Here is a 91,680-nt window from a genome sequence, read left to right on the forward strand (position 1 = left end):
AGCAATTTCACTAAAGAAAAAACCTTACTTGGATGAACAATTAGGCAAGCATAAAACCTTAGGTTTAATTTTTTTGAACCCGAGTTTACGAACTCGTTTAAGCACTCAAAAAGCTGCCTTAAATTTAGGGATGCAGGTAATGGTGATGAACTTGGATAAAGAAGGCTGGGCTTTAGAAACACAGGATGGCGTGGTGATGAACGGCACTACCGTAGAACACATTCGTGAAGCAGCCGGCGTAATGGGCGAGTATTGTGATATCATTGGTTTTAGATCTTTCCCAAGTTTGGTTGATAGGGAAGATGATTATGCCGAAACGATATTCAACAAATTTGTAAAATTCTGCGGTGTGCCGGTGGTGAGTTTAGAATCGGCTACACGCCATCCGTTACAAAGTTTGGCAGATTTAATCACGATAGAAGAATTAAAGAAAACAGCAAAACCCAAAGTGGTTTTAACCTGGGCGCCCCATGTAAAACCATTGCCGCAAGCCGTGGCCAATTCCTTTGCAGAGTGGATGAACAAAACCGACTATGATTTTGTGATTACCCATCCCAAAGGTTATGATTTATCTCCCGAGTTTGCAGGAAAAGCAAAGTTTACAAATAAGCAAGACGAAGCTTTGGCTAACGCCGATTTTGTTTATGTTAAAAATTGGTCGTCTTATAACGATTATGGGAAGATTTTGACAGATGGCGAAGGTTGGATGATGACCAACGAAAAACTGAAGCTTACCAATAATGCCGGTGTAATGCATTGCTTGCCCGTAAGAAGAGGTTTAGAACTTTCCCATGAAATTTTGGATGGGCCAAATTCATTGGTTTTAAATCAGGCTAATAATAGGGTTTGGGCAGCACAAGCGGTACTAAAAAACATACTTTTGTCATGCTGAATTTATTTCAGCATCTTATCATAATGAATATTAAACCTTGCATATGAGATTCCGAAATGAATTGGGAATGGCACATAAATTTTATAAATGAAAAAACTCACAGTTATAAAAATTGGAGGTAACGTAATTGATAATTCAGAGAAACTGCATGAGTTTTTAAAGGCTTTCGCCGATTTAAAGGGAAACAAAATCTTGGTTCATGGCGGTGGTAAAATGGCGACTAAATTGGCCGCTGAGATGCACATAGAAGCCAAAATGATAGATGGACGCAGGATTACCGATATTGAAACATTACGCATTGTTACGATGGTTTATGCAGGATCGATCAGTAAAAACCTAGTGGCGCAATTACAAATGTTTGGTTGCAACGCCTTGGGTTTATGCGGTGCAGATGGTAACCTGATAAAAGCCAAAAAACGCCCCATCCAAAAAATAAAATCTAAAACTGATCATGCTTTTCGAGAAATTGATTTTGGTTATGTTGGTGATTTGGACGGAAATTCTATCGAAACGGATAATTTAGTTAAACTGATCGATAACGGTTTTGTTCCGGTTTTTTCGGCGATCACACACGATGGAGAAAGTCAGCTTTTAAACACCAATGCAGATACGATCGCATCGGCTTTGGCGGTTGGGATGGCGCAGCATTATGAAACTTCTTTGGTTTATTGTTTCGAGAAAAAAGGGGTTTTGATGGATGTGGACGATGAAAATTCTGTGATTAGAGAAATTAACCCGATTAAATACGAAGATTTAAAAGCCAAAGGAATTGTTGCTGACGGAATGTTGCCTAAATTGCACAATGCTTTTGAAGCGATAAATAAAGGGGTAAAGCAAGTTTATATCGGCAAAGCCGAGGATTTGAGTGAGTTAGAAAGAGCAAATGTTTTTGGAACGAGGCTGGTAATTTAAGTAAGGGCATATAAACTTTATTGGCAAAAGGAAGATGAGTTTGCGTTAAGGATAGTAGTGGATACCGGCCTTGTGGCTAAGGCCTGTGCAGTATGAACGGATAGCCTGCCCGAACGCCCAAATATTAATGATTTTAAAATTTGATAGGTTTAACCACCTAACAAACCATCATACAAACTTTAAGAAATGAAAATAACCATCATAGGAAGCGGAAACATAGGTTTATCATTGGCAAATGGATTGGTAAAAAGCCAACTTTGCGCTGCCAGGGAAATCACGTTAACCAGGAGAACTTTAGCAGGATTAACCGACTTTGCCAAACAGGGTTTTAAAACTTCTGATAATAATGCAGCAGCGGTAAAAGATGCTGATATTATTGTTTTGGCGGTTTTACCGCAACAGGTTAACAAAGTTTTAGATGAAATAAGATCTTCCATTAACCCTGATAAGCAGATATTCACTTCGGTAGTTTCTGGTGTTACTTGTAAAAACATTAAGGAAAAACTGTATGATAATTTGCAGGTGGTGAGGGTAATGCCAAACACTTCCATTGCAATCCAACAATCAATGACTTGTTTTGCTACCGATAACGCATCGGCAGAGAGCTTAAAAATAGTAAAAGAGATTTTTGATACCGTTGGGATGACCATCCAGATTAACGAGGAACTAATGACCTCGGCAACTGCGCTGTGTGCCTGCGGAATCGCTTTCTTCTTACGCTCTATCAGGGCGGCTTCGCAAGGCGGCGTGGAAGTGGGCTTTCATGCAAAGGATGCCTTAATGATGGCGGCACAAACTGCAAAAGGGGCTGCTGATCTGTTATTGCAACTGGCATCTCACCCTGAAAAGGAAATAGACAAGGTAACCTCGCCAAAAGGATGCACCATTGCAGGGTTGAACGAAATGGAGCACAATGGTTTTAGTTCTGCCATGATCAAAGGTATTAAAACATCCGCTAAAATTGCAGGGGAACTATACACAAAGGAGTAAGTGGATTTGAGTATTTAGGCACAAGAACCAAGATTAAAGAATAAAGATGCAAGAGATTGAAAAACTATATAAAAACGCAGTTTCGCTTTTAAAAAAACTGATTGCCACGCCTTCTTTTAGTAAGGAAGAGCAAGATACGTTTGCCATTTTATCTGATTTCTTTACTAAAAGCGGAGTTGATTTTGATACCAAAGGTTTTAATATTTGGGCTTACAACAAGCATTTTGATGCTAAAAAACCAACTGTTCTTTTAAACTCCCATCACGATACCGTTAAACCCAACAAAAGTTATTCTCGCGATCCCTTTTCTCCGGATGTAGAAGATGGGAAGTTATTTGGCTTGGGAAGTAATGATGCTGGGGGCTGTTTGGTTTCTCTAATTTCAACATTTTTGTATTTCTACGATAAAAAAAACTTAAAATATAACATTGCCATTGCCACCACTGCTGAGGAAGAAAACTCTGGTAAAGGAGGCTTGGAATCCATCATCCCCGATTTGGGGAAACTAGATTTTGCAATTATTGGCGAACCCACTTTAATGGACCTGGCCATTGCCGAAAAAGGTTTGTTGGTGTTGGATTGTTATGCAAAAGGAAAATCTGGCCATGCCGCAAGGGAAGAGGGGGAAAATGCGATCTACAAAGCGTTAAAAGATTTAGAGTGGTTTCAAAACTATCAATTTACCAAAGCTTCTGATACTTTGGGACCAATAAAGATGACGGTAACCATCATTAACGCAGGTAGCTTGCATAATGTGGTACCAGATCAATGCACTTTTACGGTAGATGTTAGGGTAACGGATGCTTACAGTAATGAAGATGTGCTCAAGATCATCCGGTCTTTTGTGAGTTGCGAAGTGGTTCCCCGTTCTATCCGGTTAAAACCCTCATCCATCCCGTCAGCACACCCAATTGTGCAAGCAGGCATTGCCTTGGGCAAAAAAACCTATGGTTCGCCAACCACTTCCGATCAGTCGCTATTAGATATTCCATCTTTAAAATGTGGCCCCGGAGATTCGGCGAGATCACATACCGCCGATGAATTTGTTTACTTAAAAGAGATTGAGGAAGGCATTGAAGGCTACATAAAAATGCTGGAAAAAGTGGTTTTTTAAAATTTGGGCAATCCAATCCCCCGATGAAAAATCGGGTTCGGGCTTTCTCTTCCATCTTTTTCTGATGAAAAAACAGAAAAGGCCTGTCCAACTTTCGGTGGAGATGCCGCAACAATCCCTATTGCACCTATCAAACCGTTCTTAAACGTTTTTTATCATGTCGATTTTTATCATTATTTTCGACACGTTATTTTTTCATGTCGATTTTTATCATTATTTTCGACACGTTATTTTTTCATGTCGATTTAATCGACATATAAGATTAGAGAAAAATGAGAAATTTTGATAAGAATAAACCTTACAATGCTTTGCCTAATTTACCTCCAAAAGTAAATTTAGAAACCATAGAGATATTAAAGGCAAGCATTGAAGCCAACAAAATATTGGCAGAGTTAAAAGGTTATTGCCAAACTTTACCAAATCCCAATCTATTATTGAATACCCTTGTATTGCAAGAGAGTAAAGAATCTAGTGCGATAGAAAATATCGTAACCACACAAGACGAGCTTTACCAAGAAACCTTAAGAATATCCGAAAACATAAAAAATGCTGCTGCAAAGGAAGTAATCCAGTATCGCGAAGCGATGTATTGGGGATTAGAGGAGATGCAGAAAAACGGATTGATCACAACCAATTTATTGGTTGGGGTAATGCAACGCTTAAGGGCTACTGATGAAAACATCAGAAATACACCAGGCACAAAATTGGCAAACCCAACTAACAACCTAATTGTTTATACGCCACCAGAAAGCGAACAGATAATTCGTGAAAAATTGAAAGAGTTAGAACAATTTATGAACGATGATGAATTTTCTGATTTGGATATTTTGATAAAGATGGCCTTGGTACACTATCAGTTCGAGGCTATCCATCCATTCTCTGATGGGAACGGTAGGACCGGAAGAATTTTGAATGTTCTATACCTGATCAACCAAAAAATGATTGGTTTGCCTGTATTATATTTAAGTTACTACATCATCAAAAATAAATCTGATTATTATCGCTTATTGAGAGAGGTTACCGAAAAAGGGAATTGGGCAGAGTGGGTGCTTTTTATAGTGAAAGGAGTTGGTGAAACCGCTTCTCTTACACTTAAAAAAATAAATGCTATTTTACAACTAAAAGCAGCATCTGAAGAAAAAATCAAAAAAGCACTAAAAGCTTCCTATTCAAGAGAACTCTGTGATTTGTTATTCAGCTATCCTTATATCAAAATAAAAATTTTAGAAGAATATCATATCGCTAAAAGGCAAACGGCATCGGATTATTTGAGAAAATTAGAAAAAGCTGGTCTGTTAGAAGCTGTTAAAATTGGTAAAGAAACCTATTATATTAACACGGGTTTAATGGAGATCCTTACCAAATAATATCAAATACTCATGTCGATTCAATCGACATGAGTTTAAAACGTGTCGATTTTTATCGATATTTTCGACACGTTACTTTTTCATGTCGATTCAATCGACATATAAAATCAGCAATTCGCTATCAAAAAAGGATTAGAAATTAACCTATTATCTTTTGACAATCAGCCATTAAAATATCGGATAACTCAATTATCTTTGTGCTTTTAAATTTCAAATGAAAAAAATCTTATTAAATATAGTTTTGGTTGCTACGATCGCAACCCTATTTTCATCTTGTAGCAGTACAAAGCAGGTAATGGCATTAAAGCCTTTACCAGATTATTCTTCAACCGAAGTGGTTTATGAAAAGCAACTTTCGTTCATCAATATGCCGGTAGAGGTAGCCGTTAAAGATTTGCAAACGCAAACCAATAAATACCTTAACGGGTTAATTTACGAGGACAATTCTTTGGATGACGATAACTTGATGATGAAAGTTTACAAGCAATCCAACATAGCTATCATAGAAAAAGATGGAAAAATTGTGATGGATTTGCCGCTAAAAATTACAGGTAAAGTGAAATATGGCGTTCAATCTTTTGGTTTAGATTTAACAGATACCAAAGACTTTTATCTAAACGGAGTTATTAGGTTAAGTTCTACGGTTGGTTTAAAAGATTGGAAGATCCTTACCAATACCAATATCCAAAATATTACATGGAAAGATGCGCCAAGTATCGTAGTTGCTGGTAAAACCGTTCCGATAACTTATTTGATCAATCCTGCTATTTCAATATTCAAAGGTACATTATCAAAATTGGTAGATGATGCCATTGCACAATCTTTAGATATCAAACCTTATGTTTTGGATGCTTTGCAAAGTTTTAGCGAACCAACAAAAGTTAATGAAGAGTACGATACATGGTTTACCATGCAACCGGTAGAGATTTATGCAACCAAAGCAACGGTTGCAAACCAAAAAATTACGGTAAACATGGGCTTAAAAACTTATTTAGAAACAGCCATAGGGCGTAAGCCTTCTATCACTTTTGATAGAAATGCGATAATATTGAAATCGGTTGATAAAATGCCGGATGAATTTAAGGCTAACGTGGCCGCTTTTGCGCCTTATAGTTATGCTTCTGAGGTGGTTACCAAAAATTTTGCAGGTCAAAAATTTACGTCTGGTAGTAAATCGGTAACTGTAAATAAAGTGGATCTTTGGGGAAAGGATGGAAGGATGATCGTAGCCTTAAATCTTAGTGGATCTGTTAATGGAGATTTTTATTTAACAGGAGTGCCGGCTTATAATGCACAAACAAAAGAAATTTATTTGGATCAAGTAGATTTTGTGCTCGACTCTAAAAATAAACTATTAAAAATAGGGAATTGGTTGGCACACGGTTTGATCCTTAAAAAAATGAGCGATGCTTGTCGTTTTTCTATTGCAGACCAACTGGCTGAGGGACAAAAAACCATGTCGGGATATTTGAATAATTACCAACCAATAAAAGGAGTGAAGGTAAACGGAACATTAACCGGCATTGCCCCAAATAAAGTGATATTAACTCCAAATGCCATTGTTGCCATGGTGGTAGCCACAGGTAAAGTTGCGGTAAGTATCGACGGGTTGGAATAAATTTGTTATGTAGAAGATAGGATACTTCTCGCTTGGTTTGATTTGACTATCTTTAATTGGAGGGTAGATAAGTTTAAGTAAACAAGATCTAAATTTGCTATTCTAATGGAAGTATGAGCTGATTTGAAAAATTAAATCAATCCTCTCTCTCTAATTTTCACGGCAGGGTTTCCTTGATAAATACCGTAAGCTTCTAAATTTTTGGTTGATACAGAGCCTACTCCCAAAACAGCGTGGGATTTTGCCGTAACCCCGGGGCAAACAATGGCATTTGCACCAATCCAAACACCATCTTCTAAAATGATTGGTTTGGTGATCAAATCAAAATAAGGCGACTTATAATCGTGATTGCCTGTCATTAAGGTTGCGTTTTGAGAAACACAGCAGTTTCTGCCAATAATTACAGGGGCTAAGTTTTCTATATAACATTCGGCAAGCCAAGAATGATCGCCAAGTTGTAGTTTCCAAGGGAATTTAATATGTATATAAGGCTTTACCCTCACGTCTTTCCCTATTTTAGCGCCGAACAATTTTAATAACCACACCAAAACAACAGAAAACGGAACTAATCCCGACCTAAAAAACAAGCAACTCGTAAAATACCATAGTAATTGTTTTAAAACAGAAGCTCCATGATCAAAATCTTTGGTATCGAATTTCTTCTTTAGTTGGACTTTAGGTTTCTCCATACATTAGAATAAGGGATTTCTAAGCGATAAATAAAATGAATAGATTTGTAGACTCCCCATTTTTAGTACGATTCTAAAATAGACTTTTTTATTCATTTTCAATCTATCATTAAAACATCAGGGACCGAGTGAAGCGTAGCGAAGTTCCTGTTTAGTTTTAATTTAAACTATAGGCCAATTTTCTGGCTTTTAAATCATCTAAGATTTCTTGACAATTATATTTTATAAATCTTGTTTTTGGGCGTTTAAACACGCTTTCCGCTATATCTTTTTTCCGAAAAAGAAAAAAAGGATGCCGCTCCAATCGTTAACGCTCTACAAAATCTCCAAAAAAACCATTTTAATTACCAAACTCCGATGAATAATAATTTTTTATTTTCTAAAGAGACTTTGTCAAAGAAAAAAAACTTTGTCATGCTGAATTTATTTCAGCATCCCATTTGCAAGGCTGCATGCTAAATGAGAACTTATTTTGATAAGATTCCGAAATAAATTCGGAATGACATTCATTTTGAGAAAGCCTTTCTCCTAAATCAACTGTAGAATTTAATATATGGATATAATTGGACTTGTTTAGATTTTTTATAGAAATCCAATCGGGTAGCTTCAAATTTAATTCTTCATAGATTTCTTGCGAAATGTATATTTTTCCAAATAATATTTGAAGTAAATCTAGCCTTTGGATTTTATTTAGAATAATGATGCAGCTATTGTCCGCGATAATAACCTCTTGCATTTTCTAGATCATTCTTTAAATCATCTGTGGGATAATTGAAAATAGAAACTTTATATTGAGATAATAACTCGGTAAAAGTGCTTTTGGGATAACCTGCTAAATCAGCTGCCTGGCCTAATGAGAGTTTGCCTAAATCATATAATTGTGCCGCTAAGGCAGTGGTAACTTCTTTTTGTGAAAGATCAATTGTGTTTGGCAATTCTATTGTTATTGTTCTCATGATCAGAATGATGAATCAAATATTTGAATATCATTATAAAAATTTGGAATTTAAGACAATTCATTCATTTTTGCACTTTTTTTAATCCACCAATATATCCCAATTAAAATCAACAGATAGCAAAACACATTGAATAAAGTATGATGGTCTATCTGCATTTTTCTGGCATAATGGGCATAATAGGATACTACGAAGAGCCTTAAAATATTTAGTAGCGTAAAACCGATGATGCTAAAAACCAAGAACAGCACACGATCTTTTACTTTTTGATTGGGTACGGCTAAAGATAAAGCCATTAAAATGCTGATAATCCCATAACCTAAACAGCTATAAACTATTTTGATGCCCCCATGCCCAATAATTCTTAAAGAGGTATCATTGGTTAAATATCTCAAACCAAAAATATCACAAATTACCGTAGAACCACCGATTAAAAAATGTCGATAAGCCCTTATAAAGTCAAGATGTTCATTGGCAAATTGCCAATATAAACCCCCTTGTGCGCATAAACCTATCCAAAATCTAAAGAAGTAACTAAAAAAGAAATAACCTAAAACCAATATCAAGAAGAACCTAATTTGTACTTTATTTATTTTCATTTCTGGTTTTTCTTAATTCGTAAATCTTGGCATCAATTAAAAATCGAAACCAAAAGCATTGTAAAAAATGAAATATCAATCCTCTTCTCCCATCCAAAAACCCTAAGCGTAAAAAATATCGAATGAAGAAATACAAAGCTGGCCTAACAAAGAGCGGAAAGCGCTCATAGATGTTTTTGATGTATCTACGTTTGGCGATAGGATTTTTACTTGTTAATGAACCTTTTATGGTAGCATCGTTTATTTTTTGCTTTTCAAACTGCTCTAATGCCTCTAAGCCAGACCATTTATCGTGTCTCAAAGTAAAGGTACTCAAGGATTCGGTTATCAAATCTATGATGTCTCCGTTGAGTTTTAATACCTCGCCATCCACTTTAAAATGTTGATCGTACAATTTATCCTCACAAAAACCTTTTCCATTTCTAAAAATAACGGCATGATAGGTAGGATAATGCCCTCCATATTTTATCCATTTCCCCATAAACAGGGTTTTTCTGCTTGCAAGCATACCATTTATGGATTGGCTGATGCCTTGTTTAAATTGGAAGGCAAGTTCGGTAATTATCTCGGGCGTAAGCCGATGATCGGCATCCATATTCAAAATCCATTCGGTTTGGATGGGTAAATTTTTAAAGGCCCAATTACGTTGTTTACTGTAATTTTCAAACGGATGTTGGATCACTTCAACAGGATAATTTTTTACGATATTTAAAGTATCATCATTAGAGCCAGAATCAACCATAAAAACCTTTTCAAAGTGATGGCCGATACTATCCAAACAAGCGGTAATATTTTTTTCCTCGTTAAAGGTTAGTATAATAACACTGATCGGGATTTTATTCATGGAACAAATCTACGATTTTACCTTTACCTCGATCTGCCGGAAGGCGGAGAGAGGTCTGTTTGTTATAAACAATGATCCTAAATGAAGCCATAGATAAAATTTATTTATCCTATTCAAAAGATATCTCCTCCTGCCCTCGTAGATATGACGTATCTGGGAGGGAAATTCCTTGTTACACAAATTTCTTATCCAACACTTCATGATACATTTCCAAATATCTCTCCCTCAACTTATCCTCAGCGAAATCTTGTTTGATCGTATTTGTTAGTTTTTCAGGATTAAAATTTCTTGCCTTTTTTGCTTCATTAGCATTTTCTAATATTTCTATCATACCATCAAAAGAGCGTTCGCAAACCAAACCCAAATGATTTAAAGCAACATAATCACTTAAGCCCACATTCTTAGTAATCAACACGGGAGTACCAACAAAAAGACTCTCTATCACCACGTTCGCAAAATTCTCATCGTATGACGGAAGGATCAAATAATCATGTTGGGCCATCAAACCAAACTTTTCATTGCCATAAACAGCACCCATCCAATTTATTTTATCATCAATCTTTAAGCTTTTTGCCTTTTGCCTTAAGCTTTCTGCATATGAAAGTTCCCCATTCCCAACAACAGATAGTTTCCAGTTAAAGTTATGCGTGGCCAAAGCCTCAAAAAGTAATTCTAAACCTTTTTTTCTTTCAATACGGGAGAGGAAAATCAAATGAAGGCAATCATTGTCTTTATCTTTAGAAAACTTATGCTCCCAAGGCAACTCCACAAAATTGGGGATATTGAAAATAGCCTTTGGGTTTAACAATACCTCTGTATCTGTTACTTCTTTTCTACTGGTGCAATGGAAATAGGTTTTGTTCAACAGAGATTTCCCTACCCATTTGTGGAAAAGAAATTTGAGTTTGTTGTTATTATTTTGAAATGAATAAGTGCTTAATGTGCCCCTAGGCGTTATAATAACTTTACATCCTCTAAATAAAACAACGAAACAAGCTGGCATGGTCACTAAATTCCACCAAGCATGTATGTGGATAATATCAAATTGTTTTACAGTTTTCCATAGCTTCCACAATAAAGCTGGAGAAAAATGGCCATGGTCTTTGGTAGCCCTTTTGAAATAATGGACTTCCACACCATCCACTATTTTTATATCGCCATTTTTATAAGGAAGTTCCTCTTTGCCGTTGGCTAAAGTGGTGTAAACTGTTATTTGAGGTTTAGAAAGCTGAGATTTTGCTACGCTAGGTTGAGGATGAGTTTGTTGAGCGGTAAATTTGTCGTTTTGAGCTTTTTGCTTTTTGCTTTCAGCTTTAAGCATGATTTCCTCGCATAGTTTAGCCACTGACATTACCGGGCCACCGTAAACGAAAGCTGGTTTATAGGAGGCGGTAATTTGTAGGATTTTCAAACCTTATTAAAAACAAACGTTGTACCCTTTTGAGCTACAATTTCCATAGAAAATTTTTGTTTAAACATATTTGAAAGTTCTTTGATTTGATAGGTTTTATCCTCAAAATGAGTAGTGTGCAATTCTATAATTATTGTTTTGCAGGCAGAAACCACATCTTTATTTTTTTCACACAACAACAGTTCTATTTCAGCACCTTCAATATCGCAAACTAATGAATATTCAGAAAAATGATTATCCTTAATAATTTTTGAAAGTTGAATTGTTGAAACTGTTGTGTTTAAATCCGATGCACTTTTAGAACTGGAAAGCGTAGATTCATTTACAGAAAAACTGATTTCACTATTACCAGAATAATCAATCGCTGCTGAAATTATTTCTAAATTATAAAGCTTATTTTTTTCTTTCGTTTCTAAAAGACTAGAAAATAAATTAGGATTTGCTTCAACCGAAACAACTTTTGTTTTTGTCCCAACCTTTTTACAAATTTGAGTAGTAGTGACCCCCAAACTTGCCCCAAGTTCTATAACAGGAATGTTTTTTGGGAGATGATTTTTAATAAAATAAATATCTTCACGTTCATATAATCCCCAAAATATTAAAGAAATAGGCTTAGAAGCTTTACTTCCTACTTTGACAAAGCCGGCCGAAGTATTTATGAAGCCATTTTTTATAAAATAAGTTATAATTAAATTCCCTATTCTTGGAGAAGTTAGCGCTACCCACAATTTAGCTTTGATGTTATTTAGCATGCTATTTAGTTAAAGTCTTGAGGTAAGTAGGTATTAATTTTATTATTCTTTTTAATGAAGTATATTTTAAATGATTTTCATTAGCTATGGAACTTAAATCATAATATTTTTTCCAAAGTTTATAATTGTAATGGATTTTATTGGCTAAAAAGTCCCAAGGTTTTGGCCCGCCAACAAAATGAAATATCTTCTCATCATTTATAGCTACATCGTATTTATTGTTCCAATACATTGAGCTATTAATTGATGGGCCTAAAGCACAAAATTGATTATCAAATACAACATTTAATACCGCTTGATCGGCAGATATGAAACTATTTGGGAATTTTTCTATAGTATCTAAGCACATTTGTAAGCCATTATTTTCTCTCCATTTTTTTAAATTCATTCCCAAAACACCTGCATTAAAACATTTGCTATTCATATTTAATCCGGCTTTTTGGAATAAAACCCTATCAATCGAATAATTTTTAAGGTTGCAACCATCTACATAAAGTATAAAATCATCATTGATTTTTTTAAAGATGGTTGTTACATCTAGCTGAACAATCAAATCTGTATCTAAATACAACAATTGATCAATATCAGGCAATAAATCAGCTAAAAAAAGCCTACCATAAGTAGTGGTATTTCCTTGTAGAGAATTTGCACCTTTTATAGAGGTGTTGGGCGCATTTCTAATTTCAAAAGATTGATTTGCTTTCTTAAAATTTAAAAACGTATCTTCTAATTTAGATTGATGTTTTTTACTCAATTTATCAGCAAACAAAATAATGTGCAGTTTTTCTTTATTTATATGATGGGTAAGCAAAGAAACAAGTGTAGCGTGAGTGCCTGGTAGAATGGTTTTATCAGAAAAAAGAGCGACAGTATTAATCATTAAAAATTATTTACTTGCTGAAATTATTTCTTGCCACATAGTATGATAATTCCATTTATTTAAAATCTTTTCATTTGCATTCTTAATCTTTTCTTTGGGGATATTTAATGCCGTTGCGATATCATCAGCTAATTCTTCTGAATTTCCATATTGATAGGTAAATCCATTCTCGCCTTCAACAAGCAAATCTTGTGCAGCACCTACCTTATCAGAACAGATTACAAAACAATCGCCTGCAATGGCCTCTTGAACAGAAACCCCCCAAGGTTCATCTTTTGCAGCGTGGATAAAAATGGAGCTCAATTTATAAAACTCTGGTAAATGCTGATAGGGGATATAACCTGGGAAAAATATTTTAAGATGGGCTTTTTTTTGTGCAAACTTTTCTAAAGCTCCTCGTTCATTACCATCGCCAATTAAAATCAAAACCAAATCTTTGCGACCTAATTTAACGAAAGCTCTTAAAATATCCCATGGGCTTTCCCTGCCCACAAATTTGGCGACAGATAAAATAGCTATTTCATGATTTGGCTGGTATTTTTGTTTGATTTTTTTAAAATAATCAGAATCTTCTTTACCTGATAGGTTAAAATAGGAGTTATCTACACAATAAGAAAACAGGTTGATTTGATTTTCTGGGATACCCATTTCTAAACAGTAATCCTTAGAAACTTTTCCGGTAACTAAAAAATGGTCGAATTTTTTATATTCTTTTTTTAGGAAGATTTTACGTAACCAAATTTTATAAAATGGTTGATTAAATAGAACGCTATCAAGCTTGAGGGCTACCTTGATTTTTAATCCCTTACAAATAGCTGCAAAACCAGCATATTGGTTTTTATACCCATTGATGATGATTAAATTATAAGTTTTTTCTTTTAGTTTTTCTCTAAAAACTGAAAGTTTACCTTCTTGAGGTAAGAATAAAAATGGATAGCCCTCAAATAAATCGAATCCCCATTTAACAGACTGTCGCAACTCGTTATCATAATGTTGATTTTCTTGCTCTTTTAAATAGAAAATCTCAAATTCATCATGAGGAAAATTTTTAGCAACATATTGATAGAAAGGAACCTCAAACTGTGTGGGGTGATTGACTACAAACCCTATTCTCATAAATTTGCTATATTATTTATCGATTTTTTTATTGGGTGATCTTGAAATATCCCTCCCGGGGTTAATATATTTCAAATAAATCGGTATGAAATAAATTTAAAACTCATGATTTATCAACAATATAAGGAATGTTACCAGAGCGGAGCATTGTGATTTATGCTTCGACTCCGCTCAGCATTACAAAACTGCCCTGTTTATAATAATTTAATGAATAGATAATCTTAAATAACATTAATGGCATCGGAGTCAGAGGTCGATTTGAGCGGAATTGAAGAGAGGATTTCCTCAAAGACAGCTTTAACCCTAAGATCATAATTTTCCCAAGTCATTTCTTTAGCTTTCTCCAATACGCTATTCTTTAAAGTAAGTCGTTCAGCTTCGGTTAAACCGATAAACTTGTTGATGCAATTCAAAAGCGCATCCTCATTTAATTGATCCATCACAAAGCCATCAACACCGTTTTCCAACATTTCGGCAGCTCCAACAAAAGGGGATAAAATATTTGGGATACCCAACATCATCGTTTCAGGAACCACCATCCCGAAGGAATCAAACCGACTGGCCAAAACATGTAAATGAACCCGATTTTTTAACAAAAATGCTGCAATATCTTTTTGCATCAATGGACCTGTTAAAATGATATTAGAATCGCCTAGATGATGATCAATACAGAATTCCGCTACCCATTTATTACTGATCTTACCAATTAAATAGAGTTTTTTTTCTTTTAACTCTATTTTAGAAAAAGCCTTGATCAACAGATCAATTCCCTTTCTTTTTTCGGTATTTGCCAAACAACAAATGTTTATCGAGTTGATATTTGACCCTTTATTATTTACGTGTAAAATTTTATCTTCTGCGGCCAACCATAATGGGAAGTGCTTTTTTGCCGATGTTTTACTTTTATAGGTATCGGCAGCAAAAGCCGAACAGTTAAACGCATAATCTATACAATTTCTTTCTTTGGTTTTTAATTTGATGCCATAAGCGGTTTCTTTGATTCCTAAATCCATAGCCACCTCATGACTGATAGAGGGGAAATCCATCACTACGGGGATATGCCATTTTTTTGCATAAAAGGTAATGGGCCAAGCGGCAGTTTCTGAAAGAACCAAAAGACTTTTTTTACGATTGAGATAAATGGCAGGAAGCAGAAACCAACCAAATAGTATTTGCATTTTATAACGTGGGTTATGTCCTTTATTGATTTTGAGAACATTCAATACCTTTAAATATAAAACCAATAACAATTCAAAAAAAGGGAAATTATAAATCTCGACTTTTGGATCAATCTTTTTAGCCCTTTTTTTGAAAGCAGGAAATCTAGATAAAAAACTGTCTTCTGATAAGGTAAACCAAGTATATAAGCTTACTTTATCAAACAGCTTACTTTTACTTAAAGCAGAGGCTATCCGATAGGTGTATTGTAAACCAGGATGAACGAGAATAACCTTATTCCGCTTCAATTTCGATTTTTTTTGGAGGATAGTGTTTTTGTCTGATACTAAGGAAATAGTTCTCTAAAAACTGCGTGAAAAACCAACCTGCTAAAATACTTAACGAGGCGAAAATGAAAAAATCAGGAAATGATGTTGACTTTATTTTGAGACTTTCCTCAATAAACCTCATGACGAAACTTAAAATGAAACCCTGCCATAAATAGATTGCATAAGACAGTGTGCCAATGTATGAAATAATGCGAACTAAAAAAGAAGAAAATTTAATTTCTTTAAATTCTAAACAATAGAAAAGTAAAATAGAAAAACCTAAAGAAATTAAAGTGAATCCATATGTAAAGACAAACGGGTTTTCTAGATTTAAAATAAAAGCAGGTATAATAGTAATTAATATTAATGGAATAAAAATGTATATATACTTTAGAACAAAAGCTTTTATTTTAGATTTATTATAGTATTCATCATAGCCTATCATTATACCAAATATTAATCCATCAATTCTGAAATGAGTACTAAATACATTCACGAAAATTTCAAAACTATGATTAGTGTGATAATGATAGAGTCTAAAAATTAAGACTAATAAAATTAAAAAACTTGATATTGTATAAAACCATTTAACCTTAGTTAGATTTTTAATTTTAAATATTAATAAAAACAAAGGAAACAATAAATAAAAGTGTTCTTCGACAGCAATGGACCATGTGTGGTACCAAAATCCATGAAAATAATTCTGAATAAAGAAACATTCTATCAATAAAGACTTTAGAGATAATCTTTCTGCTAAATGGTCTGTGGTAAGAAACAATATATAAAGCGTAAGCACTGTAAAGAAAATAAAAAAATAAAAGTTAGGATAAATTTTAAAGCCCCTTCTTATGTAGAAAAGTTTTAAATCTAATTTACCGGTATTAATTATTTCTTTAAAAAGTAGTCCTGAAATTAAATATCCGCTTAATATAAAAAAAAGACTTACACCTATCCATCCGCCTTTTTGTAAAAAACCTAATGCGAGATGATGATTAAAAAGCACCAAGATTATAGCAACTCCCCTTAAAACGTCAAGTATTTGGTATCTACTAACTAACTTAAACTTATTCAAGTTTCTAACAAATTTTTTTCTTCATCATAAGCTTGATTTAAAAGGATGAGGGCAACCCCTAAAAAAACCGAGCTATAAATATTGAAAACGATGGGAACTAAGAGGTTAATTGCGAAAAAAAGGAAAACTTTGAAAACCAAAGAAAATTCCATGATAGATAAAAAATAAATCAACAAAACAATTCTCAAAATCACTAAAAGAAAACCACCTTCAATTAATATCCTAAATAGTTCTCCCTCGTAGGTAATATTTGAAAGAAGAGGCGACTCCCCAAATAAAGCATTTGCTCCTTGATAAGTTGAACCTAAACCTATACCTGTAACTTTATATTGAAAAGGAGAATTTAGGATATCATCTATATCTTTAAAAACCCTTTTTTGGCCATCTTCTTGGCTTCCTTCTGCTCTTGTATAGAAGTTGTCATAACTCCTTTCAAATTTTGTAGAAATATTTAAAGGGTCCCCTAATCCAATATTTATTACTAGCAAGGCTATGGATATTAAAAATATATTAACAATAACCTTTAGTTTAGTTAGAATCCTGATTTCAAAAGCTAAAAAAATAATAGACGTCCCCACAGTAAATACAACCGTACCTCTAGATCCGCTAATTAAAGCACCATAGATGACTAGACCTAGTAAAATATAGCCGTAGTTTTTAAAAATATTGGTTTTAAGGGCATAAAAAACCGTGAAGAGGCCTAAAAACAGGAATGTGCTAAAACCTGCAATATAACTAAAAGTTCCTGTTACCCTAATGGCGTCGCCCACCAAGGCAACACCAGTATTTACATCTTCTGCAACAGCATATCTATTGATAAAGCTATCAGCAGAAGACGCATATTGGATGCTTCCCAAAACAACTTCAAACACTAAAAGACTTGTAGATATAAGAATTAAAAGCCGTGTATTTAACTTCGCTTTGTTTTTAAAGTAACTAACTAAAATAGAAAAAAAGCTAAGATGGATGATGAGGCCTAATATGCCATGATAAATGGTTGAATTTAAAGGATTTAATGCAAAAACAATTAAAAAGAAAAAATACACATAAAAAACAGAATATTTCTTTTTTTCAATCAATTCAGCATGCTCATCTTTATAAAATAAAAGTAAAACAGGTAAAATTAAAACCAAGCCTAAAAGGGCATTGTTAACCGCTCCAGAGGTAGTAATCCATTTTCTAATCGCTCCTGATAAGGTAGTAACCAGCACAATAGCAATCATTAAGAAATTGTAATTAATTTTCAAAATACGGCTTAATGAGTTTCAAAATCTGTTCCCAGCTTGTGATATAATTTTTCATACTGAAAATTTCACTTCTTCTTAAGGTATTATCTTTTAAATTTTTGTACACTAGGGGGTCTGTTAATAATTTTTTTATTTCTTGTGCCAACGCATCAGCGATTCCTGTATCAAATGTTAACCCACAGTTTCCAATAACTTCTTTCATAGCTTCTTGATTGGAGCATATAACTGGAGTTCCACAACTGATAGCCTCTGCAATCACAAGTGGATTTCCCTCAATGTGGGTGGTTGATGGCAAAACTAAAACTTTACTTTGATGGTATAATTTAATAAGTTCAAGCCCATCTATTTTCCCAACAAAGTTTGTCTCAACATTTTTTAATTTACAATATTCTTTAAACTTAACATCATCTTTCCCTTCACCAGCAAAAGTGCAATTATACCTAATACCTTTTAATGCCAAATTTTCAAGAGCATCAATTAACAGAAAAATTCCTTTGCCTTCAATTATCCTTCCTACAAACAAACAATCTATCGTTTTTTTGTATGGGCCATTTACTTTGTAATTATTGATGTTTTCAAGTTCGGTATCTATGGGATTATAGAGCACTCGCTTTCTATTGTTTTTAACTCGGAGTTGGCTTAATGAAATATGAGTGAGACAAATATTAAGTAATGCTTTTTCTGCAAAGAACTGACGGATCCTATTTTCAATTTTAGCTTTAAAAGTTTTGTTTGAGTTTTGATTATATAAAGTGGCATTGGCATAAATTATCACATACTTTTTTCCTAAAAGATAAGCAAGTAATATAATTCTTAAAGCTATGCCGCCATTTACTATTAAAAAATCATTTTTCATTAGCAGCCTTACGAGATTTTTACTTTTATTAGTTCTTAAAATGTTTAATTCATCAAGTTGTTCACTTTTAGTTTCAGTAACGATTGTTGCATGACAGCCCAAAGATTTTATGGTATGGTATATGGTATAGGTGTTTCTTTCTAGCCCCCCCATTTTTGGCCAAAACGTTTTGCTGTATAAAATAACTTTCATCAATTTTATTGGTCAAATTTAGGTTGAGATGGAAGCTTCCGTTTTGTTTGTGAAAGGAAAGGTTTCTCTGTAATAAAATATAAATAGTTAGAAAATAACAACACGAAACCAACACCCACTATCATTAAATAAAATGTAGAAGGAAGATGCCCAGTATTCGCCCTCATGTATATAGCAGCTATAAAAATGAAAATCGAAGAGTGAACCAAATACAATGTATAAGAAAACTTGCCCAATTTGGTTAAAAAACTAGGCCATTTAATTATTTGATGATATTTATAAGTGTAAAAGATAGTCGATATAATACCACATACCCCTATCGCAAAAATTAAATCCGCATAAAAATCTTTTAGATGAATGATAGAGGGAACTATAAGAAACAAAACCAAAAACGAATAGCTGACTTTCTGATGCAAACCTTTATGGATATAAATTTCTGATAAAGTTGCACCAAACCACCAAAGTAAAAAATAGCCCAAAATCTTAAAAATCATATTAGGATAAAATTCAAAAGCGATGATAGCAATTAAACTAAGGATAAAAACCACCGCGGTCATCTTAATAAAAGATTTTTTATTAAGGAAAAGCATAATGGGATAAATCATATAAAACCACCATTCCATTTGCAATGACCAAATCACCGGATTACTGCCCCACAGTTCCGAATTATCTTTTTGTAGAAAAAATAGGTTTTTTAAAAAGAACACTAAATCAAAATTAGTGTTAAGGTGCAAAAAACTTAAGGTGTAATTAACCGCTCCTGTATATATAGGGGTGTAAATTTGTTTACCAAAACTATCTAAAGCAAAGGTTAACAGTAATGAGATAATAAATGGGGGGTAAATTCTTGTCAGCCTTCTATTAAAATAATAACCTAAATCTAAACGGTAAACCTTATTGAATAAACCATTATTTGCTTGCCTTAAATGAATGACAAAACCAGATAGAACGAAAAAAAAAATTACCGCAAAATGCCCATATTTAAAAGCAGAGAACAGATACATCAAAAATTTATCGAAAAAATTATATTGTTGAGGATGCAAAACGTATCCGCTGCTAAATCCTTCCCATAAAATCCATCTTGCATGGGCCATAACCACATAAAACGCGGCGAGCCCTCTCAAAATATCTAGCATTTTTAAAGCAGGGTCTTTAGTTTTTATCGCGATAGATTTTGAGATTGTTTTTTCTGACAATTAATTAGATCTATTAAAATGATACCTCAATAGCGTTTTTCTACTATTGATATATTCCTGTGGTTTCGATAATAATCTTCCTCCCAATAATTCAATGGAATATTTGATTATTATGAAAGTTTGAAACAATAATGGAGGGGTAGATAAATGTTTTTTTAACAATAGTGAATGTGCGATATGATAATCTATCACTCTTTTTTGAGACCATGCAGAAGATTGATTTTTATTATCGTGGATAACGCCTGGTGTATCAAGAACCATGTTTGTATATCCAGCTTTCAAAAAAGACAAGCATAAATCAGCATCACTATCAGAAAACGGAAATATTTTACTGTCCATACCGCCAACCTCTTTCCAAGCTTTAGCTTTAATTAACAAGGGACTAGTAAAAATAATAGCAGATTTGTTAACCCTAACATTACCTGTTGTTTGCCAACTATCTTTGACTTGCTCAAAACCAAATTTTTTGGATAAAGTTTGACCGATTAAAAAACCTAATAGCGTTGGTTTTGTATTCCCATAGGTAATTTTTTTACCATCATATTTTTCTACAGTAAAACCAACACAGGCATAATTTGGGTCCTCAATGATTGCTAAAGCATTGCTTAAAGCTGCTGAATTTTTAAAATAATTATCAGTTTCAAATAAAAGGATATCATCTAAGTCAGGATAAAGCTTTAAGCTTGCATTTACTCCAATATTACAGCCCTCGCTAAAAGAAATGCTTTCTCCGTTTTTTGCAATCTCCGAAAATATAAAATCGTGTTTTTGCCGACAGTCTTCTATATACAACAAAGAGTCATCATCAGAACCTGCATCCACAATCATAATTAGATAATCAACAGAAACCTGCGGCATCAATTCTATTAAGTTTGCGATACAATTCTTTAAAAGAGATAACCTATTAAAAGAATTGATAACAATTGCTAAACGCTTTCTCATTGCTTAATTAAAAGAGTCGATAATTTCAATTATTTTATCTGTATGGTTTTTTAAATTTCTTGATCTGTACCATTCAAAAATATTCAATGATACTTGCTCATAATCCCGCTCTAAATCATTATAAACCAAGTAATCTTCTCCTTTTACCAAAAAATCATTTTCGTTTTCGTGGTCAATGCTTAGGTTGATTGTAACTAAACCATGGCTAGCATAAGCTGCGAATATCCCTGATTTTCCCAATAACGAATCATGATAATCTATGATTGCCCATTTATTGTTTTTAAAAATAATAGAGATTTCAGTAGCCGGAAGCTCATTTTTTATTTCATAAGGCAGTTGAAGATTTTCTAATATTTCAATGGTATCTCCTGGGCCAATATCTATGATGCCTTTCAAGTCTAATGATTTCATTAGGTTACGTAGTGCCGTTACATTTTTATAAACGGCATTTCTCCTACCCAAAGACCCAAAAACAATCGCATTATTCTTTCTATTAATCCAAGGTTTATCAATTGTAATTTCTGGGATATTAGAAAATATACCAATATTTTTAGCCTTTAGTCCTTTGTCATAGGTTTCATCTTTAATGATTTTTAATACTCGATCGTTACTGCAAAAATTAAAGTCAGATATTAAATATAATTGGCGGAAAATTTTCCTTTGTAAGGGCTTTAGCCAGAAAACAGATTGCCAAGGTTTACCAGAAGCATAAACCTCATGAAAAAAAGTCAGAATAAGTAAACCTTTATTTTTAGTCTTTTTAAGTTCAGCTAATAACCAAAAGGGTATTCCTTTTTTTTGATAGCCGTAATTGCTATAGTTGATAAATATTAAATCAATCTTGTTTTTTTCTACAAGTTTGAAAATGCTTTGCTCCTGATTGATGACAGCATATGGCGATAGTTGTACCGTTTCTTTTTGAGGCAGCCCTGCATAAAAGATGCTAAGATGGGTATTCTTTAAACTTTTACCTAGCATTACACTATAATCCCCTAAACCGTTGATAGCTGATGGGTAGGCAGGGGAGATGATTAAAATGTTTTTCAATTCCTAACGCCTATTTTCTTAGCAGGTATGCCGGCCCATATTTCTTCAGCAGGAATAGATTTTGTAACAACGGAACCAGCCGCAACCACGGCCCCATCATTAACAACTACTCCTTTAAGGATTATTACATTTGCGCCCAACCATACATTAGATTTAATATGTATTTCTTCTTCTGGTCCTTTTTGTTCTCTAATTAATTTATTTTTAAATAAACCATGATTGTGGTCAATGAATTTGCATCCTGATGCTATAAGAGAGTCATCCCCTATAAATATTTTTTTACGAATATTAAATTCACACCCACTACCAATAAACACATTATTTTTTATTATAATACTTTTCCCATCTGAATAAGGGCCATCATGTTTAAAAAAAACCTCATGTTCAATTATTGTATTATAACCTATTGAAACTTTATGAGGCCAAGTAAATCTCACTTCTTTTAACTTAATATAACCAATGGTTTCTAAACCTAGTAACTTTAGTATAAAAAAATTAAAAACTTCTATTAAGGAAAGCTTAAAAAAAAATATTCTAATCCATCTTTTCATTTTATTTACGCAAAAATCAAAGCAAAATTCAATATTATCTTTTCAAAATAAAAAGCTGTTCCCTTAAATCTAAATCTTATCAAGGCTTTTGTCATCTCAGGAATGCACCCTAAAAAAATTTTTATTCTGTTAATCCTGAATTGTGTTGAATTATAGTTAAAATGTCTTTTATAGTATTGATGTGAAAAAAACTGTTTCTTAAAAGTTGAGAATGGTAAAACCCTACGCCAAGGATGTATTACTTTAGCATCTTCAAGGAAAATAATTTTTTTGTTATCTTTTTTAATTCTTGTATGAAATTCAATATCCTCCATCGCTGCATATGGAAAACTCTCATTAAAGCCTTTAAAGCTTAAAAAGGTGTTTTTATTTATTGCAAAATTACAAGTCCATAGATTACCTCCCGCTAAATTAATAGGTGCTTCTTCATCGAACCGCATTTTCTCGCGTTCAGCAAAAGTATAACCCTCAAATATTTCTGCTTTATTTTCTTCTATAGCTTTTGTATACGATTGCAACCATTTTTTTTGCGGTATGCAATCATCATCTAAAAAAATAATCCATTTTCCTTTTGATTGTTTTACAGCAAAATTTCTATTGGAGGCGGGACCTTTTTTTGGACCTTCAATCCATTTTACCCAAGAAAAATTATTCTCAATTAATTCTTTGGCATTATTATTTAAACTATCGTCGCTAACTATAACATCATACTCAATGCTTAAAACTTCTTGGTTATTTAGTTGTAACGCTTTTAAACATTTTAGCAATAATTCTTTTCTATTAAATGTTGGGATAATTATAGATATATTACTCATTATGACATTATGAAATGATATATCATCCTATTTAGGAAATAAGGGCTATAACGGCTTGCTATAAATACTTTTTTTAACAAATCATAAATATTTATTTTATAAGTAACTTCTTTATACAATTTAATGAATCTTAAAGCCCAGCAATTGTAGAATATATAACGATCTTTCCATTTTAACTCTAAAGATATATTTACAAGCACTTTAAAAATCTTATAATATTCGTCTATGGTTTCAACAGTTTGGTTCGAGAGTTTCGTAACGGAACTCTCTAAAATGCGGAAATAATTTAGTCGCTTGTTTATAAAAACAGATGGATAATCTTTGGACAATATTATCCAAAAGAAGTAATCTCCGTGTTTTTTATATTCAACTAGTTTTTCTAATTCGTTAAAGGCAATTTGTCTTTTGAAAACCACAGCACTGCCATTATAAATATCAATGCCATTTAACAAGTGTTGTTTTATAAGTTCTTTTGGTTCAAAAAACTTAAAATCTGCATCAGTCTTCGCTCCCATTAGTTCCGCTGCGCTGTCTTTAATTATGTAGGAATCTGTATAAATCAAAGAAGCGTCCGGGTATAAATCTGCATACCTTATAACCTCTGTTAAAAAATCTAGTTCGCTCCAATCGTCACTTTCAGCTATCCATATATAATCTCCTTTCGCAATTGTTATTCCTCTTGCCCACTGTATAAAAGGAGAGCCACTATTAAATGAATTGTAAACAACTGAAACTCTTTTATCCAAAGAATAAGACTCTATAACTTGTTTACTACTATCAGTACTACAGTCGTCCAAGATAATAACTTCTATATCTTGAAAAGTTTGACTTAAAACAGTCTCTATTCTTTGATTTAAAAAATTTTCGTGATTATAGTTGGGTATAATTACTGAAACTCTAGGCATTTACAACTGCAGATTTAGTAGCTTCTAAATAATGTTTTCCCCATTGCTGGCAAGGCTCTAAATGGTTGCCTTCTGCCCATTCATTCCATGCATTAATAAATAAAAAATTATCCTCTCCACGTCTATCTTTTATATCCGCTATAATTTTACTCAACCATTTTTCATATAGCTTAGGAGTGCTACCTTTTAAAATAAATCCTCCACTTTTTCTCCTTGCAGCATTATCCCACATAGGTGTTATGCAAGGATTAATATTTCCCAAACTTTGCTTTTCTTTAAATGTGTGGTAAGCTTCTTCACTAAACTGTTGATAATCACAAATGATATGTTCCCAATATGGGGTTTTTTTAATATTTAAGTTGTGGAGCTTAATATTTATCCTATTAGGAATTATCCTTTTAGCTTGTTTAAATTGTGGTTGAAAATCCATTACCGCATCAAAACCTAATTCCTTGGGTGAGTATTCTGCTTGATGTGCGTTAACCATAATCAAATGCAGGTCTTCAAAACCATGTTTTTGAGCAATCCCTCTCCACAGTTTTATAGTTGATTTTATATTTGGGAATAGCATTGGTCGATAAACAACAAAAACAGGTTTGCCATTTACTAATATGTAATTTTTATGTTTAAAAAAACTCTCACACAAATAATTCATATGTTTCAAATCATCATCTTCACTATAGTTTTGCTCTATAAGTATCTCTTTATCCTGTCCATCCCATCTTCTTGTCCAATTTTCATTTGCCCAACATAACATAAATGGAAATTCTAAATCGTTTTCTAAAACTATGTTCAATGCTTTATCCATAAGTCGTTTACCATTAAACCAATAATGGTAATAGCAAAAACCCTCGATGCCATATGTCTTAGCCAAATTAATTTGATCAGTATGAGTTGTTTTTAATCGTAAGTCGTAAAAGCCTAAATCTGATGGTAAATGAGGTTGATAGTGGTTTCTGAATAAAGGTTTAGCCTTAACTACATTGTTCCATTCTGTGAAACCTTTTCCCCACCACTTATCATTTTCTTCAAATGGATGGAATTGTGGAAGATATATAGCAATCGGCTTAATGTTATGCATTATAAAAGTTTTTTAATAATAGGGATTGTTTAAAATTCACTTTGTTAAAACATTCTTTCCATATAAACTTCAATTTTTGCATCTCAAGACCTTTTAAAAACACCTCTGGTAAAAGATTGATAGACTTATCAAATGGAGAAACGTTAAAATACTTTAAAAAATTCTTTAGAAATTCTTTGAACAACAAATCAGTTTGACCGTTTAAAATTGTAGATGCTCCGCCGGTATTAAAAACAGCAATCACTTGTTCAAAATGACTGAAATTAGTTATAGAGAAACATTTTAGATTAAAATCCCAATCTGATAAAGTCTGATATTTAAGATTGAATTTAATTTCATTTTTTTTTATAAAAGAAGTACTGTAGAATAAAGCTTGATGAGAAATATTTTTGTTTACAAGTTTTTCTAAATTATACGCACCGTCGTAAATATCACCATCTTTAGCCCAGACACAATTTCCCTTGATAATAACATTTCCGTAAACTATTTGAGATTTAACTCTATTTATAAAATTGTAAGTATTGCATAGCACATCTACATCATAAAGCTCATCATCACTTCCTAAGAAGTACAACCACTCTCCTTTAGCCTTCTCGATTCCCTTATTCATTGCATCATATATTCCTTTATCCCCTTCGGAAAATATTTTAATTCGCTGATCGTTAAAACTTTTTGCAATGGCTAAGGTATTATCCTTAGACTTACCATCTATTACTAATATCTCAAAATTTTTATAATTTTGATTAATAATGCTTTTTAAAGCAATAGGTAACACTTTATCGCTGTTGTAAGTAGGGATTATGATGGAGAAAGTAATGTTCAATTAAGATAATGATTATGAAAATGCGAAGTTATTCCTAATTTTTTCTGAATTTTATTATTTAGTTTTCTGAATTTTAAATTAACACTTTCATATAGGCCAAGCAATTTAATTTCATTTTTTATTATGGTGTCCACTTCATCTAAATAATCGGCAATATTAGAAGAAATTTGACCATCTCTTTTTCTAAACCCACCAACTTTTTTGTCTATACAATACAAAAAGTCTGTTCTAAAAAACCGTATCCAAAGTTCAAAGTCTCCAGCAAGCCTATAGTTTTCCGATAAATATCCTCCAGCTTTATTCCATAAGTTTCTTCGCCAAAAAGTAGATTCTTGTTGTATAAATGAAAAATTATCCTTGTATTCCTTTAACAAAAAGAAAAACCTATTACTGACAGCTGGCCGTTCGTATATAACTTCATCATCCTCATTATATACACAGGGCTTACCTTGTAACCAGTTTACATTCTGATTTTTGTTAAAGTATTCGCCTATCATAAAGAGCGCTTTATTTTGTAACATATCATCAGAATTAATCCAACCCATTATTTCACCGGTAGAAACTTTGAAACCCTTGTTCAAAGCATTATAAAGTCCAGTGTCTTTTTCAATAATGATACTCGTAAAATGCTTTCTGTATTTATTAATAATAGCTAATGACGAGTCCGTAGACCCTCCATCTACAATTATATACTCAAGATTAGGGTAATCTTGTGATATAACTGATAAGATAGTTCTTTCCAAAAATTTGCCAAGATTGTAATTTGGCGTTACAATGGTAATTTTTGGCCAGTTCACAAATATCTGTTGCTTTTAAATATTTTATTATTTGATGGAATAAAAAATGCGTCACACTGCCAAAAAGCATTGTCTTTTGAACGTCTCATAATATCCACAATGTCCAATAGTCTAAATCCTTTATCATCCATGTATTTGCACATTTGCCAAAACAGCAAACTGTCTTCTGTCAAATTAAACCCATAACATTCTATAATGAATAATTTGACATCACTTAGAATCGACTCACATCCTTCTAAGATTGGTATTTCAAAACCATGAGTATCTAATTTTATTATATAGGGCCCACTCAAATTCCTTACTCTAACTTCCTCGTCCAGTCGTGAAATTTGGACTTCCCTAAAATTATCGTTACTAATTTCAGCTTCGTTTGCAATCCCACTTCCATCCAAATCTTCTGTAACTTTAAACTTAATAGATGATTTGGCATTACCCGCCGCCTTTGGTACAAATTGAAAATTTGATTGCTCAACACACAAATTATTTAACATCCCCGCTCGCTCAACTAACGGCTCAAAAAGTAAATAATTACTATTTGGATAGAAATTCAAAGCATCCAAACTCCACTTACCTTCTGCTGCACCAACGTCAAAAATCGTATTTATATCTAGATAATGTTTACGAAACCGCTCGATGCCTTTTGCCATTGCCTCATTTTTGTAAATAGGCATTGGTTTAGCATTATTTTTTCTCGTTATTTGAAGACCAAACAATCCTAAAAAATTTTGTAAAAATGTTTTCATCTCAGTATTAAATCTTATTAAAGAGACGTTCAATTTTTGTTTTATTCTAATTGAGACAAAATCACCTCATCAATTTTACCGCTATAAACTTCAGATGTGAATTCTAAATTGAAATTCAGTAGTGCGTCGTTTTGCAATTGGTTTACGTATGTTTTATCATTATCTAATTTTAACATCAACACGCTTAGTTCATCAAAACTATCAAAAAGTAATCCTGTTTTATTGTGTTGAATTACCTCGGCATTACCAGCAGAATTATAACCTAAAACAACTTTACCATAACTCATTGCTTCTGCTGTAGTTCTTCCAAAACCTTCAAATTTTGCTGCTGATATTACTACATCCAATAAGTCATAGATATTTGCTCTTTCTGTTATCCGTCCAGTAAAAATTATATCTTCTTGTAAATTATTTTTCTTAATATATTCGCTTATCATTTGTGAATATTCTTCTGTATCTTCTCCAACCAAATACAATATACTATCAGTTAACTTCATTGATTTAAACCTTTGAAAAGCTTTTATTACTTCTAGCTGTTGCTTATATGGAACCATTAATCCAACAACACCAAAACGTAGCTTTCCGATAACATTTTTTTTGGGGGTTATATTTCTTAAATTTCGGCTACTTACCACTCCATTATATACAATACTAGTATTGGAGGCATTAAGTTTATAATAACTGCCTATTGCTTTCGAAATAGCAATATTTCTATCGTTTATTTTTAACAAAAGCCTTTGAAATGTGAAACCAAAATCAGGAATAAGGTTATAATCATTAAAGCCAAATTCTCTTAAATGCCAAACGTGGGGAATTGTTAAAAACTTAGCACAAAAAAAACCATAATAATTCACTGATGAGTTACTGTAAATAATGGAAGGATTGTACCTTTTAATTGCTCGATAAAGATGTAACAATATTTTAATCCTTCGAAAAGCATTTATCTTACGTTTAAAATAACTAATGTCGGCGAAGTCTGCATTATGCTCAAACCAATGGATATGATATTCTATATCCATTTTTTCTAATTCATTCAGCAATAATCCATTTTCAGGAGCTATTACAATAAAATTTTTTAAAGGAATTTTAGTGTTTTCCAAAAATGCTAATAAAGATATATTAGCTCCATAAAGACTAGAATAATGCGTGATTATTAGAATTTTTTTGTTTTTTGTCATTAATCTAAGATGTTTTTGAGCTTTTCAATAGTCAAATCACCATCAAACAAATGATAATTCCTTTTAATCCGCTCCTCATCCCAATCCCACCATTTAATGGTTTGCAAAACTTTAATTATAGCATCGTCAAATCTATATGAAATTAATTTTGCTGGTGTGCCTCCAAAAATGGCATAATCTGGTACATCTGTATTGACTACACTATTCGCAGCTATGATGGCTCCATTTCCAATAGTAACCCCTGTTAAAATATTGTTTGCGGCTCCAATCCAAACATCATGACCTATAGTAATGGGTCCCTTGGAAGCCATGTCCTTATATAAATCCTTTTTAAAGATATGTTTGTGAATATAGTAGGAGGTCATTGTTTTTGACTGATGGTTGACTTCCTGGATCGTTGTGCCCCTTGCAATAGAACAGAATTTACCAATGGTGATAGGGTGAATAAATGAATGTATTTCAGTGGCGCTGCCGCTGATGCTAGTATTTCTGCCTATTGAAACATTCCCATAAATGACAGTGTCATGTATCAAGGCATTTCTTCCAACCTTAATCTCACCCCTTAGGTTACTATACTGTACAATAGCTTTTTCATCTACACATTCTGGATTAGAAACGTATGAATCTAAAAATCGCGTAGGGACTATTGCTTTTTTTTTAGCTTTTATTTCGATACCAAAATATCTAATGAATCGCTTAATCAGTCTTTTCATGTGAGAAACAGGGTTTTAACTTATTATAGCGGGCTTTGTTGCCAACTACAGAACTTAATTAAGTATTTCCTTTATTTTTCGCTCAATATTTGCTGTATCAACTAGTATTGGGTCAAATACTTTTAAATGGAAAGGCGATGTTAGGACTTTTTCCAATCCTTCGGTAGAGTTTACATATTTAAAAGCACCCTCTTCAATATATAGTTTGTAAGCTTCATAACCTTCATCTCCAAAAATAATATTTTGAATACCAAAAGCCTGTGATTCTAATGCAGTACCTGAAAAAGAAGTTAAATTGTAATTTACTTCAGAAAAAACCTCATAAAGATTAGCAACATTAGCTTTTTCAACTTCTATTCGGTGTGGGAATTTTTTCTTTAGCATCTTAAGTTTGTCGTCATCCTTGGGATACCTTGGATGTAACCTAAAATACCATTTATACGTTTTATCATTTTCTATAAATTTTTCTATAAAACTGGGTATCCATATTCCTTGAAGACATACTAAAATCCCGTCATTTTTTTTCTTAATTTCAGCCGATTTTACTTGAATAGATAAAAATAGATTCCCACCCACAATTATTTTTGGTTTGCTTTTTAGTTCAAGGAAATTTTTATTTAATGATTTTTCTTCAGTAGCACTCCAAACCCAGAAATAAGATGGAAAGTATGGTTTGCTTATTTTTTCCCATTTTGAATAGGCAAAATGATTATCAGACTGTGTGCTGTGTTGATACTCTACTAATACAATATTTAATTTTTTTGCGGCTCTACTTAATGCTAAAATAATATTATCATAATAACAATAAGTCCAAATAAATTTAGGCTTGATGATTTTTAAGAAAGATTTGTAGCTAGCATAAATAATTGCTTGTTGTAATTGCGTTTCAAAAAGGATGTTTTTTAGCGTATTCGCTTCATAAATAGTTGTTTTTGAGGTAAAATCGACAACTATTTCTGCGTTTTTATAGGCTTTTCGATCTTCATGATTAAAGTAACATTTAATTCTAAACCATAATCTATAAAAATTGATTAAAAGATCTAATAGCTTATAGTCTTCATGTGAAGAATTAAAATCTTTAATTTTATCAATATATAAGAAATCATGCTTAATATTATTCTTTTTTAAGTAATCTAAAATAGGGTGTAAGTAAATATTATAAGACTCATTATTTATAATTTTATTATGATGAGCGTATCCAATTAATAATGCATGTTTTTCTTTTCTAGAACTTCTAAATCTTAAGGGTAAGATTTTAATATAAATTTTCACAAGATTTATAAAATCTTTCAATGTAACACTATTGGGTTTATAGGAGTTATTTTCAATAGAACTAGTACTTTTTTTTCGAATTCCTAGTAAATGAGTGTTAATGAAATAGCCAGTTTGTATTTTCAAAACTATCCAAGGATTAAAACCCCAAACTTTTTGTAAGTCATTATATTTTTCTTTAAATAAGTTGTTTAGAAAGAAGATCGTGTCTTTTCTGTCTTTTATTCGCATGCGTTTCTCACTAAACAATGAATATTTTCGCATGTTATTTTTTCTGGAGTAAAAACTCAGCAAATTCCCAGTCTAATGGGGTATCCAGATCTATAGAATTGGCTTCTTCCATTTCGTATTTAATTACCCTTTCAAATTGTAAATGGCTTCTTTTTTTAAGCGCTTTTGCATTGATAATGTATATCGCTCCATTATATTGCCATACTTTCGGGCACTCTTGTCTTGAATTAAATTGCCCACTTTTGGACTTCACTAAAAATCCTTTTGAATCATCTTCAAAGAGTACAAAATAAGGGTTTGCTGCCGTCTCAAAAACAGAAACCACCATTTCAATTGCTGGCTGGTAAAGTGCCAAAGCTTCTTCTAAATGTGTCGCAGTTCTAAAAGGCGAGGTAGGTTGCATTAAGATGATAGTATCGTATGCTCCTTGAATATTTTCATAATGATGTAAGGCATGTAGTAAAACATCATAAGTACTGGAATGATCAGTGGCAAGGCTTAAAGGTCTTTTAAATGGTACTTTTAAGCCAATTTCTTCTACAACTTTTATGATAAACTCATCTTCTGTGGAAACACAAATATCCTCATCGTTAAATAGGGTTCTTGCAACTTCTATGGTATAATGTATCAAAGGTTTTCCATTTAACAATTTTATGTTTTTATGGGGAATGCCTTTACTCCCTCCTCTGGCGGGGATTACCACTAAACTTCTCAATTTTCTATTTGATTAAAGGCTATCGTTGTAAAAGCTGTAGCGATGGCGGCGGTTACATTTTCTAATTCTTCCATCGTAATATCTGCATAAGAAGGTAAGCTTAAACCCGTTTCTGAGATATAAATACTATTTTTTAAGTCTTCTTTACGACCGTATTTTGCATAAATAGGCATGCTATGCATGGGGTAAAAAGTAGGTCGTGTTTCAATGCCATTTTTTGCCAAACGTTCAGCAAGTTCTTCTCTATTAAATTTAGAGCTTTCTTTAATCAGGAAAGTATACAGCCAATAACTATTAGTAGTATGATCTTTTTCACCATGTAATTGTAAGCTTGGATATTTACGAAGGGCTTGGTCATAAAATTGTGCAATTTTTCTTTTATGATATACAATATCATCTACTCTTTCCATTTGTGCAACGCCTACAGCTGCTTGCATATTGGTCATCCTATAGTTAAAGCCAATCATATCATGCCAATAGCGTTTATTCTTACTCATACCATGATCTCTTAAGATGGCTGCTCTTTCATAAACTGCTTTATCTTTAAAAAGCAACATTCCACCCTCGCCAGTTGTGATGGTTTTATTACCGAAAAAGCTAAAAGAAGAGACATCTCCAAAACTCCCAATAGGTTGATCATGATAGGTACTTCCTAAAGCTTCTGCGCTATCTTCAATAACAAAAAGTTGATGTTCGTTAGCAATCTCCATAATAACGTCCATGTCAGCCGCATGACCGTAGATATGCACTGGCATTATAGCTTTTGTTTTTGGAGTAATGGCTTTTTTAATGCAAATGGGGTCTATGGTCCAGCTCGTCAGGTCAACATCAACAATCACGGGTACTGCGCCAGTATATAAAATAGCATTAATGGTAGCTGCAAAAGTAAAATCTGGAATAATTACTTCATCTCCTGCTCCAATACCTAAACTAACCAATGCTAAGTGTAAAGAGGTGGTGCCATTACTTACAGCTAGTGCATAAGGCATTTGACAGTATTTGGTGAAAGCCTCTTCAAATCTTTTGACATAACTACCCTGCGAAGATATCCAACCACTAGTGATGCAATCACTAACATAAGCTAACTCATTCCCGCTCAATTGAGGTTGCATAATAGGGATTCGCTTGGTCCTGAATTTATTAGCAAAATCAACCAGTCTTCCATCCTGGTCAACCAGTGGAATATGTTTAATTTTTTGATTGAGATTCCCATTGATAATGTCTGTGTGCGTATCAAAAGGAAGAACTGTAAAGTTCCTATTCATAATGTATTCAACACCATCTTGTAGTTTAGTGCCGTTTAAGAAAGCTCTTCTCAAATCACCATCAGTAAGAATACCTACAGGCCTTTGGAATTCATCAACAATGAAACAGATCCCTTGTGCATTTTGGTCAATAACTTTTAATGCATTCTGTACAGTTGAGTTTACAGGTAATAAAAAATGCTCCAGACTAGTATTCATATGTTAAGAATTTTTCCAATAGTGCAATTTGTTTTTTTTTCATTTGAAGATTGATGTTTTTCACTTCCACCACGTGTGGCATGTTAGGCAGCGCACTTAATAAATTTCTGCACCAATAGTCATCTGTAAATGGGTCATTACTATCTGTTAAACCATCATTGTCACTGTGATGCATGGCCTTGATATAGGGTAGGATGTCCCGCATTTCATTCTCTGCATTTAATGATAGCGTTTCACAAGAGACTTTTAAGTGTGCAGTATCCAGTAAAAGGCCAAATAAGGGGTCTTGAATAGTAGTAAAAAGTTCAATTATTTCTGTTGCCTCGCAACAAAATAGCGGATTTTGTAATTGCTCATTGGTATTAAATTTTGCAAGAACATTATTTTCAATTAAAAAAGGAACATTTAAAGTTTGGGCATCAGCTAATACTTCAATGATGGAGGATAAGAAGAGTTGCCAATGTTTTGCTCTATCATATTCATGTACCGTCAGCAATTGTTTCCCTAAAAAATTAGGGTCAGGATCAATACAAAAGCCAGCATGTGCAGCATAAAAAGGACTATTTGCTGCCTTAGCCAAACGTAAACCATTTTTACACATTTGGATGGATTTAAGCCTTAGGTCATGATTTTTACTTGCCAAATTCAATACAAATGGTGCTGATGGTGCAGGGAAATAATTATGAGGTAATCGTTTTAGGTCACTACTTAAAAAAGCTTCTTCCATGGAAGGATCAAAGTCTAAACCAGAACTAAATTCTAAATTAAATGCTTGTGCGGTGGCCGCTGCAATAATATCATGAATGTTGCGCTCATGAAAAGCTACGCTACTTAAATAGATAGTGGTTACATTCATTCGTTTTTTAGATAAACCATTTTTAATACTGACGGTGAAATCATTCCTAAAGATACAAAGTTGTATTTTTTATAAAGCGCAATGGCTTTGCTGTTTTCAACATCTACGCTTAAATGAATAGGGGCATAGTTCATTTTATCCACTTCCGCTATTAAATGTTCCATGATTAATTTACCAATACCTTTCCCAGTTTCAGTTTCTATAACAGCAATGCCCAGCCAGATGAATTCATTCTCTTTATCTAGATGGCCATAGGCTACCGGTGAACCGTCATTAAGCATTAAAATAGTGTGTAAATGTTGTTTAATGATGGTTAATGGTCGGTGGTCATAATACCTGAAAGATTTTAAAGACTTTCCGGCTTTGGCAATAAATTCTTTTAAAAGAATTAAATCATGATTGTTTTGAGAGGATATTGATTTTAACGTTAAGGCCACTACCAATTAATTGAATCTAATTGAATCGGCTGGTCCTTTACCATCTTTTGTTTAATAGATTTGCCTATTACCAAATCCAGATAGCTGGTATCTAAGCCATTGAAAGGTCTTTTGAAACCTATTAATTTTTCTTCCAAAATACTTCCTGCTTTCAAGTCCTGTAAAACCACCAAACTTCTTTTCATGCCAAAGCTATTGGCATGCTCTGCTGCCGTTGGTCTTTTTATTCCATCCCCTAAAGAAAGTTCAATTTGTCTGACTCCATATACCAGTTCCTTAAATTCACTGGGCTCAAGGGAACTGGAATGATCAGGTCCTTGCATATTTTTATCAAGAGTGAAATGCTTTTCAATCACTTTTGCCCCAAGCGCTACTGCTGCATAACAGGCGTAATTTTCAGGAACATGATCTGAGTATCCAATATCAACTTTACAGGCATTTTGCATACTCAGCATTGCGTGTAGGTTCGCATCGCCTATCAACGAAGGATAGTTGGTAGTACATTGCAAAACACATATTTTTTGATTTCCAGTGGCTCTTATTGTTTCTACCGCATTAAAAACATTAGCCATATTCCCCATACCAGTAGATAAGTATATTTTTTTTTGAGTATTAGCCACATATTTTATAAAAGGCAACTCAGTTAATTGCCCGGACGCAATCTTATACATAGAGACATTTATATTTTCTAGAAAATCCACATCTTCCTTATTGTAGGGTGTGGAAAGAAAATCCACATTCTCATTTTGGCATACCTCCAATAGGGTATGATAATCTGTTAAAGAAAGCTCTAACTTTTTTAACATCTCATACTGCGTCTCTTCTTTGCTGGTGACCTTTAACTGATAATTAGCTTTAGGAGAGGTTTGCGTGACGATTTGAGAGGCTTTGAAAGTTTGAAATTTTACACATTGTGCTCCAGCTTCCTTAGCTGCTTTAATTGAATTAATAGCGATACGGAGATCTCCATTGTGGTTAACACCTATTTCGGCAATTATATAAGTTGGCTTCATTTTATTTTTCTGGTTATGGAAATTAATTTAGCTTTTAGATAAGCTAAAGTTTTGCCCGACCCTTTTTCTTTTGTATACGTTGAAGAAATAATTTTAAGTTGTTTCTTGTAAGCATTTATGAATGTAGTCGGTCTCTCCGTATCTCCCTGTTTAGCGATCACATATAATTCGCCATTTAGATTGTCTTTTAACTCCACTACCTTTAAACCTGCTTTATAAAGTAAATTATGAATGGTGTCTTTATTAAAGTAGGCAGTATGCACTGCTCTAAAATAGTAACTGTTTAACGGAGATAGGGGATGATAAGCATCAGGTATGGCTATATAGAGTAGACCATCTTTTGTTAAAGTAGAAGATATTTTTTTTAATGAGTTTAACGGGTCCAAGAGATGTTCTAAAACATGTCTCATAATAATTAAATCAAATTTGTTTTTAGACGATTCATTCCAGTTATTGTCCACGGTAGGTGATATAACCTTAATATTCTTGGTTGTCAAAAAATCAATACAAACACTGGAGGGCTCTATAGCATAATAGTTTGCTTGCTTAAACCGATTATTTTTAAAATATAAAAGAATATCTCCGAAGCCAGATCCTATATCTAATATGTTTTCAAATACTTGATCTTCTCTAAATTCATATAATCGGTTTGCGACCAATTGTGGTAATCTGTTATCTTTTTGTTTGTCAGAAGATGTGCGGGGGTAATAATTCTCATATTCAGAGACATAAAATTGATGGTAGCGATTTGGTGTCCACCTAGGGTTTAAATACATCAATCCACATTCTTTACAAATCACCACATGAGTAGGAATCGCAAACTGTCCTATCTCAGTGATTTTTGTTTTTCTCTCAGAATGACAGTAGAGACATTTAATTCTTTCAAATTCAATCTTCATTCTTCGATGTTTTTTAAATCCCATTTTAAAGGAAAATTAAGGTAACCTGGTCGTTGAAATCTAAATTGACTGAGTTCAATTTGTTCAAAGAACAATGCGTCTGTTTGATGATAGGTCTTTAAAGTATCTCTATTCACACAACCGAAGCTAACCGTATAGGAACTTGGTACTAAAATATTGTTGGGGATTTTAAGCGAAACTTGATAATTTCCTGGATTAATCTTTAGGTATTTTCCATAATGATCTGTGATGTCAGAGAAAAAAACGACTTCATCCCGCTCATTTTTAAGAAACATAGATAAATGGAGTTGTTTAATAGGGATATTTACGGCATAATCTATTTTAATGATTAATTCATCTTCCGTCAAGATAGTTCCATCTAATTTAGATCCATTTTTTACAAGTGCAGCTTTAACCAATTGCACTTCAGCATCTACTTTCTTTTCAAAGTCAATTGCACTTTTCTTTGAACTGAAATTCAAATTCAAATACTCTTTTACAGCAGATTCAATCCCCCCTTCAAATGATATTCCCCCATTATGCAGCGTGATTCCTTTATTGCAAAGTCTGTTCACTGCATTCATATTATGGCTCACAAATAAAACTGTTCTTCCTTCCCCCGCATTCACATCTTGCATTTTTCCCAAACATTTTTTCTGAAATTCCGCATCGCCTACTGCCAATACTTCATCCACAATCAAAATCTCAGATTCCAGATGTGCGGCCACAGCAAAAGCCAAACGTACATACATCCCAGAAGAATAGCGTTTTACAGGGGTATCAATGTAGCGTTCTACGCCAGAGAAATCTACAATTTCATCAAACTTACGCTGGATTTCATGCTTACGCATCCCTAGAATGGCACCATTCAAAAAGATGTTTTCCCTACCGCTCAATTCTGGGTGGAAACCAGTACCAACTTCTAATAAACTGGCAATCCTGCCTCTTACCTTTACACTTCCTGTTGTTGGGCCAGTAACCCTGCTCAAAATTTTTAATAAGGTGCTTTTCCCTGCTCCGTTTCTGCCAATAATGCCAACGGCATCTCCTTGTTCAATCTCAAAATTAAGGTCTCTTAAGCTCCAAACATATTCGCTATTGCCCTTGGTGCTACGGTCATTGGTCTCGCCAATTTTTAAATAGGGGTTTTCTTTTCCTCTTACCGTATGCCACCAACGGTTTAGATCATGGGAGATAGACCCAGTACCAATGGAGCCGAGGCGGTATTGCTTAGAGAGGTTTTCTACTTTAATTACGGTGCTCATTTTTTGAGGTTAAGGTTGCGCTGCGCTAGGTTTAGGTTGAGTGATTTGTATTGTGTGTTAAGGTTAAGGTTTGCGCTTCGCTAGGTTGAGGTTGAGTGATTTGCATTGTGTATTAAGGTTAAGGTTTGCGCTTCGCTAGGTTGAGGTTGAGTTATTTGCATTGTTGTATTAAGGTTAAGGTTTATGCTTCGCTAGGTTGAGGCTGATGTTGCGCTGCGCTAGGATTAGGTTGCGCTACGCTAGGTTGAGATTGAGGTTGCGCTTCGCTAGGATTAGGTTGCGCTACGCTAGGTTGAGATTGAGGTTGCGCTTCGCTAGGATTAGGTTGAGGTTGCGCTGCGCTAGGTTAAGGTTGAGTCTTGCAAGGTTGCCATGCTAACGGCTCAACCTTAACCTCAGCCTCAACCTCTTTTCTTGCCACACTACCAGCTCAACCTCAGCCTCTTTTCTTACCACACTACCAGCTCAACCTCAACTTTTTTTCTTACCACGCTATCGGCTCAACCTAATTCTCTTACTTCAAGCTTTTTATCAACTTATTCAACTCCAAATGTATTTGACTTTGCGTTTTTATTAATTCATCGGTTTCTTTAATTTCAAAATAGCCTACTTCTCTGCCATAAATCAGTTGGTTTTTTGTTTCCAACGCCGAACCTCTTGACATGATGTAAAAATGCTTTTTGTCTTTGCTTGTCTCTCGTCCGAAACCTTCTGCTAAGTTATCTGATATTGACAATGATGATCTTCTGATTTGTGATGTTAAAGCATAATCTTCTTGTTTGGGTAAACTAATCGTTAGCTTATAAATAGCTACTGCATATCGCATCGCTAATTTCCAAACTGTCATATCGGTAAAATCGGTGTACATGGTGCTTTGCATTGTGTATTAAGGTTGAGGTTGCGCTTCGCTAGGTTTAGGTTGCGCTGCGCTAGGATTAGGTTGCGCTACGCTAGGTTAAGATTGAGGTTGCGCTATGCTAGGTTTAGGTTGAGTCTTGCATGGTTGCCATGCTAACGGCTCAACCTTAACCTCAGCCTCAACCTCTTTTCCTACCACACTACCAGCTCAACCTCAACCTCTTTTCTTACCACGCTACCAGCTCAACCTCAACCTTAACCTTTTTCTTCCCACACTATCGGCTCAACCTCAACCTCAACCTTTTTTTTCTTGCCACGCTACCGGCTCAACCTCAACCTCCTTGCCTAAACCGTATCCATAAAAGTTTTCTCTACCCTATTAAAAATGATGTAACCCAAACTAACCGAAACCATCATAAAAACCACGCTATAAAGAACAGAATAGGGCTCTACCAATCCTTTCCCGAAAATACAATATTTAAAGGCCTCTATTAAAGAACTTAGAGGATTCAAATCGATGATCCATTTATAACTTTTCCCTTGTAAGTAAGAAAGCGGGTAGATAACAGGGGTGGCGTACATCAGCAATTGTATGGCAAAACCCAAAAGAACCGTAAAATCTCTATACTTGGTGGTTAAAGATGAAAATATGATCCCCAAACCTAAACTGATCCCCGCCACCACGATCAAGATCAATGGGATATATAGTAAATGTATGGTGGCATGATAGGGAAAGCCGTTAAAATTGTAATAAACGATGATGCAGATCAGCAAAGCGATTTGAATACCGAACTTGACCAAGTTGGATAAAATGATAGAAATTGGGGTAACGATCCTTGGAAAATAAACTTTCCCAAATATCCCCGCATTAGAGGTAAAAGTATTGGAAGTGCCGGTAAAACAAGCAGAAAAGTAGCCCCAAATGGCCAAGCCCGCCATATAAAAAGCTGGTGGTGCAATACCGTCTGTAGGGATTTTAGCAATTTTGCCGAAGACCAACAAAAACATGATAGTGGTTAACGCAGGTTGTACCACATGCCAAAAAGGCCCTAAAATGGTTTGTTTAAACTGTGCGGTAAAATCACGTTTCACAAAAAGCCACATCAAATCGCGGTAATGCCAAACCTCTTTTAATTGAAGATCGAAAAGTTTATTCTTGGGTTTTATCTCTATATCCCAGGTATTGCTATCAATTGGCATTTGATCCATTTATTGAGCTGTTTTAATTGATGTAGGTTTTTAAGTTCTTCTGAAAGTTTTGGTATCCAAAAAGATTTTTACATTCTTTCTGTAAAAGCACTTTTTCAGAATATGAGCTTGGGTTTTTATAAAACTCTGTCAAGGCCGATGTTAATTCTTTAATATTTTGGGGATCGATCGTTTTATTATACTTAGTTGGGATAACCGCATCAACACTCCCGTCTTTATCACCTGATAATACGTTTAAACCTGCGGCTTGCGCTTCTATAAATACCAGTCCAAAACCTTCTTTATCGCTCGGCAATACAAAAGCATCGGCGGCTTGTTGGATATTGATGATTTCATCGTTACTTAAAAAACCGGGCATCATTAGGTTTTCAACAAAATCTAATGATACTGCTAATTTTTTTAAGCGGTTTAATTCTGCTTCTTCATATTTTCCACATAAAAAATAATAGGCAGGCAAACCTCCTTTTTTCATCTGCGCTAAACATTGTATTACTTGATCGTAATTTTTGTTTTTTTCGCTGCTTTTGATCCTGCAAACGGCCATAAAAATTGGGAACTCTTTTTTTAAATGGTATTGCCCATAAACTTTTTCTTTGGTGTCTATTATTTCAGGGAATTGGTATAATGGATCTAAAGAATTAGGGATCACTAAAACTTTTTCTGGGTTTACGTGATGCCAGCTTGTTACACTTGTTGCCGTAAAACGGCTAACGGCTATAATTTGGTCAACTTTCTTTAAAAATGTTTTTTTAACGATGTTGATTGGTCGCCAAATTTCTATACCGTGTGCCCAAAGCACCACTTTGGTTTTAGGGTTTAATAGTTTAATCATCAAACCGATTGGAGATAGGTTGATATGGCTTAAAATGACCAAATCTTGTTGTATTCCAGATTTTATCGAGGAAAAAAAACCTGAAATTCTCCTTCCTTCAAATCCCTTAAATAGTTTAGATTCAATATAATGCTCATCAGGCAAATGATCATAAAGAGAAATCATGCTAAAAGCTATCTGTGCGTCTAAGTGTTCTTGATTGTAATGATAGCAGATATTCTTGCAAACATTTTCTATCCCGCCGGTAAGGTTAAAACAACGAAGGCTAACAAAGAGGATTTTTTTATTTGGGCTAGGTAGCAATCTTTATCAATGTTGCAGCTGCTTAAACACAGCTCCGCTTCCTCAGTCCCAATTTTTGTTTTGGAAAGAGTGCGCTTTTTTATAAGGTGTAAAAATATTATTATTTTTTTAAGGATGTAACTTAATAAGAATTAAAATTAGCGGATATATCTCCGCCCTCCGGCGCATAGATATGACGTTTCGTGGTATTAAAAATATTTCCCTATTTTAATTATGAAAAGAAGGGGTTGCGTTTACATCCTTACAAATAAAAACAAAACCACCCTATATGTTGGAGTTACTTCTGGTTTATACAACCGATTGTTGGAACATGTTAACCACAAATATCCAAGCAGTTTCTCGGCCCCGGTACAATATAGAATACGCATCTGCTATGAATTTTTCTCAACTATCCAAGAAGCCATTTATCGAGAGAAAGGATTGAAAAAATGGAGGAGGGAAAAAAAGGAAACGTTGATTAATGATTTTAATCGGAATTGGAAATTCTTGAACGAAGGGATTGGTTTATGCTAGTACTGGTTGGGTTGCGAGTTCCTTATGTAACCCGTTAGCCCGACGATAGAGAGAGGCCTGCCCGTTAAAAAACGGGATCCTAAATTAAGGTAGAAACCTGAAATTCATTTACCATGTTGTTGCTAATTTTAAAGTTTTTTTATTATCAAACTCAGGCTATTAGCTATTTATATATGATTCTAAATTTTTGATGGTTTGTTTCTGATCTTCTATGATATATTTTACCACATCGCCAATAGATACCATACCTGTAAGCTTTCCATCGGTTTTAACGGGTAAATGCCTAATGTGCATATCTGTCATCAGTTTCATGCAATGGTCTAAGCTATCATTTGGGTTGATCGTTACTGGGTTGCTTGTCATCACTTCTGAAATCTTTACCTCTTTAGAAGATTTACCCTTTAAAACAACCTTTCTGGCATAATCACGTTCGGTAAAAATCCCTTTAAGCTGTTGTTCATCAACAATCATGATTGCGCTGATGTTAAAATTATTCATGACCTCTAGGGCTTCATAAACCATAGCATCAGGAGAAACGGTAATTAATCTACTTTCCTTTTGAGATAAAATTTGGTGTACTGCAATCATAATCAGGTATTTTGGTGTATATAAATTAAGGTAAAATAAACCAGAAATCAAAAATTCTTAAATTTTTGGCCATTAAACCATTGATCACGCTTTGTACTTGATCAAATTTTTGGCCATACCGTTAAAAATGAAAAGATGGAATGGCCACATTAACCACCAATAAACACGTCCCCATAAGCCGCTAGGCCTAAAGGTTGCAATTTGGCTTAAAAATTTTTTATCATGTCTTTCTACAAGCTTAAATTCTAACCAAGCTTCTCCGGGCAGTTTCATTTCGGCATAAAGCAATAATCTTTTACTTTTTCTATCCGCTAAAATTACCCGCCAAAAATCTAGGGCATCGCCAGCTGCAATCTGGTTTCCGCTCCTCCTGCCTCTTCTGGTGCCAACGCCACCAACTAATTGATCAATCAATCCTCGTAAATTCCACAACCAATCTAAATAGTACCAGCCTCTTTTACCACCTATAGACCAAATATTATCTAAAACGATGGCCGAATCCTTTTTAAATTCTCTTTTTACTTTATAACTTAAGGTGCCATTTTGTGGCACTTTTACCTGATCCATAAAAGAGGTGTTAAGGTAACCTTTGTTTAAAGCATCTCGCCAGCTAGATACAATGGAATTTTGTTCTATTTTAACAAATGCCAGTTTTAAAGCTTCTTGATAGCTAAAGCATTTCATGGGTACTACTTGTTTGATTTTATCATCTTGGCAAACCACTTCGTTACGCATACTTTCTACCAAACTACTGGCAATATTATAGTTAACAGAGGTTACAATATTTAACCAATAAGAAGATAACCTAGGGGTAAGCACCGGAATTGTTAAGATATATCTTTTCAATTTTCTGGCTTTTGCATAACCCAAAAGCATTTCTTTGTAGGTTAAAATATCGGGGCCTCCAATATCAAAGGTTTGGTTTAAAGCCTTATAGTTCCCTAAAACTCCTTTTAAATAAGAGAGTACATCGCGTATGGCAATGGGTTGGCATCTTGTGCGCAACCATTTTGGTGCCACCATTATGGGCAACTTTTCGGTTAAATCCCTAATAATCTCAAAAGATGCGCTACCAGAACCAATAATTATTGCTGCCCTTAAAAAAGTATGCCCGATTTTGCTTTGTTTAAGAATACCTTCTACCCCTAATCTCGATTTTAGATGTTCTGATAACCCCTCATCATTAACAATGCCCGTTAAATAAATAATTTGCTTACAGTTTGTTTTTGACAAAGCATTCACAAAGTTATTGGCCGATAATTCTTCTAAGGCCCTAAAATCTGTATGTGCGTTCCCCATAGAATGTACCAAGTAATATGCGGCATCTATATCCTTCGGCAAATTTTCTAAAGATGCCTCATCTAACAGATCGGCGGTAACAATTTTAATTTGGGTATCTAAACCGGTATCTTCTTTAAACCTTCTTTTATCCCTTACCAAACAATATACTTCGTGTTTTGCTGCCAACAACAAAGGCAGTAACCTTGTGCCTATATAACCGTTTGCGCCCGTAAGAAGAATCTTCATAAAAGGTTAACAAATTTTTAAGGTTTGGGTTTTATATGGTGCCATAATATAAGTGCATTAACTATTGGAAAGGCATCTCTGCTTGTAATTCGGGCAGGCTTATTTTGCTACTGGCCATTAGGCAGATAGCAAAAAAAGATATATCCGCCAGGTGGCGGAGTGTTAAAATGCCCAAATAATTATGTTCAAGGGCCAACATCTCATTTTTAAATAGAGCGGATGTAACAATTTGTAGGTTAAACTTGTCTTAACCAAACAATTTGTATTTTTAGCATCTAGCAACATTAAATGGAGAATATAGAAATAGTAAAAATTGCCCTACACGCCATCAAGAGCAATAAATTGAGGACTTTTTTAACGGCCTTGATCATTGCGATTGGCTTAATGGCTTTGGTGGGCATTTTAACTTCTATAGATGCCATAAAAGGTTCGCTAAACAATACGTTTGCAAGTATGGGTGCCAATTCTTTTACCATACGCAACCGAGGTACCGGGATTAGGATCGGCGGAAAAGGGAATAGGCCCAAAAGCTGGCCGGTAATTACCTACCGAGAGGCAATGGATTTTAAGGAGCGTTTTAATATGCCATCTATGGTTTCTGTAAACACTTTTGTGAGCTTTGCCTCAACCGTAAAATATAAAAACGAAAAAACCAATCCTAATATTTCTGTTTTAGGGGCCGATGCAGCTTATGTTTCTACGGGTGGTTATAAAATTGCCGAAGGGAGAAATTTCTCTAACAGCGAAATGGAATTTGGGGCTAGCGTTGTTATTATTGGAGACGAGATTAAGCAGAAATTCTTTTCAGATGATGGATCTGCGATAGATAAGATCATTACCATTGGAAGTACAAAATTTAAGATAATAGGTGTTTTTGCTAAAAAAGGATCGAGCGTGGGTTTTGGCGGAGATAAGGTTTGTGTAATCCCTTTGTTTAAGGGGAGGCAAATTATGGCAAACCCAAACCCAACTTATACTATTTCTGTATTGGTAAATGATCCAGAACAAATGGATATAGCTACAGGAGAAGCTACTGCTTTGTTGAGGAAAATACGCAATTTGAATATCCAAGAGGACACCAATTTTGAGATAACGAAAAGTGATGCCATTGCAGAGACGTTGATAGATAATTTAAAATTTGTTCAAATAGCTGGTATTGCTATCGGTTTTATCACTTTATTGGGTGCTGCAATAGCTTTGATGAACATTATGATGGTTTCTGTTACAGAAAGGACACGTGAAATTGGGGTAAGAAAAGCAATTGGGGCAAACCCTAGTTTGATACGAAAACAGTTTTTGTACGAGGCTATCGTAATTTGTTTGATTGGCGGAGGAGTTGGGATATTTTTAGGGATTGTAATGGGAAACCTTTTGGCAATAGCCATGGGGGCATCTTTTTTGATCCCGTGGCTTTGGATTTTTATTGGCTTGGCAGCTTGCATAGGTACGGGTTTAGCCTCTGGGATCATACCGGCATCAAAGGCTTCTAAATTAGATCCCGTAGAGGCGTTACGTTATGAATAAAGCCGAAACAGAATTTATGAAAATAAACGGTGGCTATTTTAAGTGGCATTAGGTTAACTAAAAAGGGTATTCTCTAAAACTGGCAGATTTTAAACTGATTGTTTTAAACTTAAATTAATACCGTAACCAATTAAAAAATATCTTTCCATAAAGAAACTATAAAAGAAAGGTATAAAAAATGCCTTAAAGATAACCTTAACCTGCCTAAGGCTTTTCTCATGTGCTGCTCTACGGTGTTTTCAGAGATGTTTAAAACCTTTGAAATTTCTTTATTAGATAAATTTTTCTTCCTGCTTAGTAGAAACACTTTTTTACATTTTTCTGGTAATAGATCAATAGCTTTCTCTATCTGCTTCTCAAGATCTTGGGTCTCTATCCTCTCTATCAAAGAATTATCCTCAGCTTTTCCGTTTACAGAAATATAAGCTTCATATTTTTGGTGTACTGCCTGTTTTCTATAATAGTTGAGGATTTGGTTTTTTAAGATCACATATAAAAACGCGAACACAGAGGTTTTATCTTCTAAAGAGTTTTTATGCTGATAAAACTTTAAAAACGAATTTTGCACAAGCTCTTCGGCATCATCTCTACTTGGCGTTTTATTAACTGCAATAGCCATCAATTTTAAAACATACCGCTTGTAAAGTTCAGAAAATGCGTTTTCATTACCGCTTTTCCAAAGCAATACAAGTTCATCGTCTTTATGGTTTTCTAAGATTTCTATAACAAGTTTAATTATTGGTGTGATAAATATGAGGTTTATTAAACTAAAAATCAAATAGAAGTTAGTAAATCAACCATTCATAAAAGCCAAATTAAACAAAACAAATTTTCATTTTGCTTAAAAAATTTACTGATGATGGTAATTTTTTAGGTTTTTTAAATTTTTGCTTTTTGTGAACAAACCTATAATTGGACAACTGAACGGCCATTAAACCTGCACTAATTATCCCTAAAAAAATAACCCGCAACATCAATTATCGATGCGAAACCTGTATAATGATGAAACACAAGATAACGGTTAGGGAAGAGTTGTTTGTTATATAAATGAACGCGATACTAAACATAGCTAATTAAGCATCGCAACTAACCAATTCATAAAAAACATATTTGTCTTTTTCATGCTAACGAAAACCGTTTTCAAATGCTGTTTTTATTGTTTCAGGTTACCGATCAAAACGTAAGGTGTTTTTCTGGTTTATCATCACATTTAAAAACATGGTTATTAAAATTTAAAAATTGTATAAGATGTACAACAAAAAAATCAAATCTATTATTACCCTGATCTCTTTAGTAGGGTTGGCAAGTTGCTCTCGTGATAAAACAGGTGCGCCAGCAAAGCCCACAGATCCCGTAATCAATGCCGAAAAGCAAAATCTTGTTCTAAATTCTGAAGATTACAAACAAGAGTTTCTGGGAGGTGGGGTCTCTATTGGCCTTTTCTTGGGGCATCATTACAGCATGAGCGCTACCGCACAAGACCAAGCTGTAAGATTGATCGCCAAAGATTGTAATATGCAATACCTGCAAGATTATATTGAGATATACCCGGCCGATGACCCTGAGTATTTTGACAGAAGGGCCAACTATATTAAAGCGGCCAAGGCTTATCAGCCCGATTTAAAGTTTTCTTTAGTAGGCAACAAATTCCCGGCAGATCTGATGCATGACATTGTGGTAAATGGAGAAACCTTGCAAGCCCTTAACACAGACGACCCTGCCATATATGATAAAGTAGCGAATTGGTGGTATAAAATGACCGAAGGCTTTTACCAACGTGGTGTGGCAACGGATATTTTAAATGTAGTTAACGAGCCAGATCTAGATAGAACTTTTAGAAAAAACCATTATGGATTGGCTGGCGACACTAAAGAAGCCGTTGCCCGTGTTTTTAAATATGCTGTGCCAAAATATAAAGCCATGCTGGCAAACCCGTCCATTAGTACCTTAAATATGAAAACCCCTTTAATTATGGGGCCAAGTACCATCTCTCCAGTAGGATGTTTGGATTATATCCAGTATTTCAAAACCAACCACCCCGATGTTTGGAAAGGTATAGACATTGTATCAACCCATCAGTATGAAAATGGTGGCCGGCCAGAATTGTTCCAAACCATTATGAGCCAAGCAGATGGCAAGCCCATTTACCAATCAGAAACACACGCCTTAATGGGCGATGCCTTAAATTTTAATGGGGTTTTTATCAGCAAGGCACTTAATGCGGCATTATCTTTATCCAATCTATTTTGTACGGCGGTAAACAATGGCGTAAGTTCTTGGTGGTATTTTGAAACCAATTACCCTAACGTAGAGGTGCATCCCGGAGGGCTTTTAAGCATCCCTTGGGCGGCGCAAGAGCCAATTCCGTACAAGCATTATTATGCTTTTAAACAACTTACATCGGCCCAACCGGCATCTTCCAATGTGATCGGTTATGTTTTAGAGAACAAACCAAATACCCAGGTCATAGCTTTTAGAAAGAAAAACCAGAACGTTATCTATGCCGATTATTCTAATTACAACACCAAACCTATGAATGTTTCTATAACGGTTAAGGGTACAAACGGCAACCGCAAAATAGCGGGTTATACATTAACCACCACCAGCGAACTGGATAATGGCGCATTGCTAAAAGATACTACTTTTGCAAGCCCACAAGATGCTGCCGTAATTTTTACCAAAAACCTATCGCTCAATACCATAAAACTAAACTTGGCCAATTAAAGGCTTTGATCCTTAATTCCCTGTCTTTAAACCAGCAAATGATAAAGACAGGGTTTTTTCTTAAAAAATAAATCTATTTATGAGAAAGCTCTATATACTTATAATCCTTATTATTTTTTGCTTAAAAACCCATGGGCAACAACTTTATAGCACTACCTATTTAAAATTTAACAATATAGAAGTTGACTCTGCTAATCTGGCCGATTATACCAGATATATTTACTACACAGATTCTACTAAAAAAAAGGTCAAAATTATAGAGAAATACAAAAATGGAAACCTCAAACAAACAGGAGAAGTTTCTGAGGCATCGCTACCTTTTCCAAATTATATTGGTGTAGTTAATAATTACTATGATGATGGGACATTAAAATCTGAACTGACCTATTACCGGGGCTCTCTCAAGGGGCCAGCCACTTACTATGCAAAAAATGGCAGTGTATTATCCAAAGGCGAATATGTTAACCACTATACAAAATCTTACTTTAAAGCACATCAGCTTTATAACACTAAAAATGAAAACATTTTAGACCAGTATGGTAACGGAATATTATATACCGAACAAAATTTTACTACCTACCACGGAGCATATAAAAATGGTTTTAAGGATGGAAAGTGGAAAATTGTAGATAAAAGGTATAAAAATGAGTATGATGAGGTTTACAAAAACGGGAAACTTAAAGGCGGTAGCTGCACCGATGTAAATGGTAATAAAAGAACCTATGATTACATTCAAACCTATCCTTATTTCGATGGGGCGCAAAATATGAAAGACTTTGGAGAAAACAGCTGGGAACCTATAAGTGTTATCATGAAATCTAATGATTTAGAGGGTGCTGTTGCTTACAGCTTTGATATTGACAAGTATGGGAGGCTAAGTAATTTTAAGCTGCTAAAATCACTTTCAGAATATAGTGATAAAAAAGCTTTAGACTATATTAAACGTCAAAAGTGGCATCCCGCTAGTTACATGGGTATAACCACAGAAACTCATGGGTTTATATTTACCATTAGTTATAGGGCAGATTAATGTTTTTTATCCGCAAAGCCTATCAAGCCTTAATAAAATCTAATCATAATCAATTAATTATTTTAGATATGGAACATTAGAAATCCTTTAGCTTAGGGGATGGGGCGGCTAATTTTTTAAGAAATTTTAAAATTTCCAATAAAAAATAAAATTGGAGTAACGGTTTTGTCTTTTAAGATTGTCTTACTTTTAGAGACGCTCAATTTCTTATTAAAGGGCCTCCTAAACCAATTATCAAAACAAGAAAATGCAAAAAGAATATCTAAGCCATCTTTTAGATTTATATAGTAAAGGAGAATTGTCTAAAGAGCAAGCAGAAGATCTGGATAATTGGTTCCACTCCTTAGATTATGCCCATACCAATATCGATGCTATCATTAAAGAAGCCGGCAGCAAGAGTAATTTGATCAATCAGCTTTATCAAGATTTTGAAAACTATCATCACCAAAAAAGAGCTAACGTTTTTAGCCTTAGAAATATTTCTATTGCCGCTAGCGTTTTAATAGCCATTTCTTTTGGGATATATTTTTACGCCATAAACAAAACCCCAATAATTGCCAAAAAAGAACTGGCAAAGATCCAACCTCAAATCATAAAACCGGGGGGCAACAAGGCAATCCTTACCCTATCTAACGGAAAGCAAATTGATTTAGATGATCAGGTTAAAGGAGAGCTTATCCAACAAAAAGGGATAAAAATCACCAAAACAAAAGATGGCCAGTTATTGTATCAAACGGTTGCCTCAAACTCTGCGGAAGATATAGGTACAAATACCATATACACTCCTAGAGGAGGACAGTACCAAGTTATTTTAGAAGATGGCACACACGTTTGGTTAAATGCCGCTTCAACCTTAAAATATCCTACAAAATTTACGGGCAACAAAAGGGAAGTAGAGTTAAGTGGCGAAGCTTATTTTGAAGTTGCGCATAATGCCAATGCCCCGTTTAGGGTTAAAACCAAAGATCAAACCTTAACTGTTTTGGGCACCCATTTTAATGTAAACAGCTATGATGATGAAGATTTTGTTAAAACCACCTTATTGCAAGGTAGCGTAAAAGTGGTAAGCGTTAAAAACAATCAATCTAAAATGTTAACGCCAGGGCAGCAGTCGGTGTTAGAAAACAACCAATTAAATGTAAAGTTAGCCGATGTTAAAAACGTTATTGCCTGGAAAAACGGGTATTTTAGGTTTAACGATGAAGATATTCACGTTATCATGAACCAAATTGCCAGATGGTACGATGTTGATATAGCCTACAATGGGAACTTTAACGATATGCGTTTTGGGGGATACATATCTAGAGATAAAAGCATTAATGAAATTCTCAATTTAATGCAAGTAACAAAAAGTATCAGATTTAATATAGAAGGGAGGAAGGTTATTGTCATGAAATAAAATTACCAAGAATTTTAAAATGACAATAAATCAGGGACGCTACCAACGCCCCCGATTTTAGCCTTAAAGGCGTTGTCAGGTTTTTAATCTATTCACCAATTAATCCTAACTAATCAAATGTATAAAAATTATTTTGCAAGTAAGTGCGATACTGTTTGTCGTGACCTAACCAAATTGTTTCTCGCTATGAAATTGATAGCCGTTTTAATGTTTGTTAGCATTTTACAAGTCAGCGCTAATTCATACGCACAAAACGTTAACCTAAACGTCAAAAACGCTTCTTTAAAAGAAGTTTTCCGATTATTGACAGACCAAACCGAATACGAGTTTATTTATAACTCATCTATGCTGCAAAACACTAATAAAATAAGTATTGTAGCTAAAAATGAACCATTTTTAAACGTACTCAAAAAGTGTTTTTTAGATCAACCCGTTAGTTTCTTGATAAAAAACAACACCATTGTTATTACCAAACCAGAACAAGGCTTGGCCGTTAATGATAAAGTTGTACAAAACACCATCAGCGGTACGGTAATCTCTTCTGACGATGGAAAACCATTGCCCGGTGTTTCTGTAAAGGTAAAAGGCGTAAATAAAAATGCCATTACTGATATTAACGGTAATTTTAAGATTGAAGCAGATATAAACCAAACATTGGTTTTTAGCTATGTAGGTTTTGAAAATCAAGAGGTGCTGATAAAAAGCCTAGACCCAATTAAAGTTTCTCTAAAAGTATCTGTAAAATCTTTATCAGATGTGGTTGTAATAGGCTACGGTACCCGTAAAAAAGAAGATTTATCTGGAGCGGTAACCCAAGTAACCGCAAAAGAAATAACCAAACAGCCCGTAACCTCGTTTGATCAGGCTTTGCAAGGTTTAGTGCCAGGCGTAACCATAAGAGAAGGTACTGGTGCACCGGGTGCTGGCCCAGAAATATTGGTAAGGGGGATCAACACCTTTGGTAATAATAAACCATTGATCGTAATAGATGACGTGATCTATGAAGGTTACAACGATCAAAACAATAATCCCTTAGCTTTATTGAACCCCGAAGATATTGAAAGTATTTCTGTACTTAAAGATGCGGCAAGTAAATCTATTTATGGTTCTAGGGCTACCGCAGGTGTTATTCTGGTAACCACTAAAAAAGGGATGATTGGCAAACCTAAAATAAATTACTCATTTAGTGGTGGTTTTTCTAATTACATGAAATTTGAAAAACCCAAGGTTTTAAACGCTACTGAATTGGCACAATTTAGAAGAGAAGCAACAATCGATAGGATCCGTTTTACTAACCCTGCCTATGCAGACCCAAATACAACCGTACCAGAATCTCTTATCCCCACAGAGTTCCAAAACCCATCGCAATATGGCGTAGGTACAGATTGGTTTGATGAAGTAACCAGAACGGCTTATCAACAAAACCAAAACTTGAGCGTAAACGGAGGTACAGAAAACGTGAAATATTACGTAAGCGGGAACTATCTAAACCAAGATGGTATCGTTATAGGTAACGATATCAAAAGGTACTCTTTTCGCTCTAACGTAGATTTTAAGATTTCCCCAAAATGGAATTTCGGTTTAAACGTTGCACCATCCAGAACCTTGGCCAACCGCCCAGCAGATGACCCTAGCGCTGGCCAGTTTAGTGCTTATTCTACCATTACTTCTACCTATTGGATAAGTCCAGAGGCAAAAGTAAAAGACGCAAACGGTAATTTTGTATATACCACTCAATCTCCGCTTTTGGTAAGCTGGACGGCTAACCCCGTTTATCAAATAGAAGCAGAAACAGAAAAAAGATTGAACAATCAATTGGCATTTGGTTCTTATCTAGAATTTAAGCCCATTAAAAATTTAAGCTTTAAAACAAAAATATCTTATAGTAACAACCTTAGTAGAACAGAAGCTTTCTCACCTAGTACGGTTGCTGGCGATGGTTTAAACCCAACGGTACCACGCTTAATAGGTGCTACGGCAGCTCAATTCTCCCAAGATTTTAGCAATATCATTAGCGATAACTTGGTTACTTACAGCTTTAATAAAAATAAGCACCAATTAGATTTATTGGGAGGTTTAACTTATCAGGATACCAAGTTAACTGTAACTTCAATAAATGCCCAACGCCTGTTAGACGAGAATTTAACGCAACCTTCTTTCAGTAACGTAGATAAATCTACCGTTGGTAATTTCTCTGGGGGCGAATCATTCGGAGAAAACAACATCATTTCTTATATCTCAAGGGCCAATTATATCTATAACAACAGATATTATGTAAATGCTACGGCCAGATATGATATATCTTCAAAATTTGGTAGAAATGTGCAAGGTGGTTTTTTCCCGGCAGCTTCGGTAGCTTGGAGGGCAACGGAAGAAGAATTTGTTAAAAACCTAAATATAAAATGGTTAAATGATTTAAGGTTTGAAGTTGGTTACGGGATTACCGGAAGTACCCAGGGTAACGGCATCGGAAATTATAGTTATTTAGGTTCTGTAGGGCAGTCTAACTATATTTTTGGAGGCGTATCTACTTTAGGGAATACCCTTACAGGCTTACCAAACCCCGATCTAACATGGGAAGAAAGTAAACAACTAGATTTGGGCATAAATGCTGATCTATTGAAAGGTAGGGTTAGTTTGGCCTTCAATATGTACAAACAAAATACATCGGGTTTATTGGCTTCTGTACCTTTACCATTAATTACAGGTTTTGGTGGTGTTGGGGGTAATTTAGGCGAAGTTCAAAACAAAGGTTTTGAAGCAGATATTCAGGCTATACCTGTAAAAACAAAGAACTTTAGTTGGACAACCGGCCTAAACTTCTCTAGGTACAAAAATAAGATCATCAGCTTACCTAACGGAACATTTTATAGTGCAAATGCGGGTAATGGTACCCAAATAGCAAAATCAGAAGTGGGGCAACCTGTTGGGATGTATATTGGCTTAAAAGTATTGGGCTTATTTACCGCAGCAGATATTGCAGACCCCAATGTACCTAAATATCCTGGTGCGGCAGTGGGTACAATCAAATACCTAGACGGAAACGGAAATGGGAAGTTGGAGGTAGCGGCAGACTACGTAACCTTGGCAAACCCACACCCAGATTTGATGTTCGGTTGGAACAACCAGTTCAACTATAAAAAGTTTAACCTCAGGACTATTTTCGCAGGGCAATTAGGTGGTGCTATTTATGATCTTCGTAAAGAAATCATGTATAATTTAGATGGTAACTTTAACGTAAGCAGGGATGTTTTAGAAAGATACAGGCCCGGTGATGATCCAAGCACTAAGAAATATGCCACTAGCGCTACTGCTACCAATTATTTCAGGTTTCCGAATAGCCAAAAAGTATTTGATGGCACTTACATAGCTTTAAAGAACTTAACCTTTGGTTATGATATAACAACCCTAACTAATTTCAAAAAGAAAATATTAGATAAGGCAGAAGTCTTTGTTAGCGCAAGAAACGTGTTTTATATTGCCGCCTACAAAGAGGGCAACCCAGAGATCAGAAGATCTAACGATGGTAGTGCGGTTAGGAGCGTAAACTATGGTAGTTACCCTATCTCTACAACTTTCTTATTTGGCCTAAATGTTTCCTTTTAAATTTAAAACAATGAAAACAAAACATATTTTCACAAGTATATTTTTTGTAATGATAGGCCTTAGTGCTTGCAAAAAAGAAAAAACATATCTAGATCCAACAAACAATTATTCTTATTACAACTTTCCAGAAAACGAAGACCAGGTAAACCAGGCCGTAGTGGCCATCTATACCCAAGCTAGGTCTTTATATAATGCAGATTTATGGCAATTTGGGGAGTTTAGGAGCGATAATACTTCTTTTAGATACAACCCAAACGATAGGGGAGGTTTAAATACAGAGCAACTAGATGAATTTACCGCTCTTTCTGATAATGGTAGCATTAACGCCATGTGGGCAGATAGCTACAACGGAATAGCCAAAGCAAATTATGCCCTACAAAATTTGGATGCCATTACTTTTAGAGATCCGGCGGTTAAAACCCAAAGACAATCAGAAGCTAAGTTTTGGAGGGCTTGGTTCTACTTTAATTTAGTAAGGCTGTATGGTGATGTGCCTTTAGTAACTAAAGTGGTGATATCCCCATCAGAAGGCCCAACCTACCAAAGAGAGGCAACCAGTAAAATTTATTCTGATCTGATCATTCCGGATGCTATGGCGGCAGTAAGTGGCCTACCCCCTACCATTGGAACTAGCGATAAAGGTAGGTTGAGCAAAGGTGCTGGCTTGATGCTTTTGGCAGAAGTTTACATGACTTTGAAACGCTTTGACGATGCAAATACTACTTTACAACAATTAACCACGCTTGGTTATTCTTTAGATGCAAATTACGCAGACAACTTTGATCCCACCAAAAAGAATGGGCCCGAGTCAATCTTAGAGATGCAATCTGATGCCACCCAAGGTATAACTTTCGGTTTTTATGGCGCATGGACTCCATACGCAACAGGAGCTAATATTTATCCTGGAGGATCAAACTCTAGAGGTGGTTTAAACCAACCCACAAAAGACTTGATCAATAGCTATGAGACTGGCGACAAAAGAAAAGCAGTTACCGTAGGTACTTATAACAATATAGATTACCTTAAAAAGTTTCTGTATTGGGATGCTTCAACTAGAGCTAATCCTGTAAATTTTGTTACTTATAGGTATGCAGATGCTTTATTGATGTATGCAGAAAGCCTAAATGAAATATCTTTTCCAAATGCCCAAGCTTTTTCAATGCTCAATCAAGTAAGAACAAGGGCTGGTTTACCTAATAAAACACAGGCAAATATTATCCCTGCTCTCGCAATAAATTCTCAAGCAGATTTTAGATTGGCAATAGAAAAAGAAAGAAGGGTTGAGTTGGCAGGAGAAAACCACCGTTGGTTTGATCTTTTAAGAACAGGCCGGGCAGTTGCCGTGATGACGGCCCATGGTGCCCAAGAAAAAGCCTTGAAACCTACCACAATTGGTTCAGGAGCTTATGATAACATCAGAACATTATTAGCGATACCTTTTAGGCAAGCGCAACAATACGGGTATGCGCAAAACCCTGGTTGGGAATAAAAAACTTGGTTTAAGTTGGTTAGAATTGGTTGGGAGGTAATCCCAGCCAGTTTTTTTGTTATTCCAAAAATCTATCATCTCTATCTAATATGAAATTTAAACACTTTCAATATATATTCTTCCTGATATTCTTACTAGGGGCAACACAAATTGTTGAAGCACAACCCGCTATAAAAACAAATTGGAAAGCCAACTGGATAACATACGAAAAAACCAATACCAAAAAGAACAGCTGGACGATTTATCGGAAATCTTTTATTTTAGATGAAAAACCCAAAAATTCGGCTTTAGCCGATATTGCTACAGACAGCAAATATTGGCTTTACATAAACAATAAACTTGTTGTTTTTGAGGGCGAATTAAAAAGAGGCCCAACGCCAAAGGATACTTACTATGATGAAGTGGAGATTGGGAAATATCTGCAAAAAGGCAAAAACACTATTGCTATTTTGGTTTGGTTTTGGGGTCAGGATGGGTTTTGCCACAAGGATAGCGGTAAATCGGGTTTGCTATTTGAAGCCGATTTAGGAAACCAATTTTTAATGAGCGATACCACCTGGAAAGTTGCAGAGCATACCGCTTTTGGAGCAAGCAAAGCTCCATTCCCCAATTATCGTTTGCCGGAATTTAATATTCATTTTGATGCAAAAACAGATATTCCAAATTGGTATCAAACAGATTTTGATGATACCAAACTTGAAAATGCAACCTTAGCAGGTAAAGCAGGTGTAGCACCATGGAACCAATTATGGAAAAGACCCATCCCCTTATGGAAAGATAGCGGCATTATTCCTTATGAAAATAACAATTCCTGGCCTTTGGAAAGTACCGGAGACAGCATCGCGATGAAGCTGCCCAAAAACATCACCGTAACCCCTTATCTTAAAATTGATGCCCCCGCCGGATTATTGATTGATATACGAACAGACAATTACAAAGGTGGCAGCGAATACAACGTGAGGACGGAATATGTAACCAAAGCTGGTGTGCAGGAATTTGAAACCCCGGGTTATATGAACGGACATGTGGTTTATTACCACATCCCAAAAGGGGTTAAAATCTTAGACCTTCAATATCGGGAAACGCGATATAACAGTGAATACGTTGGTTATTTTAATTCGGATAATAAGGATTTAAATACGCTCTGGGAAAAATCTTTAAACACCATGAACGTGAATTTGCGGGATGCTATACAAGACCCCGACAGGGAAAGGGCGCAATGGTGGGGCGATGCCGTGATTATTCTGGGAGAGATTTTTTACAGTGCCGATAGCAATGGGGTAAAAGCCATACAAAAAGCTATCAGTAACCTGGTAGAATGGCAAAAAAAAGATAGCGTGTTGTTTTCTCCGGTTCCTTCTGGTAAGTGGGATAAAGAACTGCCTGCCCAAATGCTGGCTTCGGTGGGTAAATATGGTTTCTATAAATATTTTGAATACACCAACGATAGCACTTTGGTAAAATATGTTTATCCGCATGTGCGGGATTATATGAGCCTTTGGAAGATGGATGAAAATAATTTGGTGATACACCGCAAAGGCGGCTGGGACTGGCAGGATTGGGGAGATAAAATTGATGCTCCATTACTCGAAAACGCCTGGTATTACATGGCTTTAGATGGCGCAGCTGGAATGGCAGATGTTGCGGGGTTTCCTTCAGAAGCTGCTGCTTACCGTAAAAAAATGGCTCTTCTGAAGGCCGCATTTAATAAAAGTTTCTGGCAGGGGCAATATTATAAAAGCGATGACTACACCTTTACCATGGATGACCGCGGGAATGGTTTAGCCGTGGTAGCAGGTTTAGCCGATGAAAAGCAATGGAAAGCCATGCGACCTATTTTAGATACCACTTTTAACAGCGGGCCTTATTTAGAAAAATATGTATTGGAGGCCTATTTTAAAATGAACAATGCCGAAGCCGGTACAGCAAGAATGTTAAAAAGGTACGATGCCATGATTAAAAGCCCAATTACCACATTATGGGAAGGCTGGCAAATTGGAAGCGGCACTTATGGCGGAGGAACCTATAACCATGGCTGGAGCGGCGGACCGCTTACGCTAATGAGCCAATACATTACAGGGTTAACACCTGACGGGCCGGGCTATCAAAACATCAACGTTTTCCCCGAACCGGGCAATTTAAAACAGGCAAAAATGGGGACTGAAACCGTTGCAGGATACATGAAAACAGCCTTTGAAAAAGATGAAAATCAGTTTCAGCTTTTTTTGGAGTTGCCAAAAGACAAAAACGTAAGATTGGGAATTCCAAAGTTTAAGCATCCCTATAAAAAGATAAAACTGAACGGAAAAACCATTTGGAAAAAGGGAAAGGCCATTAAAAATCAGGAGGCGGTTTTTGAATATGAATCTGAAAACTATATTGTTTTTGATGCACCAAGTGGAAACTTAACGGTACAGGCTAAATTTTGAATCGATGAAGAGCGGAAAAATAAAGATTGGCTTGTTTGGGATTGGTTTAGATAATTATTGCTCTCCATTTAAAGTTTGGCAATGTTTAATTATTGCATCATTAAAATCAAGCTCTCCAAATTCTTTAAGAAACTAACCTTTCTATCAGGCATGAATAAATCAGAATTTGTTAATCAACCTTTAAAATGAAGAAAATTTTAACGCAATTACTTTTAGCTGTGTCATTTATTACGGGTGCATTCGCTCAGCAGAAAATAGAAGTAAATAATGAGCATCCCAGGACAGACACCCAGGGAAATATTGTGGATGCCCACGATGGCCGGGTGGTGCAATTTGGCGATACTTTTTACTGGTACGGCACCCATTATGGCGATACCAACGGTTTTGTACATACCAATAAATATGTGGTTTACAGCTCTAAAAACCTTAAAACCTGGAAATTTGAGGGAGATTTATTCCAATCCGCTCCCGAAGGGGTTTACTACCGCCCGCATGTAATTTATAATAAAAAAACCCATCAATATGTGATGTGGTACAATTGGTACCCAAAACTCTGGAACGGACAGTTTGGTGTAGCCGTCAGTAATTCGCCAACAGGGCCTTTCAACATCATTAATGAAAATGCAAAAGTTAAACACAGCGATTTGGGCGTAGGCGATTTGGGTCTGTTTGTTGATGACAACCAAAAAGCCTATTTAAGCTACAATACCATCAATGGCCATAGTGTTTCTGTGGAAGAATTAGATGATGATTATACAGCAAGCAAGCTCATTGGCAGCGAGTTTATAGCCAAAGATTGTGAAGCCGGGAGCATGTTTAAGCGGGATGGAATTTACTACCTGCTCACAGATTATACCTGCTGCTTTTGTACCCAGGGTTCCGGAGCGAGGGTTTATATTGCAAAAAATCCTCTGGGGCCTTATACTTTAAGCAATAACATTAACCGTTATCCGGGAGAATATGCTGCCCTACTGAACGATGGCTTTGCCAAAGACAATCAGTACATCAACCTCACACAAAAAAGTAATGAAATAGAGCTTGAATTAAATGATTTTGAAAACATTTCTTCCTTACAAATCCACCAGTTTACAGGCGATAGAAAAGGACAATGTGGCGAAGTGGGTAACCCAAAAGTGCATGACCCCATTTTAGATTACGGTTTTGAAATCAGCTATTTTGAGGATGGCGTTTGGAAAAAGTTAATTATCCGCCAAAAGGAAATTTTAAAGACGGCGCTATCCAATACCTATCAGTTGAGTTTCGATGGGATAAAAACAGATAAAATCAGCATCAAACCCATTTTTAAAAATGAGGCAGAAGTATTTCATCTTTCAGAAATCAGCATCAATCAAAACTCAAAAAACTTCCGGGCATATATCAAAAATAATAATGGCAAACCCATCATTCCGGCACAGCAAGCCTACGTAATGCGGGTTGAAACCAAAAAAGGGCCTCAATTTATTTGGATGGGAGATTTATGGGGTTCCGCTCTGGATAATGTAAAAGGACACGACTTTCAATACTGGTCGGCACCTTTAACTTTTTATAAAAATGGCTGGATAAAACCTTTAGAATATACCAATCAATGGAAATTAAAAATAAGCAAATGAAAAATTTAAAAAATGCGCTCATCGCTTTCGCAGTTGTACTGATATCATGTAACAGCGCAAAAAAAGTTGTCAATACCAATACTTCAAATGAAAAACCGCTGAATATTGTATTGATAGTTGCAGATGATTTAGGCTGGGCCGATTTAGGTTGTTATGGCAATAAATTTATGGAAACCCCGAATTTGGATGCGCTGGCTAAAAAAGGAATCAGATTTACCAATGGTTATGCCGCTGCCCCGCTTTGCAGCCCTACCCGGGCAAGTATTATTACCGGAAATAACCCTGCCCGTATCAATTTTACCGAACATTTGCATGGGTATAGCAAACCAACGCCTCAGCAAAAATTAATACCGCCAACCATTGTGAAGGGTTTGCCTACAGATTTGCTGACTCTTCCGCAAGCTTTAAACAAAGCAGGATATTATACCGGGCATATCGGGAAATGGCATTTGGGTGAAGGCGAATCTTCGCCAGCCGCCCGGGGCTTTGATTTTGTATATGGTGGAGGCCCGCAGGGATTGGCAAAAACGCATTTCTATCCTTTCTTTTGGGGAAACCCCTATCCATCTTTGATAAATGATACCAAACCCGGGGATTACCTTGCGGATGCCCTGACCAACAGAGCTTTAAAATTTTTGGATGAACATAAAGCGAATAAGTTTTTTGTGGAGCTAAACTTTTATTCCCCACATGTGCCTATAGAGGGCCCAAAAAACCTGGTTAAAAAATATGATGACAAGCGAGTGAAAACCAATCATCAGGGTTTACCCGAGGATGAATACGCCGCCATGGTAGATAATCTGGATTATAATGTTGGGCGGTTGCTTAGCTATTTAAAAGAAAATAATCTGGATAAAAATACCATCATTCTTTTTACCTCTGATAATGGAGGCTTAACGGTAGAAGAAGTTCCGGCGTTTGCCAAACATACACCACCTACTACAAACGCACCATTGAAAGGCGGTAAGGGTACTATTTACGAAGGAGGAATCAGAGAACCTTACATTCTTTATCATCCTGAAATGAAAGTCGAAAATCATGTGGATAGTACCACCCTCATTACCTCGGATGATATTTTTGATACGTTTATGGATATTGCCGGCGTGAAGACAAAAAGTCCTGATGGGATGAGTATTTTGAAAAATATGGCTCAGCATAATCCAAACCGGCCTTATTATTTACATTTTCCGCATTACAGTCCACAACACGGTTGGCCGGGAGATGCCATCAGGGTTGGTGATTATAAGCTGATTGTTTGGTATGAGACCGGAAAATCAGAATTGTTTAATTTAAGAACAGACATCGGCGAAAGCCATGATATTGCTGCAAAATACCCTGAAAAGGTAGCTGAACTTAAAAAGAAGTTAGATGCTTGGAAAAAGGATGTTGGTGCTAAAGAGCCTACGGCAAATCCTATCTATCAACCGTAAAAATTAGCTTTTAAACCGGGTAGAATTGAACCTTTGTAAATTTCAATTCTACTCGGTTTAATTTTTCAAACTGTTTTCAAAATTCGAGACATCTTATCTAACCACAATATTTCTCAGATCAATTTCAGAGAGCTTAGAAAGTTTATCCTGCTCAAATAATACATAATAATCAGATAAAGGCAGTTTTTTGTTCCCTTTATATTCAAAATTCTGATAATCTTGGAAATAGTAGCCCTCTCCAGACTTGATCAAACCGTTTATTGCCCTAAAACGATTACCGCCTTTACTGTAAGCAAAATAATCCATGCTGTGATCTTCAGCATCAAACCAAAAATAAAAAACGTCATCATGGTGCATACCGCCGTTTTCTTGTTTAAAACTAACCTCAATCTCATCATAAGGCATGCCCTTAATCATTACAGATTTTAAATATTTCTTTTGTACGGCATCATCGTTTAATTTTAAAGGGAGCAGCGCAAAATAAACCACAGAGTTAACAGATTCGGCATATTTTACCGAATCTTTTGTAGAAAGCGGCGTAACCAAACCATTGATCTCCCTTACCAAACCATGGCTAGAAAGCTGGTCTTTTACTTTCCCTAATGTGCTATCAACAAAAGAGCGTTCATAAAACCATTCGCTTTTATCGAGTTTTACCGAATAATGGAAATTTCTAAAATCAAAGTCTATGGTTTTATTATCTAGGTTATCCATACCATAAAAATGGATAGAATGATCAATGATCTTTTGTGGGCTTGGCGATAAATTACAAGATGACAAGCCTAAGGAGATAACGATTAAGGTAAAGAAGAAGTAGTTCTTTTGCATAAAGTAAATTTAGCCTTTTTATTTTTTGATGAAGTTTAAAAAGGTTTAAAAACTGTTGTTTTTTGTGATTTCATTGTCAATCTCTGGGCAAAGGCTCGTATATCAAAAAACCAATCGTATTTTTACAGCTTATGCAAGCAAAATTATATCATCCTTTTAATAAAATGCAATTTGATGATGTGCATTGTTTTTTAACGGGAGAAAATAATGTGATAGAGAATAAGCTCCCTGTTTTTGCAGATTGGCTTTCTGAAAAGTACCATTTAAAAGATATGCCTTTTAAAATGTTAGATGAAAGCATGAAAACCTATGCCGATATAAAAATCCCTTGTTCGCAAACATCAGCAGATCAAATCAATAATTTAGAGGAGAAAATAGAGCAAGCGTTTGAGAATGGTTATGAAGCGGTGGTTAAATTAGATAAGGGCCTGATCTTTATTTGGGTTGCAAAAACGGTTTATGGCGTTATCTTTAATGAGATTCAGTCTGCTATTAAACAGCAAAATACCTTTGCAGAGGGTTTTAATATGTCGCAAGGTTTGATCCATAAATTTGGCATGTTGCATACTATGCTTCAGAAAGTAAACCTGCCAATTGTTTTTGATGGTTTTATGCCTTATTCTTTATTTATCGTTAAAGTAAATAATACAGAAAATGAATTTGCTTACCGCGATGAGATAAACACCCTAAGTTTTTCTTTGAGGATGAAAGATTTTGGCCTCTTGATCAACCTGCAAGATAATGGGGCAAATAAAGTTTATCATCAAGAAATTTGGGATAAGATCAAGGGTAAAACGTTGCATCCTATACAGTTTGAAGAGCTTTGCGCCAAGGTTTTTTATTCGGCTTATTTGTTTAACCGCTTGCCAGAATACCATATTATCCCCACAGAAAGTGAAATTTTTATAGAGGCGATGCCTTTAAGGGGCATGAGCAGTAAACCTATTTTTGATGATTGGCAGTTTAAAACTTACGGACAAGTAGTAGAAAATTTCTGGAAACGCTGGGGTTTTCTTTTGTTAGAAATCATCAAAAACCCCGAAAAACCAATGAGTTTCTTATTTGATGAAAACGATGGTTTTGTACCTGCTGATCAAATCGGGTTGCCTTTATGATTAGAAAATTGTTTGGATAAGGATTTATGGGATTATAAGTTTTGTAAGATTTAAAACCAAATTATATTGCAATCAGCTCTGTGAACTTTGTGTCATCTGTGTTTAAAAAATTGTTTGTATAAGGATTTGTGGGACAAGAGGATTTGCAGTATTAAATTCCATTAAACCTCGCGAATAAAAAGAAATCAAAACAAATACCTCAAAACCCAATTGCATTTATTAGCTTTAAATCAAACAATTTGTTTCATCTAATTATGAAAAAATTATTCCTTTTAATCATTTTGGCCTTAATAATTACCAGCTGTAACAATAATAAAACAGCCGTTTCAGAAGATATGATAGCACCAGTAGATAGCATCAAAAATTTACCTTATCCAAAAACCACCAAAGTAAACGTGATAGACGATTATTTCGGGACAAAAGTAGCAGATCCTTACCGTTGGTTAGAAAACGATACCTCTGCAGAAACAAAAGCTTGGGTTGTTGCAGAGAATAAGGTAACCCAAGATTACCTTTCCCAAATCCCTTATCGCGAAGAGATTAAAAAGAAATTAGAGGTTTTATGGAACTATGAAAAATACTCTGCCCCGTTTAAAGAAGGCAGATATACTTATTTCTATAAAAACGATGGTTTGCAAAACCAGGCCGTTTTATACCGGCAGTTAGGAGACGCAGAACCAGAAATTTTTTTAAACCCAAATGAGTTTTCTAAAGATGGCACCACTTCACTAGCAGATATAGAGTTCTCTAAAAACGGCAGTTTGGCAGCTTACCAAATGTCTGAAGGGGGGTCTGATTGGCGTAAAGTTATCGTTATAAAAACCGAGGATAAAACTAGCGTTGGCGATACATTGACAGATGTTAAATTCTCTGGTTTGGCTTGGCGAGGAACAGAGGGTTTTTATTATAGCAGCTACGATAAGCCCTCGGAAGGTTCGCAATTATCGGGTTTAACCCAATACCACAAATTATATTTTCATCAATTAGGCACTCCACAAACTGCCGATAAACTGATTTTTGGCGGCAACCAAACCCAAAGAAGATATATTGGCGCTTACTTAACCGAAGACGAACGTTTTTTGGTAATTACCGCCGCAAATTCTACCACGGGTAACGAGCTTTATTTTAAAGATTTAACCAAACCAAACAGTGAGATTATTAAAGTAGCGGGTGGTTTTGATACCGAGCAAAGCATCATTACCAATAAAGGGAGCTTGCTTTATATTTACACCAACTATAAAGCACCAAATTATCGATTAGTTACCGTTAATGCGTCTAATCCGGATAAAGCAAACTGGAAAGATCTGATCCCAGAAACGGAAAACGTGATGACCGCAAGTACCGGTGGCGAAAAGATTTTTGCCAATTACCTTAAAGATGCCACCTCTTTGGTGATACAGTATGATATGGATGGGAAAAAGGAAAGAGAAATTGCGCTCCCGGGCATTGGTACCGCATCTGGCTTTAGCGCCAAAAAAGGAGAGAAAGAATTGTATTTCAACTTTACTTCTTACGTATATCCTTCTACAATTTTTAAGTACAATATACAAAGCGGGCAATCAGAAATATATAAAAAATCTGGGGTACTTTTTGATCCTAATAGGTACCAATCAAAGCAGGTTTTCTATAAATCTAAAGATGGCACAAAAATCCCGATGATCATTACCTTTAAAAAAGGCATCGAATTAAATGGGAAAAACCCAACTTTATTATATGCCTACGGAGGTTTTAGCATCAGTTTAACGCCTGCTTTTAGTACCTCAAATATTATCTTATTAGAGCAAGGCGGTATTTATGCAGTCCCAAATTTACGTGGTGGCGGAGAGTATGGCGAACAATGGCACAATGCAGGCACCAAAATGCAGAAGCAAAATGTGTTTGATGATTTTTTTGCCGCTGCCCAATATCTAATTACCAATAAATACACTTCTACACCTTACTTGGCAATATCAGGCGGTTCTAACGGTGGTTTATTAATTGGGGCAAGCATTACACAGCATCCAGAAATGTTTAAGGTTGCTTTCCCGGCAGTTGGCGTTTTAGATATGCTAAGGTATAATAAATTTACCGCTGGGGCGGGATGGGCTTATGATTATGGCACAGCCGAAGATTCTAAAGAAATGTTTGATTACCTGTATAAATATTCTCCTTATGCCGCACTAAAACCCGGCACAAATTATCCCGCTACATTAATTACCACTGCAGATCATGATGATAGAGTGGTACCCGCACATTCTTTTAAGTTTGCCGCTCGTTTGCAGGAATATCACAAAGGTAACGCTCCTGTTTTAATCAGGATAGAAAGCAATGCAGGGCATGGTGCAGGAAAACCAACCTCTAAAATTATAGAAGAACAGGCTGATAAATGGGCGTTCATGTTCCAAAATATGGGAATTACCTATCAGAAGTAGAATTAATAATTTTTGTTTTGAGTTGAATTAAATATATCCCTTTGCATTATTTGTGAAGGGATTTTTTTATATAAAAAAAATCAGTTCAATCACAGTTTCTAATTTTTAAAAGCTATTGTCAAGTATCATTCTATCAGATTTAACCGTAACTAATAAAAATATAAAAGTTTACAATTGATTAAATATTATTATCATTGAAGAAATAAACCTAAACTATAAACATGAAAAAATTATTTACAACTATTTTAATGACCCTAATTTTTGGAATCTTCTTAACATTTGCCCAAGATAAAATCTATAAAAAAGGAGGGGAGATACTTGAAACTAAAGTAACAGAAATTGGGAAAACGGAGATAAAATATAAAATATTTTCAAATTTGAACGGACCTATTTATACTATTGAAAAAGAACAAGTTATAAAAATAGTTTATGAAAATGGGAATACAGAGATTTATGAAGGTTCAGGAAATATTTCAGCTGATGTTGATCAAAAAAGAGCCCAAAATGTTTATGTTGAGTTAGGAGCACAAGGATTACTATTTACTGCAAATTATGATACAAGGTTTAATAAAAAACGAAATGGAATTGGTGGTAGAGTTGGTCTTGGTGGATTTGGAGGAGGAGGAACAGGGCTGTTTACTGTTCCCGTTTCTTTAAATTATTTGTTGGGTAACGGCAAAAACTTTTTTGAAATTGGTTTAGGAGCAACTTATGCTAAACTTAGTGCAAATGATGATTTCCTGTTTGGAGATGGAGGAACTACCGTTTTTGGCACTATGGCTTTTATGTATCGTTTACAACCAATAAAAAGTGGCTTTTCATTTAGAGGCGGTTTAACACCAATTTTTAATTCGAATGGATTTTTCCCTTATTATGGGCTAAGTTTAGGATATACTTTTTAAATTGAAGGGGCATCAAATGAATTTGTTGCCCCTTTTAGATAATTTTTAAAATTCAGGTTTGCTCTTCAAAATAAGCTAAAGTAGCTTCTTTATCTTTTCCCAACTGTTCCGTTAGCTTTTCTAAACCTTCAAACTTCACATCATGACGGATAAAATGAAGAAATTCCATCCTTATATTTTGGTAATAGATATCTGCCGAAAAATCAAAAATATTTACCTCAATATTTTGGCTCAATCCATTAATGGTTGGTCTGTGACCTATATAAGCCATCCCTTTGTACTTTTGAGTTTCTACTTTTAACTTTCGATCTTCTAAAGGATAATAAGGGTCTGATAGTTCTTGGTTCTTATTTCTATTCTCTAGAATCTCTAATTGTACGGCATAAATCCCATCAGACGGAATTAGTTTATAGTTTTCTTCTACAAAAAGATTAGCGGTTGGATAACCTAAGGTTCTACCAATCTGATCTCCTTTTATTACCTTTCCTGTTAACACAAAAGGATGCCCCATTAAAGCATTTGCAAGGTCAACATCGCCTTTGGCAATAGATTTTCTGATCCTGGTAGATGAAACCGCCAAATTTTGTATGTCTGCTTCGGGGATTTCATTGATCTGATAATTATAAACTTGGCTGTATTGTTGCAATTCTGCCAAACTGCCCTTTCTATCTTTTCCAAACCGATGATCATAACCGATCACGATGGATCTCATCCCTATATTTCCCATCAAAACATCTTTGATATAATCTTCTGCGGTTTGGTTAGAAAAATCGCGGGTAAAGGGTGTAATTATTAAGTGATCTACGCCTAGATCTTGCAATAACCTAGCCTTTTCTGGCATGGTATTGATCATCTTTATTTGATGATCTTCTGGGTTTAGGATCATCCTTGGATGAGGAAAAAAAGTAAGGATTACAGATTCGCCACCTGTTTCTTTAGCTTCTTCTACCAATTTTTTGATGATTTTTTGATGCCCAAAATGTACGCCATCAAAAGTGCCGATGGTTACAACGGCATTTTTTAATCTTTTAAAATCATTGATATGGTGGTATATTTTCATTTATGATACAATGATCTTAACTTTATACTATCCACTCTAAACTTACAACTTATCACTTAAAATCTTCCTCACGCTTTATTTCTCTGATATGATTAACCAGTTCCATAATTTCAAACGCATCCTCGATCTTAAAGTTTCCGCTCCTTGTTCTTTTTAATCTAGAAAGATACGCTCCATTGTTTAGCTTTTCGCCAAAATCTTTAGCTAAAGAACGTATATATGTCCCTTTGCTACAAACTACCCTAAAATCAACTTCGGGCAATTCTAATCTGGTAATCTCAAACTCTTTGATGGTTACTTTCCTGGTTTTTAACGCTACCTCTTCGCCTCTTCTTGCCTTTAAATACAAACGTTCGCCATCAACCTTTATGGCCGAATGTGCGGGTGGAAACTGGTCTAGATCACCAATAAAATGTTCACAGTTTTCTAGTATCTGTGCTTCGGTAAGGTTAGAAAGGTCAAAAGTTTGGTCTATCTCTGTTTCTAGATCGTAAGAAGGAGTGGTTGCGCCCAAGGTAAAAGTGCCGGTATATTCTTTTTCTTCAGCTTGGTAAATATCGATCTGCTTGGTAAGTTTACCCGTACAAATGATCAATAAACCCGTGGCAAGTGGATCTAATGTGCCGGCATGGCCAACTTTTAATTTTAAGGGCTTAAAAGAATTCCGTATTTTCCCAACAACATCAAAAGAAGTCCATTTATAGGGTTTGTTCAATAAAAGAACCTCGCCTTGGGTAAAATCAAATTTTGGGAAAGCTTTCTTAATCTCAGTCATTCAGATCAAATAACCTTTAAAGAATGTCCGCTTAAAAGCAAAACTATTATGATACCTCCCAAAATAATCCTATAGATACCAAAAACCCTAAAACCATGTTTGCTTAAATAATCTATAAAGCTTTTTATCGCAATTAAAGCCACCACAAAACCAATCACGTTCCCGATCAACAACAGATTGATTTCTTGTGGGGTAATGATGTTCCCATCTTTATAATAATCATATATCTGTTTTACGGTAGCACCAAACATGGTTGGTACCGCTAAAAAGAAAGAAAACTCGGCAGCTGCTTTGCGGGTTAATTTTTGGGTCATGCCACCAATTATAGAAGCTGCGGACCTAGAAACACCGGGAACCATTGCTAAACATTGGAAAAAACCTATTTTTATAGCCGTAGGATAATTGATCTGATCAGCATCATCAACGTTGGCGTTTTTAAACCATTTATCTACAAACAATAAAACAATACCGCCCAGCAACAAAGAAACAGCAACCGTTAATGGGCTTTCTAACAATTTCTCTATTTGTTTTTTTAGCAATAACCCAAAAACAACGGCAGGGATAACGGCGGCAAAAAGCTTAAAGTAAAAATCAAAACTCCTAAAAAAACGTTTCCAATAAAGCACTACAACAGAAAGTATGGTGCCCAACTGAATGGCAACAGTAAACAATTTCACAAAATTATCTGTCTGTATGCCCATCAAAGAAGATGCGATGATCATGTGACCGGTAGAAGAAACGGGCAAAAATTCTGTAAGGCCCTCAATAATGGCCAATACAATTACTTCAAAAATATTCATGGTTTATCTGGCGATTTCTTAAAGATGGCAAAGAACCCTAAGATAAAGCCTCCAATTACTACAATTGGTGCCAGTACAATTTTCCTAAAACTGTAGATATCTGTAGTGCCGCTCATCAAAACAAACCCTATGAACACTACAACAATGCTCAAAATTAGCAATTGGTAATTCTGTTTCCCAAAAACGAAGGTAACGCTTCCGTTTTCTGGGGTTTTAACTGGTTTTTGGGCCATAACTATCTATATAAATCTTGTGTTTTTAATCCTAAATATTTGGTTACTGCAAAATAGGTGCTAATGCCAGAAATTAAGATACCAACGCCTATCACTCCTAAAAATACCATTCCAAACTCTACATAATCTGTTAAAATTACCAATTCTGGGATTTCCTTTTGTGCAAAATAAAGCGTTAATACCAATAAAATTATGGCAATTAAACCGGCTATAAACCCATGTAAAATACCATAATTGATAAAGGGTTTTCTAATAAAACCACGGGTTGCACCCACCAACTGCATACTTTTGATGATAAACCTCTGTGAATAAATGGCCAAACGGATGGTGTTATTGATCAAAGCAACGGCAATGATCAGCAGCACAGCACCAAAGCCTAAGATCACCAAAGAAATGGTACGTATGTTCTGGTTGATCATATCTACCAAAGACTTTTGGTAGCGCACCTCATTGATCATCGGGTTTTTTTGCAGTTGTTTACTCAAAATATCTATGCTCTCATTATTGGCATAATCTGCTTTCATATAAACATCAATAGAAGAAAGCAACGGGTTATAGCCCAAAAATTTGATAAAATCTTCCCCAAGATCTTGCGTTAAGTTTCTGGCGGCAAGCTCTTTGCTAATATATTGTGTGCTTTTAACATAATTGTTTGCCTCTATTTGTTTTTGTAGCTGCAAAACGTCAACCTCTTTTGTTCCTTCGTTTATGATCACGTTTAAAACTATATTCTCTTTTACGTAGTTAGATAGTTTACGCCCGTGAACCAAAATTAAACCCAATAAACCTACCATCAAAAGCACCAAAGAAATGCTGATCACCGTAGAAATATATATGGTTTTGGTTTTTTTTGCTGCTCGGCTGTCTTCAAATTCTTCCATAAAGTAATATTAATTTGCGAAATTAATAAATAGGTGCTTAAAATAAGCATCATTAAAAAGTAATCTGCCAATTTTAACTATTTTTAGCATTTTATCTTTTGGGCATGTCCCGCAGAAGGGCGGGTCGGGTTATCCGCTATACTCCGTTTGCCCTCCTAAGGTCGGGCAATCCGGGGTGCCGCTGCTACCCCTCATGCAAAACAGACAACAAAAACCTTAGCCCACACATTACGGTTGGCGGCTTTGCGGATTTTTAGCCCCAAAGTTGGTACGAAGCACCAAAGCCCAAATTTAGAGAAAAGATCCATACGAAATATTGAACCTGCCATTAGCTAAGTGCCCGTTGTGCTTAGGTTTTCTATTGGAAGTCAATGTTGATACCCTCATATGTTGCAATTAGTTCGGGTAAAGTCATGGTTTCAATTTCTAATTCTTTGCAGATTGCTGGAATTTTCTTAAAAAGCTTATTGTCGTTACTGTTTTCAGTTTCTTCTGTCACTAATACAACCCTTTCATTATCCTTTATAAGGTTTAAACATAGAATTATTTGCTTCATATCTGCATCATTCAGAAATGAACTCTTTTGATTTTCAAACTCAGTATCGGTAAGTTTCTTTTGTCGTTTTACAACTGTATTTACGAATTGATTTTCTACTTGTCGTAAAAATTTTGATGGTGAAGGAGCAAGTAAAGAATCGGTCTTGTATGGGACTTTTGAAGACTTCAAAAATGTCTTATTGTTTAAATAATCAAGTGTTGCTAACACAACCCCTTTTGAATTGTATGTGCATTCTTGATATACTTTGTCAATGATTATGATTTCGCCTTTTTCAATTTTTACTTTGAAGAACTTAAAAAGAACTCCCTTTTTGTCAAAAGGTAAGTAGTAACGAACCAATGACAAGAGTGAATTTGTGTCGATCACTACTTTCATTGTAAATACTTTTCAAGTTTATCTGGTAAAATATTTAAAGTCTTGCAAACGTCATACTCGTTTATAATTCCTTCATAGAAAGCTGTTTGAATGGTAGAAATAAGTAAGGGTGAATTAATAGGTTTAGGAGTTGATCCACCCTTTTGAATACCTTGCAATTTGTCTAGCTCTCTTTGTTTCTGTTCTTCTTCTTTTCGTAAACGATATTTTTCGTCAAAATCGGCCTTAATATTGTTATAGTTGCTCTGAGATATTTTCTTTTGATATAATAGTTTAGTGAATAAAGCAATTTGACTTAAATGAGTTTTCTTGGAAATACTTTCAATCAAGTCAAAATGGTAGTCATTGCTTCCATCCGCTTTGTCGATTTCCTCGAACGATCTATCGTATTCACCTACAAGAAATTGATAAGCAAAATTATTGCACCACCTTTCAATTGATGATAGTTTGTTACTTGCGAAGTTTGAAATATCTAGTTCTTCGATTTCCTCTTCGTTGATTAGGTAGTGTCCTAACTCGTGAATTAATGTGAATATTTCTCTTCTGAAAGATGACTGCTGTCTTTTAAGAACGATAACATTTGGGTTCAGAAAGAAACCGTCAACATTTGCTTTTTCCTTTTTATTCCAAGTTTCCACAAATTCAAAAACAAGGATGTTGTTTTCTGCGAATGTTGAAATTAAGGATCTTAGAAATTCCTTTGGAATAGGATTGAACTCAGGGGACAATTTCTTTCTAATCTTTTTTGCAACATTTTTTGGGTCATCATTAATCGTGTAAACTGGTAAAGTCCTGTCAATATTAATTTCAGCAAGTTTCGAAATTGCCGAGAGTGATATTTTGAATTCCTCAAATTGGTTTACAATTTTTTTTGCACCAATATTTAGGTCTGTCCCAAATTTGTTTTTCCGAAAGAATATGCTTGCGTCTTGAGATACTTCTGGCGATTTAGGATCTAAATAGTAATGTAGCCCTTTGTTGAATACCTTGTCGATACGCTTTAAGTGACTAACATTGATTTCGTCTGAAAGTATGTCGCTTTTTGTTAATGGATTTTTAAGTCCTTCACTTATAGTTAATAACAAGTCGTCTGCTGTCATTTTATACAATGTCAGCAGGTACTTTAATCTTGCTATATTTTGTTCTACTTTCAATGGGGTCAAATTTTTTTAGGTCTGCAAATTTACAATTTTAAATGTTACTTTCTTTTTGTAACGGTGTCCTTCTAAACTTACGTCTTACTAACAATTTGTGTGATATTCCATTATCATTGAGCATCAACAGAATCATTGCTTTTACCTTTCTCTATCCTTTTGATGTTATAAAGGTACATATACTCTACTTTTGCCCTTGCCCAAGGTGTTTTCCTCAAAAAAGCTAAGCTCGATTTTATGTTGGGGTTTTTTAAAAAACAGTTGATGGGGATCTGTTTACCCATCTTTTCCCAACCCACATAAGCCACTAAATCTGCCAGCAAGGCGGCCAACGTGATACCATGTAAAGGGTTGTTTTTTTGAAGGCTTTCTTTTTTTTGCATCTGATAAAATTAAAAATTAAATACCGCTTTTATTAATTGCTTGCAATCTTTACTAATTAAAACGCTACAGTTAAGTTTACTTAAATGAAATAAGCTATATTAAGCCTAGGTTTTCTATTTTTACCCACAATATATCGTTTTAAAAAAAATGAGCTTATACCATACCTTCTCTATACTAATTGTTCTATCGGCCATTTTTGCCTATCTAAATTTTAGGTATTTAAAATTACCTGCCTCCATAGGCTTAATGCTTATCGCCCTGATCTCTTCTATTTGCTTGGTCATAACCGGGAGGTTGTATCCATCTGTACTGGGCGATGTTACCGGTTTTATAAAAAGCTTCAATTTTTCTGATCTGGTTTTAGGTTCCATGCTAAGTTTTATGCTTTTTGCAGGTGCCATCCACATCAACATGGAAGATCTAAAAAAGCAAAAGATCCCAGTAATGGTGTTTAGTACAGTTAGTGTTGTTTTGTCCACTTTTTTAGTGGGTACGGTTGCTTATTATATCTTGCCCTTTTTCGGTTTTCAAATATCTTATGTAAACTGTCTGTTGTTTGGCTCTTTAATTTCGCCAACAGATCCAATTGCTGTTTTGGGGATATTAAAAGAAACAAAAGTCCCAAAATCTTTAGAGACAAAAATTGCTGGCGAATCCCTTTTTAACGATGGCGTTGCCGTGGTGGTATTTATTACCATTTGGGAGGCGGCCAGATCGCCGCAGGTACCAACGTTTTTAGAAATAGGAGAGCTTTTTTTAAGAGAAGCCATTGGCGGTATGCTATTAGGGTTAATAGTTGGTTATATTGGTTACAGGTTAATGAGAAGCATTGATAATTACAAGGTAGAAGTGATGATCACTTTGGCAATTGTTATGGGCGGTTATACTTTGGCAAGCTTGGTACATGTTTCTGGCCCTTTGGCAATGGTTGTTGCAGGGATCTTGGTGGGCAACCACGGTAAGAAATTTGCCATGTCTGATGAGACGAGCGAATATATCTCTAAGTTTTGGGAGCTGATAGATGATATTTTGAACGCCCTGCTCTTTGTTTTGATAGGCTTAGAACTATTGATCATCCAAGATATCGGTATTTTTATGTGGATCGGCACAGCCATGATCTTCATCATCTTGGCCATTAGGTATATCTCTGTTTTGATCCCTTCTCTATTGATCAGGTTTACAGATAAATTTGAACATAAAACAACAATGGTTTTAACTTGGGGAGGTTTAAGGGGAGGTATTTCTATTGCCCTGGCACTCTCGTTAACTCCAGACCTAGATAAAGACCTTTGGGTTTCCATTACCTATTTTGTAGTAGCTTTTTCTATTCTGGTGCAGGGTTTAACCATCGGAAGATTTACTAAAAGGCTTAAATTTGATTGAGTTTCTTAAGTTTAAAATGAAAAGTTTAATGCTAAAAAAATCAGCTTTTAGCCTAATTCATTCCGTTTCTTTTGATCAGCCAAGCGTTTAAAACCGGGTAAAAGCCATCTTCTAAATTAGCGTCTATTAAATCTATCTTAAATTGAGCGCATTTTAAAGCGATTTCTTTTTTAAATTCTTCCATTTTGGCCGTGTACATCTCTTTATACTGGTTGGGGTTTAATTTTATTTGCTCGTTTGTTTCTATATCGATAAAATGATAGGGACGGTTCTCAAAATCAAACTCTACTTCATGTTTTTTATCATGGATATTAAAAATAATAACCTCGTTTTTAAGATATTTCAAATGTTGTATGGCCAAAAATATTTCTTCCAAACCATGATCTAAATTGTTCTGAAATAGATCAGAAAATAAAACCACCAAAGAGCGTTTATGGATTTGCTCGGCAATTAAATGGAGGTTTTTTATAATATCGGTACGCTTACCTTTAGCAGATTTCGCAACCAAATAGTTGGTGAGTTCATTTAAAATATATTTTTGGTGTACCGTGGTTGATTTTGCCTGCGAATGAAATTCTATCTCCTCAGAAAACAGGCTCACCCCAAAAGCATCCCTTTGTTTTTTTAGCAAATTGATGATGGCCGCAGTTGCCAAACAAGAGAATTGAAATTTGTTTAAGCCCCCATCGGGATAAAACATAGAAGCAGAATGATCGATCAAGATTTGGCACCTTAAATTTGTCTCTTCCTCAAATCTTTTCACAAATAACTTATCTGTACGGGCAAACAATTTCCAATCTATGTTTTTGATAGAATCGCCTTCGTTATACAAACGGTGTTCTGCAAATTCTACAGAAAAACCATGGAAAGGGCTTTTATGAAGGCCGGTTATAAAGCCTTCTACAATTTGTTGGGCCAAAAACCCCAGATTACCAAAGTTTACTAAATCTTCTAAATCAACCTCTTTGTTTTCCATTTTTAAATTACAGATGATGTTCTAAAGTTTAACGCTATCATAGTTATACTTTTTGGGAGGAAGCTCTTTTTATTAATTCTGGCCTTATATTAATCGTTTTTTTGGGCCCTGTTGTCAGTTTATCTTTGATCTCCTCAAAATAAAGATCGGCGATCGCTTTTCCCATTTTTGTGCTAAATTGATCTATAGTGGTTAACGTTGGATTGGTAATCTCTGTAAAAGATTCATTTGAATAACCACAAATGCCCAACTGTTGGGGTACATTTAAAGTTCTCCTTTTTGCCGCATTTAGAGCCCCCAACGCAGCAAAATCTGATGTGGAGGCAAATATTGCGTCTGGTGGATTGGGCAGGTCTAAGAGTGCTCCTGTGGCTTTTTCTCCAAGTTCTTTTGTCCATGCGTTTTCTTTAATCAACTCTTTAACAATAGGTAAGTTGTGTTTCTTAAGTGCTGCAATGTAACCCGCCTTTCTCTCTCTAAAGATGCTTAGGTTTTGAGGCCCTTCTAGCAGTGCAATCCTTTTATATCCTTGTTCTATCAAATGGGAAACAGCTTCCATAGATACCTGTTCCGTATCGTTTAAAACCTTATGGGTTTCTAAGTTTGGGGCAACACGATCAAATTGTATCAGGTTGATCCCATGGTCCAAAACTGTTTGCAGGTGATCATCTTTGTCAAAATCGGCACTGGTAGAAATAACTATACAATTGACCTGCTGATTGATTAAGGCATTGATGCTTTTTACTTCTTTTTGATAAGATTCGTTTGATTGGCAGATGATGATGTTATAACCTTTTTGGTAAGCAATTTCCTCTATACCGGCTATCACATTAGAGAAATAATTTTGGTTAATGTGCGGTACAACTATCCCAATAGTTTGATTGTTGCCCTTTCTTAAATTAGAAGCGATGCTATTGGGTTTATAATTTAATTCTTTGGCGGTTTTTAAAACAAGCCTCTTGGTTTTTTCACTTACGTTGATGTTATTTGCTAACGCCCTAGAAACCGATGAGGCATTAATGTTAAGCTTTTTAGCAATATCGTAAATAGTTGTCGGCTTTTTATTCTTCATCTAAATTATTGCAAATCCTATCTCAAAACCTAAAAATCAAAGATAACTTTTTTGGACTATAAAAATTTGAAGTGATGTAGAAACAAAAAAACCACCCGAAGGTGGTCTTTGTAGTGGGGAGCATCCGTCCAGCTGGCGGAGAACTGCCGTCCGCCGATTGGCGGATATGAATCCTGCGCTCTAACCATCAATCTTTATGATGCCCCAAATAAATTTTCTTCCCTGTGCGGATTTTAGTTGTTTCTCCCTTTTCACCGCCTCCGACTTGGAGCCGAAGTACTCTTTATGGATTACCGTCCAAGGCCTGAACATTATGGTGTAGCCCTTTGTTGCCAAGGTATTATGTGAGATTAATCTTTGCTCTAGGTTGGAGGTATAGCCAATGTAGATCTTCCCGTACTTTTCAGAATAAAGAGCATATACTGTGAACATGATTAATCTTAAACAAAAAAACCACCCGAAGGTGGTCTTTGTAGCGGGGAGCAGGATCGAACTGCCGACCTCAGGGTTATGAATCCTGCGCTCTAACCATCTGAGCTACCCCGCCATGGGTTCTAATTTCCTAATATTTCAATGCAGGCTCTAACTGCCGTCCGCCGATTGGCGGATATGAACCCTGCTCAGTCAACCGACTGATACCCCGCCATGGGTTCTAATTTCTTAATATTTCATTGCAGAATCTAACTGCGCCTACTGGCGGATATGAATGCTGCTCAGTCAACCGACTGATACCCCGCCATGGGTTCTAATTTCCTAATATTTCAATGCAGGCTCTAACTGCCGTCCGCCTACTGGCGGATATGAATGCTGCTCAGTCAACCGACTGATACCCCGCCATGGGTTCTAATTTCTTAATATTTAATTGCAGAACCTAACTGCCGTCCGCCAACTGGCGGATATGAATCCTGCTCAGTCAACCGACTGATGCCCCGCCATGGGTTCTAATTTCTTAATATTTAATTGCAGGCTCTAACTGCCGTCCGCCTACTGATACCCTGCCAAATGGTTGTTTTTTGGATTGCAAATATAGACGAAATAAATTCCTTAAGAAAAAGAATGTAAAAAAAAATATTTTGCCTATTTTACAACCAATTCTTATACAAATTAAATGAGCGAGAAAGTAAAATTTACATTAGAGTACGAAATCAAATCTTCATCAAAAATACTATATAACTTTATTAGTGAACCCAATGGCTTATCAGAATGGTTTGCAGACGATGTGAAGGTTAGGGATCAAATTTTTACTTTCGTTTGGGACGATGGTGAAGAGCAGAGAGCTAAAATGCTATCCTTTAAAGAAAACAAGTTTGTTAAATTTCATTGGGTAGATGACGAACCTTATACCTATTTTGAACTTGAAATCGTTAGGGATGAATTAACAAACGATGTTGCCTTGGTAGTTACGGATTTTGCCCTGCCAGAAAATTTAAAAGACCGGCAAATGATTTGGAATATCCAAATAGAAACTCTTTTGAATGTGATTGGCGCATAAAATTCTCTAGTTTTACAGCGTGAAAAAAATACATCTTTTAGTATTAAAAGCATTTATAAGGCCTTTTATTGTCACTTTCCTTATAGTGATGTTTGTTCTTATCATGCTTTTTTTGTTTAAATACATTGATGATCTAATAGGAAAGGGCTTTGAGTGGTACGTTATCTTACAATTGTTGGCTTATGCCGCCGCCACAAACGTAGCCATGGCGCTTCCTTTGGCCATACTGCTTTCTTCTATCATGACATTTGGGAATTTAGGAGAAAACTATGAACTGGTTGCCATTAAATCTGCGGGCATTTCTTTACAAAGAGCCATGATCCCGCTTTTTATCCTGATAACCGCTTTGGGCATCAGCGCATTTCTATTTTCTGATTATATGCTACCTGTGGCCAACCTCAAGATGGGCTCTCTTTTATATGATGTTAGGGAGCAAAAAGCTTCTTTTTTAATAGAAGAAGGGGTTTTTAACAATAGCATCCCTGGTTATTCTATAAGGGTAGAGAAAAAGGAGAATGATGGGGAACTTTGGAAAGATGTGGTAATATATGATCAAAGTAATGGATCTGGCAACACCAACGTTTTAATGGCCAAACAAGGCGAAATCTACAAAACAGATGATGGGAGGTTTTTGATATTAAAATTAAAAGATGGTGTTAGATATGAAGAAAAGCAGGGCAAGAGCGGTTATAACCCAAGGCAAGAACTCATTAGGTTAAGATTTAAAGAAACCGAACAGAAATTTGATCTTTCTAGCTTTCAGTTTAAAAGGGAAGATGAAAATCTCTTTAAAAATAACTATCAGATGTTAAACCTCAAACAATTGGTATCTTTTAAAGACTCTGTTACCCGTTTAGATGATAGTTTAAATAAAACTGTTTTTAGCTCTGTTAGCCCCTATTATAAAATATATTTTAGCGCCCAAAATTATAAGAAAGGCAAATTAATGGATAGTTTAAACTTTAAAAAAGACCATATTTTTGCTGGGATCGATATTGCAAACGTTTCTCTTGCTATTTCAGATGCAAAGGATAACATTAGAAACCTAACAGAGTCACTAGAGAATAAAAATCAACAATCAGAAGATTTTTTAAAAACAATCAGAAGATATTTAATAGAATACAACAAAAAATTTACTTTAGCGGTCTCTTGTCTGGTATTGTTTTTCATAGGTGCGCCCCTTGGGGCAATCATCAGAAAAGGAGGCTTAGGCTTACCAGTTGTTATCTCCATCATTTTTTTCTTGATATATCACATCATCAGCACCATAGGCGAAAAATCGGTAAAAGAAGGAAATCTATCCCCGGTTTTGGGAATGTGGCTTGCCATATTTGTTCTTACCCCGTTAGGGTTATTCTTAACCTACAAAGCAACTATAGATTCTGCATTGTTTGATGTTGATCTATATAAAAATCTATTTAAAAAGGTTTTTAGAAGAAAAGCGAAGAATGATTAAAATTATTTTCTGGGTTTTGATTTCATTGATAGCTTATACCTATTTAATCTATCCTTATTTATTGAAGATTTTGGCCAAAAGCAAAAAGCCCATCACCCCCAATTTTTACCAACCCATGGTTAGCATTGTTATACCCGCTTATAATGAAGCCTTATTGATAGAAAGCAAGATAGATTCTATCTGTACTGGAAACTACCCATTAAATAAAATTGAAATTATTGTTTATTCTGATGGCTCAACCGATGCAACAAAGGATATCGTTTTAAAAACGATTGAAAAGTATCCATTTATCCGCTTTTATGAAAAAACGGATAGAAATGGGAAAGCTTTTGTAGTAAACCAACTGGTAAAGCTTGCAAAATATGATATTGTTTTTTTAACCGATGCCAACATAATTTTTGCGGCAGATACCATAAATAACAATGTTAAAAACTATAAAAACGATAAAATTGGTTTAGTGGGAAGTTATGTGATCAACCAATCCCAGATAGATAAAAACCATACCATACAAGAAGAAAGCTATGTGAGTTGGGAAAACGAAATCAAATATAATGAAGGGTTAATTTGGGGTTGCACCATTGCCCCGTTTGGTGCCTGTTTATCTTTTAGAAAAAAATTGTTCGGTCCTATCCCAAAGAACTTCTTGGTAGATGATTTTTTTATCGCAGCTACCGTTTCAAAAAATAAATATCAATGTATCATAGAGAAATCTTCTGTTTGTTATGAAAAGCCGAACGGTTTGCTTGCCTTAGAAATGAAACGTAGAAAACGTATCTCATGTGGCAACTATCAAAACCTTAAACATTTTTTTGGGCTTTTCATAAATATCTTCACGCCTTTAGGGTTTTGTTTCTGGTCTCATAAAGGGATCAGGTGGTTAGTGCCTTTTTTCTTTGTTTTCTTGTTTATGGCTAACTTTTATCTTTATCAAAACGGAACAATATATCAATTGGGTTTCTTTTTTCAATTATTCTTTTATTGCACCCCTCTGACTTACCAGCTCACTAAACCCATAAAACCACTTAATAAAATAATTAAATTTGCTCATTATTTTTTAATGATGAACTTTTCCCTGTTAGTTGGGTTTTGCCAATATGTAAAAGGGGTAAAAGTTGGTTATTGGGAAATCTCACAAAGGGTAAAATAGCCATGTTAAATACAATAGAAGAAGCCATTGAGGCCATTAAAGAGGGGAAAATAATTATTGTGGTTGATGATGAAGACCGTGAAAACGAAGGCGATTTTTTGACAGCGGCCAGAAATGCAAGCCCAGAAGTGGTAAATTTTATGGCAACGCATGGAAGGGGCTTAATATGCGCACCGCTAACCGCAGATAGGTGTAAAGAATTAGACCTCAACTTAATGGTAGGTAGAAATACCGCTACTTTTGAGACCAACTTTACCGTTTCGGTAGATTTGAACGGCCATGGGTGTACTACGGGTATTTCTGCCTCAGACCGCTCTAAAACCATACTTTCTTTAATTGACCCAGCCATAAAAGCAGATGACATTGGGCGGCCAGGGCATATCTTCCCCTTGATCGCAAAAGATGGTGGCGTTTTAAGAAGAGCGGGACATACCGAAGCAGCCATAGACTTAGCGGTAATGGCTGGTTTTGAACCCGCAGGTGTTATCTGCGAAATAATGAACGAGGATGGGGAAATGGCAAGACTCCCAGAATTACTGGTAATGGCCGAGAAATTAGATATGAAAATTATCTCTATCGAGGATTTGATTGCTTATCGTTTACGAAATGAATCGTTGATCAAAAAAGAAGTTTCTGTTAAATTGCCCACAGAATGGGGCGATTTTGAAATGGTTGCTTTTACTCAAACCAACACCAATGAAAATCATATTGCATTAATTAAAGGCAGTTGGGAAGAAAACGAACCTATTTTGGTTAGGGTACATAGTTCTTGCATTACGGGAGATATTTTTGGCTCTTGCCGCTGCGATTGCGGCCCACAGCTTCATAAAGCCATGGAGATGATAGAGAAAGAAGGGAAAGGATTGGTTTTGTACATGAACCAAGAAGGCAGGGGAATTGGCTTGGTAAATAAATTGAAATCATATAATCTACAAGAAAACGGGATGGATACCGTTGATGCCAATCTTGCTCTGGGCTTTAAAATGGATGAAAGGGATTATGGCGTTGGGGCGCAAATATTGAGAAGCTTAGGAGTATCAAAAATGAGATTAATGACCAATAACCCAACAAAAAGAGCAGGTTTAGTGGGTTATGGCTTGGAGGTGGTAGAAAACGTAAACATAGAAATAGCTTCTAACCAACATAATGAGCTTTATCTTAAAACCAAAAGAGATAAAATGGGCCATAATATTATGCACAGCAAAGAGAGTTGATCATTATAGGTTTAGGGTTTTATGATTTAAAGAGTTAAGAATTTTATTCCTCTCCTTCAGCTTCAATCTATCTATGATTAAAATTTTACCATAGTGTTTTTGTTACTAGATGGCTTCAAATCCATCCACTTCGCTCAGGAATGAATTATTATTAATGTAGAACCAAAGAACCTTAACCAAAGAAATAGCCAACTTTAAAACCTTTTCTTTCCTTAATCCTGATCAAAACGGTGGTGCCCCAATTAATAACTATACAAATACCAAAGAACATAAATATTAACCCAAAATTACCCCAAGATCTTAGGGTTAAGGCAACATATATAAAAAGTAAATTAGTTAGGGCCAAAGCAAAAGTGCCTTGAAGATGTGTAAAACCCAACTTCAAAATTCTGTGGTGAATATGGTTTCTATCTGCCTTAAAAGGCGATTGTTTTTTGATCACTCTTAAAAAGAAAACCCTAAAGGTATCAAATAATGGGATGATGATAACCGCTACCGCAGTTGCCGGGGCAGAATAAAAAGTGGGTGCATAATTAGCGGCTGTAAATTTATTCAGTTCTATAAACTTTATCGCCAAAACCACAGATATTAAGCCTATCAATAAGCTTCCGGTATCTCCCATAAAAATCTTAGCCGGTGTATAATTATAATATAGAAACCCGATAATCGCCCCAACCATGCTAAAAGCCAATGCCGCCAATTCAATTTGCCCCATGTGTATAAACAGCACCGCAAATGTTAAATTAACGATCAGCCCAATTGTTCCCGCCAAACCATCAATACCATCAATTAGGTTAAAAGCATTTACAATAAACATAATGATGATGATAGAAACCGGCACACTTAAATAAAAAGGAATAGATTGCACATCAAACACACCGTACAAACTGGTTAAGCGTACATCGCCCATTAATACCAGAATGGTCCCTACCAAAAACTGCATAAAAAATTTTGTGCCCGGCCCAGAGCCCGCAAGATCATCCTTTAAACCAACAGCAAATAAAATGATACATGAAGTAAGTAAAACATTGGTGGGTAATACAGAATCGTATTTTGCGAATAATAACGAGACAATGGTAAAACTACAAAAAATAGCTACTCCTCCTAAACGGGGTATCCCATGATCATGCTCTTTTCTATGGCTGTGTAGATCGTCATAAAGATGCCTTTCTCTGGCCACAAATAAAATGGATGGGATAGAAATAAAAGAAACGAAAGCAGAAACGGCTATCACTACCAAATAATAAACCCATTCTATGTTCACAAATGAAAAATCGAAATTCACGATTTAAAATTAATGATTTTTATCCCAATACTGTCCTAATTTTCTAATCGGCTTTAATATCGCAACTAAAAGAGGAAATTTTAAGCCATTAGTTCTCATTGCCAAACGATCCTCTTTATTGGCCTTAATCCGATGTTTTAAAGAATGGTTACTCAACCCACCGACCCTCATTTTTGTGAATACTTTTGGCAAATAAGCTGTTTTGATGTTATGCTTAAACAAAAACCTTAGTATTAGATCATAATCTGCGGCAGATGTAAACGTTAGATCATAAGAACCATATTTAATAAAACAGTCCCTTTTTATGAATAATGTAGGGTGGGGAGGCATCCAACCGTACCTAAAATTTTTTCTATCGTATTTTCCGGAAACCCAATTTCGAATGATGCGAGTAGGGTTATTTCTATCTATATATTGTAAATCGCCGTAGATGGCTTCTATGGTATCATCGTTTTCAAAAACCTCATTCACTTGTAAGAGCACCTCTTCATCGGCAAAAAAATCATCAGAATGAAGAATACCGATAACGTTGCCCTTGGCCAACCCAATCCCCTTATTTAACGCATCGTAAATACCTTTGTCTTTTTCAGAAACAAATTGATTGATAAAGTTTTTATGTTTATCGATTATCGCTAAAGTACCATCGTTACTGTGGCCGTCAATAACGATCAATTCCTTATCGGGATGTGTTTGATTTTGATAGGAATTTAAAGCCGACGTTAAAAAATATTGAGAATTATAGGTTGCGGTAATTATAGAGATTAACATTATCCAATGTTAAATAAAATTAGAAATAAAAGGAAATTATTGACCCATTATTAGAGATGATCCTTTGGTGTTGGTACGATGATCCTATGGTAAGGGAATAGTTGAGTATTTGAATGAAGTTTGGTTTCACAAATGCTTGGTTTGTGTTTTGGCTTTCCTCTTCAACCCCCTCATCGTCTCCTTCTTCTACTCCGCTCAGAGGGGCATTACTTAGAGTGGCACTTCTATAAACCTCAGGCTGTTTCGTTTGGTTTATAGTTCAAGATTAAGGGTGTGCCGATATTAACAGAGGGATTTTTCCTTGCGTTAAAATGGCAATAAGGTTTTAATAGAGATAATTGGTAAATTAATAATCTGTTGACCTCAATTTTAAACCCGTTTCTTTGAACGCCTTATAGCCGATTACAATACCTGCAATCAAAATAAAATACACGCCATCATCTATCGGGACGTATAAATCGGGATCGCAGTCTGGCAAATCTGGATTTGGATTTAAAGGATCGCTGCAATCATCAAATGCGTAGCCAGATGATGATAAAAATATAAAAGAAAATATAAAAAACACCTTAATTAAACCGCCTTTATTTTTAAAAAAATCCCTCATCATTTCTTAATAAATTTATTTACGCCTAATAAACCCTCGTTCTCATCTCTTATCTCTAATAGATACATACCGCTTTTCAAATTAGAAATATCTTGGGTAAGTTCTTGTCCGGCTTTATATTTTTCGCTCTTAACGGTAGCCCCGTTTAAGTTAATGATGTTCATCTTAACAGCTCCTAACTGGCCAGAAGGCAAAGTAACCTTAATAAAATCTTTAGCAGGATTTGGATAGATCAATATAGATTGTTGTTGATTGTTAAAATCGAATCTTAAAGACTTAATCTCAGAATACTCAAATTTACCGTCGTTATCTATTTGCTTTAATCTGTAATAATTATTACCCTGCAACGGATAGGCATCTATAAAATTATAATTATTTATAGTTTGAGGGTTTATTTTGGCATCTACGAACCCTATTTTACTAAAATTTTGATTTTGATCGCCGGCTCTTTCAATATCGAAACCTTTATTGTTTGTTTCCTTAGATGTTGTAAAGTTTAACCCTACTCCATTATTATTTTTATTTACCTCAAAGGTAAGTAGTTTTACAGGTAAGGTGGTTGGCGGTTTAAATAGTAGTTTGAACCTATTATCCCCATAACTTGTAGCTACGGTTTTAACGATGCTAAAGTTATAAACAGAACCTTGGGTTATTTGGGTCAAAGTGTTCAAATAATTATCTTGAAGCCATAATTCTTTACTGTCGCCAAAATCAACCTCGGTAAAAGTGAGAGACATATCACCATATTGTTTAGCCGATACGCTGAGCTTCATATCATCTACATTTTCTACTGCTGGCATCAAATTGATAGCCATAGGCTTATTATCCGAGGATAGAGTTGATAAACTTACATCGAAACCCGGGAAATATTTAGAATCGTTCTCATTTGCTTCAGCCACATATCGATTATCAAAAAGCACTACTGTTTCTTCTTGAAAATCATTTTCCTTTAAATTTATCCTTAAAATTTTCTTATCTGTTGATGAAAAGGTTGAAACTGCCGAAGCACTTTTATTGGATAGTGTAGCGGGTGCATTTAGAGTGGTTAATTTTAAATCAGGTTCAATAGGTGCGCTTAAGAGCCTGGCAGGCGTGTTCACTATATTTTTTTGATTTTCTTTAAACCTCAAAATACCACCACCACTATTTGCTTGAATATAAAAGCCTTGTCCGGGTTGTATATACCTTGACCCTCCGTTTGCGGATATTCCTCCCACTGAGTTATAGGTTGCATTTGCCTTTCCGCCGGTTACCACCGTAATTGAGCTATTCAGGTTATTAGAAGCGCTTCTTACCGCATCCCAATCAATTGTAGAAGGGTAAGGATTGCCCGCTAGATAAAAACCATCATAGGCATCGCCATAAGAGGTATAACCAATGTTCACATTAATATCCCCTTTATTGATAGGCCCGTTATAGGTTACCAACATATCTTCTGCAGCAGAAAACGGGGCGATCATTTTGCCCGGGTTATCATATATGCCCGATCTATTCCCTCTAAAAAACAAAAGAAAGCCCGTTCCGGGCGAAGTGTTTGTTGTAATATTTGGTACGGATATAAAAGAAGTTACTGATGGCGAAGCCGATTCGTTATAAAAATTTAACGTTACCGGATTAAAGGTAGGTACCGGACCAGGGCCGGCATCAAAACCATTGGCGGTACCGCCCGGCCCAGAAATGATCACATAATTTTTTAATTGCTGAAAAGTTTTAGCACCGGCAACGGCCGCATCATTAATGGGCGAAGACATAGATTTTGTCCCTCTTTTTGCGCCACTTGGTTCGCCATATAAATAAGATTGGACTTTAATATTCCCAATAATATCTGCCGAGCCAGAAAGCGGTGCCACATTGGCGTTCTTTGTCGCGGTAGCCAATAAAGTCAAGTTTCCGTTACCGTTTATTACAGCGGCATCGTTTACTTGTAGGGTATTTAAAACCGTGGCATCACCCGTAACTGTTTTAGTCCCGTTATTGCTTGCGCTTAAATTGTTAAAATCAAAAGTGGGGATGTTCTGAGGGCCTGTGCCGTTAAAATTAACGGTAGAGCCTGTAATGGTATATAACGATGGTGTACCTGGGATAAAATCTCCTGCAATATTTATTAATGAGCTTAATGTCCTATTTCCACCGGTGCCGTTCAAATTGGTATAATCTCCATTCACAATGGTTTGTGGAGAAGATGAATTATATGCCACCGTACCTCCCCATGTTTTACTAACCTGTAACGGTGTAGCAGATATATTTTGGGTATATAAAGTCCCGTTACCCGTAAACCCAACAGAAGTGGGTGTGGTTAGTAAATTAGTGCCCAAATCTAAAGAACCCGAATTGATGGTAAAAGCACCGTTTACATTTATACTGCCCGTTCTTAACGTAACAGCAGAATTATTATCAATTGTTAAATTATTAACCGTTGCAGGCAACCCATTTCCCGTATTTTGGGTAGTGCCATTGTAAGTATAATTTGCGGTGGTAGGATAGGTTCTAGTGCCAGTAGATTGTACCGTACCTGTCGCTCCCGTTAGCGCAAAGCCACCAGAATTGGAGGTAATCAAAGTTGAATTGGCATTTGCTTTAAAAGTACCTGTATTACCGCTGATTATTGAGTTGCCAAAATCTACGATTGCATTCGGATTAACTATAAAGTTAATTGCACCGGTAAAAGTGCCTCCAGTTTTGGTAAAATTTTGTATGGAAGTGCCGTTAAAGATCAAAGCTGTAGTATTAGTTACGTTAGCACTACTTTTCCTGAAAGTGCCGTTTATTAAAGAAAAATTGCCAGATATATATAAATTAGTTATTAAATTTGAGGCATTTGTGGTATAAAGCATATCAACAATACCACCAGTTTGTATATAATTGTTAACAAAATGATTTACTGAGGCGGTTGTATAAAACATTCGTAGTGCCCCTTGACCTGTACTTAAAACATTGAAATTGTTTCTTACATTCAATCTTGCCGTTAAAGCTGGAAAGCTATTAATTTGCTGGTTTGTGCAATTCCATGTAAAATTGTAAAAACTTTGAAAATCATCAAAAAGTCGAGGACCTGTGTTAGAAGTGGTATAACCAGAAATTTCGCAATTGGATCCATCGTCCCAAATAGCTGGAGGTATTCTACCATCAGTTGTTGTAAAAGCGTGAATATATTTAGATCCATTGAAGAATTCTAATCTTCCGCTGGAAGCAAAACTTCCAGAGTTAATAATTTGTCCGTAAACGGCACAATCAACAAATGCTGCACTGTTAATAATATTTAAACTTCCGTTAGTATTTATAGTTAATACCCCCCCAATACTTACAACAAAATCATCTATAACAATTGAGGAGCTTATTAAAACTGTATGACCATTCCTAATGTCAACTCCTTTTGAAGCGGCTGTTGGGATTAAATTAGCATTAATCCAATTAATATTATCAGCTGAAGATTCCCAAGTACTCGCCAAATTAAAAGCACCTGATTGTTTTGACCTAAAGTAATCACTTGGAGAGGAAGCTAAACAATTGAATGAGAACAAAAAAATCAGAAAAAACGAATATAAATAAATTTGTAACTTTAGTTTCATATTAGAGTATTACTCAATAAAGTTCAAATCTACTAAAAAAAACGTAATCAAAACAGCAATGGTTTTTAGGTATTTTTAATTACACCCTTAATTACCAAAGTGTTAAATAAGTCTTTAACGGCTTTGCTAACATTTTTTTGCAAAAAGAGTTAAAACTGATAGATTTACAGGATATACTCTTGATATGTTTTTGAATTTTTATTTTTCTAGCAGGCTATTATGTTTATTAACAGTGGTGCTTATATTCAGTTCTTGCAGCACAAAAAGAACAACGCTCTTTAACCTAGAAGATAAAAATGATAAAAAACCAGCGGTAACAGTTCTTGAGAAGGGCAATAAAAATTCGGTAGAAATCCTAAATCAAACAATACTGCCTGGCGATATTCTTAGTTTACGTAATTTACAAAATGAAACACAGATTTTAGGTTATAATGCCGGCTTGGCATCCGGGGCAAGCACCAGTTCAGATTATATTGTAGAACAGGATAGTATGGTGGCACTACCATTTCTTAATAGGGTTAAGCTTGGAGGATTGAGCATTCCCGATGCGGAAAGATTTTTAAATGCAGAATACTCTAAAACTTTGTTAAAGAATCCTATTATAAAAGTTAAGATAACCAGCCTAAAGGTTACCGTTTTAGGTGAGTTTGGAAGAGTAGGTAATCTACCTATCTCATCTGATAAAACTTATTTGACTGATATTATAGCTGATGCCGGAGGCTTAAACATTAGGGCCAACCCTAAAAATATCAGGATTATTAGAGGGGATTTGAAAAACCCAAAAGTTATTTCTGTTAATCTAAAAAAGCTAAAGGCACTATCCAACGATAACCTTTACCTACACAATAACGATATCATATACGCAGATACAAAAAACACCTATAAGTTTTTAGATCAAATCACATCAACCCGTAACATCATTGGAATAGTGGTAACCACCATCAGTGCTTATTTATTGATAGACCGTTTAACCAGGTAAAATGGAAGAAAAGATGATATCAAAGAATAAGCAAGAAATAGATTATGGTAAATTTGCCAAAATCATATTGAGCAGGTGGTATTGGATCGCCGCAACCTTGATCCTTTCTTTATTGGTTGCTTATATTTATTTATGGTACACACCTAAGGTTTATAGTACTTCTGCTTATCTTAAATTTGAAGAAAAACAAGCCAATTTAAGCAACTCTGTTACCCTAAGTCCTCAAACAAGAAATTACACCAATAAAATATTGTCTGAAAGCTGGACTTTTAGGAGCCGTAAAACCATTGAAGCCTCGGTAAATTATATCGATTGGCAAGTGAGCTATTTTTTGGAAGGAAAAGTAAGGACCGTAGAACTATATCCACAAAAACCATTTTTGGTCCAAATATTAAAACAAGATTCCTCAAATTTTTATAATCAAAGAATATCCTTGATCCCTAGCAATAAAGGCTTGGTATTAAGTTATTTTAATAGCGGAAAAGAAATCACAAATACCTATCAATTTGGCGACATCATTAAAATACCTGGCATAATATTCTATATTAAGAAAATTACAGGTTTATCTGAAGGTGCCCAATATCTTTTTAAGTTTAACCATAAAAGAGAATGGTATGGCAGATTGGGAAGTGGTCTTAGTATTGGAGAAGCGGCAAAATACTCTTCTATTGCCGCAGTATCTAAAATTGATGGCAACGCTTATTTTGCTGCCGATGCTTTAAATGCGGTAATGAAAGTTTATTTACAGCAAGGTTTGGATGAGAAAACTCAATCGGCCAAACAAATCATCAACTTTATTGATTCGCAATTAGGCAATCTCTCTAATGCGGTTCAAAACTCTGGCGAGCGGTTAAAAGATTTTAAACAAAAAAACAACTTTTTTGAACTGGGTAGCACCGCCTCTACCGTATTGGGCGACGTAACTACTTTAGAAGCGGCAAATAAAGCTGCCGACTTACAACTTTTGCAATTACAACAACTTCAAAAACAATTTCAGAAGAATAAAGAAGAAATTACCCTAAATTTCAATTTAGATGGAAGTTTAGACCCCTTATTGAGTAATTTACTCACTCAATGGAATAGCCTCATCCAAGAAAGGGCAAGCTTGGTAAATACCTTTAAAGAAGGTGCAAAACCAGTTGAAGAATTGGATGCTAAGCTTAATATTTTAAGGGAAGCCGCTGGAGATAATATCAAGGCAACAAAAAATAGGATTGAGTTGACCAAAAAATTTAACGAGCAAGAACTGGCCAAATCCTATGGTGATCTAAAAAATTTACCTCAACAAGAACGCGACTTATTTGGTTTACAAAGAGACTATAATATCAACGAAAAAATATTCAGCTATCTCTCTGAGAAGAAGCTAGAAGCGCAGATTTCTAAAGCCTCTATTTTACCCGATGCCAGCATCGTAGATCTAGCCCGGCCCAACTTCTCGCCAATTTCTCCCGTTAGCAAATCTATTTGGCAGTTTGCCTGGATCATTGGTTTAGGAAGTGGTGTTGGTTTGATATTTTTAGCGAGGATGTTAAATCCTTATATTTACGACAAAGAAACCATAGAAAGCCTAACAAATACACCTATCGTTGGGATGATCAGGCATTTCCCAGAAAAAATCGACCCTGATAATAAACAGATATTAACTATTTCTAAACCTAAATCTATTTTTGCAGAATCCGTTAGATCTGTTAGGACCAATCTCAGTTTCATCGCTAGTGAACAACAATCTAAAGTGATTTGTATCAGCTCTGAAATTGCCGGAGAGGGAAAATCTTTCGTAACGATCAATTTGGCCAGTTCTTTGGCCCTGATTGATAAAAAAGTGATTTTTATAGCTGCAGATTTAAGACGATCAAAGGTCCATAAAACTTTTGGCATCAAAGACAAAAAAGGATTGAGTACCTATCTTGCCCATCAGGATGAACTGGGAGATATAATCCATCAAACCCAACAAGAAAATTTGGATCTTATTGTGGCTGGCGTGGTACCTCCAAACCCTGCAGAATTGATGTACTCTGATCGCCTTCAAACTTTGATTGAAGAGCTAAAGGCAAGTTATGATTTTATCTTGTTCGATACCGCCCCAATCGGATTAGTTTCTGATGCCTTGCCACTTATTAGGATGAGCGATATTAATCTTTTTGTGATCAGAACAGGAAAATCTAAATATTCCGCAGCAAGCATCCCAAACAGAATTGCCAATGAATATCATTTAAAGAACACCTTTATTATTCTAAATGATTTTAGACAAGTGGCACTACATTCTAACTATTATACCACCAAATATTCAGAAAATTATTATGGCTATTATTATTCAGAAAGTAGCGGTAAAGGATATGGTTATTATAATGATGATCATGTAGTTTCTTGGTGGAAAAAATTATGGGGTAAGTTGTAGGTAAAGCGAGGTGAGTTGTAGGTAATAAATTGGAAGTACAAAGTAATGAGTAGTGAAAATTTAGTTAGGGATTATTTGTTTTGAAGGATGTCTAAAATTGATGAAGTTTACCGATGGTATCCTGTTTACACCTCTCCAAGAGCTGAGAAAAAAACCAATTTTCTCTTAGAGAAAAAGGGAATACTTACCTATTTGCCCACCTATAAAACCTTAAAACAATGGAGCGATCGTAAAAAATGGGTAGAAGAGGTTTTATTTAAGTCTTACCTATTTGTTTTTATCAGCCACAAAGAATATGATTTAGTGGTACAAACACCCGGTATCGTTCGCTTCATCCATTTTTCTGGTAAAGCAGCCTATATACCAGATAATCAGATTGCCGCATTAAAAAATTACCTTTCTGGAGATGAATGTCCGGAAATTACCTATGATAAATTAAACGTAGGACAAAAAGTAAAGATCGTTTCTGGTAAACTGAAAGGTTATGAAGCAGAAATGGTCTCTTGGCAGCAACAAGAGCGGTTGATTTTAAGGTTAGATGCCTTGGGGCAATCTCTTTTGTTAAAGATTTCCGCTGCGGATGTTGAGCCTATTTACTAAAGTTAATGTCATCTCCCTTATAGATAGTCATATCGATCCGCCAGTTGGCGAATAACATTAAAAAGCTTTGATTTTGATGTAGCCTCGCTTTATCTTAAATATGTTTCATTTGTGCTTTCTTTAAGATAAAAAAAGCCCGGTTTAATTCTTAAAAAACTCTTTTTCTGCCTTAAGCTCCTGTTTTGTGCGGTGGTTTCCACAAAGTGGCTTAGCTTCCTCATAAAGCTTGTTTTTTGAGGTGTTTCGGGTGTCC

Annotated in this window: 81 protein-coding genes and 1 tRNA gene (1 of these 82 cut by a window edge); 27 read left to right on the top strand and 55 right to left on the bottom strand. The window is 35.2% G+C overall.

The genetic code is table 11. The features are described from left to right. From I5M32_RS03670 to I5M32_RS03695, 6 genes are all read left to right on the top strand, one after another. Positions 1 to 892, top strand: the 3' portion of a protein-coding gene (locus tag I5M32_RS03670) for a Rossmann-fold NAD(P)-binding domain-containing protein (protein WP_200584824.1). Its footprint begins 56 nt before the window's first position; only the last 892 of its 948 coding nucleotides appear in the window; its start codon lies beyond the left edge, outside the window; the stop codon is at positions 890 to 892. Positions 893 to 979: 87 nt separating this feature from the next. After that, positions 980 to 1,804 (top strand): acetylglutamate kinase, encoded by an 825-nt coding sequence (argB, locus tag I5M32_RS03675; protein ID WP_200584825.1) that lies wholly within the window; start codon positions 980 to 982, stop codon positions 1,802 to 1,804. Between the two features lie 186 nt (positions 1,805 to 1,990). Then, positions 1,991 to 2,794, top strand: coding sequence for a pyrroline-5-carboxylate reductase (gene proC, locus I5M32_RS03680; RefSeq protein ID WP_200584826.1), 804 nt, complete (start codon positions 1,991 to 1,993; stop codon positions 2,792 to 2,794). 46 nt (positions 2,795 to 2,840) lie between these two features. After that, positions 2,841 to 3,908 (top strand): M20 family metallo-hydrolase, encoded by a 1,068-nt coding sequence (locus I5M32_RS03685; RefSeq protein WP_200584827.1) that lies wholly within the window; start codon positions 2,841 to 2,843, stop codon positions 3,906 to 3,908. Between the two features lie 272 nt (positions 3,909 to 4,180). After that, on the top strand, positions 4,181 to 5,275 hold the full coding sequence (locus I5M32_RS03690) for a Fic family protein (RefSeq protein ID WP_200584828.1): 1,095 nt from the start codon (positions 4,181 to 4,183) through the stop codon (positions 5,273 to 5,275). A gap of 214 nt (positions 5,276 to 5,489) precedes the next feature. Then, a complete protein-coding gene (locus I5M32_RS03695) occupies positions 5,490 to 6,893 on the top strand; it encodes a DUF4403 family protein (RefSeq protein WP_200584829.1) in 1,404 nt (467 codons plus the stop codon). Between the two features lie 131 nt (positions 6,894 to 7,024). On the opposite strand, the gene I5M32_RS03700 is transcribed toward I5M32_RS03695, so the two are convergent. The 35 genes from I5M32_RS03700 to I5M32_RS03870 all read right to left on the bottom strand — a co-directional run bounded on the left by I5M32_RS03700 (position 7,025) and on the right by I5M32_RS03870 (position 41,138). Continuing rightward, a complete protein-coding gene (locus tag I5M32_RS03700; RefSeq protein ID WP_200584830.1) occupies positions 7,025 to 7,582 on the bottom strand; it encodes a WcaF family extracellular polysaccharide biosynthesis acetyltransferase in 558 nt (185 codons plus the stop codon). 707 nt (positions 7,583 to 8,289) lie between these two features. Beyond that, positions 8,290 to 8,538 (bottom strand): UPF0175 family protein, encoded by a 249-nt coding sequence (locus tag I5M32_RS03705; protein ID WP_200584831.1) that lies wholly within the window; start codon positions 8,536 to 8,538, stop codon positions 8,290 to 8,292. A 50-nt stretch (positions 8,539 to 8,588) separates the two neighbouring features. Next, the gene (locus I5M32_RS03710; RefSeq protein ID WP_200584832.1) at positions 8,589 to 9,137 is read right to left on the bottom strand and encodes an exosortase/archaeosortase family protein; all 549 of its coding nucleotides are present in this window, start codon (positions 9,135 to 9,137) and stop codon (positions 8,589 to 8,591) included. Next, positions 9,124 to 9,981: a glycosyltransferase family 2 protein gene (locus tag I5M32_RS03715; protein WP_200584833.1), complete on the bottom strand. Its 858-nt coding sequence runs from the start codon at positions 9,979 to 9,981 to the stop codon at positions 9,124 to 9,126. The genes I5M32_RS03710 and I5M32_RS03715 overlap by 14 nt, the downstream gene beginning before the upstream one ends. 172 nt (positions 9,982 to 10,153) lie before the next feature. Further along, a complete protein-coding gene (locus tag I5M32_RS03720) occupies positions 10,154 to 11,392 on the bottom strand; it encodes an XrtY-associated glycosyltransferase XYAG1 (RefSeq protein WP_200584834.1) in 1,239 nt (412 codons plus the stop codon). Further along, the gene (locus I5M32_RS03725) at positions 11,389 to 12,144 is read right to left on the bottom strand and encodes an FkbM family methyltransferase (RefSeq protein ID WP_200584835.1); all 756 of its coding nucleotides are present in this window, start codon (positions 12,142 to 12,144) and stop codon (positions 11,389 to 11,391) included. The genes I5M32_RS03720 and I5M32_RS03725 overlap by 4 nt, the downstream gene beginning before the upstream one ends. 1 nt (position 12,145) lies before the next feature. Then, positions 12,146 to 13,024 carry a glycosyltransferase family 8 protein gene (locus I5M32_RS03730; RefSeq protein WP_200584836.1) on the bottom strand — a complete coding sequence of 293 codons (879 nt, stop codon included), beginning with the start codon at positions 13,022 to 13,024 and terminating at the stop codon, positions 12,146 to 12,148. Positions 13,025 to 13,030: 6 nt separating this feature from the next. Next, complete coding sequence (locus I5M32_RS03735) at positions 13,031 to 14,140, bottom strand: glycosyltransferase (RefSeq protein ID WP_200584837.1); 1,110 nt, start codon at positions 14,138 to 14,140, stop codon at positions 13,031 to 13,033. Between the two features lie 221 nt (positions 14,141 to 14,361). After that, positions 14,362 to 15,606: a glycosyltransferase family 4 protein gene (locus I5M32_RS03740; RefSeq protein WP_200584838.1), complete on the bottom strand. Its 1,245-nt coding sequence runs from the start codon at positions 15,604 to 15,606 to the stop codon at positions 14,362 to 14,364. Then, positions 15,593 to 16,699 carry an acyltransferase family protein gene (locus I5M32_RS03745; protein ID WP_200584839.1) on the bottom strand — a complete coding sequence of 369 codons (1,107 nt, stop codon included), beginning with the start codon at positions 16,697 to 16,699 and terminating at the stop codon, positions 15,593 to 15,595. Before I5M32_RS03745 ends, I5M32_RS03740 begins: the two co-directional genes overlap by 14 nt. Beyond that, complete coding sequence (locus I5M32_RS03750; RefSeq protein WP_200584840.1) at positions 16,696 to 17,922, bottom strand: hypothetical protein; 1,227 nt, start codon at positions 17,920 to 17,922, stop codon at positions 16,696 to 16,698. Before I5M32_RS03750 ends, I5M32_RS03745 begins: the two co-directional genes overlap by 4 nt. Positions 17,923 to 17,935: 13 nt before the next feature. Continuing rightward, complete coding sequence (locus I5M32_RS03755) at positions 17,936 to 18,994, bottom strand: glycosyltransferase family 4 protein (RefSeq protein WP_200584841.1); 1,059 nt, start codon at positions 18,992 to 18,994, stop codon at positions 17,936 to 17,938. Between the two features lie 5 nt (positions 18,995 to 18,999). Next, on the bottom strand, positions 19,000 to 20,190 hold the full coding sequence (locus tag I5M32_RS03760; RefSeq protein ID WP_200584842.1) for an acyltransferase family protein: 1,191 nt from the start codon (positions 20,188 to 20,190) through the stop codon (positions 19,000 to 19,002). Beyond that, the gene (locus I5M32_RS03765; protein ID WP_200584843.1) at positions 20,191 to 21,132 is read right to left on the bottom strand and encodes a glycosyltransferase family 2 protein; all 942 of its coding nucleotides are present in this window, start codon (positions 21,130 to 21,132) and stop codon (positions 20,191 to 20,193) included. A gap of 3 nt (positions 21,133 to 21,135) precedes the next feature. Beyond that, entirely contained in the window at positions 21,136 to 22,179 is a 1,044-nt protein-coding gene (locus I5M32_RS03770) for a hypothetical protein (RefSeq protein ID WP_200584844.1), read from the bottom strand. Beyond that, positions 22,176 to 22,730 (bottom strand): acyltransferase, encoded by a 555-nt coding sequence (locus I5M32_RS03775; protein ID WP_200584845.1) that lies wholly within the window; start codon positions 22,728 to 22,730, stop codon positions 22,176 to 22,178. Before I5M32_RS03775 ends, I5M32_RS03770 begins: the two co-directional genes overlap by 4 nt. 5 nt (positions 22,731 to 22,735) lie before the next feature. Next, on the bottom strand, positions 22,736 to 23,545 hold the full coding sequence (locus I5M32_RS03780) for a glycosyltransferase family 2 protein (protein WP_200584846.1): 810 nt from the start codon (positions 23,543 to 23,545) through the stop codon (positions 22,736 to 22,738). Further along, complete coding sequence (locus I5M32_RS03785; RefSeq protein WP_200584847.1) at positions 23,545 to 24,450, bottom strand: glycosyltransferase family 2 protein; 906 nt, start codon at positions 24,448 to 24,450, stop codon at positions 23,545 to 23,547. The genes I5M32_RS03780 and I5M32_RS03785 overlap by 1 nt, the downstream gene beginning before the upstream one ends. Next, complete coding sequence (locus I5M32_RS03790) at positions 24,443 to 25,531, bottom strand: glycosyltransferase WbsX family protein (RefSeq protein ID WP_200584848.1); 1,089 nt, start codon at positions 25,529 to 25,531, stop codon at positions 24,443 to 24,445. The genes I5M32_RS03785 and I5M32_RS03790 overlap by 8 nt, the downstream gene beginning before the upstream one ends. Further along, the gene (locus tag I5M32_RS03795; RefSeq protein WP_200584849.1) at positions 25,524 to 26,354 is read right to left on the bottom strand and encodes a glycosyltransferase family 2 protein; all 831 of its coding nucleotides are present in this window, start codon (positions 26,352 to 26,354) and stop codon (positions 25,524 to 25,526) included. Before I5M32_RS03795 ends, I5M32_RS03790 begins: the two co-directional genes overlap by 8 nt. Beyond that, entirely contained in the window at positions 26,351 to 27,151 is an 801-nt protein-coding gene (locus I5M32_RS03800) for a glycosyltransferase family 2 protein (protein WP_200584850.1), read from the bottom strand. The genes I5M32_RS03795 and I5M32_RS03800 overlap by 4 nt, the downstream gene beginning before the upstream one ends. Continuing rightward, a complete protein-coding gene (locus tag I5M32_RS03805; RefSeq protein WP_200584851.1) occupies positions 27,148 to 27,894 on the bottom strand; it encodes an FkbM family methyltransferase in 747 nt (248 codons plus the stop codon). Before I5M32_RS03805 ends, I5M32_RS03800 begins: the two co-directional genes overlap by 4 nt. 41 nt (positions 27,895 to 27,935) lie before the next feature. Continuing rightward, positions 27,936 to 29,072, bottom strand: coding sequence for a glycosyltransferase (locus tag I5M32_RS03810; protein ID WP_200584852.1), 1,137 nt, complete (start codon positions 29,070 to 29,072; stop codon positions 27,936 to 27,938). Further along, positions 29,072 to 29,785: a CatB-related O-acetyltransferase gene (locus tag I5M32_RS03815; RefSeq protein WP_200584853.1), complete on the bottom strand. Its 714-nt coding sequence runs from the start codon at positions 29,783 to 29,785 to the stop codon at positions 29,072 to 29,074. Before I5M32_RS03815 ends, I5M32_RS03810 begins: the two co-directional genes overlap by 1 nt. A gap of 54 nt (positions 29,786 to 29,839) precedes the next feature. Beyond that, entirely contained in the window at positions 29,840 to 31,321 is a 1,482-nt protein-coding gene (locus I5M32_RS03820) for a hypothetical protein (protein WP_200584854.1), read from the bottom strand. Between the two features lies 1 nt (position 31,322). Beyond that, positions 31,323 to 32,003, bottom strand: coding sequence for an acylneuraminate cytidylyltransferase family protein (locus I5M32_RS03825; RefSeq protein WP_200584855.1), 681 nt, complete (start codon positions 32,001 to 32,003; stop codon positions 31,323 to 31,325). Next, complete coding sequence (locus tag I5M32_RS03830; protein ID WP_200584856.1) at positions 32,000 to 33,466, bottom strand: aminotransferase class I/II-fold pyridoxal phosphate-dependent enzyme; 1,467 nt, start codon at positions 33,464 to 33,466, stop codon at positions 32,000 to 32,002. The genes I5M32_RS03825 and I5M32_RS03830 overlap by 4 nt, the downstream gene beginning before the upstream one ends. Next, on the bottom strand, positions 33,456 to 34,322 hold the full coding sequence (locus tag I5M32_RS03835; protein WP_200584857.1) for a sugar phosphate isomerase/epimerase family protein: 867 nt from the start codon (positions 34,320 to 34,322) through the stop codon (positions 33,456 to 33,458). Before I5M32_RS03835 ends, I5M32_RS03830 begins: the two co-directional genes overlap by 11 nt. Next, the gene (locus tag I5M32_RS16825) at positions 34,319 to 34,759 is read right to left on the bottom strand and encodes a GNAT family N-acetyltransferase (RefSeq protein ID WP_200584858.1); all 441 of its coding nucleotides are present in this window, start codon (positions 34,757 to 34,759) and stop codon (positions 34,319 to 34,321) included. Before I5M32_RS16825 ends, I5M32_RS03835 begins: the two co-directional genes overlap by 4 nt. Next, positions 34,759 to 35,772, bottom strand: coding sequence for an N-acetylneuraminate synthase (gene neuB, locus I5M32_RS03845; protein WP_200584859.1), 1,014 nt, complete (start codon positions 35,770 to 35,772; stop codon positions 34,759 to 34,761). Before neuB ends, I5M32_RS16825 begins: the two co-directional genes overlap by 1 nt. Then, the gene (locus I5M32_RS03850; RefSeq protein WP_200584860.1) at positions 35,769 to 36,671 is read right to left on the bottom strand and encodes a class I SAM-dependent methyltransferase; all 903 of its coding nucleotides are present in this window, start codon (positions 36,669 to 36,671) and stop codon (positions 35,769 to 35,771) included. The genes neuB and I5M32_RS03850 overlap by 4 nt, the downstream gene beginning before the upstream one ends. Next, positions 36,668 to 37,936 carry an ABC transporter ATP-binding protein gene (locus I5M32_RS03855; protein WP_200584861.1) on the bottom strand — a complete coding sequence of 423 codons (1,269 nt, stop codon included), beginning with the start codon at positions 37,934 to 37,936 and terminating at the stop codon, positions 36,668 to 36,670. The genes I5M32_RS03850 and I5M32_RS03855 overlap by 4 nt, the downstream gene beginning before the upstream one ends. A gap of 514 nt (positions 37,937 to 38,450) precedes the next feature. Beyond that, complete coding sequence (locus I5M32_RS03860; protein ID WP_234461853.1) at positions 38,451 to 38,816, bottom strand: four helix bundle protein; 366 nt, start codon at positions 38,814 to 38,816, stop codon at positions 38,451 to 38,453. 323 nt (positions 38,817 to 39,139) lie between these two features. Then, complete coding sequence (locus tag I5M32_RS03865; protein WP_234461854.1) at positions 39,140 to 40,003, bottom strand: ABC transporter permease; 864 nt, start codon at positions 40,001 to 40,003, stop codon at positions 39,140 to 39,142. A gap of 13 nt (positions 40,004 to 40,016) precedes the next feature. Continuing rightward, positions 40,017 to 41,138 (bottom strand): glycosyltransferase family 4 protein, encoded by a 1,122-nt coding sequence (locus tag I5M32_RS03870; RefSeq protein WP_200584862.1) that lies wholly within the window; start codon positions 41,136 to 41,138, stop codon positions 40,017 to 40,019. A gap of 213 nt (positions 41,139 to 41,351) precedes the next feature. On the opposite strand from I5M32_RS03870, the gene I5M32_RS03875 reads away from it, so the two are divergent. Beyond that, positions 41,352 to 41,651, top strand: a complete 300-nt coding sequence (locus I5M32_RS03875; RefSeq protein WP_200584863.1) for a GIY-YIG nuclease family protein — start codon at positions 41,352 to 41,354, stop codon at positions 41,649 to 41,651. A 159-nt stretch (positions 41,652 to 41,810) separates the two neighbouring features. Here the strand turns inward: I5M32_RS03875 and I5M32_RS03880 are convergent, their stop codons facing one another. Together I5M32_RS03880 and I5M32_RS03885 are read right to left on the bottom strand one after the other, a co-directional pair. Beyond that, the gene (locus tag I5M32_RS03880) at positions 41,811 to 42,239 is read right to left on the bottom strand and encodes a CBS domain-containing protein (RefSeq protein ID WP_200584864.1); all 429 of its coding nucleotides are present in this window, start codon (positions 42,237 to 42,239) and stop codon (positions 41,811 to 41,813) included. 84 nt (positions 42,240 to 42,323) lie between these two features. Then, a complete protein-coding gene (locus I5M32_RS03885) occupies positions 42,324 to 43,766 on the bottom strand; it encodes an SDR family oxidoreductase (protein ID WP_200584865.1) in 1,443 nt (480 codons plus the stop codon). 288 nt (positions 43,767 to 44,054) lie between these two features. Between I5M32_RS03885 and I5M32_RS03890 the strand changes: the two genes are divergently transcribed. After that, positions 44,055 to 45,290, top strand: a complete 1,236-nt coding sequence (locus I5M32_RS03890) for an ABC transporter permease (protein ID WP_200584866.1) — start codon at positions 44,055 to 44,057, stop codon at positions 45,288 to 45,290. Between the two features lie 130 nt (positions 45,291 to 45,420). Here I5M32_RS03890 and I5M32_RS03895 read toward each other — a convergent pair whose 3' ends face one another. Beyond that, a complete protein-coding gene (locus I5M32_RS03895; RefSeq protein WP_200584867.1) occupies positions 45,421 to 46,068 on the bottom strand; it encodes an RNA polymerase sigma factor in 648 nt (215 codons plus the stop codon). Positions 46,069 to 46,538: 470 nt separating this feature from the next. Here I5M32_RS03895 and I5M32_RS03900 point away from each other — a divergent pair, with 470 nt between their 5' ends. From I5M32_RS03900 to I5M32_RS03935, 8 genes are all read left to right on the top strand, one after another. Then, complete coding sequence (locus I5M32_RS03900) at positions 46,539 to 48,014, top strand: glycoside hydrolase (RefSeq protein WP_200584868.1); 1,476 nt, start codon at positions 46,539 to 46,541, stop codon at positions 48,012 to 48,014. Between the two features lie 79 nt (positions 48,015 to 48,093). Then, positions 48,094 to 49,044 carry an energy transducer TonB gene (locus tag I5M32_RS03905; protein ID WP_200584869.1) on the top strand — a complete coding sequence of 317 codons (951 nt, stop codon included), beginning with the start codon at positions 48,094 to 48,096 and terminating at the stop codon, positions 49,042 to 49,044. 247 nt (positions 49,045 to 49,291) lie between these two features. Beyond that, on the top strand, positions 49,292 to 50,443 hold the full coding sequence (locus tag I5M32_RS03910) for a FecR family protein (protein WP_200584870.1): 1,152 nt from the start codon (positions 49,292 to 49,294) through the stop codon (positions 50,441 to 50,443). A 186-nt stretch (positions 50,444 to 50,629) separates the two neighbouring features. Next, positions 50,630 to 54,049, top strand: coding sequence for a TonB-dependent receptor (locus tag I5M32_RS03915; protein ID WP_200584871.1), 3,420 nt, complete (start codon positions 50,630 to 50,632; stop codon positions 54,047 to 54,049). A gap of 10 nt (positions 54,050 to 54,059) precedes the next feature. Further along, the gene (locus tag I5M32_RS03920; protein WP_200584872.1) at positions 54,060 to 55,538 is read left to right on the top strand and encodes a RagB/SusD family nutrient uptake outer membrane protein; all 1,479 of its coding nucleotides are present in this window, start codon (positions 54,060 to 54,062) and stop codon (positions 55,536 to 55,538) included. An 89-nt stretch (positions 55,539 to 55,627) separates the two neighbouring features. Continuing rightward, positions 55,628 to 57,967, top strand: a complete 2,340-nt coding sequence (locus I5M32_RS03925; RefSeq protein ID WP_200584873.1) for an alpha-L-rhamnosidase-related protein — start codon at positions 55,628 to 55,630, stop codon at positions 57,965 to 57,967. Between the two features lie 185 nt (positions 57,968 to 58,152). After that, on the top strand, positions 58,153 to 59,577 hold the full coding sequence (locus I5M32_RS03930) for a family 43 glycosylhydrolase (RefSeq protein WP_200584874.1): 1,425 nt from the start codon (positions 58,153 to 58,155) through the stop codon (positions 59,575 to 59,577). After that, on the top strand, positions 59,574 to 61,007 hold the full coding sequence (locus I5M32_RS03935; RefSeq protein WP_200584875.1) for a sulfatase: 1,434 nt from the start codon (positions 59,574 to 59,576) through the stop codon (positions 61,005 to 61,007). Before I5M32_RS03930 ends, I5M32_RS03935 begins: the two co-directional genes overlap by 4 nt. 93 nt (positions 61,008 to 61,100) lie before the next feature. On the opposite strand, the gene I5M32_RS03940 is transcribed toward I5M32_RS03935, so the two are convergent. Continuing rightward, positions 61,101 to 61,835, bottom strand: a complete 735-nt coding sequence (locus I5M32_RS03940; RefSeq protein ID WP_200584876.1) for a DUF6503 family protein — start codon at positions 61,833 to 61,835, stop codon at positions 61,101 to 61,103. A 131-nt stretch (positions 61,836 to 61,966) separates the two neighbouring features. Between I5M32_RS03940 and I5M32_RS03945 the strand changes: the two genes are divergently transcribed. From I5M32_RS03945 to I5M32_RS03955, 3 genes are all read left to right on the top strand, one after another. Next, a complete protein-coding gene (locus I5M32_RS03945) occupies positions 61,967 to 62,950 on the top strand; it encodes a hypothetical protein (RefSeq protein WP_200584877.1) in 984 nt (327 codons plus the stop codon). 254 nt (positions 62,951 to 63,204) lie between these two features. Next, entirely contained in the window at positions 63,205 to 65,361 is a 2,157-nt protein-coding gene (locus I5M32_RS03950) for a prolyl oligopeptidase family serine peptidase (protein WP_200584878.1), read from the top strand. 221 nt (positions 65,362 to 65,582) lie between these two features. Further along, the gene (locus I5M32_RS03955; RefSeq protein WP_200584879.1) at positions 65,583 to 66,263 is read left to right on the top strand and encodes a hypothetical protein; all 681 of its coding nucleotides are present in this window, start codon (positions 65,583 to 65,585) and stop codon (positions 66,261 to 66,263) included. A gap of 52 nt (positions 66,264 to 66,315) precedes the next feature. Here the strand turns inward: I5M32_RS03955 and I5M32_RS03960 are convergent, their stop codons facing one another. The 8 genes from I5M32_RS03960 to I5M32_RS03995 all read right to left on the bottom strand — a co-directional run bounded on the left by I5M32_RS03960 (position 66,316) and on the right by I5M32_RS03995 (position 72,483). Next, positions 66,316 to 67,323: a bifunctional riboflavin kinase/FAD synthetase gene (locus I5M32_RS03960; RefSeq protein WP_200584880.1), complete on the bottom strand. Its 1,008-nt coding sequence runs from the start codon at positions 67,321 to 67,323 to the stop codon at positions 66,316 to 66,318. Positions 67,324 to 67,375: 52 nt separating this feature from the next. Further along, positions 67,376 to 68,098 (bottom strand): tRNA pseudouridine(55) synthase TruB, encoded by a 723-nt coding sequence (truB, locus tag I5M32_RS03965; RefSeq protein WP_200584881.1) that lies wholly within the window; start codon positions 68,096 to 68,098, stop codon positions 67,376 to 67,378. A gap of 5 nt (positions 68,099 to 68,103) precedes the next feature. Next, complete coding sequence (locus I5M32_RS03970; RefSeq protein WP_200584882.1) at positions 68,104 to 68,898, bottom strand: undecaprenyl-diphosphate phosphatase; 795 nt, start codon at positions 68,896 to 68,898, stop codon at positions 68,104 to 68,106. Then, positions 68,895 to 69,131 carry a DUF3098 domain-containing protein gene (locus I5M32_RS03975; protein WP_200584883.1) on the bottom strand — a complete coding sequence of 79 codons (237 nt, stop codon included), beginning with the start codon at positions 69,129 to 69,131 and terminating at the stop codon, positions 68,895 to 68,897. The genes I5M32_RS03970 and I5M32_RS03975 overlap by 4 nt, the downstream gene beginning before the upstream one ends. A 2-nt stretch (positions 69,132 to 69,133) precedes the next feature. Further along, complete coding sequence (locus I5M32_RS03980) at positions 69,134 to 70,012, bottom strand: cell division protein FtsX (protein WP_200584884.1); 879 nt, start codon at positions 70,010 to 70,012, stop codon at positions 69,134 to 69,136. A 358-nt stretch (positions 70,013 to 70,370) separates the two neighbouring features. After that, the gene (locus I5M32_RS03985; RefSeq protein ID WP_200584885.1) at positions 70,371 to 70,946 is read right to left on the bottom strand and encodes a DUF4411 family protein; all 576 of its coding nucleotides are present in this window, start codon (positions 70,944 to 70,946) and stop codon (positions 70,371 to 70,373) included. Next, entirely contained in the window at positions 70,943 to 72,046 is a 1,104-nt protein-coding gene (locus tag I5M32_RS03990) for an ImmA/IrrE family metallo-endopeptidase (RefSeq protein WP_200584886.1), read from the bottom strand. Before I5M32_RS03990 ends, I5M32_RS03985 begins: the two co-directional genes overlap by 4 nt. 167 nt (positions 72,047 to 72,213) lie before the next feature. Then, the gene (locus I5M32_RS03995; protein WP_200584887.1) at positions 72,214 to 72,483 is read right to left on the bottom strand and encodes a VF530 family DNA-binding protein; all 270 of its coding nucleotides are present in this window, start codon (positions 72,481 to 72,483) and stop codon (positions 72,214 to 72,216) included. 148 nt (positions 72,484 to 72,631) lie between these two features. Between I5M32_RS03995 and I5M32_RS04000 the strand changes: the two genes are divergently transcribed. Beyond that, positions 72,632 to 73,867, top strand: coding sequence for a cation:proton antiporter (locus I5M32_RS04000; protein WP_200584888.1), 1,236 nt, complete (start codon positions 72,632 to 72,634; stop codon positions 73,865 to 73,867). A 52-nt stretch (positions 73,868 to 73,919) separates the two neighbouring features. Here the strand turns inward: I5M32_RS04000 and I5M32_RS04005 are convergent, their stop codons facing one another. The 4 genes from I5M32_RS04005 to I5M32_RS04020 form a co-directional block, all read right to left on the bottom strand. Next, positions 73,920 to 74,843 carry a DUF58 domain-containing protein gene (locus tag I5M32_RS04005; protein ID WP_200584889.1) on the bottom strand — a complete coding sequence of 308 codons (924 nt, stop codon included), beginning with the start codon at positions 74,841 to 74,843 and terminating at the stop codon, positions 73,920 to 73,922. A gap of 43 nt (positions 74,844 to 74,886) precedes the next feature. Further along, the gene (locus I5M32_RS04010; RefSeq protein ID WP_200584890.1) at positions 74,887 to 75,915 is read right to left on the bottom strand and encodes a LacI family DNA-binding transcriptional regulator; all 1,029 of its coding nucleotides are present in this window, start codon (positions 75,913 to 75,915) and stop codon (positions 74,887 to 74,889) included. 180 nt (positions 75,916 to 76,095) lie between these two features. Next, positions 76,096 to 76,347 carry a GIY-YIG nuclease family protein gene (locus I5M32_RS04015; protein WP_200584891.1) on the bottom strand — a complete coding sequence of 84 codons (252 nt, stop codon included), beginning with the start codon at positions 76,345 to 76,347 and terminating at the stop codon, positions 76,096 to 76,098. A 41-nt stretch (positions 76,348 to 76,388) separates the two neighbouring features. Beyond that, a tRNA-Met gene (locus I5M32_RS04020) sits at positions 76,389 to 76,462 on the bottom strand. A 561-nt stretch (positions 76,463 to 77,023) separates the two neighbouring features. On the opposite strand from I5M32_RS04020, the gene I5M32_RS04025 reads away from it, so the two are divergent. Genes I5M32_RS04025 through I5M32_RS04040 form a run of 4 tightly spaced genes read left to right on the top strand, consistent with a single transcriptional unit; the run spans position 77,024 to position 81,224 of the window. Beyond that, a complete protein-coding gene (locus I5M32_RS04025) occupies positions 77,024 to 77,407 on the top strand; it encodes an START-like domain-containing protein (RefSeq protein WP_200584892.1) in 384 nt (127 codons plus the stop codon). Between the two features lie 19 nt (positions 77,408 to 77,426). Further along, complete coding sequence (locus I5M32_RS04030; RefSeq protein WP_200584893.1) at positions 77,427 to 78,863, top strand: LptF/LptG family permease; 1,437 nt, start codon at positions 77,427 to 77,429, stop codon at positions 78,861 to 78,863. After that, positions 78,856 to 80,010 carry a glycosyltransferase gene (locus I5M32_RS04035; protein WP_200584894.1) on the top strand — a complete coding sequence of 385 codons (1,155 nt, stop codon included), beginning with the start codon at positions 78,856 to 78,858 and terminating at the stop codon, positions 80,008 to 80,010. The genes I5M32_RS04030 and I5M32_RS04035 overlap by 8 nt, the downstream gene beginning before the upstream one ends. Positions 80,011 to 80,012: 2 nt before the next feature. Then, complete coding sequence (locus I5M32_RS04040) at positions 80,013 to 81,224, top strand: bifunctional 3,4-dihydroxy-2-butanone-4-phosphate synthase/GTP cyclohydrolase II (RefSeq protein ID WP_200584895.1); 1,212 nt, start codon at positions 80,013 to 80,015, stop codon at positions 81,222 to 81,224. Positions 81,225 to 81,396: 172 nt separating this feature from the next. Here the strand turns inward: I5M32_RS04040 and I5M32_RS04045 are convergent, their stop codons facing one another. The 4 genes from I5M32_RS04045 to I5M32_RS04060 form a co-directional block, all read right to left on the bottom strand. Then, entirely contained in the window at positions 81,397 to 82,509 is a 1,113-nt protein-coding gene (locus I5M32_RS04045; protein ID WP_317193095.1) for an MraY family glycosyltransferase, read from the bottom strand. 9 nt (positions 82,510 to 82,518) lie between these two features. Beyond that, entirely contained in the window at positions 82,519 to 83,277 is a 759-nt protein-coding gene (locus I5M32_RS04050) for a glycosyltransferase family 2 protein (protein ID WP_200584896.1), read from the bottom strand. Positions 83,278 to 83,623: 346 nt separating this feature from the next. Further along, positions 83,624 to 83,884, bottom strand: a complete 261-nt coding sequence (locus tag I5M32_RS04055; protein WP_200584897.1) for a hypothetical protein — start codon at positions 83,882 to 83,884, stop codon at positions 83,624 to 83,626. Then, a complete protein-coding gene (locus I5M32_RS04060) occupies positions 83,881 to 87,450 on the bottom strand; it encodes a T9SS type A sorting domain-containing protein (RefSeq protein WP_200584898.1) in 3,570 nt (1,189 codons plus the stop codon). Before I5M32_RS04060 ends, I5M32_RS04055 begins: the two co-directional genes overlap by 4 nt. 184 nt (positions 87,451 to 87,634) lie before the next feature. Between I5M32_RS04060 and I5M32_RS04065 the strand changes: the two genes are divergently transcribed. From I5M32_RS04065 to I5M32_RS04075, 3 genes are all read left to right on the top strand, one after another. After that, positions 87,635 to 88,429, top strand: coding sequence for a polysaccharide biosynthesis/export family protein (locus I5M32_RS04065; RefSeq protein ID WP_200584899.1), 795 nt, complete (start codon positions 87,635 to 87,637; stop codon positions 88,427 to 88,429). Between the two features lies 1 nt (position 88,430). Further along, positions 88,431 to 90,827, top strand: a complete 2,397-nt coding sequence (locus tag I5M32_RS04070; RefSeq protein ID WP_200584900.1) for a polysaccharide biosynthesis tyrosine autokinase — start codon at positions 88,431 to 88,433, stop codon at positions 90,825 to 90,827. A gap of 87 nt (positions 90,828 to 90,914) precedes the next feature. Next, the gene (locus I5M32_RS04075) at positions 90,915 to 91,427 is read left to right on the top strand and encodes a UpxY family transcription antiterminator (RefSeq protein WP_200584901.1); all 513 of its coding nucleotides are present in this window, start codon (positions 90,915 to 90,917) and stop codon (positions 91,425 to 91,427) included. Positions 91,428 to 91,680: the final 253 nt, after the last annotated feature.

Source organism: Pedobacter segetis, assembly GCF_016623585.1.
GTDB lineage: Bacteria > Bacteroidota > Bacteroidia > Sphingobacteriales > Sphingobacteriaceae > Pseudopedobacter > Pseudopedobacter segetis.

Coding starts and splice junctions, on each gene's coding strand:
- I5M32_RS04075 (WP_200584901.1), top strand. CDS start 90,915: ATGTCTAAAATTGATGAAGTTTACCGATGGTATCCTGTTTACACCTCT.
- I5M32_RS04015 (WP_200584891.1), bottom strand. CDS start 76,347: ATGTTCACAGTATATGCTCTTTATTCTGAAAAGTACGGGAAGATCTAC.
- I5M32_RS03910 (WP_200584870.1), top strand. CDS start 49,292: ATGCAAAAAGAATATCTAAGCCATCTTTTAGATTTATATAGTAAAGGA.
- I5M32_RS03940 (WP_200584876.1), bottom strand. CDS start 61,835: ATGCAAAAGAACTACTTCTTCTTTACCTTAATCGTTATCTCCTTAGGC.
- I5M32_RS03980 (WP_200584884.1), bottom strand. CDS start 70,012: ATGGAAGAATTTGAAGACAGCCGAGCAGCAAAAAAAACCAAAACCATA.
- I5M32_RS03700 (WP_200584830.1), bottom strand. CDS start 7,582: ATGGAGAAACCTAAAGTCCAACTAAAGAAGAAATTCGATACCAAAGAT.
- I5M32_RS04035 (WP_200584894.1), top strand. CDS start 78,856: ATGATTAAAATTATTTTCTGGGTTTTGATTTCATTGATAGCTTATACC.
- I5M32_RS04000 (WP_200584888.1), top strand. CDS start 72,632: ATGAGCTTATACCATACCTTCTCTATACTAATTGTTCTATCGGCCATT.
- I5M32_RS03705 (WP_200584831.1), bottom strand. CDS start 8,538: ATGAGAACAATAACAATAGAATTGCCAAACACAATTGATCTTTCACAA.
- I5M32_RS04060 (WP_200584898.1), bottom strand. CDS start 87,450: ATGAAACTAAAGTTACAAATTTATTTATATTCGTTTTTTCTGATTTTT.
- I5M32_RS03890 (WP_200584866.1), top strand. CDS start 44,055: ATGGAGAATATAGAAATAGTAAAAATTGCCCTACACGCCATCAAGAGC.
- I5M32_RS03830 (WP_200584856.1), bottom strand. CDS start 33,466: ATGAATACTAGTCTGGAGCATTTTTTATTACCTGTAAACTCAACTGTA.
- I5M32_RS03710 (WP_200584832.1), bottom strand. CDS start 9,137: ATGAAAATAAATAAAGTACAAATTAGGTTCTTCTTGATATTGGTTTTA.
- I5M32_RS04005 (WP_200584889.1), bottom strand. CDS start 74,843: ATGGAAAACAAAGAGGTTGATTTAGAAGATTTAGTAAACTTTGGTAAT.
- I5M32_RS03755 (WP_200584841.1), bottom strand. CDS start 18,994: ATGAAAGTTATTTTATACAGCAAAACGTTTTGGCCAAAAATGGGGGGG.
- I5M32_RS03865 (WP_234461854.1), bottom strand. CDS start 40,003: ATGGATCAAATGCCAATTGATAGCAATACCTGGGATATAGAGATAAAA.
- I5M32_RS03985 (WP_200584885.1), bottom strand. CDS start 70,946: ATGAAAGTAGTGATCGACACAAATTCACTCTTGTCATTGGTTCGTTAC.
- I5M32_RS03920 (WP_200584872.1), top strand. CDS start 54,060: ATGAAAACAAAACATATTTTCACAAGTATATTTTTTGTAATGATAGGC.
- I5M32_RS03790 (WP_200584848.1), bottom strand. CDS start 25,531: ATGCATAACATTAAGCCGATTGCTATATATCTTCCACAATTCCATCCA.
- neuB (WP_200584859.1), bottom strand. CDS start 35,772: ATGAAGCCAACTTATATAATTGCCGAAATAGGTGTTAACCACAATGGA.
- I5M32_RS03955 (WP_200584879.1), top strand. CDS start 65,583: ATGAAAAAATTATTTACAACTATTTTAATGACCCTAATTTTTGGAATC.
- I5M32_RS03815 (WP_200584853.1), bottom strand. CDS start 29,785: ATGAAAAGACTGATTAAGCGATTCATTAGATATTTTGGTATCGAAATA.
- I5M32_RS03735 (WP_200584837.1), bottom strand. CDS start 14,140: ATGAGAATAGGGTTTGTAGTCAATCACCCCACACAGTTTGAGGTTCCT.
- I5M32_RS03960 (WP_200584880.1), bottom strand. CDS start 67,323: ATGAAAATATACCACCATATCAATGATTTTAAAAGATTAAAAAATGCC.
- I5M32_RS03780 (WP_200584846.1), bottom strand. CDS start 23,545: ATGAGTAATATATCTATAATTATCCCAACATTTAATAGAAAAGAATTA.
- I5M32_RS03950 (WP_200584878.1), top strand. CDS start 63,205: ATGAAAAAATTATTCCTTTTAATCATTTTGGCCTTAATAATTACCAGC.
- I5M32_RS03970 (WP_200584882.1), bottom strand. CDS start 68,898: ATGAATATTTTTGAAGTAATTGTATTGGCCATTATTGAGGGCCTTACA.
- I5M32_RS03925 (WP_200584873.1), top strand. CDS start 55,628: ATGAAATTTAAACACTTTCAATATATATTCTTCCTGATATTCTTACTA.
- truB (WP_200584881.1), bottom strand. CDS start 68,098: ATGACTGAGATTAAGAAAGCTTTCCCAAAATTTGATTTTACCCAAGGC.
- I5M32_RS03875 (WP_200584863.1), top strand. CDS start 41,352: ATGAAAAGAAGGGGTTGCGTTTACATCCTTACAAATAAAAACAAAACC.
- I5M32_RS03820 (WP_200584854.1), bottom strand. CDS start 31,321: ATGCGAAAATATTCATTGTTTAGTGAGAAACGCATGCGAATAAAAGAC.
- I5M32_RS03785 (WP_200584847.1), bottom strand. CDS start 24,450: ATGCCTAGAGTTTCAGTAATTATACCCAACTATAATCACGAAAATTTT.
- I5M32_RS04050 (WP_200584896.1), bottom strand. CDS start 83,277: ATGTTAATCTCTATAATTACCGCAACCTATAATTCTCAATATTTTTTA.
- I5M32_RS04070 (WP_200584900.1), top strand. CDS start 88,431: ATGGAAGAAAAGATGATATCAAAGAATAAGCAAGAAATAGATTATGGT.
- I5M32_RS03935 (WP_200584875.1), top strand. CDS start 59,574: ATGAAAAATTTAAAAAATGCGCTCATCGCTTTCGCAGTTGTACTGATA.
- I5M32_RS03685 (WP_200584827.1), top strand. CDS start 2,841: ATGCAAGAGATTGAAAAACTATATAAAAACGCAGTTTCGCTTTTAAAA.
- I5M32_RS03810 (WP_200584852.1), bottom strand. CDS start 29,072: ATGACAAAAAACAAAAAAATTCTAATAATCACGCATTATTCTAGTCTT.
- argB (WP_200584825.1), top strand. CDS start 980: ATGAAAAAACTCACAGTTATAAAAATTGGAGGTAACGTAATTGATAAT.
- I5M32_RS03835 (WP_200584857.1), bottom strand. CDS start 34,322: ATGAATGTAACCACTATCTATTTAAGTAGCGTAGCTTTTCATGAGCGC.
- I5M32_RS03905 (WP_200584869.1), top strand. CDS start 48,094: ATGAGAAAGCTCTATATACTTATAATCCTTATTATTTTTTGCTTAAAA.
- I5M32_RS03730 (WP_200584836.1), bottom strand. CDS start 13,024: ATGATTAATACTGTCGCTCTTTTTTCTGATAAAACCATTCTACCAGGC.
- I5M32_RS03915 (WP_200584871.1), top strand. CDS start 50,630: ATGAAATTGATAGCCGTTTTAATGTTTGTTAGCATTTTACAAGTCAGC.
- I5M32_RS03900 (WP_200584868.1), top strand. CDS start 46,539: ATGTACAACAAAAAAATCAAATCTATTATTACCCTGATCTCTTTAGTA.
- I5M32_RS03945 (WP_200584877.1), top strand. CDS start 61,967: ATGCAAGCAAAATTATATCATCCTTTTAATAAAATGCAATTTGATGAT.
- I5M32_RS03995 (WP_200584887.1), bottom strand. CDS start 72,483: ATGCAAAAAAAAGAAAGCCTTCAAAAAAACAACCCTTTACATGGTATC.
- I5M32_RS03990 (WP_200584886.1), bottom strand. CDS start 72,046: ATGACAGCAGACGACTTGTTATTAACTATAAGTGAAGGACTTAAAAAT.
- I5M32_RS03750 (WP_200584840.1), bottom strand. CDS start 17,922: ATGATTGCTATTGTGCTGGTTACTACCTTATCAGGAGCGATTAGAAAA.
- I5M32_RS03715 (WP_200584833.1), bottom strand. CDS start 9,981: ATGAATAAAATCCCGATCAGTGTTATTATACTAACCTTTAACGAGGAA.
- I5M32_RS03860 (WP_234461853.1), bottom strand. CDS start 38,816: ATGCAAAGCACCATGTACACCGATTTTACCGATATGACAGTTTGGAAA.
- I5M32_RS03725 (WP_200584835.1), bottom strand. CDS start 12,144: ATGCTAAATAACATCAAAGCTAAATTGTGGGTAGCGCTAACTTCTCCA.
- I5M32_RS04010 (WP_200584890.1), bottom strand. CDS start 75,915: ATGAAGAATAAAAAGCCGACAACTATTTACGATATTGCTAAAAAGCTT.
- I5M32_RS03695 (WP_200584829.1), top strand. CDS start 5,490: ATGAAAAAAATCTTATTAAATATAGTTTTGGTTGCTACGATCGCAACC.
- I5M32_RS04040 (WP_200584895.1), top strand. CDS start 80,013: ATGTTAAATACAATAGAAGAAGCCATTGAGGCCATTAAAGAGGGGAAA.
- I5M32_RS03850 (WP_200584860.1), bottom strand. CDS start 36,671: ATGAAGATTGAATTTGAAAGAATTAAATGTCTCTACTGTCATTCTGAG.
- I5M32_RS04055 (WP_200584897.1), bottom strand. CDS start 83,884: ATGATGAGGGATTTTTTTAAAAATAAAGGCGGTTTAATTAAGGTGTTT.
- I5M32_RS04025 (WP_200584892.1), top strand. CDS start 77,024: ATGAGCGAGAAAGTAAAATTTACATTAGAGTACGAAATCAAATCTTCA.
- I5M32_RS03775 (WP_200584845.1), bottom strand. CDS start 22,730: ATGAAAAGATGGATTAGAATATTTTTTTTTAAGCTTTCCTTAATAGAA.
- I5M32_RS03855 (WP_200584861.1), bottom strand. CDS start 37,936: ATGAGCACCGTAATTAAAGTAGAAAACCTCTCTAAGCAATACCGCCTC.
- I5M32_RS03885 (WP_200584865.1), bottom strand. CDS start 43,766: ATGAAGATTCTTCTTACGGGCGCAAACGGTTATATAGGCACAAGGTTA.
- I5M32_RS03805 (WP_200584851.1), bottom strand. CDS start 27,894: ATGAAAACATTTTTACAAAATTTTTTAGGATTGTTTGGTCTTCAAATA.
- I5M32_RS03975 (WP_200584883.1), bottom strand. CDS start 69,131: ATGGCCCAAAAACCAGTTAAAACCCCAGAAAACGGAAGCGTTACCTTC.
- I5M32_RS03880 (WP_200584864.1), bottom strand. CDS start 42,239: ATGATTGCAGTACACCAAATTTTATCTCAAAAGGAAAGTAGATTAATT.
- I5M32_RS04065 (WP_200584899.1), top strand. CDS start 87,635: ATGTTTTTGAATTTTTATTTTTCTAGCAGGCTATTATGTTTATTAACA.
- I5M32_RS03765 (WP_200584843.1), bottom strand. CDS start 21,132: ATGAGAAAGCGTTTAGCAATTGTTATCAATTCTTTTAATAGGTTATCT.
- proC (WP_200584826.1), top strand. CDS start 1,991: ATGAAAATAACCATCATAGGAAGCGGAAACATAGGTTTATCATTGGCA.
- I5M32_RS03690 (WP_200584828.1), top strand. CDS start 4,181: ATGAGAAATTTTGATAAGAATAAACCTTACAATGCTTTGCCTAATTTA.
- I5M32_RS03930 (WP_200584874.1), top strand. CDS start 58,153: ATGAAGAAAATTTTAACGCAATTACTTTTAGCTGTGTCATTTATTACG.